This is a genomic window from Chryseobacterium sp. MEBOG07, from assembly GCF_021869745.1.
Taxonomy (GTDB): Bacteria; Bacteroidota; Bacteroidia; order Flavobacteriales; family Weeksellaceae; genus Chryseobacterium; species Chryseobacterium viscerum.
Genome location: NZ_CP084579.1, coordinates 3,402,619 through 3,517,961 on the forward strand (window position 1 = coordinate 3,402,619; position 115,343 = coordinate 3,517,961).

At 35.7% G+C, this 115,343-nt stretch carries 97 protein-coding genes, 1 tRNA gene and 5 pseudogenes (2 of these 103 only partly in view); 38 read left to right on the top strand and 65 right to left on the bottom strand.

Annotated elements, in window-relative coordinates; all coding sequences use genetic code 11:
* The 8 genes from LF886_RS15690 to LF886_RS15725 form a co-directional block, all read right to left on the bottom strand.
* Positions 1-4,873, bottom strand: the 5' portion of a protein-coding gene (locus LF886_RS15690; protein ID WP_236850433.1) for a hypothetical protein. The gene continues 191 nt to the left of window position 1, outside the view; 4,873 of the gene's 5,064 nt are visible here — the first part of the coding sequence; it begins with the start codon at positions 4,871-4,873; its stop codon lies off the left edge, out of view.
* Positions 4,873-5,892 (bottom strand): hypothetical protein, encoded by a 1,020-nt coding sequence (locus LF886_RS15695; RefSeq protein WP_236850434.1) that lies wholly within the window; start codon positions 5,890-5,892, stop codon positions 4,873-4,875. Before LF886_RS15695 ends, LF886_RS15690 begins: the two co-directional genes overlap by 1 nt.
* Positions 5,893-5,905: 13 nt before the next feature.
* A complete protein-coding gene (locus LF886_RS15700; RefSeq protein ID WP_236850436.1) occupies positions 5,906-6,745 on the bottom strand; it encodes a hypothetical protein in 840 nt (279 codons plus the stop codon).
* A 594-nt stretch (positions 6,746-7,339) separates the two neighbouring features.
* On the bottom strand, positions 7,340-7,786 hold the full coding sequence (locus LF886_RS15705; RefSeq protein WP_236850438.1) for a hypothetical protein: 447 nt from the start codon (positions 7,784-7,786) through the stop codon (positions 7,340-7,342).
* Between the two features lie 62 nt (positions 7,787-7,848).
* Complete coding sequence (locus LF886_RS15710) at positions 7,849-8,289, bottom strand: hypothetical protein (protein WP_236850439.1); 441 nt, start codon at positions 8,287-8,289, stop codon at positions 7,849-7,851.
* Positions 8,290-8,484: 195 nt separating this feature from the next.
* On the bottom strand, positions 8,485-8,901 hold the full coding sequence (locus LF886_RS15715) for a hypothetical protein (RefSeq protein WP_236850441.1): 417 nt from the start codon (positions 8,899-8,901) through the stop codon (positions 8,485-8,487).
* Between the two features lie 225 nt (positions 8,902-9,126).
* A complete protein-coding gene (locus LF886_RS15720) occupies positions 9,127-9,603 on the bottom strand; it encodes a hypothetical protein (protein WP_236850443.1) in 477 nt (158 codons plus the stop codon).
* Between the two features lie 17 nt (positions 9,604-9,620).
* Positions 9,621-11,282 (bottom strand): T6SS effector amidase Tae4 family protein, encoded by a 1,662-nt coding sequence (locus tag LF886_RS15725; protein WP_236850444.1) that lies wholly within the window; start codon positions 11,280-11,282, stop codon positions 9,621-9,623.
* A gap of 855 nt (positions 11,283-12,137) precedes the next feature.
* On the opposite strand from LF886_RS15725, the gene LF886_RS15730 reads away from it, so the two are divergent.
* On the top strand, positions 12,138-13,166 hold the full coding sequence (locus tag LF886_RS15730; protein ID WP_236850445.1) for a DUF5700 domain-containing putative Zn-dependent protease: 1,029 nt from the start codon (positions 12,138-12,140) through the stop codon (positions 13,164-13,166).
* A 382-nt stretch (positions 13,167-13,548) separates the two neighbouring features.
* Here LF886_RS15730 and LF886_RS15735 read toward each other — a convergent pair whose 3' ends face one another.
* Positions 13,549-14,079, bottom strand: a complete 531-nt coding sequence (locus tag LF886_RS15735; RefSeq protein ID WP_236850447.1) for a hypothetical protein — start codon at positions 14,077-14,079, stop codon at positions 13,549-13,551.
* 221 nt (positions 14,080-14,300) lie between these two features.
* On the opposite strand from LF886_RS15735, the gene LF886_RS15740 reads away from it, so the two are divergent.
* Positions 14,301-14,666, top strand: coding sequence for a hypothetical protein (locus LF886_RS15740; RefSeq protein WP_236850449.1), 366 nt, complete (start codon positions 14,301-14,303; stop codon positions 14,664-14,666).
* Between the two features lie 127 nt (positions 14,667-14,793).
* On the opposite strand, the gene LF886_RS15745 is transcribed toward LF886_RS15740, so the two are convergent.
* From LF886_RS15745 to LF886_RS15770, 6 genes are all read right to left on the bottom strand, one after another.
* On the bottom strand, positions 14,794-15,237 hold the full coding sequence (locus LF886_RS15745) for a hypothetical protein (protein ID WP_236850450.1): 444 nt from the start codon (positions 15,235-15,237) through the stop codon (positions 14,794-14,796).
* Position 15,238: 1 nt separating this feature from the next.
* Positions 15,239-16,168: a hypothetical protein gene (locus tag LF886_RS15750; protein ID WP_236850452.1), complete on the bottom strand. Its 930-nt coding sequence runs from the start codon at positions 16,166-16,168 to the stop codon at positions 15,239-15,241.
* A 32-nt stretch (positions 16,169-16,200) separates the two neighbouring features.
* Entirely contained in the window at positions 16,201-17,778 is a 1,578-nt protein-coding gene (locus LF886_RS15755; protein ID WP_236850453.1) for a hypothetical protein, read from the bottom strand.
* Positions 17,779-17,859: 81 nt separating this feature from the next.
* The gene (locus tag LF886_RS15760) at positions 17,860-18,366 is read right to left on the bottom strand and encodes a hypothetical protein (protein WP_236850455.1); all 507 of its coding nucleotides are present in this window, start codon (positions 18,364-18,366) and stop codon (positions 17,860-17,862) included.
* A 117-nt stretch (positions 18,367-18,483) separates the two neighbouring features.
* Positions 18,484-20,061 carry a hypothetical protein gene (locus LF886_RS15765; protein WP_236850457.1) on the bottom strand — a complete coding sequence of 526 codons (1,578 nt, stop codon included), beginning with the start codon at positions 20,059-20,061 and terminating at the stop codon, positions 18,484-18,486.
* Positions 20,062-20,090: 29 nt separating this feature from the next.
* Complete coding sequence (locus tag LF886_RS15770; protein WP_236850458.1) at positions 20,091-24,029, bottom strand: hypothetical protein; 3,939 nt, start codon at positions 24,027-24,029, stop codon at positions 20,091-20,093.
* A gap of 376 nt (positions 24,030-24,405) precedes the next feature.
* Between LF886_RS15770 and LF886_RS15775 the strand changes: the two genes are divergently transcribed.
* From LF886_RS15775 to LF886_RS24150, 3 genes are all read left to right on the top strand, one after another.
* Positions 24,406-24,507, top strand: coding sequence for a recombinase family protein (locus tag LF886_RS15775; protein ID WP_236850459.1), 102 nt, complete (start codon positions 24,406-24,408; stop codon positions 24,505-24,507).
* A 25-nt stretch (positions 24,508-24,532) separates the two neighbouring features.
* Positions 24,533-25,201: a DUF5700 domain-containing putative Zn-dependent protease gene (locus LF886_RS15780; protein ID WP_236850461.1), complete on the top strand. Its 669-nt coding sequence runs from the start codon at positions 24,533-24,535 to the stop codon at positions 25,199-25,201.
* A gap of 355 nt (positions 25,202-25,556) precedes the next feature.
* On the top strand, positions 25,557-25,745 hold the full coding sequence (locus LF886_RS24150) for a DUF2867 domain-containing protein (RefSeq protein WP_410685637.1): 189 nt from the start codon (positions 25,557-25,559) through the stop codon (positions 25,743-25,745).
* Positions 25,746-25,957: 212 nt separating this feature from the next.
* Here the strand turns inward: LF886_RS24150 and LF886_RS15785 are convergent, their stop codons facing one another.
* From LF886_RS15785 to LF886_RS15795, 3 genes are all read right to left on the bottom strand, one after another.
* On the bottom strand, positions 25,958-26,149 hold the full coding sequence (locus LF886_RS15785; protein WP_236850463.1) for a cold-shock protein: 192 nt from the start codon (positions 26,147-26,149) through the stop codon (positions 25,958-25,960).
* Positions 26,150-27,156: 1,007 nt separating this feature from the next.
* Positions 27,157-28,119, bottom strand: a complete 963-nt coding sequence (locus LF886_RS15790) for a S41 family peptidase (RefSeq protein ID WP_236850464.1) — start codon at positions 28,117-28,119, stop codon at positions 27,157-27,159.
* Between the two features lie 709 nt (positions 28,120-28,828).
* The gene (locus tag LF886_RS15795) at positions 28,829-29,404 is read right to left on the bottom strand and encodes a hypothetical protein (protein ID WP_236850466.1); all 576 of its coding nucleotides are present in this window, start codon (positions 29,402-29,404) and stop codon (positions 28,829-28,831) included.
* A 272-nt stretch (positions 29,405-29,676) separates the two neighbouring features.
* Here LF886_RS15795 and LF886_RS15800 point away from each other — a divergent pair, with 272 nt between their 5' ends.
* Positions 29,677-29,976, top strand: coding sequence for a hypothetical protein (locus LF886_RS15800; RefSeq protein WP_236850467.1), 300 nt, complete (start codon positions 29,677-29,679; stop codon positions 29,974-29,976).
* A gap of 384 nt (positions 29,977-30,360) precedes the next feature.
* On the opposite strand, the gene LF886_RS15805 is transcribed toward LF886_RS15800, so the two are convergent.
* Positions 30,361-30,445 (bottom strand) — tRNA-Ser (locus LF886_RS15805).
* 163 nt (positions 30,446-30,608) lie between these two features.
* A complete protein-coding gene (locus tag LF886_RS15810; protein WP_236850469.1) occupies positions 30,609-31,883 on the bottom strand; it encodes an AbiH family protein in 1,275 nt (424 codons plus the stop codon).
* A 162-nt stretch (positions 31,884-32,045) separates the two neighbouring features.
* On the opposite strand from LF886_RS15810, the gene LF886_RS15815 reads away from it, so the two are divergent.
* Positions 32,046-32,408 carry a helix-turn-helix transcriptional regulator gene (locus LF886_RS15815; protein ID WP_317207632.1) on the top strand — a complete coding sequence of 121 codons (363 nt, stop codon included), beginning with the start codon at positions 32,046-32,048 and terminating at the stop codon, positions 32,406-32,408.
* Positions 32,409-32,789: 381 nt separating this feature from the next.
* A complete protein-coding gene (locus LF886_RS15820; RefSeq protein WP_236850472.1) occupies positions 32,790-33,641 on the top strand; it encodes a hypothetical protein in 852 nt (283 codons plus the stop codon).
* 60 nt (positions 33,642-33,701) lie between these two features.
* On the opposite strand, the gene LF886_RS15825 is transcribed toward LF886_RS15820, so the two are convergent.
* The 4 genes and pseudogenes from LF886_RS15825 to holA all read right to left on the bottom strand — a co-directional run bounded on the left by LF886_RS15825 (position 33,702) and on the right by holA (position 37,184).
* The gene (locus LF886_RS15825; RefSeq protein ID WP_236850474.1) at positions 33,702-33,881 is read right to left on the bottom strand and encodes a hypothetical protein; all 180 of its coding nucleotides are present in this window, start codon (positions 33,879-33,881) and stop codon (positions 33,702-33,704) included.
* A gap of 158 nt (positions 33,882-34,039) precedes the next feature.
* Positions 34,040-34,417, bottom strand: coding sequence for a VOC family protein (locus LF886_RS15830; RefSeq protein WP_124536033.1), 378 nt, complete (start codon positions 34,415-34,417; stop codon positions 34,040-34,042).
* A gap of 568 nt (positions 34,418-34,985) precedes the next feature.
* The gene (trxB, locus tag LF886_RS15835; protein WP_103234558.1) at positions 34,986-35,927 is read right to left on the bottom strand and encodes a thioredoxin-disulfide reductase; all 942 of its coding nucleotides are present in this window, start codon (positions 35,925-35,927) and stop codon (positions 34,986-34,988) included.
* A 220-nt stretch (positions 35,928-36,147) separates the two neighbouring features.
* A pseudogene (gene holA, locus LF886_RS15840) lies at positions 36,148-37,184 on the bottom strand (DNA polymerase III subunit delta).
* A gap of 7 nt (positions 37,185-37,191) precedes the next feature.
* Here holA and LF886_RS15845 point away from each other — a divergent pair.
* From LF886_RS15845 to LF886_RS15860, 4 genes and pseudogenes are all read left to right on the top strand, one after another.
* Positions 37,192-37,623, top strand: a complete 432-nt coding sequence (locus LF886_RS15845) for a type I restriction enzyme HsdR N-terminal domain-containing protein (RefSeq protein ID WP_124536035.1) — start codon at positions 37,192-37,194, stop codon at positions 37,621-37,623.
* A 109-nt stretch (positions 37,624-37,732) separates the two neighbouring features.
* Positions 37,733-38,347, top strand: coding sequence for an HAD family hydrolase (locus LF886_RS15850; protein ID WP_236850476.1), 615 nt, complete (start codon positions 37,733-37,735; stop codon positions 38,345-38,347).
* 196 nt (positions 38,348-38,543) lie between these two features.
* Positions 38,544-38,795 (top strand): annotated as a pseudogene (locus LF886_RS15855) (thrombospondin type 3 repeat-containing protein); the annotation flags it as partial.
* 648 nt (positions 38,796-39,443) lie between these two features.
* A complete protein-coding gene (locus tag LF886_RS15860; RefSeq protein ID WP_236850478.1) occupies positions 39,444-40,187 on the top strand; it encodes a dienelactone hydrolase family protein in 744 nt (247 codons plus the stop codon).
* A 68-nt stretch (positions 40,188-40,255) separates the two neighbouring features.
* Here the strand turns inward: LF886_RS15860 and LF886_RS15865 are convergent, their stop codons facing one another.
* Together LF886_RS15865 and LF886_RS15870 are read right to left on the bottom strand one after the other, a co-directional pair.
* Positions 40,256-40,636: a PEGA domain-containing protein gene (locus LF886_RS15865; protein ID WP_236850480.1), complete on the bottom strand. Its 381-nt coding sequence runs from the start codon at positions 40,634-40,636 to the stop codon at positions 40,256-40,258.
* 200 nt (positions 40,637-40,836) lie between these two features.
* A complete protein-coding gene (locus tag LF886_RS15870; protein ID WP_236850482.1) occupies positions 40,837-41,718 on the bottom strand; it encodes a T9SS type A sorting domain-containing protein in 882 nt (293 codons plus the stop codon).
* Positions 41,719-41,943: 225 nt separating this feature from the next.
* Between LF886_RS15870 and LF886_RS15875 the strand changes: the two genes are divergently transcribed.
* From LF886_RS15875 to LF886_RS15885, 3 genes are all read left to right on the top strand, one after another.
* Positions 41,944-42,483, top strand: coding sequence for a two-component regulator propeller domain-containing protein (locus tag LF886_RS15875; protein WP_236850483.1), 540 nt, complete (start codon positions 41,944-41,946; stop codon positions 42,481-42,483).
* A 154-nt stretch (positions 42,484-42,637) separates the two neighbouring features.
* Positions 42,638-44,821 carry a sensor histidine kinase gene (locus LF886_RS15880; protein WP_236850485.1) on the top strand — a complete coding sequence of 728 codons (2,184 nt, stop codon included), beginning with the start codon at positions 42,638-42,640 and terminating at the stop codon, positions 44,819-44,821.
* Positions 44,818-45,573 (top strand): LytR/AlgR family response regulator transcription factor, encoded by a 756-nt coding sequence (locus LF886_RS15885; RefSeq protein ID WP_236850487.1) that lies wholly within the window; start codon positions 44,818-44,820, stop codon positions 45,571-45,573. Before LF886_RS15880 ends, LF886_RS15885 begins: the two co-directional genes overlap by 4 nt.
* 79 nt (positions 45,574-45,652) lie before the next feature.
* On the opposite strand, the gene LF886_RS15890 is transcribed toward LF886_RS15885, so the two are convergent.
* The 6 genes from LF886_RS15890 to LF886_RS15915 form a co-directional block, all read right to left on the bottom strand.
* A complete protein-coding gene (locus LF886_RS15890) occupies positions 45,653-46,012 on the bottom strand; it encodes a cupin domain-containing protein (protein WP_236850488.1) in 360 nt (119 codons plus the stop codon).
* Complete coding sequence (locus tag LF886_RS15895; protein ID WP_124536049.1) at positions 46,009-46,536, bottom strand: GNAT family N-acetyltransferase; 528 nt, start codon at positions 46,534-46,536, stop codon at positions 46,009-46,011. Before LF886_RS15895 ends, LF886_RS15890 begins: the two co-directional genes overlap by 4 nt.
* 3 nt (positions 46,537-46,539) lie before the next feature.
* Positions 46,540-47,142: a DUF2911 domain-containing protein gene (locus LF886_RS15900; RefSeq protein WP_109738183.1), complete on the bottom strand. Its 603-nt coding sequence runs from the start codon at positions 47,140-47,142 to the stop codon at positions 46,540-46,542.
* A 127-nt stretch (positions 47,143-47,269) separates the two neighbouring features.
* Positions 47,270-47,875, bottom strand: a complete 606-nt coding sequence (locus tag LF886_RS15905; protein ID WP_236850490.1) for a CDP-alcohol phosphatidyltransferase family protein — start codon at positions 47,873-47,875, stop codon at positions 47,270-47,272.
* A gap of 63 nt (positions 47,876-47,938) precedes the next feature.
* Positions 47,939-48,451 (bottom strand): methylated-DNA--[protein]-cysteine S-methyltransferase, encoded by a 513-nt coding sequence (locus tag LF886_RS15910; RefSeq protein ID WP_236850492.1) that lies wholly within the window; start codon positions 48,449-48,451, stop codon positions 47,939-47,941.
* An 83-nt stretch (positions 48,452-48,534) separates the two neighbouring features.
* Positions 48,535-48,762 carry a hypothetical protein gene (locus tag LF886_RS15915; RefSeq protein WP_317207633.1) on the bottom strand — a complete coding sequence of 76 codons (228 nt, stop codon included), beginning with the start codon at positions 48,760-48,762 and terminating at the stop codon, positions 48,535-48,537.
* Positions 48,763-48,831: 69 nt separating this feature from the next.
* On the opposite strand from LF886_RS15915, the gene LF886_RS15920 reads away from it, so the two are divergent.
* The gene (locus LF886_RS15920) at positions 48,832-49,689 is read left to right on the top strand and encodes a hypothetical protein (protein WP_236850493.1); all 858 of its coding nucleotides are present in this window, start codon (positions 48,832-48,834) and stop codon (positions 49,687-49,689) included.
* A gap of 15 nt (positions 49,690-49,704) precedes the next feature.
* The gene (locus tag LF886_RS15925; RefSeq protein WP_236850495.1) at positions 49,705-50,733 is read left to right on the top strand and encodes a hypothetical protein; all 1,029 of its coding nucleotides are present in this window, start codon (positions 49,705-49,707) and stop codon (positions 50,731-50,733) included.
* A gap of 271 nt (positions 50,734-51,004) precedes the next feature.
* Here the strand turns inward: LF886_RS15925 and LF886_RS15930 are convergent, their stop codons facing one another.
* The 10 genes from LF886_RS15930 to LF886_RS15975 all read right to left on the bottom strand — a co-directional run bounded on the left by LF886_RS15930 (position 51,005) and on the right by LF886_RS15975 (position 63,851).
* Positions 51,005-52,057 carry an alpha/beta hydrolase gene (locus LF886_RS15930; protein ID WP_236850496.1) on the bottom strand — a complete coding sequence of 351 codons (1,053 nt, stop codon included), beginning with the start codon at positions 52,055-52,057 and terminating at the stop codon, positions 51,005-51,007.
* A complete protein-coding gene (locus LF886_RS15935) occupies positions 52,041-53,315 on the bottom strand; it encodes a PepSY-associated TM helix domain-containing protein (RefSeq protein WP_236850498.1) in 1,275 nt (424 codons plus the stop codon). The genes LF886_RS15930 and LF886_RS15935 overlap by 17 nt, the downstream gene beginning before the upstream one ends.
* 216 nt (positions 53,316-53,531) lie before the next feature.
* On the bottom strand, positions 53,532-55,682 hold the full coding sequence (locus LF886_RS15940) for a TonB-dependent siderophore receptor (protein WP_236850499.1): 2,151 nt from the start codon (positions 55,680-55,682) through the stop codon (positions 53,532-53,534).
* A 158-nt stretch (positions 55,683-55,840) separates the two neighbouring features.
* Positions 55,841-56,662 (bottom strand): acyl-CoA thioester hydrolase/BAAT C-terminal domain-containing protein, encoded by an 822-nt coding sequence (locus tag LF886_RS15945; RefSeq protein WP_236850501.1) that lies wholly within the window; start codon positions 56,660-56,662, stop codon positions 55,841-55,843.
* Positions 56,663-56,721: 59 nt separating this feature from the next.
* On the bottom strand, positions 56,722-57,297 hold the full coding sequence (locus LF886_RS15950; RefSeq protein WP_236850503.1) for a Crp/Fnr family transcriptional regulator: 576 nt from the start codon (positions 57,295-57,297) through the stop codon (positions 56,722-56,724).
* A gap of 34 nt (positions 57,298-57,331) precedes the next feature.
* Positions 57,332-57,823: a hypothetical protein gene (locus tag LF886_RS15955; RefSeq protein ID WP_103233862.1), complete on the bottom strand. Its 492-nt coding sequence runs from the start codon at positions 57,821-57,823 to the stop codon at positions 57,332-57,334.
* A gap of 331 nt (positions 57,824-58,154) precedes the next feature.
* Positions 58,155-61,337, bottom strand: coding sequence for a carbamoyl-phosphate synthase large subunit (gene carB / locus LF886_RS15960; RefSeq protein WP_236850510.1), 3,183 nt, complete (start codon positions 61,335-61,337; stop codon positions 58,155-58,157).
* Positions 61,338-61,394: 57 nt separating this feature from the next.
* Positions 61,395-61,748, bottom strand: a complete 354-nt coding sequence (locus LF886_RS15965) for a four helix bundle protein (protein ID WP_236850512.1) — start codon at positions 61,746-61,748, stop codon at positions 61,395-61,397.
* A gap of 41 nt (positions 61,749-61,789) precedes the next feature.
* Positions 61,790-62,863, bottom strand: coding sequence for a carbamoyl phosphate synthase small subunit (locus LF886_RS15970; protein WP_103234758.1), 1,074 nt, complete (start codon positions 62,861-62,863; stop codon positions 61,790-61,792).
* Between the two features lie 97 nt (positions 62,864-62,960).
* On the bottom strand, positions 62,961-63,851 hold the full coding sequence (locus LF886_RS15975; RefSeq protein ID WP_317207634.1) for an aspartate carbamoyltransferase catalytic subunit: 891 nt from the start codon (positions 63,849-63,851) through the stop codon (positions 62,961-62,963).
* A 240-nt stretch (positions 63,852-64,091) separates the two neighbouring features.
* Between LF886_RS15975 and LF886_RS15980 the strand changes: the two genes are divergently transcribed.
* A complete protein-coding gene (locus LF886_RS15980) occupies positions 64,092-64,553 on the top strand; it encodes an Lrp/AsnC family transcriptional regulator (RefSeq protein ID WP_077414878.1) in 462 nt (153 codons plus the stop codon).
* A gap of 615 nt (positions 64,554-65,168) precedes the next feature.
* On the opposite strand, the gene argH is transcribed toward LF886_RS15980, so the two are convergent.
* The 8 genes from argH to LF886_RS16020 all read right to left on the bottom strand — a co-directional run bounded on the left by argH (position 65,169) and on the right by LF886_RS16020 (position 74,214).
* Positions 65,169-66,473, bottom strand: coding sequence for an argininosuccinate lyase (gene argH, locus LF886_RS15985; RefSeq protein ID WP_236850513.1), 1,305 nt, complete (start codon positions 66,471-66,473; stop codon positions 65,169-65,171).
* Between the two features lie 347 nt (positions 66,474-66,820).
* Positions 66,821-67,903, bottom strand: a complete 1,083-nt coding sequence (locus LF886_RS15990) for a M20 family metallo-hydrolase (protein ID WP_124536081.1) — start codon at positions 67,901-67,903, stop codon at positions 66,821-66,823.
* Positions 67,878-68,672 carry an acetylglutamate kinase gene (gene argB, locus LF886_RS15995; protein ID WP_236850514.1) on the bottom strand — a complete coding sequence of 265 codons (795 nt, stop codon included), beginning with the start codon at positions 68,670-68,672 and terminating at the stop codon, positions 67,878-67,880. The genes LF886_RS15990 and argB overlap by 26 nt, the downstream gene beginning before the upstream one ends.
* 75 nt (positions 68,673-68,747) lie before the next feature.
* Complete coding sequence (locus LF886_RS16000) at positions 68,748-69,707, bottom strand: N-acetylornithine carbamoyltransferase (protein WP_236850516.1); 960 nt, start codon at positions 69,705-69,707, stop codon at positions 68,748-68,750.
* A gap of 231 nt (positions 69,708-69,938) precedes the next feature.
* A complete protein-coding gene (locus tag LF886_RS16005; RefSeq protein WP_236850518.1) occupies positions 69,939-71,078 on the bottom strand; it encodes an aspartate aminotransferase family protein in 1,140 nt (379 codons plus the stop codon).
* A gap of 263 nt (positions 71,079-71,341) precedes the next feature.
* On the bottom strand, positions 71,342-72,307 hold the full coding sequence (gene argC, locus LF886_RS16010; protein ID WP_236850520.1) for an N-acetyl-gamma-glutamyl-phosphate reductase: 966 nt from the start codon (positions 72,305-72,307) through the stop codon (positions 71,342-71,344).
* Positions 72,308-72,359: 52 nt separating this feature from the next.
* Positions 72,360-73,556: an argininosuccinate synthase gene (locus LF886_RS16015; protein WP_236850521.1), complete on the bottom strand. Its 1,197-nt coding sequence runs from the start codon at positions 73,554-73,556 to the stop codon at positions 72,360-72,362.
* Entirely contained in the window at positions 73,528-74,214 is a 687-nt protein-coding gene (locus LF886_RS16020) for a GNAT family N-acetyltransferase (RefSeq protein ID WP_236850522.1), read from the bottom strand. Before LF886_RS16020 ends, LF886_RS16015 begins: the two co-directional genes overlap by 29 nt.
* Positions 74,215-74,374: 160 nt before the next feature.
* Here LF886_RS16020 and LF886_RS16025 point away from each other — a divergent pair, with 160 nt between their 5' ends.
* The 12 genes from LF886_RS16025 to nhaA all read left to right on the top strand — a co-directional run bounded on the left by LF886_RS16025 (position 74,375) and on the right by nhaA (position 90,153).
* Positions 74,375-74,791, top strand: a complete 417-nt coding sequence (locus tag LF886_RS16025; RefSeq protein WP_103232335.1) for a helix-turn-helix domain-containing protein — start codon at positions 74,375-74,377, stop codon at positions 74,789-74,791.
* A gap of 238 nt (positions 74,792-75,029) precedes the next feature.
* Positions 75,030-76,409: a porin gene (locus LF886_RS16030; protein WP_236850524.1), complete on the top strand. Its 1,380-nt coding sequence runs from the start codon at positions 75,030-75,032 to the stop codon at positions 76,407-76,409.
* Between the two features lie 189 nt (positions 76,410-76,598).
* Positions 76,599-78,179, top strand: a complete 1,581-nt coding sequence (locus LF886_RS16035) for an MFS transporter (protein ID WP_236850526.1) — start codon at positions 76,599-76,601, stop codon at positions 78,177-78,179.
* 43 nt (positions 78,180-78,222) lie between these two features.
* Positions 78,223-78,450: a DUF6814 family protein gene (locus LF886_RS16040; RefSeq protein WP_034696261.1), complete on the top strand. Its 228-nt coding sequence runs from the start codon at positions 78,223-78,225 to the stop codon at positions 78,448-78,450.
* Positions 78,451-78,512: 62 nt separating this feature from the next.
* Positions 78,513-78,707 carry a hypothetical protein gene (locus LF886_RS16045; protein WP_103232332.1) on the top strand — a complete coding sequence of 65 codons (195 nt, stop codon included), beginning with the start codon at positions 78,513-78,515 and terminating at the stop codon, positions 78,705-78,707.
* On the top strand, positions 78,700-81,402 hold the full coding sequence (locus LF886_RS16050; RefSeq protein ID WP_236850527.1) for an ATP-binding protein: 2,703 nt from the start codon (positions 78,700-78,702) through the stop codon (positions 81,400-81,402). The genes LF886_RS16045 and LF886_RS16050 overlap by 8 nt, the downstream gene beginning before the upstream one ends.
* 9 nt (positions 81,403-81,411) lie before the next feature.
* The gene (locus LF886_RS16055; protein ID WP_124536105.1) at positions 81,412-81,771 is read left to right on the top strand and encodes a response regulator transcription factor; all 360 of its coding nucleotides are present in this window, start codon (positions 81,412-81,414) and stop codon (positions 81,769-81,771) included.
* A gap of 126 nt (positions 81,772-81,897) precedes the next feature.
* Entirely contained in the window at positions 81,898-83,784 is a 1,887-nt protein-coding gene (locus LF886_RS16060; RefSeq protein ID WP_236854322.1) for an AMP-binding protein, read from the top strand.
* Between the two features lie 236 nt (positions 83,785-84,020).
* The gene (acs, locus tag LF886_RS16065) at positions 84,021-85,928 is read left to right on the top strand and encodes an acetate--CoA ligase (protein WP_109738170.1); all 1,908 of its coding nucleotides are present in this window, start codon (positions 84,021-84,023) and stop codon (positions 85,926-85,928) included.
* A 358-nt stretch (positions 85,929-86,286) separates the two neighbouring features.
* A complete protein-coding gene (locus tag LF886_RS16070; RefSeq protein WP_124536109.1) occupies positions 86,287-86,652 on the top strand; it encodes a hypothetical protein in 366 nt (121 codons plus the stop codon).
* A gap of 109 nt (positions 86,653-86,761) precedes the next feature.
* Positions 86,762-88,972 carry a RelA/SpoT family protein gene (locus tag LF886_RS16075; RefSeq protein WP_152289690.1) on the top strand — a complete coding sequence of 737 codons (2,211 nt, stop codon included), beginning with the start codon at positions 86,762-86,764 and terminating at the stop codon, positions 88,970-88,972.
* Between the two features lie 2 nt (positions 88,973-88,974).
* Entirely contained in the window at positions 88,975-90,153 is a 1,179-nt protein-coding gene (gene nhaA / locus LF886_RS16080; protein WP_236850528.1) for a Na+/H+ antiporter NhaA, read from the top strand.
* Here the strand turns inward: nhaA and LF886_RS16085 are convergent.
* On the bottom strand, positions 90,150-91,163 hold the full coding sequence (locus LF886_RS16085; RefSeq protein WP_236850530.1) for a YihY/virulence factor BrkB family protein: 1,014 nt from the start codon (positions 91,161-91,163) through the stop codon (positions 90,150-90,152). The genes nhaA and LF886_RS16085 overlap by 4 nt on opposite strands.
* A gap of 272 nt (positions 91,164-91,435) precedes the next feature.
* Here LF886_RS16085 and rlmH point away from each other — a divergent pair, with 272 nt between their 5' ends.
* Positions 91,436-91,909, top strand: coding sequence for a 23S rRNA (pseudouridine(1915)-N(3))-methyltransferase RlmH (gene rlmH / locus LF886_RS16090; protein ID WP_103234492.1), 474 nt, complete (start codon positions 91,436-91,438; stop codon positions 91,907-91,909).
* A gap of 140 nt (positions 91,910-92,049) precedes the next feature.
* Here rlmH and LF886_RS16095 read toward each other — a convergent pair whose 3' ends face one another.
* From LF886_RS16095 to LF886_RS16110, 4 genes are all read right to left on the bottom strand, one after another.
* Complete coding sequence (locus tag LF886_RS16095; RefSeq protein WP_124536120.1) at positions 92,050-92,502, bottom strand: tRNA (cytidine(34)-2'-O)-methyltransferase; 453 nt, start codon at positions 92,500-92,502, stop codon at positions 92,050-92,052.
* Between the two features lie 91 nt (positions 92,503-92,593).
* On the bottom strand, positions 92,594-93,406 hold the full coding sequence (locus LF886_RS16100; protein ID WP_236850531.1) for a tetratricopeptide repeat protein: 813 nt from the start codon (positions 93,404-93,406) through the stop codon (positions 92,594-92,596).
* Positions 93,403-93,969, bottom strand: a complete 567-nt coding sequence (locus LF886_RS16105) for a phosphatase PAP2 family protein (RefSeq protein ID WP_103234495.1) — start codon at positions 93,967-93,969, stop codon at positions 93,403-93,405. The genes LF886_RS16100 and LF886_RS16105 overlap by 4 nt, the downstream gene beginning before the upstream one ends.
* Before the next feature lie 3 nt (positions 93,970-93,972).
* A complete protein-coding gene (locus tag LF886_RS16110; RefSeq protein ID WP_124536124.1) occupies positions 93,973-94,314 on the bottom strand; it encodes a twin-arginine translocase TatA/TatE family subunit in 342 nt (113 codons plus the stop codon).
* A 370-nt stretch (positions 94,315-94,684) separates the two neighbouring features.
* Between LF886_RS16110 and LF886_RS16115 the strand changes: the two genes are divergently transcribed.
* Complete coding sequence (locus LF886_RS16115) at positions 94,685-95,635, top strand: hypothetical protein (RefSeq protein WP_236850533.1); 951 nt, start codon at positions 94,685-94,687, stop codon at positions 95,633-95,635.
* A gap of 91 nt (positions 95,636-95,726) precedes the next feature.
* On the opposite strand, the pseudogene LF886_RS24155 reads toward LF886_RS16115, so the two are convergent.
* The 3 genes and pseudogenes from LF886_RS24155 to secD all read right to left on the bottom strand — a co-directional run bounded on the left by LF886_RS24155 (position 95,727) and on the right by secD (position 101,018).
* Positions 95,727-96,526, bottom strand: a pseudogene (locus LF886_RS24155) (arylamine N-acetyltransferase family protein).
* Positions 96,527-96,660: 134 nt separating this feature from the next.
* Positions 96,661-97,880, bottom strand: a pseudogene (locus LF886_RS16130) (TCR/Tet family MFS transporter).
* Positions 97,881-98,108: 228 nt separating this feature from the next.
* Positions 98,109-101,018 carry a protein translocase subunit SecD gene (gene secD / locus LF886_RS16135; protein WP_236850537.1) on the bottom strand — a complete coding sequence of 970 codons (2,910 nt, stop codon included), beginning with the start codon at positions 101,016-101,018 and terminating at the stop codon, positions 98,109-98,111.
* Between the two features lie 215 nt (positions 101,019-101,233).
* On the opposite strand from secD, the gene LF886_RS16140 reads away from it, so the two are divergent.
* A complete protein-coding gene (locus LF886_RS16140) occupies positions 101,234-102,601 on the top strand; it encodes a PQQ-dependent sugar dehydrogenase (protein WP_236850538.1) in 1,368 nt (455 codons plus the stop codon).
* 134 nt (positions 102,602-102,735) lie between these two features.
* Here the strand turns inward: LF886_RS16140 and hemN are convergent, their stop codons facing one another.
* The 3 genes and pseudogenes from hemN to LF886_RS16155 all read right to left on the bottom strand — a co-directional run bounded on the left by hemN (position 102,736) and on the right by LF886_RS16155 (position 106,850).
* Entirely contained in the window at positions 102,736-104,094 is a 1,359-nt protein-coding gene (hemN, locus tag LF886_RS16145) for an oxygen-independent coproporphyrinogen III oxidase (RefSeq protein WP_236850540.1), read from the bottom strand.
* Positions 104,095-104,272: 178 nt separating this feature from the next.
* The gene (locus LF886_RS16150) at positions 104,273-105,286 is read right to left on the bottom strand and encodes a WD40/YVTN/BNR-like repeat-containing protein (protein ID WP_236850542.1); all 1,014 of its coding nucleotides are present in this window, start codon (positions 105,284-105,286) and stop codon (positions 104,273-104,275) included.
* 47 nt (positions 105,287-105,333) lie between these two features.
* Positions 105,334-106,850 (bottom strand): annotated as a pseudogene (locus LF886_RS16155) (amino acid permease).
* A 165-nt stretch (positions 106,851-107,015) separates the two neighbouring features.
* Here LF886_RS16155 and pnuC point away from each other — a divergent pair.
* The 5 genes from pnuC to LF886_RS16180 all read left to right on the top strand — a co-directional run bounded on the left by pnuC (position 107,016) and on the right by LF886_RS16180 (position 112,959).
* Positions 107,016-107,687, top strand: coding sequence for a nicotinamide riboside transporter PnuC (gene pnuC, locus LF886_RS16160; protein ID WP_236850543.1), 672 nt, complete (start codon positions 107,016-107,018; stop codon positions 107,685-107,687).
* A 4-nt stretch (positions 107,688-107,691) separates the two neighbouring features.
* The gene (locus tag LF886_RS16165; protein WP_236850545.1) at positions 107,692-108,375 is read left to right on the top strand and encodes a hypothetical protein; all 684 of its coding nucleotides are present in this window, start codon (positions 107,692-107,694) and stop codon (positions 108,373-108,375) included.
* An 89-nt stretch (positions 108,376-108,464) separates the two neighbouring features.
* Positions 108,465-109,232: a diaminopimelate epimerase gene (gene dapF / locus LF886_RS16170; protein WP_236850552.1), complete on the top strand. Its 768-nt coding sequence runs from the start codon at positions 108,465-108,467 to the stop codon at positions 109,230-109,232.
* Positions 109,233-109,265: 33 nt separating this feature from the next.
* Entirely contained in the window at positions 109,266-110,291 is a 1,026-nt protein-coding gene (gene mltG / locus LF886_RS16175) for an endolytic transglycosylase MltG (RefSeq protein ID WP_236850554.1), read from the top strand.
* Positions 110,292-110,424: 133 nt separating this feature from the next.
* A complete protein-coding gene (locus LF886_RS16180) occupies positions 110,425-112,959 on the top strand; it encodes a TonB-dependent receptor domain-containing protein (protein WP_236850556.1) in 2,535 nt (844 codons plus the stop codon).
* Between the two features lie 45 nt (positions 112,960-113,004).
* On the opposite strand, the gene LF886_RS16185 is transcribed toward LF886_RS16180, so the two are convergent.
* The 4 genes from LF886_RS16185 to LF886_RS16200 form a co-directional block, all read right to left on the bottom strand.
* The gene (locus LF886_RS16185) at positions 113,005-113,457 is read right to left on the bottom strand and encodes an adenylyltransferase/cytidyltransferase family protein (RefSeq protein WP_236850558.1); all 453 of its coding nucleotides are present in this window, start codon (positions 113,455-113,457) and stop codon (positions 113,005-113,007) included.
* Between the two features lie 155 nt (positions 113,458-113,612).
* Positions 113,613-114,632: a UDP-glucose 4-epimerase GalE gene (gene galE, locus LF886_RS16190; protein ID WP_236850560.1), complete on the bottom strand. Its 1,020-nt coding sequence runs from the start codon at positions 114,630-114,632 to the stop codon at positions 113,613-113,615.
* Between the two features lie 19 nt (positions 114,633-114,651).
* Positions 114,652-115,110, bottom strand: coding sequence for a hypothetical protein (locus tag LF886_RS16195; RefSeq protein ID WP_236850562.1), 459 nt, complete (start codon positions 115,108-115,110; stop codon positions 114,652-114,654).
* A gap of 8 nt (positions 115,111-115,118) precedes the next feature.
* On the bottom strand, positions 115,119-115,343 hold the end of the coding sequence (locus LF886_RS16200; RefSeq protein WP_236850563.1) for a DegT/DnrJ/EryC1/StrS family aminotransferase. It continues 900 nt past the right edge of the window; 225 of the gene's 1,125 nt are visible here — the last part of the coding sequence; the start codon falls outside the window, past its right edge — the gene reads right to left on this strand; the stop codon is at positions 115,119-115,121.

Here is a 115,343-nt window from a genome sequence, read left to right on the forward strand (position 1 = left end):
TATTTGGATCTGTACATCTAATGACCAACATTCTATTATCAGAATCATAATATTGAACTCCAGACTGCTGTTCGATCATTCTATGAGATAATCTCATTCTATTATCTTCATTGGTAATCTCATCATTAAGATAGGCTATCTCTCCGTTTGGAATAAATAATGTATTAGGTTTTTCATCCTTTGATTTAAAGTTTCCAGTAGCTTTTACTGAACCTGAAACATTTATCTTATCTACACCATTAGCTTTTGTACCTATACCAATCCTGTAATCTCCTCTATTGAAATTAATACCTTCCCAACCTTTATACGTACTTGAATATTTATAATACTCATCTTTTAATACCGTTAAATAGAATCCATCCTTTTTATTATATATACCAGATTCTCCACCCTGATGATTATCAACAACAAATAATCCATTCCCTGTGATATTCGTAAACTGCTTGTTTAATATAATTCCATCATTGGACATATTATTCCAATTATCGATATGACTTTGTGAAAAATCGGCGTCACTCCACAGTTTATACCAGTTACTAGACCATTTATCATCAATCCCTTTTCTTATTTTAAGCATAGGTATTCCTGCTCCATTTACCTCCGTTTGATTAGCAAAAGCTAATTGGTATGAAGAATCTCCAGTGGATGCAGTGGTGCCATCCCAAGGAGCATAAGTCATTACACCTGCATAATTTCCAGTACCTCCAACATGTCCAGCGTTAACAAAATCAAATCTAACTCTACGAGAATTGCCATTGGGTGCAACAACTGTATTGGGATCTCTTGAACCATCTCTTGAGGTAATAAAATAGTTTGAAGCTAAAACTCCTGTTGAATTGGTCAAATTTATCCATTGTCCGTCTTCACCCTCTGGTAGACCGGTTAGAGTTTGATTGGCAAAATTAGATGACACCCAAGATCGAGTAGCCAAGAATACATACCCATCTGTTCTATGATATATGTAAGGCGCTCCTGTTGATAAACCATTTGAAAATCCTAGTGTTTCAGCATTTTCTGCAGAATTAATTTTATTATCAGGATTAAAATTATTAGTAGTCCAAAGCCTCTCTCCATCTGACAACAAAGGAATATTACCTTTTTTCGTCATGACTGTTGTATTAACACCCTGCCAATACTCTAAGTGATCGCTGAATAAAGGGAAATCTATTCTATGGTACCATGTATTACTTCCTGCAATGTGTAAAGAGTTACCATAAGTAGACGGAAATCCAGTACCTGAGGCCCAATCTGTAACACTTAAAGGAAAATCAGTTTTTACCGAAGCTGCATCTTGATGTAATCCTCTTTTCGCTAAGTATTCGCCAGGATTAAAATTACTAGAAGTCCAAGGAATAGCACCTTGAATTTTAACAACACCACTATCTGAACTTAATAATAAATCACCACTATTTACAGCTCTAACGGCAAAATTATCTCCTGAACCTCCCCCTGAAGCGGCGCCTCCATCGGCTCCCATATAAGCGATAGCTTTAGTCCCGTCATACTTTTCCCAAGTCAAATAATTTCCTGTTTGTGCAGTACTTTTCCACCTCCCTAACATCGCTGGAGACTCCATATTAAAAGCACCTGTCATAGTACCACCCTCTTTTCTAAGATAGTTTCCTAACTCGGAAGCTGATACAAAACCTGATAAATCAGAATATTCAGCAAGTCTTTTCCAAGGCGTTTGATTTCCTGCATACCAGGTTTTATAATAAACACCTTGTTCTTTAGATGTTGGTACAAACAGAGTAAATCCTAAATCTTTTGATGTCTTAGAATACCCATTAAAATTTGCAAAGGTTCCTTCAAGTGTTTTATTGGCTAGCTCACCATCAAAATTAGAACCTGAGTTGGCTGTTGAAATACTTTGTAATCCATTGGGCACTAATTCAGATTGATTAGTGATACCTCCTCCTTTATTTATATGATAATAATTATCTAAGTCTGTCTGAGTTGCCGGATTCGTTAAGTTATTGGTTGTCCAAAACTCCTGGAAAGTCCCCCAATCAGCAGCATCATAATCTTGTTTTACAAAACCTATTCTATCATTATATTTAGATGAAACAATCGCTGTCGATTTTTTAACATCGCCTCCTAAGTATGAAGACATCCATAAAACATCTGACCAGCCAAAATTAGAATTACCCATCTGAGAACCTTCCAACATCTGTAATTTTAATTTACCTGGTCCAAAATATATTGAATTAGGTTTTTCCTGCCCGCCTCCTATATAATCTGCCCCTAGATAATTATTTGCACCATACTCTTTATGTTTCCAATCTCCTGAATTACCATCTACTTCTGAAAATATTCTACCACTATTTTGTACAAATGCTTTATATCCTGTAGAACTTACATCACCAAAGTGAAAATTAATACCTTCACCTAAGACATGGCCGCTACCTTGAAAATAAGACATTCCATAAGTATCAGCATTACCAAAAGACCATATTCTGTTTCTTTGATTAGCTTTAAAATATCTATTTAAAAATCCTTCATCAGTTTGAATAACTCCCTTTGAATGTATTCCATTGGCAGGAATAAATTGTGAATCAGTATAAGCAGAAGATGCCAGTAAACCACCTGATAAAATGACTTGCGCAGCATTTCCATTCAGTGCGCCTATAGGTTTATCTGAATCCAAGGCCCAATACTCACCAATATTTTTCTTTTCCCAAAATGTATTTTCAGAAACAAGTTCTTCTTTTGTAAGGAGATGTTTAAGATTGATTTGAACTCTTTTTGTGCCTCCCGGGTCTGGATTATCCGAAACTGAAGTAACACGGTTTTTCCCCTGGCCCAAACCACCGTACCCCACAGTAAGTTTTACATCAAAACCCTGCCAATAGCTCATTGGAGGAAACCATATCGTTAATTTACCATTGAAATTTAAACAAATTACATAGTTGAAATAATTAAGTGTAGAATATCCACCTTCTGCGACAATAGTATCATTGTATATATATCCCTGTATTTTACAATCTAAAGGTAAATATGTACCTCCAAAATACATATTACCTTTCATTTCTAAAAGAAATTGATGCCCCTCAGTTTGCGAGTAGTCTACATCAGTCTCAATGAATGTACCGTTTATAAAATTTCTTGTAGAATGATAAAAAGCATCTTCCTTAACTAAATGATCGATAGCACCGCCACCCGCAGTTAAAATATAATCATCTGTATATCCGAGTTTAATAAAACCTCTTGACGAAACTTTACCCGCATCAGAAAACTCTACATAATTATTCCAATCCCAATCTTCTGCATTATTTGAAGAAGAAGGAGCAAATACTAAATTGTTATTTGCCGGCCTATGCAAAGCCCAGGATTTAGAAGAGGGAATTTTAAATTTAAAAGGTATTCTGTTATAATAAGATTTAGAAGCAGATATATCTTCATCAGTGTTTTTTGTCTGGTAATCATCTAACAAATTGAGAGTTGCTACCCCAACATTAGAAATATAAGCTAAATAATCAATATTAGATTGTGGTAAATTTTCCGTATTCCAATAATCAGCATAAGACTGATAAGGAGAAATTCCTTGCGAACTTCCCTGATACTGTCTTAAACCAGCACCATTCTTTTTGAACATAATAAGATTCTGGAGTCCACCGGAACTGTCTGGATATCCTCCGAAATGAAGATAATCTGCAAATGGTGAAGAATCGTCATTATTCCAAGATGTAAATCCATACTGTAAAGATTTTGCCGGAATATCCCCAGGTTTTAATGTTCTAATATCCCAATAATTATAATAACCTCTCCAATTAAATACATCGTTTGAAGTGATCCCATAAACTGGGTGTGATGTAGGAATATAATTATTGGGATTAAAATTCCTACTGTCCCAAGCCACCCGCCAGGGTGTCCAATTCCCTGCAAAACCGCCTCTATAAGCAAGAGAACCAGCACTCACATCTCCATCATTATATTTGATTTGCAACTGAGCATTTGTGTCTTGAGCACCTAAGTGAAGCATTGGAGAATATAACCAATTGGCACCGTGCCCATCATTGTTTGTTCTATAGACTCCAGAAACTCCAGAAAGATCATTAAAATGATCATTGTACTGAACATGTTTTGGAATATAGTTATTAAATACCCAGTCTTTTGTAGAAAGAATATCAGAAACTGGAGTAATTATTTGAGATCCATACTGATCAAAATCAGTTTCTAATGCATGGGTCCACCCATTGCTCCAATTATTATCCCAAAAACCATATTGTGTCTGAACTCTTGATACTTCAAATGAGAAATAATTATTCCAAAAAGTATTAGGATCTCCTAATAAAATACTAACATATCCATCAGTACCCATACCAACTCTTATTACGTTGGTAGGAAAATTCTCTGTTACTTCCCACAGAGCCTTTGAACCATTGGCAACAATCGCCCCTGATACATATTTATAAAAGCTTACATTTATTTTCCCGAGATATTGAGCTTCATAACCATAAACGTTAATGTCAATACTAAACATAGTCTGGTCAGGATGTGCCTGTGGCATTTTTATAGCCAAAATACCTGTGTTCCCAGAACCATAATTAAAAAAACCTTGATAAACTTTGTTAAATACCAGAGTATCATTCTGTGACTTTTCAATCGCTCCATTACTGCTAAAGGAGAGATTGTTGGAGCCGAGTTTAACATTTTTAACAGCTCCATTATATGGAACCAAATTAGTCATGCTTGCATTGGTCATTAATCCCAAATCAGCAATAATCTCAGCTTTTGTTCTTTGAGATATTTTCTTTGTAGTGGGGTTCCAAACCAACACAGAACCTGTATCGTTTGGAACACTTTTTACGATGATTTCGCCTTCTACATCGATGTGATTGTTAAAATATTCAGGTGCTATTAGTGATGCCATTAATCAAGTCTTGCGGTTAAAGTAATTCTATATTCATCTTGAGTAAGAGGTGCCAGAACGTCTATTCGTACGTCATTGGCAGAGATCGTTACACAGCTTACATTTATTTTTCTATTATCCGTAGTACGGTAACAGATATAATCAACATTCCAGGTATTCCAATTATGATTAATGGGAAAAGTAACGGAAAAACCATCTCCAATCAGTACTGTTTTAGATTTGATTTTTGCATCCAAAACAACTTTTGTAGATCTTGGAGTCATTGCTTTAAGGGTATCAGTTCCCGCAATAGCTTCAGCTTCTGTAGCGATTTGAATGAGTCCTTTCACACTCTCTGTGGCATCTACAATGTCAGGAATTCCTTTTTCTATAATCTGATAATTTTTAGGAACATTTGAACCATTATCAGTATTAGCAATAAGGTGGTCGCCAATAGAAACGGGCTCACTTCCAACCCAGCCATTGGCTGTAATAACCCATACCATACCTGTTTTAATGGTAGCTGATGTAATTGGTAGCGGAGCTGTCATTGAGCCTTTAGCAGTAGAAGGAATATACCCTCCCGGCTGATAAATCAACGCTCCTGTAAGGCTTTGCCCCACTAAGTTTTCAATATAAGTTTTAATCTTATTGGATGACCATGTAAATGTACCTGACTGTACGGCATCATTCAGGAAAATAGAGACAATATCTGCATTGCTAAGATTTCTACCTGCTATTTTGATAACATGTCCTGAACTATTGGTCAGTATCTGACTTAGCAATAGAAGTCCGCTTGTTTGATCCGTTTGAAATGGATTATTGGTCAGTGGATAATCAGGGTGTACGTAATTTTGGGCCAGATTAATCCATTTGGTTCCGTTCCATTGGTGCAGCTCATTTTTATAATCAATGATCCAGCCTGGGAGCGCTTTATCCGTACTGGGAAGCGTATCAAAATATTGAAAACGGGTATGTTGCAGCTCTCCAAAAAAATTATCCTGATGGGCGTTATTACTTATTACTGCGTTATTATTCATGTTTTTTATTTTTTTATGGTTTAACTTTTAAAATGAGAATATTAATGGGATGAACGATGTCGCCAAACATCTTAATTTCTATGGTTTGGTTGGTTGCGTAATCGTCAATATTTATTTTTTTACCCGTAACACTGTCCCGGGCCTGGATGATCACATTTTCAGTTTCAAGGGTGTTTGGAAATACTGTACTTTCTGTGACTTGTACCACTGCACTTGTAGGGGTCTGTGATATCAACAAAATCTTATCATAGATTTTCTTATTAAATTCCTGTTGATTTTTCGGGCTGCCTACCCCATCATAGTCAAGTAACAGCTTTACTTTATCTTCACTTGTTTCCCCCGAAAGAGCTTTTAAAGCTTCAATATCCTCACGGCTTTTCTTAATGAAATCCACGATTTCCTGAAGTTCATCTAAAGACAGATCATTGGATAACAGTAGCTTTTTAATATTTTCTATCTTCTGGGCTAAGTCTTTATCAGCATTTTTCAGTTCATTAACAAAACCGTCTATCTGTATTTTAGTATACGCATTACCCAATTGGTCAGAACCATCAATCGTAGCAGCATTGCTGATTCCCAGTTTACTTTTCCAGCTGGTAACATGAGCTGGGGTTAGATTACCCGCATCCCGTAAAGCCAGGTATTCCGAATGGGCCTTTGGGTCTTTTAAATGTGCTTGAAAGGCCTCTGCACTGGCAAATAATTGAAAAATGTCCTCAAACCCTTCAATACTTTCCTTAGGGATTGGGTCATCCTTGTGGTAAAAAGATGAAAATGTTTCTTTAAACTGTGCTTCTGTTGGAAAATCTCCAGTTTCAAACCAACTGAAAATTGTTTGTAATGGTGTACTCATGTGTTTTTTTGAAAATTACTTTTGATAAAATTGATAAGTGGAGAAAGAGCGATATTGCTCAAAGCATAATCGCCTTGAATGGAAGTCTATAGTTCCTGAAGTCAATGACTATTCACATTATTCAGAGCTCAAAGTTCAGATTTATTCAGCTCTTATAAAAGTTTTTCGACCTCCCTATTCTGTAGTTGCAGTATCCTTTATTTTTATGAAATCTGATGATATTGCTTCATCATTTCAAGGTTCAAAATTCCTTTTTTTTTCAATCCTATGAAAGTTTTTTGAGCCCTCCATTCTGTAGTTGCAGTAAGTATACTGTACTTCTAAAAAAATATAAAGAAGCATTTTTCAATAGTTTCATTATTTATTTTATTTAATAATACAGGGTAAGGAGGTACTGAAAGCTTATTTAAGAATCAACCGGTGTATGTCTACATTAAAAAAGGCTCGGATTATAAAATCCAAGCCTTAATTTTTTTCCTATATCCAGCAAAAATTCAATTACTGAATAGAAAGTATGATTCACTTTATTCTTAAAGTTGAAGAGTATAAGAATTGTGTCTTAACAAAGTTAGCAACTTCAATTGCTAGTGTCTGTTATGGAATAGTTTCAATTGAATATATTTTTAAACGTCCATTTTCTTTTTTTAATGTAATTAAGGTGGACGCTCCTTCAAATTCTGCTTTTTTGTGAGGATCAGTTGTCGAGTATGATAAAATAAAATTAGTTCCTTGTTTAGTAAAAGTTGAATTAGATTTTTTCAATAATTTATAATCTAATAACTTTATTACTTCCTGTAGATTATTTTGGACGAATTTTTTGTTTTCTATTATGTATTGATTATCATATCTGTTTTCAATTTCACAAATACTACACTGAACATTATTGGTAAATAGAGAATTTAATTTTTTATCCTTTTTGGGGTATAAAGAATCTAATTTTGCAAGTAGCTTAAATGCTTCTTTCTTCTCTTCTACATATTTTTCCTGGGATTGTACTCCACAAGAAATCAGAATCATAAGAATAAAAAATATGTTTTTCATTGATTAAGTTATTTTAAAATAAGCAATATTGACTTCTATAAAAATAAATTCATCCTTCGTAATTAAAAAGATGGATTTTTTGAAAGAATTAATGAGTCAACATCTTTGACTTTTATATATTTATTAATTTGCTTAGTAGCAAACCTATCCAGTTCTTTACTTTTATAAAAAGACAAGCAATTTCCAAATACAATTTTTCCTGCTTTTGCCTCAGAAATCTTACCGATTGATTCCAATGAGTCTTTCTTCATTTTATTTATTTTCGATGCCAAAACAGCATCTATCTCATCATCAAATAAAGCTATTGCAACAGGGTCATAGAGCGTCTTATCTATATCATATATTCTATTTACAAGGTCTTTATTTTCATATCCTTTCAATAGACATTTTTGTAAAGTTCTATCCTTAAAATGTTGTACTGTTAACTCTTCTTTAAAACTACTTTTATTAACCGTACATGAAACTAAAAAATACCCTGAAATTAGAATTGCTATTTTTTTCATATAATTTTAATTTATTCAAAAGGATAAACAAAAATAGCATAATAAAGAAAGTATTTAAAAACTTCCAATTACTATCTTAAAAATATATCAAGAAATGACTTTTTTGTTTTTGGTAATTGAAATAATGTCTTCTGAGAAAGAAAGAAATATTTATATTTTACTCTTTCATAGAAATATTCATAACTGGAATTTATCTTATTTTTTAATTTCTTCTATCGATGTTGCTTCACTTATAATTTGAGGAAAATTTGAATGCTGAATATAAATCTTACCTTCTCTGTCAGAAAATTTAAATTCTATTTGTGATACCCTTTGTTCATACAAATTTGTTTCTTCATCATAAGTCAAAACTTTGTATTTGAGGTTACAATGATTAACATCTTTAAAATCGCAAATTAAATTTTCAATTATTTTGAAGCGAATAAATAACTCGTCTTTATTTGTACGTCTAATTTTTAAATCAATTAAATTATCTCGAATCTCATATTTAATGGGCACATACCATTTCTCTCCATCAATTGGAAGTGAATATGCAAAATATGTTAGATTATTCGGGCAATTATTTTCCGAAGCTTGACAAAATAATGATTGCCAAGCCAATGATAGAAGCATAATTATAAATATTTTTTTACACATTAGTTTACATTATTTTAATCCATTTTTTAAATGAATATCAATTCAACAAACTTATTAAAATTGTTATAAGAATAAAAAACATATTTTTCATTGATTAAGTTATTTTAAAATAAGAATGATTGGCTTTACCTGTCTGTGGTAGAACCAATCATTTATTAAAGTAAATCTTTAGTATTTTATTTAAAAAATGAGTTTAATATTCTAGTTTCTTTCTTCTTTTAAATTTATTTTATAATACTTTTGAGTTATTTTATTGAGTTCTTTACTCTCATAAAAACTTAAACAAGTAGAAATAATAAAATTTTTACCCTTTATTTCATTCTCATTTTCATTAAGTATGTATACAGGAGGAAGATTAGATATTATTTGCTTCGCTATGCTATCTTGTATTCTATCTTCTATAATAAATGGCTCATCAGAAGGAGTAAATAAATCTTTCTCTGCCATTAATTTTCCTATTTTAAAATTAGTATTCTCTCCATATCCATGTTGTAGACATTTATAAAAGACAGCATCCCTAAATCTTTTGGTATAAAATTCCTTTTCATTGTTTTTTTGTGTTCTATCACTTCGATATCTGAATTGTGGTCTTTTATTGATAGAACATGAATACATTAATAAAAAGGAAACGATAGGTATAATTAATTTTATTTTAGTCATAAATCTTAAATATTTCATTATTAATTTATAAATATTTATTGTAATATCCAAACATCTATGTAATCTATTGGGGCATCGTAAAAATGACATCCATTAATACAAGTACCATTAGGTTGTAATATATCACCATGTCCGGAGGCCCACGCAGAATTACTAGAAACTAAAGAATAAATTCCTTTTATATCTTTTAATATAACTGGCAGATTAACACCATTTACTCCCGCTTGGTTTCCTGTAATATGAATGTGATTTGAATTATATGGAGTAGTAGAAGTTGCTGGATTGGTTCCAAAAGTTTTTCTCATCCATGCATTCAATTTCTTTGCACTTAAAAAATAATATTTTCCATCTCCTCCTTTAAATGTATGGTTTGGTATATTAGGAATTTTAACCCCTGAATAATTTAATGCTATTGAAACTCTCAAAGCACATGCATTATCATAATCATGGTCATTATTTGGGTTTGAATCATTTAAAACGCCATCTCTCAATGCTTTTGGAGTACCCTTGACAATTTCATATATAGCAGGTCCCGAAAGTCCTTTTCCGTTCACGTCTTTAGGAAATGCATCATAATAGTTTTGCCAACTAGGTAGTGACTGAGGGGGAAAGGTAAGGTTAGGATTGTCCCAATATGCTGTGTCGTAATTTTCATCAGCTTTTCCCTCAGAAGTCCCTAAAAACCAATTTTCAAACTGTTCCCACGATGTATTTGGATTATTTTGTTTGAATTGTAATGCCCAAGTAATAAATTCTCCAGACTCAGCACTTCCATAATTAAAATCATAAAACTTTTTTAAGCCGTCATAAAATTCAGTATTGGCTGTATCATAAAGAACAGCTTTCAAATCTGCGGGGAGCCTTTTAACGTAAAAAAAGAATGCACTAAGAGTTGGAATTGTTGGAGTGTCTGTACCACCTCCTAAGCCTGTAGTAGGTCCCATATCACCACCTCCTGGTGAGCCATCAATTCCCAGACTTGTATCTGCTGTACAAACTAATGCTACCATTGTAATATGCTGAGCTGCGTAACCTCCTTTATTTTGCCAATTGCATTCTCCCCAACTACTTTCGTTACCTTGGTGATGTTCTCCCGTATAGCAAGAGAAATACATATCTACAGTTTTATAAGAACATGATTCTGCTCCTCCCATACTTCTATTAGAAATCACTCCTCCATAAGTTCCTTTTACAAGTTCAATAGCAGTAGCTCTACCAGCTGTTTTCACTCCTTTTCCTGCAAGCAGGTTAAGTTTTTCCTGTTGTGTAAAATTGTACGTTACTAAAAGCTCCTTATAGCTTCCATCAGACAAAGAAGATAACACCAGATTTTCTAAAGGAGCATTTTCAGGAGCATTTTCTCTTACCAAATTAAACGTGTAAGTGTGTAAGCTTGGACCATATTCAATGTAAGTTACATTGTCTGTGTCAATCGAAACACCATTTGCGAAATCAACCGATTTGCCTGATGCATTAGTTTTGATTTCTGTTAGATTGTTTTGAGCCTTTTGTAATTCAGTTTTAAGAACTAGTTTGTGTTTACTTTGTTCTAGACGAATTGTTTTAGATGTTGGTCTGAATTGACTACTGTTGCTGTGTGTCTCTTCTTGCTCTGTTGACAGTTCATTCCTACAGGAATATAACAAGACCATAATAGTTACCAAAGAGAGTAACCTCACAATAAATTTGTTTTTCATTATATGTGTTAAATTTAAAAGTTATTTAGTTTTCTGGGTGACAAAGATATAAAATCATTAAATCATTTAATATGGTAAACCTTATTTTGTTTAATAAAGCAAATATATATTGTCAAAGCGACAAATACTGTCGTATTATAAATTATTCTCATAAGATTAAAAAGATATTATGAGAATTTGGGGTTTATCTAGAATCTAAAGACCCATTTCAATATCTGAACCAGCTTTTTATATATGGCTTAACTACCTATATGAACAGCAAGTCCCTCAAATTATATTGGTTTTGGTATTACCCCCTCTTTTTAAAATCAGGCTTTTTCTATTTATCTGAAAAAAGATAAAATATTTTTAATTTGGAGATTTTTCGCGAAATACAACAGGCAGTTTTACTCCTAAAAATTCACTAAATATGGTAATAACAATCTTTGTTATATAAGAAATATGGGGAAGAAAAATTAAATAAAAAAAAAAAAAAACTACTGGTTATCAGTAGGTTTGCATTTAATGCTTACGGGATGGGAGGCTTTCAGCAGAGCACCTAATACTACTATTATCCTTCTTAGAAAGCATTAAATAAAACAAAAACTCTATATTCTTTAAAAGTAAGGCACTGCATTAGTAGAGCTTTATTTTGTTAAGGCAAAACATTCGAATCGCTCCAATTATTTATTGGTCATTAAGGTTCTCTTCCTTTTTTCAGAAATTAGCAAACTCATGATTTGTTATATTTTTAAAATTCAATGACCTTACCAACTGGCTTTAGTGGAGAAATTACGTGTATTACTTTAAATACTTCTGATTTGTCATGTGTTTTATTGTACTTTAGCCACATAACGTTCATTAAAAAACAAATCAATGATTAAACAAATAATATGTACTTTGTTTGCTTTTCTGTCTTCTCAGATGGTGTATTCCCAAACCTTTGATGACAGCACATGCTGGGAATATTTTAAAATAACTCAAGACTTAAAAAATGATAAACCCCTGGACAAAAAAACATGGAATCAATTTTTGAAAAATGAAGCCATGCAGGTTTATATTAAGGATCAGGGTTGGGACAGTATTTTCATAGATGGGTACAGGAAGAACATGGAAACCGTTTATATGCCAAAAAACAGTACTGCCCTGAAGGAAAAACTGAAAACTCCAATGAAAAACTGGTGGGTCTATATTATCAATGAATATAAGGTGAATGAGGATCAAATGAAAAAATATCTTACCGATATTAAAAAAGATCCAAAACATTATTTTGATACCTGTTATCAGTATACCTATCAGATGCTTCCAAAGAAATATCAGAAAAAAGCTGAAGACTATAAAGTGACCATTATCCCTATACACAATGATGCGCATGTGAGGAATAGCTGGATGATATTCACTCTGATGTGTGCATATTTTCATGATAACAATAGAATGGGAGCCATGGGAGGCCACGAGCTTCATCATGTATTAAGACCCCAACTTGTATTTGAAGTAGAAGATGAGGATGCAGTTATTATAAATTTGCTTCAGAGAATACTGAATGAAGGAAGTGCTGATTTAACGGATAAGATCTATGAGGGAAAAGATGCAGTAAAACTATTGGAGTTTCAGAGAGGAGCGCGTGAAGAATTCATAGCAGATGGAGCCAAAGTAATTAAAAATATTGATTCTCTATTGTCTGTAAAGCCATTAGACCGATCCAAGTTAAAAATGAATAAGCTGATCAATACGGGGAATACCAGTGGGCATGTTCCGGGGTGTTATATGTCCGCTATTATAGATAAAGCAGGCTTCAAAAAAGATTTAATCAAACATGTTGAGGATCCTTTCCAATTTGTATACTTATATGATAAAGCTTCAAAAAAGATAAGGATGCCTACGTTCTTTCTGCCACAACGATGAATTTGGTACGCGAATTAGATAAAAAGTACAGATCTAAAGCAACAATAGAGCATCATCAATAGGTGTGAAGCTGGCAAAAATAAAAAGGACAGATCAGCGATCTGTCCTTTTATGTTTTTGGAAATTACATTATAAAAATATTCTTGCAGAGCCGGATAAAAGAACACATGTCAACAGAATAATAAATAAACATACATCTTTGAATTTCTGAATAGAAGGTTCATTCACTTACATCCTGTTATTCATAACACTTATTTATTTGCTTAAGCACTTTTCTCATCTATATATCTTTAAATTGCAATTAAAATAAACTAACCGTTCACATTTTGAACGGTTAGCATTTAAATATTTCTACTATATAAATTTAAATTATATAAAGTTGTTATAAATTTGGCATCGGACTTGGCTTTGCCCCTTGACTTATTAATCGCGTTTTCATATCCCGGAAATATTTTATGTCTCCAAATGTTCCATCTTGAAAGTCTTCTTTATAATCTCCATTTCTCAATATATCATGTAGAAACATTGGAAATACTTTATCCAAGTTTTGTTTATTTTTAGAAGAAACTCCCGGATCATTTTTATACAAACTAATACTATCTATACCAATCCAGTTATATAAAAAACGGATGTCTTCAAAATAGGGCCCGTCATCTATATATAATCGGTAGTTTGTAGGACGGTCAACTTTTCGAATAATATACATCCAATCATCCAGATTAAAATCTTTCCATAATTCAGGAATAATTGTAAAAAGACTTCTTACATTTTTACATCTAAAATCCTCAGAATTAAGCAACTTAATCATTAAATCTTTTGAATCATAGGTTAGTAATTCATTTTTTAAAGGCTTATAAGAATCCCAACCACTTTGTTTTATTCCATGATGTAATTTTTGTATAATCTGTTCCATTATTTTATATATACTCTTATCTTTTACAGCCCGTACAATTTCTCCTTGTCTATTAATACAATTAATTTTGATCCATAGGACTTATTTAAAAATCTAGATGAAAAGTTTTTCTGAATAAAAATTCTTACTTTTGAATTAACACAAAATTATTATATGAAAAATTTATTTATACTTTGTTCTATTTTTACTTTTTTGTCATTGTCCGGACAGGAAAAAAGGTTATGAATCCTCCCTCTCCAAAAAATTACAAAGAAATACCAGATAATTACAATATAGATGATAATTTAGTATATTTTAAAATTGAAAAACTATCTAAATCCTTTAATTTTGCGATTTTTGATAATAATAAAATACCTTTAGAAAATACTTTTATTTTTACTTTTATTGTAGAAGAAAATAGAACTATATCTAATATAAAGATTGAAAAGGGGAAAAACGAAAAAATACAAAATGAGTTAAAACACCTTATTTTTTCAGCTAAACTTCCTGCAACTTTTATTAACGATAAGGTAACATCAAAACGTTTCTATAGATTAAAATTTATTTTTGATTATAAAAAGAAAATTCTTAAAACAATTCTTTTATAAAAGTAGTTAATAATAATTACCATCATATATTAGACAAACTAGGAAGCTCGTTATTCAAATTCAAGTAAAAGAATTATAATTTTATTAACAAATTAAACCACTCAAAACTGAGCGGTTTAAAAATTACTTATTCTTCCTCATATATACTTAAATATAGTGGCTTATCTTCTTCCAGACACTCTTTTATAATATCGTGAAGACGTAATAAATCTCGTAAAGCTTTATCATTGTCATTAATATCAATAGGCCGGATATCAAGTTCTATAGTTTCTCCTTTATAAGTTACAGTATCCGTTCCTTCTTTTATTGGAATATGAACTCTTAATGATAACCAATATTCGATTTGTTTTTCCAAAGCCTCATTAAAAGCCAGTATTTCTTCTTTTGTAAGAGGTGAATCTTTGTAATTTGAAGATTCTAATCTGTTAGGAATAGATTTCTTAATTAATTCCAAGTACTTTCCATCAGAATACATATACTTTGAACCATGTACATATCTATTTGCTTTGTTAGCAATAAAATCAAAATGATCTTGATTATGTTTTATTGCATTACTAAATATAATTTTCATTTTATTTTTTTAAAAAATTAATAATTACTTGATCTTCTTCAATGTTATCAATTTCATACCGCACTTTTCCAAAACCTTTTGCTTTCATCCTAGAACCTGTGAAAGTTGATAGTGCTGCTTCTTCAATACTTTTTCCAGCAGCTCTTGCTTCCCAGAATTTAGTTAGGTTAATAGATTGACCTCCATAATCTTCATACATTGTCGCTTTTTTCCACCATCCTATAACACCATCCAGTTGTCCAAACTTTTTATTAGTTTGATAAAAAGCCATTGCATCGGAAAGAACTAAATCTCCTAATCCTGAGTACTTATCAGTAATTGTTTTAGGAATATTAAAATCTCCCATAAGCATCCTTTCATTACCATAAACAGGTAATTCGTTTGCCCTAGCCCCTTTAGCATCTAATAAACGAGTAAAACAATTTAATTTTTGCGGTTTTCCCCTTACACTAAGACTGTATACCAACTTATCTCCTTTTTCCTGAGCTCTAATTAATTCTCCTGCATAATTTCCAAATTCATCAATCAATCTGAAACTCATTTTAATCCCTTTTTCAGGTGTTATTCCAAGGTTTACACCAGTTTCAACTGAAACAACCCTTCTTCGGTTAACAAAAGACTCTAATATTTCTCCAACTTTCTCTGAGCTATAACTTACTTTTCTTATTTCCTGTAGGACTTTCTGATATGCTTTATCATAACGGCTTCCCTGAGCGATAATCTCCCCTTGATACACCAAAGCAAATCTCCTGTTACTACTTATTGAGCCTATCACATCAGGATTAATACCTCCTTTTTTTCCAATACTCTCCATAATAGCAGCAGCATCAAGCTCCATAAAGAATGCCCCGTTTTGTATCAATGCATCACATTCCGATGTTTTTGAAATGAACCCTGCGCTTGGGATTACCCATTCTGTAGGACTAAACATACGGAGATCTTTCCTTTGAAACACGCCGCTGTTCAAATCCAAAATACGGAAATTGCACTTGCACGCAACCCCTGTCTCACATTTTCTGCAACATTCGCTGATGTTCTCAATAAACTTAAGCAACTTCTATAAAAAGCAGCAGCAAGCTGAGCTAAACCAACAGCAAGCTGCGGTACTGCTACAGCAGATCCCAATACGTTATAAATAAGATCCCACTGTCGCAAGAACTCATCTCCTCCTGGAAGCTTAGCAATTTCCGCCCGGAATGCCTGTATGGTAAGATCCGGTAATGCCAAACTAAGATCTGCAGCGGCAGCTAATAACAGGTACGGATTTCCGGATAGTGCTAATGTTCCGATTCCAAAAACGACTCCTATCATGTCGGCCACAATCCGGATCGTTTCATTAATATCTTCCCATTTTTCTGCATCAGCCAGCGCTTTTACATAAATAGCCGGAACCATCATAATAGTACCCTGCTGTTCTCCTCCTTCATTGGTTTCTGATGTATGCTGCTCGATGAAATAAACCATGTCAAGAGGATAAAACTTAGCTCCTTCATCCAGATCTTCTGTTACCTGTTCTGTTGCATTAGGATCTCCTTCTTTGGGTACAATGAAAACCCTCTTTGTTACTTCTTTCTGCTGCTGAAGAAAAAAAGTTTTTTCATCTGACTTTCCAAAACCCAATAGGTCTCCCGCAAGCCCAAAAACTTCAGTATTTACTTTATATTCATTCCCTATCCTGAAAGTAGAAGCTCCTGCTTTTGGGCGGTTATGAGAAAAAAGACAATACTCCATCAGAATAGTGGCAAAAATGATACGGTTGGATTTCATTTCTCCATTAAACTCGCTTGCCCCATCCAGATTAAAATAAATCCTGTTACAGAGTTCAGGACTTTTTTTGAACTTGTCCACTAAAAAAAAACGATCGGAAAACGCCTTCAAGACATTGACCAGAGCTGAGCTTCCATCCTTCCATCCACTGAAAATTCCGGTATCATCAAGTTTTGTTAAGGCAAGCAGATGTCCGAATAACGTTTCATTTTCAAGAGTCATTCCTCTCAGGACGAATTCAGGAGTATTGGTATAAAGAAATTTAAGCTCCTCTGCACTCTTTGCTTTAAGAAAACTTGATTTAAAGATTTCTGTGAAATAATTTTTGTATTCAGAATAATTTTCAAAATCATCAAATCCTACATGCATCACCAATCTCCTGAATTCCTCATAGGAAAAGGTTTCCAATACAATAGCCTTTTTTCTCCTAAGCTTTTCCCGGTCAGCATCTCTGTGATAAAAATAAATAAGCTGGCAGGAGATCTTCTCTTGTGCAGCACTAATTACAAATTTGATTTCACACTCTGTTTGGACCAGATTCACAAGCTCTTTATTCTTATTGAGATATGTTTTTAAGTATATGATGTTCTCTTTATCATCCTTAATGTATTTTTCTTCGGCAGTTCCATCATAATCATTGATGTTATAATCCAGAATAAACTGCTGATTAAACTGATTACTGTATTTTAATTTATTACATAACAGCTGTTTTCTTATATAATCATCAGTACGCCATTCTTTACTGATGATTTCTCTAAGTTCAAGTGTTTCCATAATTTTTTCTTTTTTGAAAAAGGCAGGGTTTTATGGCCCTGCCAGTAAAATGGTTATTGAATTCATCCAAATAATCTGTAATTAAGACAGTTTATTTAGCTCATTGCTTTTCAACTCAACAAACTCCTGTAAATAGCTTTTCAGAAGATCCAGAAAGCCTATTTTATTGTTCTTAACAAGCCAAAGCATATAATGATGGGTACTCACTTTGATGATAGACGTTTTAGGATATCCATCCTCATCCAGTACAGGGTTCTGCGTTTCGTCATCTACTACAGGAACAGATATTCTCTCAAAATTTTCATCTCTAAGGCTTGACCATTCCTCTTCTCCAATCAGCCATTCCGGAGTCGGGAGGTTAGAAGGTTCTATTTCATTGGTTTCTTTATCTCTTAAAACCTGCTGATAAAAAAGATAGGTTCTTGGGAGCTCTGTATCTACCACCACTTTATTGATTTTGATAAACCTGTTAAAAGATGGAAGCAAAGGATGTTCAGAGATCTTGATTTCCCCAAGGTTTAGATCTGTTGTCTTAATTTCGTTTAAAAGTTGCTGTACCTTTTCAGGTATTAATAATTTTTCTTTCATTGTTTTAAAATTTTGCTGGGTTAAATAACAGTGCCTATCAGTTTATAGACACTAATTGAAAGGCAGAATTTTCAGGCTCTGCCTTTTTATTGATTTTATCTCAAAGTTTGATAAAGGTTATAGTTTATACAGTTCAACAATATTGGCGCTTACACCGGTATTTCCCATTGTGTTCATATTGTACATTCCAAAGGCAACCGGACCTGTATAGCCTGTTTTGGTATAGGTAACTGTCTTATTATTGAAATTGACAATAACCGTCCAGCTTCCTCCACGTCTTATAAATGTTGCATTAAGAGCATAAGTAGACTCCGCAGTAGTGACTGCTTCTGCGGAATTATCCGGAAATATTTTTCCCATAGGATACCAGTAAGACTGTACAAGCCTAACATTGGCAACCGTTTGATTTAAGAGATCTACTCCATTGGCAGCATTGACTAATCCTACAAAATGGGTCATCGTTCCAAATCCATTTCCTCCATTAATCGTTGCAGTTTTACCTGTAATTTCAACACTCATGTAAAAATCTTCATCTGCTCCTATCAATTGGTTTGTCTTTCGGGCTGCGATGAAAGAAGAATCATCAGCAAGTGCTTTTACATTACTGTCGGAACTGTAGCTTACAGCAGCTCCCGCTTGTGTAATGGCAGGCGATACCGCATTATTGTATATTTTCTGTTCCCAAACAATGTTATTCAGAGGGATACGCTGTATCTGGCTGACTACACGGATGGTAAAGCTTGTCAAATACCAGGCTACACCATTCCACAGCCTTATTTTATATTCTCCTATAGGAATATTTTTGAAATTGTAATAGAAGGTCAGGTCAATTCCATTGGTATACAACTGAACCTGTGAACCGGGGATTGCGACAACAACAGTAGCTGTATCTGCCGAAACACTATCCTGGGTACATAGCTCCACTTTAAAGCTTGTGGAAGGAAGATTCAAATTAGCTCCCTTCAGATTGATCCAAAACGGACGGTCTGTTTTATCCACAATTGGTGGTGATATAACAGCCACACTCATAGTGTCCGTACTCCAGCCTCCGTTCATTTTCGTTTTCCATGCTGATCTTTCAGCTTCAGTCAATTGGTTCGGTATTTCTAATAGTAGATTTTTACTGTCTAGCACCGCATTTAAGCCATTGGTATTTTGGACTACAACTTTTTGAAAATTAGCGGTATCAGAATTCTTATTGGGCAAACCGGATAATACGTATGGGTTTCCTAAAGTATTGATAGAAAATGAAGCATTAAGAGTATGACTTCTTGCTGAACTGTTTGACAGGTTGGCATTCATCATATTTTTTCCCAAATCACCTGCAGGAAGTTTCGCAACATTTCCATTATCATTTAATCCTATAATCTTAGGATAGTCCTGGGCATTTCCTTCTGTCAATGGAACTTCTAATTTCTTAGCTAACCTTTCCTTTGTTTTAATATTGTATTGAGCCTGACTTGCGATTCCTTCTGCTAAAAGATCAGCATTTGAAATACTGACATGATTATCAGCTAATTCAAGAGGAATGGTTCCATCAACAACGGCATGGGTCTTTAAATCACCGTTTTCATCAACTGCATAATCTGTGTAAGATAAAGAACCCGGAGCTGCTACCTGATAAATAGCATTAGTTTCCCTTTCTCCAATGGGAGGTAATTCATTTACACGTATAATTTTTCCTATAATTGGCATTTTTTAAAATTTTTAGATTAATAACTATTTTATTTCCAGTCTCCTGAAATGACTTTCTGCCCTTCAAGCGATTCTACTCCAAGAAGATTGTCATTGGGTTCAAAATTGGTTTCACAGACTTCTCCCATTTCATCATCAAATTTCACTCCCGGTTCACAGTTGCAAGGCAAGGCTTTTTCAACTTTCAGCCCAATAGATCCCGCTTGAAGAATAGTAAGGGAAGTAGGAATTTTCTCTCTCCATGGCTCTCCTTCTTTTGTAGCTTTTGGTGAGCGTAATTCATCCACAATGGATAAAAATAGAGGATCATCAATCACAGGAACTTCACCTCCGTTCCAGATTTGGCCTGTGGCAAGGAAATGTCTCACTACTTCTTCGAATCCTGGTCTTACCGTAACAATAACTCTTGCCATCCCTGACTGCATAAAGGCTCTGAATGTAGGATCATTATCATCAAACTGATATAAATCTGCCCAGGACTTTCTTTCTCCCCAGTAATATGGATAGAAATAATAACTCATGATTTCCCATTCAAATGCCTGTTCCATAAATTTGATAAATCCAGCATATTTATCCAGTTTTTCATCCACTTTGATATCTGTATTCTGGAAAGTTTCTACAGAAGCATTATCATTGGTATAATATCTTTTTTTACCAAACGTGAGTAATGCATCAGGACTTTGGTTCAGCATATAGGAAATACAGTTTCTTCTTAAAATGGTATTTTCAATTTTTCTGTAGAATCCTGGATTGGATCCTTTGATCTGAACTCCTACAGCTTTTGCATCGGCCAATGCAGCTTCATATTTGCTGAGCTCCACTTTATAGGCTTCAATAATTTTATTGAATGCTTTCTGTAGCCAGCCATTTTTATATTCTTCTTGCAATACACATTTGATATTAACCGTTGCATGGAAATAATGGGCATTTGTTGTCGCAATAGTAATAGGAACCTCCCTAACAAATTTTAAAAAGGCATTGGATGCACCATCTCCTCCTACCAGTAAACTTGCCCCATCTCCCCAACCATTATAACCTGGGAATGAATTACTGCTTTTCACAACATAAGATTCGGTAATATAATGCTCTGGGATAGCAATAAGGTCAGATTTTGAAGAGGCCTGTTTTGATTCAGTGGAAGAGTAATCAATTGATTTTCCAACATACACCACAGGCTCCAGCTTTTCATCAACTTCAACATTATAATAACCCAGCCAGTATTTTAGTTTTGTAGAATCCGTTAGAGCACTCCAGTCTTTGACCTGCATACCAGCGGATTCTCTCGGATCAATAGGTTTCACCAATTGATTTTCAGTAACGTTACTTACTTTCATTCCCAATGAATGTAATTTTGCAGGCTCAGGAATCATAAACTCAAACATCATTCGCTTTCCATAGTTAAAGATCTGGTTTTTAACTACTTTATCAATCCAACGATATACCCCTACAACATGATTGCTGCCTTTGGTATTATCAAAACCATGTTTGTTATTTTCCTCATATTCCTCAAGGATTTTATCAATACGTTCTTCTTTCACTTTGGTGACAATCCTTTCCAGGGCTCTTGCTGTAACATCTTTAGCCTCGGTAACGGCCTGTCTGTTACTTTCCTCTTTAGAACTATGAGTAGCATAGTTGGCAGCAGTATTTAACATATATCTTGGAGAAGTACTTCCTCCCCACGATGCATTAAATCCGGCCTGTGCTGCAAAATCCTTAGATTCCTGAAGTACTTTAGAGATTTCGCTTTGCATCTCATTTCTTTCCGTAGAAGTAGTATCCGTCAATTTCTCTTTTTCAGATTCCGTAGATTTAGTGGTTTGGGATTCACTTCTTTTTAATCTTCGTGAAGATTTCTCTCTATACTCCCTTGCCATGATGTTTTCAATATGTGAAACATCTCCTTCTACATAACAGTAAGTACTTTGTTCTACCTTTCGGTAATCCGCAATACCAATATTTTTCATTCCAAAGCCTGATGGGATGAATGGTTGATCATCCTCAGGTGTTGTCGGGGTATCTTTATTTTTCAGACAAACACTTCCTTCACCTGTCAGATTATAGGTTTTTGTTACCGAATCTATTCCTCCTGCGGTATATATGGTCATAGGAATTTTGCAGGTATATACTTTTCCGTCATCTAGGGTAAGCTCTGCTTCAAGCTGGCAGCCATTCTTTATAGCCTCTGTAATTTGCAATTGAGGTAAAATGCCATCGCTAAACAGGGATAAGTAATCTCCCCCACCGGCAACTTGTAATTGATTTGAGCTTTGAACGACATTACCATTATTATCCAATATTTTGATTGTTCCTGAAGCCGAGGAAAATAACGATGTAGTCTCTTTAGGCGTCATACTTAATAACCATCTGTCCGAATAGTTTTGAAAAGATCTGGTTCTTAACAAAACAGGCAGGCAGTTACCAGTTCCTCCATCACCCCCGGTACTTTTATTTTTTAATGTAAATGTTCCAGCTCCTTCAAATCTGTACATTCTGTTTGCCGTCCACAATAACTTTGCTTTCATAATATAGACCAGTCCATCATTAAGAATAATTTCGCCTTCCAATAGCAAAATTTCATTTTTATCTATAACAGCAGCAGGAATTTTTTCTGGAGTATTGAATAAAGATGTTACGTTGGGAGCATCAAAAGTATAAGCCAGGGTTCCACCTGCTAAAAGTTGATCATCATAAGACTTTATATTATAACTTCCACTCACAATGTGCTTAGGAGCATTGATATCAGTGGTCAGAATCATGGTATGGTCTCCCAAGCCCATATTACCACTCATTGTTCTAGCAAAAAAAGGAATCTCCTGAGTATTTACAGATTGAGTTACAGGGATAACAACTCCTCCTACTGTTGTAGAAATCTGCGGATTAAGATTCGTATTATTTAAGATCGTTTGCTGTAGCTGTAGGCTGTTTTGTTCAATGGTTTGAAAAAGCTCTGTAAAGGTTGAAACTTTATTTAATGCGCCTGCCAAATCAGAAGTCCCAAAGATTCGTTGTAAGGACTCGTTATTTCCCTGACTTAATTGTCGCTGCAAATCTTCTGCCTGAATTTCAGGATGAAAATTAAATGTAAAGGTTTCGACTTCCGGAACCGGAATATATTTTAAACTTGATAGCCCTTCACGATTATCTGCTGCCAGGAAAATTTCTTTCCGATATTCCTGTTCTTTTACTAGAGCATCATATCTGGCCTGTTCGGGTCTTACCCGTTCTTGATATTCTTTATAAGCAGTATCATAAGCTGCTCCATATTCTTTTTGATAATTTTTTTCAAATTGTTCCAATGTTCTTTTAAGATCCTTATTTCCTTTCAGATTTACTGTGGCTTCTGCAAACTTCAGGGCACTATCAGTAAAAGGAATACTTTGTAAGCTGCTTTCCTCTCTCAAAATAACCGTATCTGAAGATGAAGCTTTTACCTTAAAAAGTTCCCTAGGAAGGACAACTTTGGCTTTAATAACATCTTCATACTGTGCTTGAGTAACTCCATCATAATTGGAAAGAATATGATCAAGATGTAAAAATTGCATTAAAGTTTCCTTTGTATAAAAATCCTTTTGAGTAACCACCTGATAAATAAGATTATCCCAAATATTAGAGTCAATTTCAATAATGGGCTTTGGGGTCTCTTTATAAGTTTTGATTTTAGCATCAAATTCCTCTTTGGTTGCTTTTACTTTATTTTTTGCAACCCAAACTGACAATTCATAAAATTGTACGCTTTTAGCTTTTAGGGATGCTTCTGTTTCTATTGTTAAACCTGTGATCTTTCCACAGACGTTTTTCAAAGATTCTCCTGCTTCTACTCGTGGGTCAATTACTCCCTTCTGTCTTAGATAATTTCTGAAAATAAATCTTTTCTCCCTATTCTTTGGATCAGATAATTCCGCGCTACGCATCGTCGCAAATCTGAATAAAGTTTGTGAGCTATTATTTTGATTAATTGCTTCCATTTTTTAATTTTGTTTTGGTTTTTATAAAGGTTAGGATCTGAAGCTCTTTTTAGTAGATTGTCTTCAGGTTTTAGCCTTATTTTTTTAGGTGGTTTCCGGCAAAAGATATCCACCATCAGTTTTTAAGTCTGATTTCATTTCCTGTGTTTTTTCTTGAAGCAAAGATCACCCCCAGAAGCGACAGAACTTGACGTATAAAATTTTATTAAAAAAAAATTGTAATGTATAAACTATAACCTCATTGAGAAAAACAACAAAATGAGTTTGTATTAGGAAAGTCTCTAAAACCAATAGTATTTACATCCGAAGAATAAATTAACTTTATTTTAAATAAGGTACTACTCTTTTCACGTTGATATTTCATAAACCCATACTTATGAAATCAGCGTATTTATATGTCAGAGTGAGTACTGATGAACAAATGAGAAAAGGCTATTCTCTTCCTGAGCAGGAAGAAAGATCCAAAACATTATTTTGATACCTGTTATCAGTATACCTATCAGATGCTTCCAAAGAAATATCAGAAAAAAGCTGAAGACTATAAAGTGACCATTATCCCTATACACAATGATGCGCATGTGAGGAATAGCTGGATGATATTCACTCTGATGTGTGCATATTTTCATGATAACAATAGAATGGGAGCCATGGGAGGCCACGAGCTTCATCATGTATTAAGACCCCAACTTGTATTTGAAGTAGAAGATGAGGATGCAGTTATTATAAATTTGCTTCAGAGAATACTGAATGAAGGAAGTGCTGATTTAACGGATAAGATCTATGAGGGAAAAGATGCAGTAAAACTATTGGAGTTTCAGAGAGGAGCGCGTGAAGAATTCATAGCAGATGGAGCCAAAGTAATTAAAAATATTGATTCTCTATTGTCTGTAAAGCCATTAGACCGATCCAAGTTAAAAATGAATAAGCTGATCAATACGGGGAATACCAGTGGGCATGTTCCGGGGTGTTATATGTCCGCTATTATAGATAAAGCAGGCTTCAAAAAAGATTTAATCAAACATGTTGAGGATCCTTTCCAATTTGTATACTTATATGATAAAGCTTCAAAAAAAGATAAGGATGCCTACGTTCTTTCTGCCACAACGATGAATTTGGTACGCGAATTAGATAAAAAGTACAGATCTAAAGCAACAATAGAGCATCATCAATAGGTGTGAAGCTGGCAAAAATAAAAAGGACAGATCAGCGATCTGTCCTTTTATGTTTTTGGAAATTACATTATAAAAATATTCTTGCAGAGCCGGATAAAAGAACACATGTCAACAGAATAATAAATAAACATACATCTTTGAATTTCTGAATAGAGGGTTGGGGATCAGAAAAAAGTTGGATAAAAGCATTATTTATGTTGCGTAACATGCTGGTTAAACCTTTTGGGTTAAAGACTTCAAAAAAGAAAGTACTAGAAGCATTGCAGCATGTATTGAAAAAGGTATTAGCCATCATATTGTTTCGGTTTCGGATAGGTCTGCAAATGAGACCATCCTTTTATTGGATGATAAGCATTTGAAGGCGTATATATCCATGTCGATAGCAGAAGCAGAAGATGACCTGAAAAGAGTTACCGTATGCACTATTGTCCACTTTCATAACTGGTTTGGATACCTCTATTTTTATTCAATTGACCTCTTTCATAGCATAGTAGTAAGAAATATGCTTAAACGTTCTATTCGGTCTAACCTGCAAAAAAACTAAGATTGTATTCTTTAAATCCTATGGCTAATAACATATCAACAAGATTCAGATCAGGATGGTATTGTATATAAATTTTAGCTGAAGCAGAAGTCCGGATTAGTCAACGTATTTGAGATAAGTCAGAAATAACTATCTCCTGAGAGGTTCAAAATAAAAAAGAGAGCAAATAAATTATTTGCTCTCTCAATAACGTATATAGTTATTAATTGAAGTTACGCTATTTTAACGTTAACTGCATTAACACCTTTGTTTCCATTTTGTAAATCGAATGTTACGACATCATTTTCACGAATGTTATCTACTAAACCTGAAGTATGTACGAAAATGTCTTGACCACCTGTTGATGGAGTAATAAAACCAAATCCTTTGGCATCGTTAAAGAATTTTACTGTTCCTTGTTGCATTGTATATGTATTATAAAATTATTGTATTCTGTTTTAAAGGATCAATTATCCTTGTGTCCTGATGTAAATCAAAACGATAATAATTTTTGAGAGAAAAAAATGGATGAATAGAATTTAAGAGTGAAAATCAAACTTCTTAAAAGGTAGAACACCTAAAATATTAATGACAAAATTGAGCGACTGACATTACATTTAAGATTAAATTAAAATCTGATATTATGCAGTTGTCTTATTATCTTACAAATGTATGCTAAATAATTGACCTGTGCAATTATATCCCTCACTTAGCTATTAAAATTCAAAATTAGTTAATAAACGCTGAAGATGAATTTCTATATTTATATATTTTGAAATCAATTTGGTGACGATATACTTTAATGTACCAGCCACATTTCAAAAATGATTTTTACAGGAGAACACTATACATATCATATAAAGTGTGTATGATCGTTTTTTGAACTTAATCTATTCTTACTATTAGGTACATGTAAGAATATTACCACCTAAAAGTATTCTTACAACTATACTAAAATTATCTGAAGATCTTTTGCACAAACTGATAAAGGCATCTTCTCCAAGTCAGCCATTCGTGGTATGTTTGGGGAGATTTACATTGAGGATACGTTCACTTAAAGATACTGCTTGGATCTATAATTAATAATAAAGAGATTCTCATTCTTAGGTTTGGTAACGTTAAGATAAAATGCAAAATCTTTTATATTAAATATTTTATTTGTCATTGTAAGCTAATATTATGCCTATGCAAAAATAGATTCTTGATCCACTAATATAAGGATACATTTCAAGGTAAAACGGATACATTTTACGGATTTAATAATTAGATTGCAAAAGTTAACTTACAATAAAAACTCCCCATAAGGAATTCTTGGTTGTACGAAATATACCGAATTGAAGTGATCTTTTAACTCATTAAAAATTATTACTTTTATCATTTAATAGATTATTTATCTATTTGGGAAAAAATTACTTGTTAAAAAAATATTGCGCTATTCAGAAAGCCATTCAATAGCAGTTTTAATTACATTGTCGTTTTTGGTGTTTGATAAGTCTGACACCACTACATCGGGAGTAATTTCTCCTTTATAGCTTTCACCCGTTCTATCCATTACATATGTTCTTGCTAATAAAAGTTGTCCACCATTAGACAATCGGAAAGTATAATTAGCCGTTGTATATCCTGCCGATTTTTGTCCAAAGGATTTTACATTAGGTAATCCTAGAAAGGAAACAGCAGTCATTTCTCCACTGCTTCCAGTGTTTGCATCGAACAAAACTGCAATTTTCACTGTATTATTTTTTATTTTATAAGTGTTTATAGGCTTCGGTTTACCATTAATTGTACCGTTTTTATTTGACCAGGGAACTTTAGATTTTCCTTGAACAAAGTAACCTGCGGTTGCGTCATCAATCAATGCATTTAAACCGGCTATCATCGGCCACATATTGCCACCTCCATTATGACGCAAATCGACAATCCAGCCAGTAATTGTATTGTCGGTATCAATTTTTTCAATGATGGAGCGAATTGTATCAGCAAACTGAATGTCTAAATTTTCATCAAATGTCATTAAGCGAGGTACTTTAACCCAACCAACACCATTACCCAAATATTCTCCTTGTGGAATTTCGGCTATAGTGGCATTCCTGATTTCGTTAATTTGTTTTGAAGAAATAAAAAACGAATGTTTATCACCAATTTCTCTTAGTTTTTTGGTGTAGAAATCGTAAATGATTTTTTCATTATTAGCATTATTGTCATTATAGACAAGTGCTTTATTTTCAATTTCAAGATTTTTCCAATTTAAAGAATCCGTAAAAAGTGAATTTTTCTTAATGATTTTGAAAATCTCTTTATTCAAAGCAATTGCTTGCTTCTCAGTTTGTCCGTTTTGTGCCTGAATCTTAAAAACACCCAGCATTGCCATTGCAAAAAATATAAATTGTTTCATTCTGTGTTTTATCATTTATCAGCCATCGTTTTGTATTAATTTTTTCGACAAGTTATTTTTTTTCTTTTTCCTGATGCCGTGTCGATGACTATTTTTTATTTAAAATTTGTCTGCTGCTAATTTTGAGGCATCGCACTGCAATGACCGCTAACTTTCATCTTCACGCATTGCGTCAATCTCAGTTATATAGCTGTTCCTATTGCTAATATAAAATTTATTTTGAAGACTTTATTATTAAGTACAAATAATTCTATCTCAAATTTTATTTGGATTGGCGAATGTTTTATTTATAAAATCAAACACAGATAAATGATGCTCTCCTTCTCCTAAAGAATTTGAAAGTGTGACTTATAGTTCAAATTAAAAAGCTTTTTGCTGACAAAATAAAAACTTGAAGGATACGTACAATTGATAAATATACCTATTTTCTGCATAGCTATAGAATCCTTCACCTGCACTTACATAATCAAGCTTCCCCCCTTAAGGTAAAGGTTTTGTAGGGTCTAATGGTTTAATAATTATATCTGCCATTTATTACAGCAATCATTTCCCCCTAAGCTTGAAAATTGGAAAATAAACGAGAATCGACACTATTATAGTAATGAAATTTTGCAGTAATATCAAATATTTATCATAAGAAAAACTATTCTCACATAATATAATGTGATTAATCTTAGAAGAAATTATAGAAAGTTAAGAATTGGGATCCTTAAAGAAGTTGAAAATGAATAAGTGCAGAATATTGAATCTTGAGATCCGGTCGAAAGATTTGTACTCCTGCAAGAAAATGACGGTAAAGTTCAAACTTGTTTTTGATCACATAATATTCCCTTTGAAAATTGACAGTATACATTTTACTCTCGCCATAGCCATCGTTTTTATAAACGGTCAATCTCGTTAAATTATATTTGATGTTTAAGACCAAGCCAATATCAGAGTCAAATTGTTCTTTAGAAAAATATAATTCTGAATATAAAAACTGTTCTGAAATTTTGCCATTCGGAAAGAAAATAAATGCGCTTTCCTCATTCACAACGATACTATATTTATTATCTCTTTTAGCTTTAAAAAGATAGGCTGCAGTAAAGTAACTCGCACCGGCTGAGATGAACGTTATTAAAAGCAATGCAAAAAAGTGTCCTGGCTTATTTGTTAAATATTCCCAAAAACCATTATCAATTAACCCACCTCCTGAAATGATTGCGACCGCTGCCAAAAGTATGACGATAATGCATCCGAGACCAGCTAAAAAATAGGTATATGGATAGTTGATAATAGATATCATCGTCGGAAACTTTTTTGTACGTTGTATCATAATTGATGCGAAAATCCTTTTTTTGAAGATGGACTTTATTTCAGGGAATATTATTTAGCCTAAAGTTATAATAAAACTTGGTTTCTGTAAAATTTTTCTTCCCGCTTTTATCTTGATCTGGATGAATAGATATTTTACCATTTTTCATTAATAGATCTATGCTTATTTGGATGTGAATTTAGTTTCTGGTTTGAGGAAAAACAGTAATTGAAGTTTAGTATCTTTACAGTTAAACAAATATAATGACTTTAGATCAACATATAACATTGACTTGCGAAAATGGTTTATTAGATAAAACAGAATTCGTAAAGGTTCAAGATCAAATAAATGAAAAGAATTTCATGAACATGGAAGATTTCGATAGATTATTGCATATCGGTTTTCCAATTGGAAGAGAATTGAAAAAACTAAAAGATACTGAAGATATTTCTGAAGTTCTACAACTTTTAAAAGATAAAAAAGTATCTGCAAGAAATTTTGTTGCCATCATTAAAAGTAATGTTTTCAATGATGAAATTCTAAAAACGCATACATTATATTGATTTTAATTGATCAACAATAGCAGATACATAGACCAATAGAAATTCAGTAAGATGCTTAATATTCATACTCAAAACTTTATAAGTCATATTGTAAATTTAATTATTTTGTGAAGGCAACTATATACTTTCCTGTACCAAATAGATGATACTCTTAAAATTCTCTTTCTAATTGAGAATGATTATAATTATCATGAAAATAGTGAAGGAATTTCCTGTTGGTACATAGAAGTATATAGTCTCCTAATTTATGGAAGTGATATACTTAAGTGTACCAACTAAATTACAAAGATTAGTTTTGATTTTTTCTGATACTAGCGCTAAAACAAAAAACGCTGTAAACATTGATGTTTACAGCGTTTTAGCTTATTTTAGTTTCTCAACCAGCGGAGAGAGAGGGATTCGAACCCCCGGACCTGTTACAGTCAATAGTTTTCAAGACTATCGCAATCGACCACTCTGCCATCTCTCCCTAAACTCCGGCTATACCGTTGTTTTCAGTGGTGCAAATATAGAACGATTTTTATTTTCTGCAAAACTTTTCCCACACAAATTTTAACAAAACTTAATAATAGACTAGAAATCAAGGGAATTATTTTTCCTGATTTTATACCTGAACATTTTATTTATCCTGTCTAAATAGTCTTTTTAGCATATCTCACATATTGTGGCAAAGGTAATGATAGCGTTTTATCGACAACCTTCTGTCTCATTAATGATTTTTTATTGAAGTGTCTTGATATATTTTGAGATAATTCTTTAAAATTGTCTGATCCATCTTTTCCTTTATAATAAAAGATTTTTATAGATTTACAATTATTATGTTCAAATAGAGTATTTAATAATGTCCTATCTGAAAGTCCACAAGAATGGCCCATAATATATATTTGATAATCATCAGCTTCAATCCAGTTTAATAATTTTCTATAATTAGAATTATTCAAATACATAAAAGATTTAATATTTTCAAGAAAATCATTATCATTTGTATTTTCTAAAAACTTATAATGATCATCCATCTCATCTCCAAAACCAAAATTAATTGGATTAATAACGTCGTTTAATTGACCATGAATTTGTATATGTGAAAATTCACCAAAAAATCTTGAATTTTTAAAATTTAGATTAGTAACGTAATTTTCTACGTTTGATGTATAGTTGAAATCCAGAAAGAGATTTTCATAAGTGTTATTTGATTTATCAATGTATGTTTCTGAAAATAAATAATCAAAATCTTCGAGTTTTTTTCTATAATCAGGTGGGAATTCTAAATAAAATTGATTATCCTCATTATATAGTGATTTTAAATTTTTAAACTTATACTCAAATAAACTTAAAATAGATTCACAATAAGAATAAGAAGTACTAAGTTGATAGATTTTTTCAATTTTTTCAGTTAAATAATATTCTAAAAGATTTTTTATTACAGTGAATTCTTTATTTAACTGTTTAACAGTTCCTATATGCATATATTTTCCTTCACCTGTAATTAATGATATCAAAACTTTATAATATGAGTTTTCAATATCCACCCAATTAATTGCTTGTCTAACAGTTATTAATTCAAAAAATTTATTCTTAAAGGAAAAGACTTTTTGGTAATCTTCATCAAAAGATAAAGTGTTTCTATAAAAAAGGTTAAAACTTGTAGAACCATAATAAGAATCTTTAAACATATAGTTACTACTCCTATAATTAAATCTCATTTGATTACAAAAATCTTTATAGTTTTGATAACTCAATCCATTTGTTGACAAGTGCATTTCATCAATTTCAAATAATTCCATAAATAATGGATTAGTTGTTGTTTGATGAAATTCCTGCCAAATAAAATTCAAAAATGATGAATATGATGTGGGCAATCCATGTGCAAGGTCAAACCCATTTCCTATAATTATTAATCTATTCATTTAATTTTAATTTTCTGTCTTAGTTTCTTTCAAATATAATTCTTTTCTTTATAAAATATAAATTAATAAGTGAGTTAATAGTTCTATACCAGACAGATATTAGCTTGATTTTATAGTATTATTTTTTCACTATATTTGTAAAAACACAGCTACCCTATGACAATGGAGAAACTAAAAACTATAAGAAAGCAGAAAGGTTATACTCAGCAGCAGATTGCTGATATTCTGGCAACCGATGTCTCCAACTACAGCAGAAAAGAAAGTGGAGATGTCAGAATATTTGATGATGAATGGGAAAAGCTGGCTAAAGCATTGGATGTTCCTTTGGAAGATATAAAAGAAGAGAAACCTTCTCAAATACAACACAATGACAAACCTACTCTCAATGATAGTTCAAGTATCAATTACATTCAATACTGTAATATTCCGGAGTATCTTTTAGAGAATCAACAAGAATATATCAATCTTCTGAAAGAGCAGATTAAAGCTTTAAAAGAAGAAAATGCAAAACTAAAAAAGGGATAATCTCTTCTATATAAGAATAAAAAACGGCTTCCAGTGGAGGTCGTTTTTTTATTGTCTATCTCAAAAATTCCGTTTACCCCCTTCCGAAGTCCCTATAGCCCCTTCCATAAGGGTCTGGAGCCCCTTACTCAACCCCCTCTACCCCCTTACCCAAGGGGGTAGAGACCCTTCACTAAGGGGGGGATACCCCGTTCCGAAGGGGGTAGAGACCGTACATGAACCCCCTAGAGAGGGTTATGCAAGTATCTGGAGACCGTTATGCAACTGCCTCCAGCCCCTTTTGAAGGGCCTGCATACCTTACCAGTGATAAGAATAGACTATATTTGTAAAGATTCATATCACCCTATAACAGAACTAAAAACTAATAATAATATTTCCAAATGTTTACTCAATCTTTTATCAAAAACACGGCTATTGCCGCTTCCTTAGCTTTCTCTTCTATGGCTTTTGCACAGAAGATGCCCATGTCAATACTTCCATCCGGCCACCTGATTGTAGGGGCTGAAGTAGACGGTAAGAAGGGAAATTTTATATTGGATACCGGAGGAGGGATCAATCTTTTTCTGAACAATTTTTCCAAAGATCTCGCACCAAAAGAAACATACAACTACCTAACAGCTTTCCGGGCAACAGGTGAAAAAATGACCATTCCTCTCTTCAAATCAAAAGAGATTATTTTTAATGGGAAAAAATTTAAAGATACCTGGTATGCCACGCATGAGATGGAAATCAAAGGAATAGATGGATTGATTTCCCTTCCAATGCTTTATGACACTGAGTTTATCATCGATTATACGACCAAAGAACTTATCTTTCCAAAAGAAAAACTGAGCAGCAAAAAAGTGATGGATATCCAGCTGTCTACCAATGCAGATCAGTCTCTGGATATCACGGCCTACGTACTCTTGAACAATAAATATAAGATCAACGTTCTTCTGGATTCCGGTGCCGGCAAAGATTCTTTTTGGCTGAGTGAACGCCTGATGAATACCCTGGATATCAAAAAAGAAGGTCTGCAGGTAGTGGAGAAGAAAAGTGAATTCAATCCCGATTTGACGACTAAGTTTTATAAAGGTAGTATTGGTTCTATTTCAACGTCTTTTGCAACCGTAGAAAAACCTGATGTATTTTTTGTAGAAGGTCTTATTTATGAAGGTAAAACGAGTATCAACTGGCTGGGTAAAAAGCTAGGTTTCAATCTTAAAGAGAAGAAAATATATATTTTGGATTAGAAATTAGAGAAATTGGCTGTTCCAAAACTGTCATTCTGACGAAGGAAGAATCTTATGGATCTATGAAATTCTTCTTTCGTCGGAACAACAATGTGGAAGGGTGTACCAGGTAAAACCACCCGTCAAAAATTCTTTGAATTTTCGCCACCCCTCCAAAGGAAGGGAATTTTTCCCGCCGTATTCAATAGTGGTTTTTCCCAGAATTGTAATTTTCCAATACATCCTTTTCAGAATGATCATAACCGGATTTCTATGGAAAGATAAATCTGCATTTATAAAACCCACATCTCTATGGTGTCATTCCGCAGGAACCTCAACAATTCTTTTGACCATTGAATAAGAATAACAGGCTGTATTCTTTCGGAATGACCAATCAGGAAGATAGGTCTACAGACGTACTATTCCCCTGCCGGCTCGAACAATTCGATCTTGTTGCCCTCCGGATCCAGAATGTGAACGAACTTTCCATACTCATAGGTAGCAATCTCGTCCAGAATCGTTACGCCTTCTTTTTTCAGCTCTTCTACCAAGGCTTCAATATTCTCTACATGGTAATTGATCATAAATTCTTTTGTGGAAGGCTCAAAATACTGGGTAGACTCCTTAAAAGGGCTCCATAGTGTATATCCTTTCTTATCAGAATCTGCTTCTCTCCAGTCGAATTTAGTCCCGTATGGGCTGGTTTCCAGTCCCAGGTGGGTTTTGTACCATTCGTTTACTTGTTCAGGTTCTTTACACTTAAAGAAGATGCCTCCGATAGCGGTTACTCTTTTCATTTTTTATTCGTTTTTGTTCAGTTGATAGTTTCTTTAGATGCAAGTTTGGATTGTTTTGCAATTTCACAAATATATCAATGTTTTTGTTACTATTTCACGATCTTAATTGAATTTTTGCTATTAATAGGGTGCAGATTGTTGGCAAACGCAAAGGCGCTAATCATCGTAAAGCAGCCTGCTATAAGGCGCAAGGATTTTATCTGTGATAAAATTGATAACGTTTTATACTTGCTGGAAATCTTGGATGCTCTTGTACCTTAAGACTATTCTGAGAATTTGAAAGAAACATTGCGCCTTTGCGATTACTCAATAAAACTGCATGCTGTATAATGTCTCACGCTGATTTTGCAGATTATGCAGATTTTTATTAGTATCTGCGTAATCTGCTTGATCTGCGAGAGTTTTCAAAAATGATCAAGACTTTGATTCTCCCTTAACTTTCCTTCACAACTTCAGTCTCCTTAATGGTTCAGAAATAATTTGAAAGCCTTTCTGATTCTCCAACAAAACAGAAAACAAAAAAAGCGCACCCATTGGGCACGCTTTGTATTCTATAAACTAAATATTACTAGTGTAATTCAGCTAAATATTTTTCTGCATCCATTGCAGACATACATCCGCTTCCGGCAGCTGTAATAGCCTGTCTGTAGATATGGTCCTGAACGTCTCCAGCAGCAAATACTCCCGGAAGATTTGTTCTTGAAGAACCTTTTTCAGTAACGATATATCCGTTTTCATCAAGATCTATCTGACCTGCGAAGATATCAGTATTTGGTTTGTGACCGATTGCGATAAAGATCCCTTCAACATCTACTGTAGATTTTTCCTGAGTCTGATTATTAATAATCACTGCTCTTTCTACAAGGCTGTTTTCACCTTCAATTCCAATTAATTCATGGTGAAACTTCACTTCGATATTCGGAGTGTTTTCCACTCTGTGAATCATTGCTTTTGAAGCTCTGAACACGTCTTTTCTTACCAATAAAGTTACTTTCTTACATAGTTTTGCAAGGTAAGTAGCCTCTTCTGCTGCAGTATCTCCTGCTCCTACTACCACTACATCTTTTCCTCTGTAGAAGAATCCATCGCATGTAGCACAAGCTGAAACCCCTCCTCCTGCATATTTTTTCTCGTCATCAAGACCTAGATATTTTGCTGTAGCTCCTGTAGAGATAATGACTGTTTTTGCAAGGATTTCTTTGTTTCCTGCATATAATTTGTGAACACCGCCTACTTCCTTAGAAAACTCAGCTCTGGTGATCATTTCATAATGAACTTTGGTATCAAATCTTTCTGCCTGTTTTTGCAGATCCATCATCATTTCAGGACCTGTAATCCCTGCTGGATACCCTGGAAAGTTATCAACTTCAGTAGTGGTTGTTAATTGTCCGCCTGGCTCCAAACCTGTATACAATTCAGGTTTCAAGTCTGCTCTTGCTGCATAGATAGCAGCGGTAAAGCCAGAAGGCCCAGATCCAACGATCACACAATCTAAAATATTTTGCTCCATAATTTACTTGTTCGAAAAGATTTAATTAAGACCGCTAATTTCGTAATTTTTACCGTCTTTTTAAAGTTATTTTAATGATACTTGTCAATATCTGATATGTTGAATTTCGATGGTGATTGTTGGGAGGGTTGGGATTCGGATTGCAAAATCTAACACTCCTGTTTTCATATCTCGTACCGGTATGTCTCGAATCACGTATCTCGCTACCCTGCAACACGTATTATACCTTCATCTTAATCTTATCTACATTGATAATCTTGTATACCAGTTCTCTGATCAGTTCTGCATCGCCCATATTCACTGCTCCAAGGCCTTTTCCTTTCATATCGAATTCACGTAAAATAGAAATGACTCTTGTGGCATGTTTTAAAGGGTAAAGTCTTGCGCTTTCTGCGTAGTCTTTGACAAAATAAGGGTTTACGCCCATCTGTGATGCAATCGTCTGCGGAGACTGCCCGGCCATGGTCTGGTAGATAATAACGTTTGAAAAATAATTGTAAAGGCTTGCCAGCATCATTACAAAAGGATTGTTCTTCGGATTCTTCCCCATAAAATGGGCAATCTTAAAGGCTGCATTGGCATTTTTGGTTCCCAAAGCCTTTTGAAGTTCAAAAATATTGTATTCTTTACTGATTCCGATATGGTTTTCAATGATCGCCCCGTCAAGGATTTCTCCTTCTTTAAGGATCATCTTCAGTTTGTTCAGTTCATTGGCAATTCTAGACAGGTCGTTTCCTAGATATTCTGCCAGAAGATGAGAAATATTGGGTGCCGTCTTGATGCTAAGCTTTAGGCATTCATCTGAGATCCATTTCGGAAGGTTATTTTCCTTTACAGACTCACTCAGGAAAAGCGCTTTGGCTTTGTCTAATGCTTTAGCTGCCTTTTTTCGGCTGTCCAGTTTCTTATGTTTGTGTGCGAAAACCAAAACCGTAGAAGGAATTGGGTTTTCTACATAAGATTCCAGAATTCTGTTTTCCTCTTCATTCAGTCTTAAATCCTGAGCTTCTTTCACAATAATCACCTGTTTGTCCCCATCATTGGAAACTGTCTCGCCAGAGAGAGCACCTCCTGATAAGAAGTATCTTTTCCGTAGGTAACCGTTTGGTTGAAAGCTTTTTCATCTTCTTCCAAAAAGCCGTGTTCAAGAGCTCTTACAGCGACATCAATAAAGTAAGCTTCTTCTCCGTGGAAAAAATAAATAGGTAAAACTTCTTTATTTTTAATATTTTTGAGGATTAAATCTAATTCTTTCATCTTATTAATGGAACTTCCAAAACTGAATTTTCAGGAAACTTTTGATTTTAAATTCAAGAAAGACAAAGATAAGTTTTTTATTTATGATTTGGTTCGTAAAACTTATCTTCTGCTCACTCCTGAGGAATGGGTAAGACAGCACTGGATACATTATTATCTTACTGTAAAATCCTATTCTGCATCGGCCCTCATTACCGAAAAGAAGATCGTTTTGAATGGTCTTACCAAACGTATTGACCTCCTGGTTACTGAAAAAACGGAACCTGTAATTTTGATCGAATGCAAGGCTCCACAGATCAAACTCACGGAAAAAACATTTGAACAAACGGCCAGATATAATTCCATTATTGGAGCTAAAGAAATCATACTGACCAATGGGCTTCAGCATATCAACGCTTATTATAAAGACGGGCAGTATCAGTTTTACAGACCGGAGTAGCACAAAATCATTCCCGTTTTACCAATATTGAGTAAAGCAGTAAAAAATCCCTCTTTTCTGACGGAGTGGTTCACAAAAAAAGTAGTATTTCACAATAATATTAAACATTATGAAAATAAAAAACATCATATTCGATTTCGGAGGTGTACTCATGGACTGGGATCCAAGATATTTCTTCAAAGAATATTTTAACGATAACGAAAGAATGGAATATTTTCTGAAAAATATCGCCCAGGATGAATGGAATATAGAACAGGACAGAGGACGAAGCCTGGCTGAAGGAACAGAAATACAAGTGAAAAAATTCCCTAAATGGGAAAAAGAAATCCGCGCTTTCTACGACAACTGGACGGTCATGCTGAAAAGTGATATCCCACAGAACGTAGAAGTTCTGAGAAAGCTTAAAAACACAGACTATGATCTGTTCGGACTGACCAATTGGTCCGAAGAAACCTTCCCTTACGCATTAGAAAACTATGATTTCTTCCAGATTTTTGAGGGTAAAATTGTAGTCTCCGGAACAGAAAAACTCATCAAACCTGATCCTAAAATCTGGCATGTGCTGCTGGAAAGATACAATATCAAAGCTGACGAATCGGTTTTCATTGATGATAATACGAAGAATATTGAAATGGCGAAATCACTGGGATTCATTACCATTCAGGTTACCCCAGATACCAATTTGCAACAGGAATTAATCAATCTGGGCATCCAATTCGAATAAATTAAAATTTTATAGTATTTACCGTCCTCACTATTAAGTTATATTTGATTAATTTAGGTGAGGATTTTTTATGCATATGAGAAAAACTTTATGGTTATTGATCTTGGTGGGAATGTACACCCACGCACAAAACATTGAAAACAAGGAAATATTAAAAAAATGTCGCAAAGAATTCAATAAAAAGCATTGCCTTTCTGACGAAGATAAAGACAATATTCCATTTTATCTTGATAAATGTCCTATGAAAAAAGGCCCTATAGAGAACGATGGCTGTCCTTGGCCGGATACTGATAAGGATGGCATATTAGATAAAGATGATACCTGTCCTACCGTTGAAGGACCTGCAGAAAATAATGGATGTCCATGGGAGGATACGGATGGGGATGGCATTTTGGATAAAGATGATAATTGCCCTACCATCCCCGGGCCGGCTCACTCTAATGGATGCCGTGTAATAAGCTGTACGCTTGGAAGCGAAACTGTAAATATCCGAATGGAAAAATTCAAGATGGATATTAAAAACATTGAAGAAATTTACAACCTGATCAATAAAAAAGTTTTAGATGATCTTGTACAAAAAATACCTAAAAAAGATCTTGTGGGTCGAAAGGCTTTTTTCAATATTCAATACATAGACAAAAAGTCTTATATTGATATCGATACACCTGATGACGGCATGTCTCCCGGATACAATTTTCTGATCACCAGATTTTGGAATAAAAACGTCCTGGAATATGCTCGTAATAAATACGGTAAGGATATCTATCTGTCAACAGCTATTATTCCTGAAAAAATTGATGTATATCGTAAAATGATAGGCAACAAAAATTTTGATTATCTCATGAAATACTATGATTCAGTATCCTACAAGATAAAGTTAAAAGGTAAGCAAACAAGTACCCATGAATTCCCTATTGATGTCTTCTTAGATTTTATTACCCCTTATAAAATTAAAGTGAGCCATCATCAAAACAACGTGATCTATGAATACAAAAATAAGAAGTGGGAACAACTGAAAAATTAAAGTCCATGCGGGACCATTTTTATTATTAATTTAGTTAGGAATTACTTACAATACATTACAAAATAATTAATTATGATACGTTCAATCTTATTAACCACAATGATTATGGCTTCAGGTACCTTTTTCAGTCAGAAACTTACAACCGTTTCTTATCAGGATGGTTCTCAGAAACTGAATGGTCTGATCACTTCTAATGCAGGAAAAAAACTTCCGGGAGTATTGATCCTACCCGCCTGGAAAGGAATTGATGAGGAAGCTAAAACGGCAGCTATTGAACTTGAAAAGCAAGGTTATATTGCCTTTATTGCTGACATTTATGGTGAAGGAAAAATTCCTGCAGACAATGAATCTGCTGCAAAAACTTCAGGATATTATAAACAGAACTACCAGGAATACCAGAAAAGAATTTCACTGGCATTGGAACAGCTGAAGAAAAATGGGGCAATTTCTGACAAAGTAGCCGTTATTGGCTATTGCTTTGGAGGGACGGGTGCATTAGAATCCGCGAGAGGACATCTGCCTGTTGCAGGTGTTGTTTCCATCCATGGCAGTCTTACGAGAGATCAGAGCAGAAAAAATGAAGCTTTAAATGCTAAAATATTGGTTGAAAATCCAGCTGATGATAAAAGTGTAACGCCTGATGATTATAATAACCTCATCAAAGAGATGAACGAAGGAAACGCCGACTGGCAGATTATCACCTATGCACATTCAAAACATACATTTACAGATCCGAAATCACCGGATTATAATGAAATAATGGCTAAAAGAGCCTGGAATCATACTCTGATGTTCCTGAAAGAAATACTGAAATAAGAATAAAAAAGGCAAATCCGCTCATTGCGAATTTGCCTTTTTACTTTTTCCCTTTATATTTTATCCAGTTATGGTTTTGCTTGGAGCTCAACATCATATTTTTTTGGAGAATATTTGGTCAGAGATCCTGTAGCCGCATCAATTCCCACTCCGATAGCACCTCCCAGAATAATATTCAGTAAGGTTACAGCATTAAAGTTTTTTGTCAATTTTACTTCTTTCTTCTCAAATCCTTCTTTTTCAAATGTAATCATCTGCTTACCCAAAGCTCTTGGGATTTTCGTCGTACAAGGTGTTGTACATTTTTCGATTCCTTTGTGAAATACTTTTGCACCTTCAGGAGTTGAAGAAAAAGCTATTGAATCCTGAGTTCCTGTAAAAATAGTTGCACATGAAGTAGTAGAAAGTGTGATCCCCAGCATGAGTAATGCCGCTAATTTGTTTTTCATATATTTTAAATAGTTTTTTTAAGCCCGCGAACTTACAAAATAATTTAAAAACAACCAGTATCAATTTTGAAAAAACTATGAAAAACTATAGATTCCATAGATGTTTTAAGAAAATAACTCTCTTTTAACAGGGTATATAAATCATAAAAGCGCACCTTAGTGCGCCTTTTTCATCAATATTAGTTTTTACCGGTACATATCTATTTCTTTATCAATTGCAGTGATCCGGAGTTTCCGTTACTGGAACGCCAGTTGACGTAATAGGTTCCGGATACCGAAGTTTGAATATCTATTGGCAGTTTATTAACCCCGGAGGTCACATCTGTTTTATATTGGTATATGCTTTTCCCTGCTATATCTGCTACATTTACAGTAATGGATTCTTTTCCTAAAGCCGCATATTCAAGTTCTGCGTATCCATTACTTGGATTTGGGTAGAGTTTCATTTTATTATTCTGCTCAGTTGCGCCTGATTTGCTTACAGTTGGAGTGATGGGAGTACATGGATCACATAGATGACAGAAGAATTTAGTACATTCAATAAGGTATGTAGTGGAGCTGGTACGGGTAAGAATTACTCCATATCCAAAGCTGGTATCAGGACCTGCACAATACCATAGTCCACGATCCATCTCACTTGTCTTAAATCCCGGAATAATGGTAGTAGATGCCCCAATCGTAGTTGGAACCGGATAATATCTACTGGTCATTCCAGGATTAGAGAAAGAAACTCTAAAGGTTCTTACTGCTGCTGGATTTCCCGGAAGGGTAAAAAGCTGTGGAAATGTATAAGTAAAGGTATTGGTAGTACCAGTAGGTGGGTTTTGAAGGAAAGTGTTAGCTTCTGTTGTTGACCCTGACTTAATTTCCAATGATACAGGAGATGGCAAATTCCCTGTTGCTCTTGTTATTTGCACTTTTGTGCTAGAAGGAAGAGAGGGAACACCAGGATCAGTGATTATTATTACCTGGGCACTTAAAGCCGTACTACAAAATAAAGCGGCAAAAAGAAGAAAGCCTGCTTTTCCTGCTCTTAAAAATGAGCCTGATGATCCAAAGATCTTAGTTAGAGTTTTTTTCATAAAGGTATATTTTAATGATAGCGTTCTTTATCATTCGGGACGCCATTGCCGATAAACAGGTACAAGTTGTCTCTTTTTTAAAGAAAAAAAAAGAACAAATGAGTAAGTGAGCAGGATAAAAACCTAATCGAGTATATTGATACTTTGAATGAGCAGAACAGTAGTAAATATGATGTATTAAGGCATTTCCCATTCTGGAGATTTCTCTATATTAGCCTGAAAACTATGTATCATTACCGTCTCATATTATTCCTGTTGTTTCATAGCCTGCTGATGTACAGTCAGAAGCCCCAACTTCGTCATTATAGTTTAAGTGACGGGTTACCCAGCAATACAGTATATTCTGTGTATCAGGACAGCAAGGGGTTTATCTGGTTCTGTACCAGCTGGGGAATTTCCAGGTTCGACGGGCATCATTTTGAAACCATCACCAGTAATCACGGACTTCCGGATAATGAAACTTTCCAGGCATGGGAAGATTCCTGGCAGCGATTATGGGTAAGTACTTATAACGGAAGTCCTACCTATATCTATAACGGAAAGGTATATTCTGTACAGAATGATAAGCTCTGCCGCCTTATGGAAAAAAGGGGAATCGGTTTTTATGATATTGCCCCAAGATGGGATCTTTATTCTAACCGGCATAAAAAATATATTATAGGTAAAAATGATATTTCCAATCCAAAAGACAGCACATCACAATCCCCCACCTGCATTTTTCTGATCAGGGCAATGATTATTATATTTCCGCGAAAAAGATTATAAAGAAAAATCATCAGGGATCAACAATAGTTCATGTATTTAAGGAAAAAGCGGTAAGATCTTGTTTTTATCTGAATGAACATTTGTATGTAAGGTATATCAATTTATTGTATGATATCGTGTTCAAAGAAGGCAGATCTGTAGTGAAAAAATTGAAATGCCTAGTAATATCCTTGATCTTACTGTGGATAAAAACGGTAAAATATGGAGCTGCACCACCAGCGGAATTTTGGAATATAACCCCAATAAACCTTCAGGTCAAAATCTCCAATACATTGCAATGAAAGGCATTGTAAGCTATAGCAGTTTTATAGATAGACAAGGCAATTGCTGGTACCCTACCAATGAAGGTGTATATATGCAGCCAGCCAATAAAACACTAGTATATACTACAGCTGACGGACTCATAGATAATAATGTTTTAACTGTAAAGTATCTACCGGGAGGAAAGCTTCTGGCAGGATATAGCAACAGTGCAATTATGATAAGGGAGAAAAATAGTTTCAAGCCATTATATACTCTGGGTGACGGGCAATGGAACAGACTCCGATATATTCTATCTATTGATAATGACCTGTTTTTAGCAGGAACAGACCGGGGATTATTTAAATGCAGCCTTACTGGAAATACCTACACGAAAATTCTGGAGTTTTCTGAGAAATCAGCAGCTATCAGAAATAATACAATACTGATAAGCCAAACCGGTACTCAAAATAGAAATCATCTTGTCTATGATATTAATACCGGAAAGTTTACTCAACTTCCCAAATTGAACACCTCCGTTGCAGCTCCCGCTACTGCTATTGACTCCAGGGGAATTTATTGGCTGGGAACTTTGCAGGGGTTATTCTATTATAATCCAGCTTTACATAAATTCATTCAGGATCCGGCCTTAGGCAGAAACCGTATCACCTCACTGAATTTCCTGAAAGGCAGACTTGTTATCAGCACTCATTCTGATGGTATTTTCATTCGTGATGGCCAGAAAGTAATTAAGTTGAATAAAACCAATGGACTCATCAGTAATATTTGTGAAAAAGCCTATATAGACGAGAAGGAAAGACTATGGATCAATACAGACAAAGGATTATCCAGAGTCACCTTTGATGATCACATGCAGTACTCTATTTATCACTTTTCAGCTGCCGACGGAGTTCCGAGTCATATGATCAATGCGATTACGTTTGGCGAAGGAAAAGCCTTTCTTGCTACGTCGAATGGGATTATTGTCATCAATCAGGATCAGGTCAGCAAAAGCCATCCTTATAAAGTGTATTTCCTGAAAGCCTCCTTCAGAGACAGCATCGTTTATTATCCTAAAAAGATCAGCCTGAAATACAATCAGAATAACGCACAGATCTCCTATACAGCTATTTCTTATCTGGATGAAAAGGATATTAAGTATAAATATCTTCTGTCGGGAGCAGAGAATGATACGGTGATTACAGAAGAAAGTACATTAAATCTAGGGGCTCTGAAGCCCGGTAATTATCACCTCAACATCTGGGCCTCCGGAAAAAATAATATATGGAATAAAACACCCGCTGTACTGGCTATTGCAGTAAAACCTCCATTTTGGGAAGAACTTTGGTTTATGGGAGGAATATTCCTGTTATTATTGGTTTTCATTATTATTATATACAGACACCGTGTCAATATTATCCGCAAAAAAGAAGCGGAGAAAACGGAAAGAAAAAAAATGATTGCTGAACTGGAAATGCAGGCTCTCCGCGCTCAGATCAACCCTCATTTTATCTTCAATGTCCTGAATGCCATCCAGAATTATTATGGTAAAGAAGATGAATTGAATGCCAATTATTATATGGCTGCCTTTTCTGACCTGATCCGAAAGACCCTCACCCACTCCAAAGAGCACTGGAATACGATTGATAAAGAAATGGCTATGCTGAAAACTTATATTGAACTGGAGCAGATGCGTTTTAAAAATCACTTTACATATGAGATTTCAGTAGAAACCGGACTGGAACAATTAAAAATCCCCACCATGCTGCTTCAAACCTATACCGAAAACTCTATCAGCCATGGATTGAGACATCTGAAAACAGGAGGAATTCTTCGGATTTCCTGTACCCGGAGCGAAGATTCTATCATATGCATTGTAGAAGACAACGGCGTTGGGTTTGAAAAAGCCCGTGAATTTGACAGCAGACCGGACGATTATAAATCTATGGGCTTGAAAATTACTGCCGGCAGAATTTCCGCCATCAATGAACTCTATGGAACATCTATTTCTACTGAAATTACTGATAAAAATACCATAAGCCCCTCCACACAGGGAACAATCGTCAAAATAACCATCAAAAACACTCCTTTTCTATGAGCAGAATAAAATCTATTGTAGTAGACGATGAACAGGAATCACGTGAAACCCTTCTTCGATTCTTATCCAAATATTGCCCGGATATTGAAATAGCAGGGGAAGCCGCCTCTGTAAATGAAGCCGCTGAGGTCATCAAAGAAACATCCCCGGAACTAGTATTTCTGGACGTCAATATGCCTGTTGAAAACGGTTTTAAACTATTTGAAAAGGTATCCGATAGTAATTTTTATACGGTATTTGTTACCGCTTATGATCAGTATGCTGTACAGGCATTCAAACATCATGCGGTGGACTATCTTCTGAAGCCCATTGTGATTCATGAATTGATCATCACTGTCAATAAGGTGGCTAAGCTTTTGGAAGATAAAAATAAAATCCAGCAGTTATCTGCCCTGCTCCATCATATTAAAAGTCCTGCAGAGCAGAGCAAAATAGCACTACCAACCATGGAAGGTCTCGTCTACGTTCATACCATGGATATTGTGCGCCTTCAGGCTGATGACAATTATACTTTGATCTATTTCAAAGGAGGAAAAAAAATGATGGTATCCCACACCCTCGCCTATTTTGAAGAAACACTGAAAGAGCAGGGTTTTGTCCGCATCCATCATCAACACCTGATTAATCTCCAGCATGTTGAAAAATATATCCGCGGGCGGGGTGGCTATATCATTATGAGTGACGAAACTTCTTTACAGGTATCACAAAGGAAAAAAGATGAGTTTCTCCGGATTATTAAAAGAATGAAATAGTAGTTTTCAGCAAGAAAAAAGGCAAATCTGCTGTTTTGCAAATTTGCCTTTCTATTTTTTTTCAACTTTTTTAATCTCCTTATTCTTCCCTGTGCACAAGCTCCATAGAGAATGCAGGAAGACAGATCGCAAGATATTCGCAAGGTTCCGAAAACGGATTACTATACCGAATTCTCGCTCCTTTTTCAATAAGAATGCTCTGTCCTTTTTCCAGGACTACCGTCTCACCATCGATTTCAAATTGCTTTTTCCCTGAAATAATATAAGTAAATTCATCAAATTCAGGGGTCTGATGAGGTTCACTCCAGTCCGGAGGGGCTACCATATGAGCAATCGAAACATTAGAATTTCCAGTGGAGTTTCCCCAATGTTCTTCAATCAGTTTTCCGTCTGTAGTAGGAACTACAAATGGAGATTGCTGAATTTTATATTTTTTCATACCCAGTCTCCTTTTTTGATTTCATATACAAAATTGGTTCTTGTAGGCTCTGCAAAATAAGCTACTTCTTCTTCGGCTATTTTTTGCCCTCCGAGCCTTTCCAAAGCTTTTTGAGAACGAAAATTCTCTTTTCCGATATGGAAATGAGCCTTATCTACAAACTGAAAGATATAATCCAGCATCAGCTTTTTAACCTGCGGATTGATCCCTTTACCCCAGGATTTTGTCCCATAGAAAGTATATCCAATAAAAATATGACTATCCTCTTCATCAAAGTCGTAATAACGGCTGCTTCCCAATACATCTCCGGTAGCTTTCTCTATAATTTTGAAAGCACCGCCACTCTCCATAGCTCCTGTAAAAAAGTTTTTAAAAACCTCTTTCTGGTAACGGTCTTTGTTGGGATGCTGTTCCCAAACTTTAGGATCGGAAGCTACTTCATATAAAGATTCAAAATCCCCTTGCTGTAAGGGGATTAATTGAAATTCTTCATTCTCTAAAACAGGCTGAATAGAAAAATTCATTATTTAGCTCTTTTTAGTAGAATCAGATTCTATTTTCTTGATTTCTTTTAATTTGTCAGAAATCTTGATTACTGTATCTAATTTTGATGGCTTCAATGGAACTTCTGCCTGAGCCATATCCCATTTGATCACTAAGTTCCCTGAGTTTTCATCTGTAGGATTCAGAGTAATTTCAAACCACTCCTGTTTGTCAGTCAGTTTATTAACCGGTACCATAACATCCACTACATCCTGTTTAGGATCGTAAGTGTAAGCACCCCATTGTTGGAAATCCTTATTCAGGATCACTTTCCATTCTTTTTCTGTAGGAACAATAAATAGTCCGTATGTTCCTGCCGGTACAGTTTTTCCACCGAAATTAACGGCTTGTCCGAAAGTAATTTTCGTAGATGAGTTAGCTCCTGCTCTCCAAACCTGGCCATAAGGAACCAATTCCCCAAAGATCTTACGTCCTTTCACTCCTGGTCTTCCGTAGTCGACAGAGATTTTAGACATTGAAAACTGCTGCTCGACCTTCTGACGCGGACTTGCTGCCGGTACAGAATAATCTTGTGCAAAACTGAATGCTGAAATTGAAATGCAAACTGCTGCTATTAAATTTTTCACGTGTAAATTTTTGCTTAAAATTACGAAAATCAAAATAAAATAGCTTTCTCTAATTTCAATAATTTTCGTTTTACCGATATTTTTCTATTAACATTTTATTCCGGCCAAATCCTTTTTAAAATCAATATTAGCCATTAAAAATTTTACTTCTTTTAATCTCTTTTCCTTTTCTGAGCTGGATTGAATGAAAAACAGAAGGAACATCATTAGTCCAGGTTTTGAGTATTAAAAGAATCGCTATAATCTCCGCTCTCGTAATCAGACCAATCCAAAAACAAAGGTTAAATAAAACAATTGACTGGCATTGTAAAATAACCTGAATTAATGTTCCAAAAAGTAGTAAAGTCCAGATTTTGGCACCGATAGAGTGTGTTGCTACTTCTTTTCGGAATTTTAAAAAGCTTACCAGATAAATAAGAACTTCAGATCCTGCAAGAATGGCTATTTTGTAAGCATTTGTTTCGAAAAATATTGGACATTGAATATAAGTGGCCACTCCTACCGAGACGAAAAAGATCTGATCAACAGTAGAATCCAGACGTCTGAGTTTCTGAGTCGAAATATGAAGATGTCTTGCTATAATACCATCAAAAATATCAGTCAATAATCCTATGGATAAAAGAACGACAGCAATGATCTGATAGTTTTCTATTTTGAGAAGACTTAAAGAAATGATGACAAACCCAATAATCAGTCTGGAAAAAATTAAAATAGCCGGGATTTTCGATTTCATAAAAAGATGGAAAAACTTATTTTAAGTGGTGAAAGATAGGGATAAAAATATTTTTTACTATTTCTAAAACAAGATCGCTTTTTCCAGTTCCAATAATTTTTGTTTTCTCCAGATACCTCCGGCATAGCCTACCAATTCACCATTTGAGCCTATTACACGATGGCAGGGAATTAATATGGCAATTTTATTAATTCCGTTGGCTGTTCCTACCGCACGTATCGCTTTCGGATTTCCAAGAAATTCTGATTGCTGCTTATAAGTTCTTATCTCCCCCATCGGAATTTCACGGAGAAGCTGCCATACTTTTTCCTGAAACGCTGTTCCCGTAATAAACAACGGAACTTCAAAGTGGCTTCTCTTCCCTTCAAAATATTCTTTCAATTCATCTTCCAATTGTCGGAAATGAAGATGCTCTTCTTCTACAATTTCTGCATTCAAAGCTTTTGATAAGGCCTTCAGCTGTTTTTCAATATTTTTCCGGTCCGTAAATTCAAGCAGACAAATCCCCTGATCAACAGCACAGGCAATCATTTCTCCCAGAGGGGTTGATATGTTTTTTTGGTGTATGATTTCCATTAAGTTAAAATTAAGCCTTTTTGAAAACCCTATGTTCTTTTTTATGAATTACTATTCTTTTTATCTGTTCCATATGCCTTGTATTATGATAAATAACAAAACGGAAGGTATCTCCCAGTTTCAATTTGATTTCCGATGTATCCAAAACGAATGATTCTTTCCTCATTTTCATCCATCATAAAGATCCGGACACTCCCACTTTCAATATAATAAATGTCGGTGTCCGTACTGCCTGAAATCTTGAGGAACTCATTTCTCTTGAATTCTTTCTTTTCCCAATGGATTCCGATTTGAAGCAATTTTTCAACCATTTCATTTTACTATTTGCTATTCCAAAGATAATGGGTAATTTTAAATTTTTAAAACACTAATCACCTAAAATGCTCAAAAGAACAGTCCTATTGATACTGTTTTCTGCCGGACTGTCTGGTATGAAAGCACAGCAAACCATCCCTTTCCGGATTACAAAACATAACAATATCATTGTAAAAACCCTTGTCAACAAAAAGGATTCCCTGGATCTGATGTTCCAGATTGCCATGAAAGATTGTGCTATTTCACCCGAACGCCAGCGAAAAGCGGATCACATTATTTTCAACAAAGAGGAAATAAGCGACGATAATATCATAGAAATAGGGAAAGTAACTCAAAAGGATGTCCGTTTTTTTGATAACCAATTAGCAGGACATGAAGCTGACGGGAAAATTGGAACCGGGATTTTTGATGGTAAAGCTTTTAAGATCGATTATGACAATAACCAATTTGTCATGTATGATCAGAAGCATCAACCTGATCTAAGTGGATTCCAGCCCATAAAAATAATTTTAGACCATGAAGCCTTTTATATAGCAGCGGATAACGTTGTGGATGGAAAACATCAGAAAGAGGCTTATTTTGTCCTTCAATCCGGTTATTCAGGAGGTATTCTATACAGCAATGATTTTGCTGAAGAGCAGGAACTTGATAAAAAATTAAAAGTGACGGGACAAAAAACCCTGAAAAACTCAGCAGGAAAAAGTATGATTACGAAACAGGGAATTCTGCCTTTTTTCAAGTTGGGAAATATCGTGTTCAAAGATGTTTCAGCAGGCTTTTTCTCAGGTGATCTGAAAACCCAGCATGTAAATTATTTCGGGGCAGATATGCTCCGCAGGTTTATCTGGATCTTCGATATGGAGAGGCAAATGGCTTACATCAAACCGAGCAAATACTTTTCAGAACCTTATTATAAATTATAATTAAACACAATACTCATGTTAAGAAGAATTATGAAGATCAATACAGCTCTAGTGCTTTTATCTTTTCCATTAGCTATTGTAAGCTGTAAGAAAGATGACAAAAAAACAAGTGTCACAACCACAAAAGCAGCTAATGACTCTGTAAAAACAACAAAAACAGAAGAGAAAATAGATTATCAAAATTTTAATATTTTCAGCTTGTCTACCATTTCATCAGCTGAAAAAGATTCCGATATGGATATTTTTATTTCTGTTTCAGATATCTTTAAGGATACTCCGCCCATTCCGGCTGATATCATCAAAAATCAGAAGCAGATGACTTTTGAAGAACGCCAGCATTTTGAGCTGGATGCTCCCAGCAGAAAAAAACTGCTTAACGGCATTCATCTTACTGAGAATGACTCGTTGTATATTTATGAATATGGTTCTAATAAACTTCAAAGAATGCCGATCAGCCAATTAAAAGCTGTAGCTTATTTAAGTCCTTATTCAGATAGTGAAGAACTTGATCCTGAGTCCTATATGATGGGCTTTCAGGTGGCCACTCACCAAAAGATACCGGACTACGACCGGTTCAATAATGCCATCGCTTATTTTGGGAATAAAAATCCTTTCGTGGAAAATAAAATGAAGGCTGTAAAATGGCAAAAAGCCAATACGGATATGTCAAAGAAATATTTTAGCCCTTCAAAATTGATTCTGGGAAAAACCTACCAGTCACAATATGAAAATATGACCTATTACCTGCAGGATTATCTTGAAGAAGGGAATACTGTAGAACGTAAATTAGTCGTCATCAATGATCATAATGAGAAGATTTCTGAGAAGACATTTTCTCTCGCCGAAAGTGATGGTGGTGAGTTCTTACCGCTTTATGGAATAGATGCAGACGAAGCCAATAAATTCCAATATACAGGCTATCTTTTCAAAGGAAAACCTCCTGTTGTTTTTGGATTTATTGCACAGTCTTTTGGCTGTCCTTCCATTAGCTTTTTAGATAAAAAGGAGAAGGATTTCCCGATTAATTGTGATAACAGGCATTAATGGGATGAAAAAGTAAAATTGTAAAAAGAACTCTTAAAAAAGTCTGCTTAGATTCCTACGGAATGACAAACTGTACGGATAGGCTTTTTGGAATAATGACCTTCTTCAATCTCCCAAAACTGCAAGAAAAACATTCAATAGGAACGGGCTTTAGCCCGTTTTTTATTATATCAGCAATCCCATTGGCTTCAGCCAAAACTTAATATCAGGATTCCTATGCATGTATAAAAAAGCAAATATGTTTATCAACGGATTTGCTTTTTTATGTTTATTATTTCTTAGGATAATATTGATCTTTCAACCTAATAAAATAGGTTTCGGGCTCTTTAAAATCATTGCTCTTCATGAACTTGATGACTACATTCAGATAGGCTTCTGAAGGGGTAAATTGTGTTCCTATTTTCTCTGAAAGGTTTTTATAATCTTCTTCAAGCAGTTTCGGATTTTTGGCGAATTGTTTTATATTGGTTCTGAAACCTTTAAATATAAATTTCAACGCTTCATAATTTCCGGGATAGGAAACCGCTCCATGGGTTTCTCCTTCAAAAAAGCTGTGCTTATAGTTCAGGGATCCATTCTTTTCTATTATTCCTTTAAATTCTTCAATGGCCTGGGTCATATCAGAATTCCAGTTTTTCTGTTGCTCTTCATTGTCTGCCTGGGAAACATACAACGTTTTTTTTACCGGGAATTTTTTATTCTTCTCCAGATATTCTTTTGTCTTTGTTATCATCACTTTGTTATCCCACCATAAACTCGGATCATTTGCAACATAGGCATTGAAATAGTCGGGATGAGTAAGAAATGTATTGATGGCAAATAATCCTCCAAAAGAATGCCCAACCAAAACAGAATATTCCTGTGTTCTGTAATTTTTTTGGACGAATGGCTTCAGCTCTTCCTGCAGGAATTTTACAAAATTTTCGCTTCCGCCACTGTCTGCAAAAAGGGTAAGAGTAGGATTTACCGGGCTTTTCTTTTGAGATTTTGTGGGAGTAAGATCTCTTGTTCTTTCTGTATTTTTTATTCCTACGACAATACATTCCGGAATATCTGCATAAGGTGTTCTGGCAATAAAATCTGTCAATCCTGTATAATATTCAAAATTGATTTCTCCGTCTAAAAGATAAATTACCGGATACTTTGCAGGATTGATGGTGCTGTCGTTATATGTTTTAGGCAGATGAACCCAGATTTCCCTGTTTTCATTCAAAACTTTTGAAAATACGTTCTGCTTCTCTCCTATTGTCAATTTCTCCTGAGCTTTGCTCCATGTACACAATAAAAATAGTGGAAGGCATATAGTTTTAAACCAATTGTTCATGATGTGAATCTTTTCTATGTTGATGAATGTTTGTAATTTCTTTATTCTTTTTTGGTGATTTTTTTCTTCTGCCCCACCAGATCAGAAATCCTGTAATAGGAAGGCTTGTACAGATAATTCCGATAATGAAGGTGAATATTTTCCCAAACATACCGCCCCAATAGCCTACATGAAGATCAAAATTCATATGCTCTATCACTTCATGCATCTGAACTTCCTTTGGATAATTGACTTCATTTCCTGTGTATTTGTTGGCTTCCATTGTTTTTCCGTTAACAAGACTTTTTAATCCAATGAATTTGGCAGCAGCCACATGGTAAACAGCTGTAGAATCATTTCTGGGAATACTCATTCTAAACTGTTGGGCTGTAGGAAATTCTTTGAAATTTTTATCTACAAAAGCAGAAAAGGACAATGCCTTTTTCTCAGGATCAAACTTGGGTTCGTATTTTTCAGCAATGGTATGGGCGTCTGCTGCTCCACCAAAGGCTTGTTGCGTAAGATCTGTCAAAACCTTGTAAGCCATAATCAGTCCTGTGATGGTAATAAATACCGCCGGAAGCAATGAATAGAAACCAAAGACATTATGAAAATCGTAGTTTTTTCTACGCCATTTTGTTCCTGATTTAATTTTAAATGCAGCCGTTCTTGTGGTTTTATTCCATTTTTTGGGCCACCAAAGAATCAGTCCGCCGATTAGCTGAATAAAAAATATGATTGAGGCAATTCCGACCACCGTTTTACCGAACTTCCCTGCCAGCAATTGAGCATGAATATGAGCTACTACATAGAAAAATTCATAGCTTTTTGTAGAACCGATCACTTTTCCGGTGTAAGGGTCGAGATAATGGTAAGCAAATACCCCTCGCGGACCACGTTCTTTCTTTTTAGGTTTCTCTGCTTTACCCGCATTTTTATCTTTAGGCGGCTGGGTAGCTGAAGCTACTCTGAAACTTCTGTCTGCTTCTTTATAGGTATCAAAATAAAATGCTTTCCTGTCCGGAACCTGTTGATGAAACTGGGCAAGCAATTCCTCGGGTGTCATTTTTCTGGCATTGGCCGGAGCCTGAACATATTTGGCATTCCCGCCGAACAGATCAATAATTTCGTCACAAAAGACGAATACTGTTCCTGAAAGGGTAACGGTCAGCACAATGATCCCGGATACCAATCCGAGCCAGAGATGCAGCCATCCGGTAATCCTTTTGGTAAGGGATTTTCCTTGCTTTTTCCTGGGATTAGTTTTTTTGTTTTCCATATCTTTTAGTATTCCCCAATTATATGGGTTGAAAATGCAAGGGCGCAAAAGAATTTATTATTGTGCATGTTGTAAAGTGAAAGGAGTATTCCTGTTACTGTTTACTTTAGCATATTTCAAGCTCCAGGAAGACTTACACGTTATAAATCTAATATTTGCGCCTTTGCGGTTTTCACCCTTATATTTTCTTTGAGATTGTTTTTGTTTTTTTAAGGATTAAAATTTGAATGCGAAGTTGGCAAGAATCTCTCTTGGCTTCTGTGGCTGCCCATAGAAGTTCCAATACATTTCATTCAGGGCATTATTCATTTTCAGACCAATCCTGTATTTTTTCTTGTCATAGAAAATCGTAGCTCCTACCGTTGTATAAGACGGTGCCAGGAAATGATTTGTGATGTTGATGTATGTTTGGTCTACAAAATTGAATCCTGCCCCAAAACCAATTCCTTCGTAAGCGCCATCCATAATCTTATAACTGGTCCATAGATTGGCTACATGTTTAGGGGTCCAGGCCATCCTTTTCCCTTTGTCTTTGCTTCGGTCATCATACCTATTGTCGTTATAGCCGTATCCAGCCACGATATTCCATCCTTTAAAGGGGTTGGCAATAATTCCTATTTCCAGTCCCTGACTTTTAATATTACCATCCTGAATACTTCCTATTCCACCCGGATCAGCAACAAGCCTGTTTTTGACATTGATATTATAATAACTTACCGTCGTCAGTAGTTTTTTATTAAAAAGATCCAATTTGAAACCCGTTTCAATCTGATTTCCCTGTTCAGGATCCCATTTTGTTAAAACTCCGGCTTCATTAAGGGATGGAGCATAGTTTTTAAACCCATTTACGTAATTGGCAAAGAATGAAATCTGCTCCTTAACAATTTCATATACCAATCCAAACTTTGGTGAAAACTGGGTCTGGCTGTAACCCGAGACTTTATTTTCAGGATACCCGTTTTTAGTAGAAATTTCTACCCCATTCACAATGGTATCGTCGTTTTTATAGCTGTCTACTCTCAAACTTGCCATTATCAAAAGGTTATCTGTGATATTCAATACATCAGAGACATAACCGCTTATTGTTCTGAATGTTGTAATATCAGATTCTGTAGATTTTCTATCCTTATTCATGAATTTATTTCTTGAGATCGGGTCCCATGCTGAAGAACTGTCAAGATTCACTTTATCATAAGGCAGGAAGACATTGCTGTATCCGTTGGCTTCATAATATGGATATTGATATCTTGTTTTTTGCTGGAAATAATCTATTCCGACAACAAGGCGGTTCCTTAAGCCTCCTATTTTAAAATCTCCGATAAAATTCTGCTGGATGTTATCTGTAGTAATTTTAAAACTATCAAAAGGGCGGATCATTCTTTCTACCTGATTGTTATTCAAATACCTGAGGACTAAAAATATAGATTCATTCTCATTGGCTTCACCTCTTTGGTAAGACGTTCTTGAAGTCCATTGATCGTTGAATTTATGAGTAACTTCAGCCATCGTTACAAAATTGGTTCTTTTGGAACCGATATCATTGCTTGTAAATGCTCTTTTATAGGCTACTTCAAGGTCTTTCATTGAATGTAAGGTCAGTTTTTCTGAGTTTCTTACGTAGGCATTCAATGTTTTATCCGGTGCATGAAATTCGGTGTCAAGCGTTACAGTTGTTTTGTCGCTTACCTTGTACAAAATACTTCCTGAGAAAAATAATCCTTTGTTATAGCCGGCATCCTGAAAAGAGTCTTGTGAATAAGCAGCCACATTGAATCTGGCCAAAGCTGTTTTCTCTTTATTTAAAGGCGTATTGACATCCGCTGTGATTCTGTTCATCCCCCAGCTTCCGGTCGTGTAATTGATAATTCCCCCGAATTTCTCCTGTGGTTTTTTGGTTACCACATTCACCACTCCACCGTAATTTGCCAATGTTCCTCCGAATAAGGTTCCTGAAGGTCCTTTTATTACTTCTACTCTTTCAATATTAGCGATCTCGGACTGTACTCGCGGGTTTTGCGTCAATCCGTTTCTGAAACTGGCATTTGAGCTGAATCCTCTCAGAAAAATATCGTTTCCACTGTCATTCACACTGTTGCTTACGACAACTCCGGGAGCAGAGGCCATTGCCGTATTGAAATCAACAGCTCCCATTTCACTGATGATTTCTTTGGGTACAAGATTATAAACAGTAGGGTTTTCCAGGTTTTCCAAAGGAAGTCTTGCTATGGATTCAGACTTTTTGGTTCGGTAATTGTGGGTTCCCTGGAGTGATACGGACTGGATCTCGGCCACTTTAATGGTATCCGTTTCCTGTGCACTCAGCATAGTCACTGCTAACAAAGATGCAGAAATAGTAATTTTTTTCATTTTTATAATTAAGCTTAGTAAAGCAAAATTACTTATTTTTATTAATTCTAAATAAAAACATGATGCAAATCATAAATTATCTCTTCTTGGATAGCCCATAAATAAAGGGTTCATGAAAATTCAAGAACCCAATTTTTATCCGTGTTTACATTTTTATTTTAAAAATATTTTTGAAGAAAGATAAAAACCTGGTCAAAATGCTGGTAAGGTTCAGTATGGGTACCTTTCCATTTAATATGTTCAAAATGGTATTGATAATGGTTGTCTTTAAGCCTCTGAATCATTTTATCTGACATCTCTGCCGATGGACATATTTCATCCTGATTACCGGACATCAGTAAAATAGAAGCTTTAGAATTTTCTACTTTTATAAGAGACTTAGCTTCAGCAGTTTTATCCTGCAACATTGCTTCGAACGCTTTTCTTATATCATGCTGAATCATAAAAGGAACTGCAACTTCATTTACAGGAACGAAAGGAAGTTCTTCGCCTCCAAATGTCCAGCTGGAAGTCGAAAAATGGCTGGTATTTCCGGGAAAAGCAACATGGCTGGCCGAAAGAGCAATAATACAAGAAATATCAGGATAATAGCTTCCAAGAAGCAAGGCAAGATCAGCACCTCTGGAACCTCCTACTATCGCTATTTTATCTGTATGCGTTTTCTGTTTAGCAATCGATATAGCATTATACACATCCTGAATCTCAATTTTATCAAGAAACTTCGGGGAATTCTTTGAACCAAAATAAGCTAATGCTAAAAAAGCATAGTCTTTATCAAGGAACTGATCCCTTACTGATTTCCAATGTCTGGACGCCCAGGCATTACCTCTCTCTGAACCTCCCAAGCCTTTTATCAAGCCTTTTATCTTTTTTGAGGGAGTATATAAGACAGCATCTGTATTTTTGGAATGAATAGTATCCTGCGCATTCAATGTAATGCTTATTAACAGAAAAAAGAAAATTTTAAATAATAGTTTCATGATTTTTTTTGTCAAAAATAGACCCGGAAAATGGATTTATTTTTGCTCTAGATCAAAAACTACTTTTCTGTACGCAGCCTGCTCAGAGTAGATTGTGTAATTCCAAGATAGGAAGCAACCATTCCCAGTGGAATCCGGTGGTAAACTCCTCTATACACCTTTAGAAAATGTTCATACTTTTCTTTTGCCGTCGTAAATCTCTGTGAAGTAATTCTTTCCATAAGGTGTCCGAATACGCTTCCCATAGAGAGTCTTGCATACCGTTCCATTTCCGGAAAATGGTCGAAAAGATAACCGAGATCATTCACCTTCAGACAAAAGGTTTCTGTTTTTTCAAGAGAGTCAATATAGTAGATGTCCTTAGTTCTTTCTATAAAACTTTTAGGAGAATTGATCCACTCATTTTCACAAGAAAAATATTCACTGATCTCAACTCCATCTTTCAGATAATAGGTTCTCACCAGTCCTTTGAGAATAAAATAGCTTTTGGTACAAACCTTATCCGCATCCTGTACCAGTTCACCTTTTTCAAAAGTGTGAAAAGATAATCTGCTTTCAAGCTCATTTCTCAACGTTTCACTCACTTTAATATAATGGCTGAAATGAGCGATAATATGATCAAATTCTGATACCATAGAAACTTATTAAGAACTGAAAAAGCTTATATCATTACATAGCCATCATCATGGACATATAATAGTTGGCGCAATGCAAAGCATTAATTAAGACAATTTCTTTATTCGGAAGTGTTTCGAATTTTTCAGAGGTCGTGATATTATATTCATAGTTCATAGAGCTCCACTTCAGATTCGGCTTCATCACAAAGAGTTCTGTTCCCTCCTGATCAGCCAATACAAATGATTCTTTAAATATTCCTCTATGCTTAAAAAGAAAACCGTCTTTCACTCCATCAAAATAGGTCTGAATGACAATTTCTCCATTCCAGTTCATACGAAACTTCAGAAGAACCCTTTCATTGTCTTTCAACTCAATAGTGGTTCCCCAGAAACCTTTGGGTTCGACCAGATAAAAACGGTTACCAATCTCAATTTCTGCATTAAATTTAAACCAGCTTGTATAGATAAGTCTTCCTATGAACTGACTGTCTTTTGTAACTTCAAAAGATAAAGAATTGCTTGATTTTGCTTGATATTCTGCCATGGTTATTCTTAGATTTGATGGAATTTTATCTGTTTTTAAATATCGTTATAGCTTTTATTTTGTAACGCACTAATTTATAAATAATTCGGCAAAAATCAGATAATTTTAACCCTTTGCTATTAACTAGTTAATATTAATTTTAGTTATATCCTATCCATTGATATTTTACTTTTAAATATTTATCCAAATCATACGTAGTCTTTTGGGATATATTATAAAATTATATTTCCGATTTTTGATTAGACAGCCTAAGAAAATTTTTAGTTTTAGAATTAAAAAACCTCATAGATTTCAGAAATCTATGAGGTTTACAATATTTATTTTGTCCGAATTACATCGTCTCCATTTTGAAGCTCATGCTTTCGATTACTTTTAAGATCGCTTCTACTGTATCCATTGACGTTAAACAAGGAACACCATTTTCTACGCTCATTCTTCTGATTTGGAATCCGTCTCTTTCAGCTTGTTTACCTTTTGTAGTGGTATTCACAACATACTGAACTTTTCCTTTCTGAATCAGGTCGATAAGGTTTACGCTTTCTTCTCCGATTTTGTATCCGATTTTGCAAGGGATTCCTTTTTCTCCGAAGAACTTCGCAGTACCTTCTGTAGCCCAGATTCTGAATCCTACTTCATGGAATCTTGCTGCAAGAGCTGCCGCTTCTTCTTTGTGCTTATCTGCTACCGTAAACAGGATAGAGCCGTGCATAGGAACTTTTCTTCCGGCTGCAACCAATCCTTTGTAAAGTGCCTTTTCAAGGGTTGTATCTTTCCCCATTACTTCTCCTGTAGACTTCATTTCAGGGCCTAAAGAGATATCAACTTTCGTTAATTTTGAGAAAGAGAACACCGGTACTTTTACAAATACCCCTTCTTTGTTTGGAACCAATCCGTTTTTGTATCCTAAATCTTTCAGTTTTTGTCCTAAAATTGCCTTTGTTGCAAGGTTAGCCATTGGAACCTCTGTGATTTTAGATAAGAAAGGAACTGTTCTTGAAGAACGTGGGTTCACTTCGATTACGTAAACATTTCCTTCAAAAAGAACGTATTGGATGTTCATTAATCCTATCACCTTTAATCCTTTTGCCAGCCTTTCTGTATAGTCTACCAGGGTATCAATTTCACTCTGAGAAATATTCTGTGGTGGATATACCGCGATAGAGTCTCCGGAGTGAACTCCTGCTCTTTCGATATGTTCCATAATTCCCGGAATTATTACTGTTTCACCGTCACAGATGGCGTCTACTTCAATTTCCTTTCCTACCATGTACTTGTCTACCAAAACAGGGTGCTCTGGGCTAGCCTCTACAGCGTTCTCCATATAGTGAGCCAATTCTGCTTCTGCGTATACAATTTCCATTGCTCTACCTCCAAGAACGTAGCTTGGACGTACCAATACCGGGTAACCGATTTCGTTTGCAATTTTTATCGCTTCTTCTTTCGATGTAGATGTTCTTCCTTTTGGCTGAGGAATTCCCATTTCCTGAAGTGCCTTTTCAAATTTGTCTCTGTTTTCAGCTCTGTCAAGATCTTCTAATGAAGTTCCTAAGATCTGTACTCCATGAGATGCCAATTTATCGGCAAGGTTGATCGCCGTTTGTCCTCCGAACTGTACAACTACTCCTTTAGGTTTTTCAAGATCGATGATGTTCATTACATCTTCTTCCGTAAGCGGCTCGAAGTATAATTTGTCAGAGATCGAGAAGTCTGTAGAAACAGTTTCAGGGTTATTGTTGATGATAATTGCTTCATAACCCATTTCTTTGATCGCCCATACTGAGTGAACAGTAGCGTAGTCAAACTCAACTCCCTGTCCGATTCTGATAGGTCCTGAACCCAGTACAATGATTTTTTCTTTGTCTGAAACAACACTTTCGTTCTCTTCTTCGTAAGTTCCGTAGAAATAAGGGGTTTCACTTTCAAACTCAGCGGCGCAAGTGTCTACCATTTTGTAAACCGGCATTACTCCGTTTTCTTTTCTGAAGTCAAAAACCTCACGTTCTGCTACATCCCAAAGAACGGCAATAGTGACATCTGCAAAACCTAATTTTTTAGCTTCAATTAATGTTTCCTTATTAAATTTGTTCTCAGCGATTACTTTTTCGAAATCAACTAATTTTTTCAGCTTCCAGATGAAGAACTTGTCGATTTTACTCCATTCTACAATCTGTTCCCAATCATATCCTCTTCTTAAAGCGTCACCGATGATGAATAATCTCTCATCATCACACACTCTGATTCTTCTTTCGATTTCTTCAGCAGTAAGAGCCTCAGCCTGCTTCGTTTTTAATCCTAAATGTTTGATTCCTGTTTCTAATGAACGGATAGCTTTCTGTAGAGATTCTTCAAGATTTCTTCCGATTGCCATTACTTCACCAGTCGCTTTCATCTGAGTAGAAAGTCTTCTGTCTGCTGTTTCAAATTTATCGAATGGGAATCTCGGGAATTTTGTTACTACATAGTCAAGAGCTGGCTCGAAACATGCGTATGTTTTTCCTGTTACCGGGTTCATGATTTCATCCAGAGTTAATCCTACAGCGATTTTTGCAGCAATTTTTGCGATCGGGTATCCTGTTGCCTTACTTGCTAAAGCTGATGAACGGGAAACTCTAGGGTTTACCTCGATAATATAGTAGTCGAATGAGTCTGGATCTAAAGCCAGCTGTACGTTACATCCTCCTTCGATTCCTAAAGCTCTGATGATTTTTAAAGAAGCATTTCTCAGCAACTGATACTCTCTGTCTGAAAGTGTCTGAGAAGGTGCCACTACGATAGAGTCTCCTGTGTGAACTCCTACCGGATCTATATTTTCCATGTTACAAACCACAATGGCATTGTCGTTTGCATCACGCATTACTTCGTATTCAATTTCTTTGAAACCAGCGATTGATTTTTCAATAAGACACTGTGTAACCGGGCTGTGCTTCAATCCCAGTTCAGCAATTTCTTTCAATTCTACTTCATTGGAAGCGATACCACCTCCTGTACCTCCCATTGTAAAGGCAGGACGAACAATTACCGGATACCCGATGTTTTCAGCAAAAGCAAGGGCTCCTTCTACGGTATTGACAATATCAGAGTCTGGAACCGGTTCGTTCAATTCTCTCATCAATTCACGGAAAAGGTCTCTGTCTTCTGCTCTGTTGATTGCAGAAAGTGTAGTACCCAGTACTTCCACTTTACATTCTTCAAGAATTCCTGATTTTTCCAACTCAACAGCCATATTCAGTCCTGTTTGTCCTCCAAGTGTTGGTAATAATGCATCAGGACGTTCTTTTCTGATGATGTGGCTTACAAACTGTAATGAAATCGGCTCGATATATACTTTATCAGCGATTTCCACATCTGTCATAATTGTTGCAGGGTTTGAATTGATCAAAATTACCTTGTAGCCTTCTTCCTTTAAAGACAGACAAGCCTGCGTTCCTGCGTAATCAAATTCAGCTGCCTGACCAATGATGATAGGTCCTGAACCGATTACTAAAATTGTTTTTATATCTGTACGTTTTGCCATTTTTTTTTTTAGATACAAGATGTTAGATGTCAGATTTCAGACATCCAACAGGATGTTTTACTTTTTTAAATTAGATTTGAATGTATAAATCATTCTTTGAATTTCATTCAGATTTGATATTAAACTGTTAACTTTTTCTACATCAAGTAAATTTAATTCTCTAGTTAAAATTAACTGGGTCTGCAACTCAAAAGAAGAAGCATTTGCAATACCAAGAAAATGATAAAACTCTTTATCGTTATTTCTTCCTGCACCTTCTGCTATATTTGAAGGAATGGAGATTGCAGATCTTTTAATTTGAGAAATCAAACCAAACTTTTCATCCTTAGGTAATTCTGAACAAATGATATAAACCTGTTTTGCAAGTTCAATCGATTTTTGCCAAAAAACTAACTTTTCAAAATTATGCATGATAGAGTCTGTTATCTGATGTCTAATATCTGAAGTCTTTCTTACTTTTTAAAGTCCTCCATCATTTGAATAAACTCATCAAACAGGTAGTTTGCATCTTCAGGGCCTGGGCTTGCTTCAGGGTGATACTGAACAGAGAAACAAGGGTGAATCTTGTGTTTCAGACCTTCGTTTGTTCTGTCGTTCAATGCAATATGTGTTTCGATAAGGTCTGTTCCTTTTAAACTTTCCTGATCTACTGCATACCCATGGTTCTGAGAAGTAATAGCTACTGTATTTTTCTCCAGATCCAATACCGGGTGATTTCCACCTCTGTGTCCGAATTTCAGTTTGAAAGTTTTCGCTCCACAAGCAAGACCAATCAACTGGTGTCCTAAACAGATTCCGAAGATCGGAACTTTTCCTAATAATCCTCTGATCATATCCAAAGCATGCGGCACATCTTCCGGGTCACCAGGACCGTTTGACAGCATGATTCCGTCCGGATCCATCAATAGAATCTCTTCTGCTGTGGTATCCTGTGAAACAACGATGATATCGCAGTTTCTTTGAGATAGCTCTCTGATAATTCCCAGTTTTGCACCGAAATCTACCAACACTACTTTGAAACCTCTGTTAGGGTTAGCATAAGGTGTTTTTGTTGAAACTTCCTCTACCTGATTGGTTGGGAAATTTGTTGCTTTCAACTCTGCAGCTACTGCAGCTTCATCAGCATCAGCGTTGACGATTTTTCCTTTCACCACTCCATAGTTACGAAGAATTCTTGTCAGTCTTCTTGTATCAATTCCTGAAATTCCTGAAAGGTTTTTCTTTTTAAATAATTCATCTAAAGTAATCTGAGTACGGAAGTTGGAAGGAAGATCGCAAAGTTCTTTTACGATAAGCCCTTTGATTGCCGGCTCTATACTTTCATAATCATCACGGTTAATACCATAATTCCCGATAAGCGGATAGGTCATACAAACTATCTGACCGCAATACGATGGGTCAGAAATCAATTCCTGATACCCTGTCATTCCGGTATTGAAAACTACTTCCCCTGCAGTTTCCAATTCTGCTCCGAAACCTTCTCCATGAAACACTTCACCGGACTCCAGTATTAATTTTTTCTTCATTTTTTCTATTTAGATTTTCTTTTACTTTCTTTTTACTTTTCCTAATTTGTATAATGTCGGCTATATGATATATGCTTTACATTTTACTTTGCGCAATTTACTTAAACGTAAATCCTTTTTCTTCTAAAGCTTCTTTCAAAATGGCCATTCTGGCGAATACTCCGTTTTGCATTTGTTTGAAGATTCTTGATCTCTCACATTCTACAAGGTCTGAATCTATTTCCACTCCTCTGTTGATTGGTGCCGGGTGCATGATGATTGCTTCTTTTTTCATTACCTGCTCTCTTTCTTTGGTCAGACCATATCTTTTATGGTATTCTGAGGCAGTGAAGCTCATTGCCGCATCATGTCTTTCATGTTGAATTCTTAATAACATCAGCACATCCACTTCAGCGATCAGCTCATCTACTGAAAGATAGGTTCCGTTGATTAAAGCTCCCTCGTCAAACCATTGTTCAGGTCCTGAGAAGTATACTTTAGCGCCTAATCTTCTTAATGCTTCTGCACTTGAGTTGGCAACACGGCTGTGTTTTACATCTCCTACAATTCCTACTTTTAATCCTTCAAACTTTCCGAATTCCTGATAGATCGTCAGCAAGTCCAGCATACATTGTGAAGGGTGGTTTCCTGTTCCGTCACCTCCATTGATCACCGGAATGTTAATATTTTGCAGTTCCTCGAAGTACCTGTCTTTCTTATCTCGGATAACGACAAGGTCTACTCCTATACTTTCAATGGTCTTTACTGTATCATAAAGACTTTCGCCTTTGTTTACCGAACTGTGCGATGCATCAAAAGGAACTACCTGAAGTCCCAGTTTTCTTTCTGCAAGATCAAAACTTGTTTTGGTTCTTGTACTGTCTTCGAAGAAAAGGTTTGAGCAAAAAACTTCTCCTTCAATTTTAGCAGTTTTACCATTTGCAAAAGCCATTGCTTCTGTCAGTATACTGTTGATTCTCTCGGTACTTAGTTCTGTAATCGTAAACATAATTCTTATTTTTGGGCATAAAAAAAGCGAAGACAACAATCTTCGCTAATAACAATAAATATCGTAAAGGGCGCTTTCGCCCGGTAAATCTAATGATATAAATGCTTTTTTATTCATTAGGTGCAAAGATATAACAATTTTATGAACCTACAAAAATTAAGTTTAAAATAAATTAAAAACCTCAGTATTTCCTTATTCTCATTTAAAATTAATATTTTTGTTAAAACTCAAATTTATTCTATGGATTTAAAAGACAAAATGATTCTCAGCATTATTCAGGAAGACTCTACACTATCGGTTAAAGAAATTTCCGAAAAGATTGGTCTTACCTTTACTCCTACGTATGAGCGAATCAAACAGTTGGAGAAACAGGGGATCATTCAGAAATATGTCGGCCTTTTAAACCGTGAAAAATTGGGTTTAAATATTGTAGTCTACTGTAATGTCCGTCTCAAGGAACAGTCCAAGAAAGTATTGGAAACCTTTGAAGAACATATCGGAAAATACGATGAGGTACAGGAAATCATCAGTCTTTCCGGAGAGTATGACTATATGTTGAAAATCATTGCCAAAGACATCAATTCTTATAACGAATTTGCGGTGAATGTTATCTCAAATATTCCTAATATCGGCCAGTACCATAGCTCTATCGTGCTTCATGAGGTAAAAAAATCTACCAAATTCAAAATTGATCTGGAATAAATATTTCCGCTTTAAACTTACAATTAATTCCTATTTCATTTGCTTAAAATCTTTGATTTTCTTGCGTCTTGAAAACCTTATACATATTTGTTTTATTTCTTGTGCCTTTGCGCTTACCACCATATTTTATTTTGTTAGAAAACGCAAAGACGCAAAGAAATTTATCAACTTTATGCTATAAGGCGCAAAGATTTTATCTTCGATAAAATTTTGGGCAGTATATTTACTCTTTATTTTCAACTATAAATAATACTTCACTAGCCAGCAAAATCTACTAAGTTCAAGATTGAACTGGAGTAAATCCTTTTATTTTATACCATTAAGTTTTTTAAAGGATGAAGAATAGTTAAGGGATTCGCAAGCGAATTACTCAAAAGTAATACTTACAAATTGCAGGTTTTCTTAACCCACCTTAAAGTCACCATCTACCTTAATGGTTCAATATAATCAATCATCAAATTCAAAGAGCGGAGTAAAATCAAACCATTAAGATCACTTAAGCAGCTAAGATTTATTAAGATTAAGGTTTACAAACGAAAAGACAGCAGGCTAAAATAATTTTTAGAAATTCCACTGATTCTGCACAAGTTTTTGATGACCTTAATGGCTTATATTTTAACCCAATAATTTATTTTTCAGTTTATTAAACTGGTATTCTATTTTATCCAGACAAAGATTCCCGATACTTCCCTGGTGGGTATGTTCAAGGTTTCCCTGCTTAAATTCAAATTCATTGTTTTCGATCTCCTGCCCTACCTTCACATAAGCATCACGGAATGAGCTTCCATTTTTCACTTCTTCATTGATCTTTTCTACACTGAAAAGGTATTTATACTTTTCATCTTCCAGAATCCCGTCTTTTACCTGAATATTAGGCAAAGTATAGCTTAGGATCTCTAAGCATTCTTTTAAAGAATCTATGGCTGGGAAAAGGATTTCTTTGGTCAGCTGTACATCTCTGTGATATCCTGAAGGAAGGTTATTTGTCAAAAGAATCAGTTCATTCGGAAGCGACTGGATTCTGTTGCATCGTGCACGAACCAGCTCAAAGATGTCCGGATTTTTCTTATGAGGCATAATGCTGCTTCCTGTTGTAAATTCCTTTGGAAAACTGATAAAATCAAAATTTTGGCTCAGATACAGACAAACATCATAAGCAAATTTCCCAAGCGTTCCCGCCAAAGTCGCCATAGACATTGCCAGCATTTTTTCTGACTTCCCACGGGTCATCTGAGCATACACCGAGTTATAATTCATCGACTGGAAACCTAAGTTATAGGTCGTACTTTCACGGTTGATCGGAAACGACGAACCATAACCTGCCGCTGATCCCAGTGGATTTTTATTAATGATATTCTTTACTGAAAACAGCATTTCCACATCATCCAAAAGCGCCTCCGCATAAGCTCCAAACCATAAACCGAATGATGAAGGCATTGCAATCTGCAAGTGAGTATATCCCGGCAGTAAAACATTCTTGTGCTGATCTGCCAACTGAATTAAAATCTGGAAAAACTCATCAGTAAGACCTGTGATCTCACGGATTTCATCCAATAAATACAATTTAATATCCAGTAAAACCTGATCATTTCTTGATCTTGCCGTGTGGATTTTCTTTCCCGTATCTCCTAATTTTTCAATTAAGATCGCTTCTACCTGAGAATGGATATCCTCAGCATCTTTATCAATTTCAAAACTCCCATTCTCAATTTCATTTAAAATAGTCTCCAAAACAGATAGCATCTGCTCCGATTCTTCCTGAGTGATAATGCCGGTTTCTGCCAACATTTTACAATGTGCCATAGAACCTTTGACATCATATTTCGCTAAACGTTCGTCAAAGTCAAGATCTTTCCCGACTGTAAATTGAGTGACTAATATATTGGTGGCCAGGTCATCCTTCTGCCATATCTTTTTCATATGTAATTGTCTATTTTTTTTAAAATCATATGCAATCACCACTTCTATCTGTTGTATTACCAGAAAAATTCGTGGGTAGTGATTTCATAATATTTGATTTAAAATATTTGTTGGTTTTGACATGCCCAGCAAGGCAATCCTTATTACTATTAACTATAAAAAAACATTTCCTTATGTAAAGTCTTCATTTCTAATTTTCTTTTTGCATAAATCTTATTAAAAACTAAACTTCAATGCCTGCCGGGCAGCGTCAAAACATATATTGAGCTGGAAGTCTGAGGCTGGAGGCTGGAAGCTAATAACATACTGTAATAACTTCCCTTCTTCCTGCTTCCCTCTTCCATTCCTTATAACACTTTTTCTAAAATTCTGATGTAGATTTCTATTCCCTCTTCTATTTCCTGGATATAGATAAATTCATCTGCCGTATGAGAGCGCCTACTGTCTCCAGGGCCCATTTTCACGGATGTACATGGAATAATCGCCTGATCTGAAGAAGTAGGTGAACCGTAAGTTGTCCTTCCGATTTCAATCCCTGCTTTTACAAACGGATGGTCCATTTCGATCTTTGAAGAATTCAGTCTGAAAGATCTTGCAGTCAACGTAGATTTCATCTGAGACTGAATGATTTCAAATGTTTCCTGATTGGAATATTCGTCTGTAACCCTCACATCCAGTGTAAAATTACACGACTCCGGAACAACGTTATGCTGTACTCCTGCATGAATTCCGGATAAGGTAACTTTCACTTCTCCCAGATACTCTGAAACCTTTGGAAATTTAAAGGCTAAAATATTCTGCAGATCCAGCATACATTTTACAATCGAGTTATCATTATTAGGATGAGCGGCATGAGAAGGAGTTCCTTTCATTTCTCCATCAATCACAAGAAGGCCTTTTTCTGCAATCGCCAGATTCATCTGCGTGGGTTCTCCTACAATGGCGAGTTCTACATTAGGCAGCTGCGAAAATAAAGCTTCAATTCCATCAAATCCTGAAATCTCCTCCTCCGCCGTCAAAGCAATAACTAAATTATATTTTAAATCTTCTTTATCATAAAAGTGTAAAAAAACCTGTGCCATAGAAACCAAAGAAGCTCCGGCATCATTGCTTCCCAGCCCAAACAGCTTTCCGTCTTTTTCAATAGGAACAAACGGATCCAATGTATAAGCCTTATTAGGTTTTACGGTATCATGATGTGTATTCAGCAAAACAGAAGGTTTAAACACATCAAAGTGTTTATTCACTGCCCAGATATTGTTTTTAAAACGTTTGGTAGGAATCTGATGTTTCTTGAAAAAATTCTCAATTTCCACTGACGTATTGAATTCATCTTTACTGAATGAAGGAATCTCAATCAAATTTTTAAGCAATCCGACTGCATTATTCAACAATTCTTCTTTATTATAAACAGATTTCAGTTCCTGCATGATGATTTTCTATATGGTTTTTAAGTTCTGTTTCTTTGATCAGAAACACCTTATTTACATTATTTTTTATTGCTCCCAGAGCATTTTCAAGTTTGGGTAAAATACCCTTGTGAAGCTTTCCTTCTTCTTTTAATACTGCAAACTCTCCTTCCGTTACACTTTTGATCAATGATTCAGGGTCGTTTACATCTTCCAAAACGCCTGCTTTATCAAAGCAATACAAAAGTTCAACTTCATATTTCTCCGAAAGAGCCTGCGCCATTACAGAAGCAATAGTATCTGCATTGGTATTAAAAAGGTTTCCTTTTTTATCGTGGGTAATCGCAGAAAATACAGGAACAAGATCCAGTTTCATTAATTTTGAAACCAGTTTTTTATTCACGCTTTTCTTATTGATATCTCCCACAAATCCGAAGTCTATCTCAGGGTCTTCTCTTTTTTTGGCCTTGATCAGATTTCCGTCTGCACCGGAAAAGCCTATGGCATTGCATTTTTTCTGCTGTAATTTTTCAACAATATTCTTATTGATTCCTCCTGCATATACCATTGTTACAATGTCCAATGTCTCTTTATCCGTAATCCTCCTTCCGTTGATCATTTTCTGCTCAATACCCAGTTTATCAGCCAGCGTTGTCGCCAACTTTCCACCACCATGAACAAGGATCTTCTTTTCCTGGATTTCAGAAAACTGTTCTAAGAATTGGTTTAATAATTCCTCATCATCAATTAGAGCTCCCCCAATTTTTATGATGTATAATTTTTTTTTCATTGTAAACTTTTTGAGATCCTTACCTCTTTCATCTTGTCAAGGTTTTGAACCTCGGCAGTGATGGAAAGCAAAAAATTATTTGGCTTTTAATTCATCTAAAATTTCACTGAACACAGCCTGCGCAGAGAAAATACGGTTTTTTGCCTGCTGATAAATGATAGAATTCTCTCCATCCATCACCTCATCACTCAATTCTACATTACGGCGAACCGGAAGACAGTGCATTACTTTTGCATTGTTGGTATTGGCTAATTTTTCGTTCGTCAGCATCCAATCTCCCTTCACTTCAGGCATTGCTGCATAGTCATCAAAAGAAGACCAGTTTTTTACATAGATGAAGTCTGCATCTTTCAACGCTTCATCCTGATCATGAACCACTTTTACATTTTTTGTAAAATTTTTATCCAAATCATACCCTTCGGGATTAGCAATTACCAGCTCTACATCCATTTCCTGCATCCATTCTGCGAAAGAGTTTCCAACGGCATGTGCAATAGGTTTAATGTGTGGCGCCCAAGTTAAAACCACTTTTGGTTTATGCTCTTTTTCCCAGTTCTCAGTAATAGTAATACAGTCTGCCAGACTTTGTAGCGGGTGACGGGTTGCAGATTCCAATGAAATGACAGGAACTGTTGCATGTTTTTCAAACTGACTTAAGATGCTTTCATTCACATCATCTTCCTTGCTCTTCATTCCGGCAAAACAACGCACTGCAATGATATCACAATATTGATTCAGAACTTCAATAGCATCTTTAATATGTTCTACTGTATCTCCATTCATGACAGCTCCGTCAGCGAATTCAAGATTCCAGGCTTCCTGAGCAGCATTTAATGTCAATACATTTAATCCCAGATTTTGAGCAGCAATCTGACTGCTCAGACGGGTTCTAAGGCTTGAGTTTAAAAATACAAGTCCTATTGTTTTCCCTTTTCCTTTTTCTGTTTCGGTAAGGGGGTCTGCTTTTATTTGTAACGCTTTTTTTATGATTTCCTGTAAGTTTTCAACATCACTTACAGAGGTGAATTTTTTCATTTTGAATTGATTTTAAAGATTTCTTTTACCTATTAGTTGTTGATCTAACCACAAAAGTTTTTATTTAAACACTTTAGAACACTTAAGTTTTAAAAGTTTATTAATTTGAAAATATGTAAGATCACATCAGATGAAAATCAAAGATTTTCAAAAACTTAAGTGTACTCCTTAAGCGCTTAGTATTTTCTTACAATCACTTAAGTGTTTAAAATCTTTTGTGACTTTTGTGGTTTAAATTTTCTCCAATACTGTTTTCAGAGCATTGATGAAAAGATCCGTTTCCTCTTTTTTTATATTCAGTGCCGGAAGAATCCTCAACACTGTTTTATCGTTAGAGTTTCCTGTGAAAATATGATGATCGAACAATAAGCTTTTCCTTATTTCTGAACAGTCTCTATTGAGTTCTATTCCTATCATCAATCCTTTCCTTCGGATGGATTTAATATGTGGTAAATCTTTAATTTCATTTTCAATATACGCGCCCATCTGCTGAGCGTTTTCGATAAGATTTTCATCTTTCATTACATCCAGAACAGCAATTGAAGCCGCACAAGCCAGATGATTTCCCCCGAATGTAGTTCCCAGCAAACCGTTGCTTGCCTGGAATTTAGGATGGATCAAAACTCCGCCAACCGGGAAACCATTTCCCATTCCTTTAGCTGTAGTAATGATATCTGCTTCTACACCAAACTCCTGGTGCGCAAAGAAATATCCGCTTCTTCCATATCCTGACTGCACTTCATCCAAAATAAGAACAGCATTATATTTCTCGCACAATTCTTTAATTTTAGATAAAAATTCCTGCGTTGGAATCATAATTCCTCCTACTCCCTGAATTCCTTCGATAATCACAGACGAAATTTCATTTCCATACTTCTCAAAAGTTTCTTCAAGCTGCTGTACATCATTCCATTCTGATTTGATAAATCTTTCAGAAAAGTTCACCGGAGCCACAATTTTTGGATTGTCTGTCACAGAAACCGCTGCGGAAGTTCTTCCATGGAATGAACCTGAGAAATACAGCACTTTGTTTTTTCCGTTATGAAATGAAGCCAGTTTCAATGCATTTTCATTTGCTTCTGCTCCTGAGTTGCATAAGAAAAGATTGTAATCTTCATATCCTGAAAGTTTTCCCAACTTGTCCGCCAATTCAGTCTGCAGTTCATTCTGTACCGAATTGGAATAAAAAGAAATTTTTTCCAATTGATCTTTCAGTTTGTTCTGATAGTGTGGATGGTTATGTCCAATGGAAATGACAGCATGACCTCCGTAAAAATCAAGATACTGTTCTCCTTTATCATCCCAAAGAAAAGATCCCTGAGCTTTTACCGGATTTATGTTGAATAATGGATATACGTTGAATAAATTCATTTTTTGTTTTTTTTATTCTTTCTTTTGTCTTAAAACAAAAGAAACAAAAGTTCAAGACCTGGAAACTTCCGCTAAAAATTAGTTCTATTCTCTAAAAATTCTAAAACTTGTGCGAAATCCAAATTGGCTTTTCGGTTATTTATTTCCCTCGCAATTCGAACAGTAGAATTTTCTTAACGTTCATAGAATTAATTTTCTTAACGCTCCATTTTCCTAAGTCGGATTTACTTCTTGTTTAAAATTCTCAATTACTTATTGTCAATTTAGAAGGCTATTGGCTTCAAATTCAGGCCTGCATTTTCTTCCCAGTTCATGGCCAGATTCATATTCTGTACTGCCTGTCCTGAAGCACCTTTTAACAAATTGTCAATCGCTGAGTGAATAACGACAACATTTCCACTCTTTTCGATCTGAATCACACAGCGATTGGTATTGACAACCTGCTTTAAATCAACTGCCCTGCTACTTACCGTAACGAAAGGCTCCTCTGCATAAAAATCCTGATACAATTGTTCTATTTCCTTCAGCTCCAGATCCGTCTTCATTGTGGAACTTGTAAAAATTCCTCTTGCAAAATCTCCTCTCCATGGAACAAAATTCAGGGTTACTTCTTTATTATTATATGAAATCAGCTGTTGTAAAATCTCATCTACATGCTGATGAGTTAAAGTTTTATACGCTGAAACATTATCATTTCTCCAGGTAAAATGAGTCGTTGCCTGCAAAGACTGTCCGGCTCCTGTAGAACCTGTAATCCCTGTAGTAAAGACTTCATTTAAGACTCCTTTTTCTGCTAATGGCAGCAAAGCCAATTGAATCGCCGTTGCAAAACATCCTGGATTGGCAATACTTTTTGCCCCTGCCAGTTGTTTTTTATTGATTTCCGGTAATCCGTAGATAAAATCTCTGTTTCCGAAATTTCCTTCTAAACGGAAATCATTTCCAAGATCAATAACCAGTGTTTCATCCTTAACTGAATTTTTAGTTAACCAATTCTGACTTTCCTTATGCGGAAGACATAAAAAAAGAATGTCTACCTCTTCAGGCTTATCGGTCAAAACCATTTCACAAACCGTCGTTAAATCCGGGTACAGATCCGAAATTTTTGTTCCCGAATTTGAACGACTATATAAAAAACTCAATGTCACATGGGGATGAAAAGCCAGTAAGCGTATCAGCTCACTTCCTGTATAACCGTTGGCACCAATTATTCCTACTGTTTTCTTCATTTTGATTCTGACAGAAACACATCCTGCCTTACATTAAATCGTCCCTTCGGAACTAGTTGATATTCTGGTTAATCTGGTGGTATATATTTAAAGAATTACTTACAATTTTTGTATATCCTTTCACGTCATCACCGGTCCATGCTCTGTTGGCTTCTCCATAACTTCCGAATTTATCAGACATGAGATCATGATCGGATTCTATTCCGTTAAGAATAAATCTGTATGGATGGAGCGTTACAAACACTTTCCCACTTACAGTTTTCTGAGAATCTGTCAGGAAAGATTCTATATTTCTCATGACAGGATCTAAGAAAAGTGCTTCATGAAGCCAGTTCCCATACCAATCGGATAACTGCGACTTCATCATTTGCTGATATTTTGAAAGGGTATGCTTTTCTAATAAATGATGCGCTTTGAGAATCACTGAAGCTGCTGCCGCTTCAAATCCTACGCGTCCTTTAATCCCAACAATGGTATCTCCTACGTGAATATCGCGACCTATTCCATATGGTGAAGCCAAAGTTTCTATTTTTTGAATGGCATACACAGAATGTTCAAAGCTTTCTCCATTTACTGCTACTACTTCTCCGTTTTTAAACTCGATCTCCAGTTCTGAGGGCTGAGTTTCTTTGATTTGAGATGGAAAAGCTTCTTCCGGAAGGTAATTTCTTGACGTCAAGGTTTCTTTCCCTCCTACTGAAGTTCCCCAAAGTCCTTTATTGACTGAATATTGTGCTTTCTGGAATTCCATTTCATACCCGTGATCTTTCAAAAACTCAATTTCTTCTTCGCGGGACAAAGCCATATCACGGATTGGCGTAACGATCTCTATATTCGGACACATTACCTGGAAGATCAAATCAAAACGAACCTGATCGTTTCCGGCTCCTGTACTTCCGTGTGCAATGGCATCTGCCTGTACTTCAATAGCATATTTTGCAATTTCCTGCGCCTGAATGGTACGCTCAGCACTTACAGACAGAGGATAGGTATTATTTTTCAATACATTCCCAAAAATCAAATACTTCACACATGAATTATAATAATCTTCCTGAGCGTCTACGCACCTGTATTCCTTTACTCCAAGATTGAAGGCTCTTTTTTCCAATTCTTTTTCTTCTTCTTTAGAAAAACCTCCGGTATTTACAGTAACGGCATACACATCATATCCTAGAGTCTCACTAAGATATTTTGCACAGTAGGAAGTATCTAAACCTCCGCTAAACGCTAAGATGATTTTCTTTTTCATCTGGACTTTTTTTATTTTTATTACTAGTCAAATGAAACTCACCAACGGAATTTTGTGCAGAATGCCCAAAATCGGCTTGGCTCATTTCATCATATTTATTTTCAGGACGATTACTTATCGTCTCTTTTTTTTTATCGTTTTCAGGAACAAATAACATCGCTGTACACAGACAGTTTTTACGTTCCTTCATCATTAAAATCTCATAGTTCACGCAGTTCTTGCAACCGTTCCAGAATTCTTCATCCTGAGTCAGTTCAGAATAGATTACTGGCTTATAGCCTAAATCACTATTGATTTTCATTACTGCCAAACCTGTTGTCAATCCGAATACTTTTGCTTCCGGATATTTATCTCTAGATAATTGGAAAACTTTCTGCTTGATCTGAGTCGCTATTCCTCCGTTCCTGAATTTCGGAGACACAATCAGTCCCGAATTGGCTACAAACTTCCCATGTGACCAGGTTTCTACATAACAAAAACCTACCCACTCACCATTTTCAGTGGCTACCACAGCATTGCCTTCTGAAATCTTCTTACTCAAATATTCTATGGAACGTTTTGCGATCCCCGTTCCTCTACGCTGTGCAGAATCGTACATTTCCTGCTGTATTTCACTCACATACATTAGATGTTCGCATGAGGAAATTTCTATTTCCATTTATTTATCTAATTTTTTTGGCAAATTTAAAATATATTTTCTTTTAAATCCAAATAAAAAAGATATTTTTTTTGATTTACAATTTTAAACAGGTAAAATTATCTTTAATCAAAAATATACATTTGCTAATTTATTATATATTTGCTAAAATAATATAGTTATGGAAAATACCTGTCCTAAATGCAACAGTACCAAAGTGGTAAAAAGCGGGATCATCAATGAAAAACAACGCTTCCACTGCAAAGACTGCAAGTACTATTTTACCGTTAAAAAACTGGGAAAACAGATCGATGATTATTATGTAACCAAGGCTCTTCAGCTTTACCTGGAAGGTTTAAGCTATCGTGAAATTGAAAGAATTATCGGTGTTTCACATGTTACTATAAGTTCATGGATCAAAAAGTACAATATCACAAGACCTCCTCACTCTGAGTTTCATCCTGTTTATAAGATTTTAAAACAAAACGAATTGATTGACTATATTGCAAAGGAAGAAAACATTAAAAACTCAGGGATTATCATTACTCAGTTTGCCGATAAATACATGTTGATTAAGTGGGAAAGATTTAAGAAATAGTGTGGGTTTCGAGGTACGGGATGCGAAAGATAAGTGATGTAATATTAAAAAATAAAATACTAATTAGTAAATACTTAATCGCATTTTAATTCAAAAATAAGGATCATAAAACCCGAAAATTCCACTATACAACAAATCACAACTATACTATTACCACTAATATATATTAAATTTTCATAAACAAATTATTAATTACAATTTGGCATTCACAAAAAACAACGCCAAAAATTGATAATTTATGAAGAAATTACTTACATTTATTGGAGTAGCCTTAATCAGCGGTTCTGCATATTCCCAAGGTTCTCCTGATTACGGCAATGGCTTAAAAATAAACCTCAATCCGAATGGTGATAAATTCGTCAGATTTATCTTATGGGACCAGTTTTGGCTAAGAAACACCTCCATGAACCCCGGAAGTATGGTAGGCAGCGAACCCACTGACAACTCCTGGAGTGTAGGAAACAGGAGATTACGAGCCTTAGCCTACGCACAAATCTCTAAAAGATATATGATTCTCCTTCATTTTGGGATTAACAACCAAACTTTTATCAATGGAGGCGCAACAGGTACTTCCGGCACAGGAGGTTATGGAAATGGAAAGAAAACCCAGCTGTTTTTTCATGATGCATGGAACGAATACGCAGTTATTTTACCTGGAGAAGCGGGAAAATTCAGTTTATCTTTAGGGGCAGGACTTCATTACTATATGGGGCTTTCCCGTATGACCATGGCTTCTACGCTTAATTTCCTGACATTAGACTCTCCTGTCTTTTCCTGGCCGCTGATTGATAACTCTGACCAATTTGCAAGACAACTTGGAATGTTTGCGAAAGGTAAATACGGAAAACTGGAATACCGTTTCAGCTTAAACAAACCTTTTGCAACCGATCTTACTCCCTCGAATGTAACAGACCCTTCGAAAGCTGTAGCAGTAGACAACAACGGAAATCCAAGTTTTTCAAAAGCAGGATATGTTGAATACCAGTTTCTTGATGAGGAATCCAATACCCTTCCCTACAAGGTAGGATCTTATCTCGGAACAAAAAAAGTTTTCAATGTGGGAGCCGGTTTCTATCATCAGGCAGACGGAACAAGAACTTCCGTGAATTCAACTATTGAAAAGCATGATATTACTCTTTTTGCCGTAGATGCTTTCGCGGATATTCCATTGGGAGAAGCAAAAAACAAAATGGCAGTTTCTGCTTATGCAGGATATTATAACTACAATTTCGGTCCAAATTATGTAAGAAACCTGGGAACTATGAATATTGCAGCTTCTGATCCTAATTTTATCGGAAATAAAGCCATCGCAGGACCAGGAAACCTACAACCCACTATCGGAACAGGTAATATTATCTACGCGCAGGCGGGTTTACTTTTACCCAGCCAGGCAGAAAAACCGAAAATCAGAATACAGCCTTTCGCAGCCTATACTCACAAAAGCTTTGAAGCCTTTGACAAATCATCTTCTCAGTTTGATGTTGGAGCCAACTGGTTCATAGACGGCCATCATGCGAAAATAACAACACAATATTCAACAAGACCTGTTTATACAAGTCCTACAGAAAGCCCTTCTTCTAAAGGGGAGTTTGTTGTGCAGTTTCAGATCTACTTATAAAATTTAACCATTAAGAGTAGTAAAGAAATTAAGATGAATTAAGTTTCATTAAAGGTAGACAGGAAGAATACCGCTGAATAAAATAGCTTTAGCTAAAAGCTTAATTATTCTTATCAACTTAAAATCTCTTAATGGTTCAAAAAAAATTCAAATTAAAATCCTATTCCATTAATATCAAAAATTAATCATATGAGCGAAAACCATCACGAAAGCTACGAAAATATGACCGACAGGCAGAAAAACCGCACCATTTGGAGCGTTATCACCGCCTCATCACTCGGTACATTGATAGAATGGTATGACTTCTATATCTTCGGAAGTTTAGCCGTCGTTTTAGCCACCAAATTTTTCCCTGCAGATAATCCTACTGCAGCATTTTTATCTACCTTGGCAACTTTTGCAGCCGGATTTGTTGTAAGGCCTTTCGGAGCTTTATTTTTCGGAAGACTGGGAGATATTATAGGAAGAAAATATACTTTCCTTGTTACTTTGCTGATTATGGGATTTTCTACTTTCCTGATCGGATGTATTCCAAGCTACGAAACCATTGGATTCATGGCACCGGTTTTAGTTTTAATTTTAAGACTTCTTCAGGGATTAGCCCTTGGAGGTGAGTATGGAGGCGCGGCAACATATGTAGCTGAATATGCCCAGCCTCATCGAAGAGGTTACTGGACTTCATGGATCCAAACCACCGCAACAGCAGGACTTTTCATTTCACTGATTGTTATTTTAATTACGAAAACAACCCTTTCTGCAGAAGAATTTGACACCTGGGGATGGAGAGTTCCTTTCTGGATCTCAATTTTAATGGTTGCTGTTTCTTATGTGATCAGAAAAAACATGAAAGAATCTCCGCTTTTTGCTAAGGCTAAAAGTGAAGGAAAGACCTCTAAAAACCCTTTAAAAGAAAGTTTCGGGAATAAATATAACTTCAAGTTTGTATTATTGGCTTTATTCGGAGCTGCAATGGGACAAGGGGTCATCTGGTATACAGGACAGTTCTATGCTATGAGTTTCCTTCAAAAAGTGATGTATGTAGAATCTTCACAGGTAGATTCGTTAATGGCCATTGCTTTATTTTTAGGAACTCCTTTCTTTGTATTCTTCGGATGGCTGTCTGATAAAATTGGAAGAAAAGCTGTAATGATGACCGGAATGCTCGTCGCTATTTTAGCTTACAGACCTATTTATGAAAGTATGTTCAAGAGTGTAAATCTTGAAACCAAAACCCTCGCTACCAATGGAATTACAGAAAAAAGAACCGCCAAAATCCATAGTAATATTGCTACAGACAGCCTAGTTACTTTTCACAAAGAAACCCTTTACACAGATGGCACTTTGATTAAAAAAGACAGTGTTGTTCATTGGTCACCTGCCGGAGTCGTTATGAAAGACGGAAAAGCTGAAGAGCCTAAAGTATCTCAAAGCTTAAAATTAAGTGACAACACCAAATGGTATCTGATCTTTTTGGTATTTATTCAGGTGATATTTGTGACTATGGTATACGGACCTATCGCTGCTTTCCTTGTTGAAATGTTCCCTGTGAGAATCCGTTACACCTCAATGTCATTGCCTTATCACATCGGAAACGGAGTATTTGGAGGGCTTCTTCCGGCAGTGGCAACTTATCTGGTAACTACCGGAAAAGAAGCGGGACATGCAACATGGTATCTGGAAGGACTCTGGTATCCGATTGGAGTTGCCACCGTATGTTTGATCATTGGATTATTTTATCTTAAAAGCAAGAACAATAATCTTCACGATTAAGTACTGAATCACTCAAATTTTTATTAATTTTAAAACTACTAAAATGAACGGACTAAAAAAAATATTAGGCATTCTCTGGATCGCCATCGCGGTGATTGTAGGATATTTCGGAATTACAGTATTGGGAATCCCCAAAATAGCTTCCGGAAAACAGGAAGATCTGGTTTTTGGCATCATCATTCTTTTTGTACTGATGCCGATTATCTCAGGCGGAATGGCCATTTTCGGTTATTATGCTTTAAAAGGAGAATATTCTGACGATAAAATTTAAAAGAAATATGGATAATTGATGAATGGCTGCATTCATCAATTATCTTTTATCAAAAATCATTTATGAAAAAAAGACACGAACAAAAACTTATCATACTGAGCATAGGTCTTATGATTGCTTTCAGTATTCCAATTTCACTGATATTCAACAGTGAAAAGGAAGTTTTAGGCTATCCCATGATCCTGATCTACCTGTTCGTTGTCTGGATGATCTCTATTATAATTTCTTTTGTAATTGTAAAAAGGTATAATGAGTAGTTTTGCATTATTTTTTGTCGTCCTTCTTTACCTTGCCCTTCTTTTCTTAGTTGCCCATCTGGCAGAGAAAAAAAAGAGCAAACGCTGGATCAATAACCCCTACATTTACGCTTTATCCCTCGCCGTATATTGCACTGCATGGACGTATTATGGAAGCATTGGCGTTGCAGCGACAAGCGGATTAAACTACTTACCCATTTACATTGGGCCTATCATGATTATTCCGGCATGGATCTATATCAACACCCGGATTGTAAGGATTTCAAGAGTCAATAAAATAAGCAGCCTTGCCGATTTCATTTCATTGAGATACGGGAACAGTAGAAGCCTGAGCGCTATCATCACAGTGGTCTGCCTTCTGGCAATAGTACCCTATATTGGGCTGCAGATCAAAGCTATTTCTGAAACCTTCCATCTGGTAACAGAAACTCCGATGTCCAAAGATATCCTGACCGATAATGCGACTTTTGTGGTGGTTTTAATTGCCTTATTTTCCTCTTATTACGGAACACGATATGTTGATGCATCAGAAAAACGTTTGGGAATTATCTCAGCGATTGCTCTGGAAAGTTTTTTAAAGCTATTCTTCATTATCATTCTTGGGCTTTTCGTAATCTATTATGCCTTCGATGGATTCTCAGATATTTATGAGAAGGCCAGCAAGTTTGAAGATTTTAAAGAAAAAAATACCTTCAACGGGATTGAAGGAGCGATGAACTGGATGGTTCTGTGTATGATTTCTGCAACAGCGATCTGCATTCTACCGAGACAGTTTCATACCGCAATTGTTGAAAACAGACAGGAAAAACATATTAAAACAGCCATTTGGTTTTTCCCGCTTTACCTTCTAATCTTTACTATTTTTATTTTCCCGATTGCCTGGGGAGGAAGATTGATTTTTGACGGACAAAAAGTAAATCCTGAGTTCTACTCTATTTTGATTCCGCAGCATTTTGGCAACACCTTAATCACGGTGCTTGTTTTTCTTGGAGGATTGAGTTCCTGCATTTCAATGATTATCATCTCTGCCATTACTCTATCCATCATGCTTTCCAACAACCTCATCATTCCATATGGACTATTGGGAAAATTAAAGTCTGAAAGTGAAGAAAAAAATACAAGAAGCATCACCAATATCAGAAAATTCAGCATTTTTGCGCTGATCATCATGGCCTTTGCCTTCTACAAATATTTCATTCTGAAAACTTCGCTGGATTCTGTAGGATTAATCTCATTTGTCGTGATTGGACAACTTGCTCCAGCATTTTTCGGAGCTTTATTCTGGAGAAGAGGAAGTTACAAAGGTGCTGTTACAGGACTTTTAGCCGGATTATTAATCTGCTATTTCGGGCTGATTATTCCACAGTATTATTTTTCGTACAATCAGGAGCTTAAAGGGGTAATCAGGGATATGTATAACGCTTTCGGCTTTTTTACCATTCCTTATCTGGGCAGAATTCCGCAGATCTTTTTCTGGTCGATGCTCGTCAATACAAGCTTTTTTACCATTATCTCTGTAAGTTCCAAAGGAAATTACCGCGAAAGAAACTTTGCGGAACTGTACGTAGATATTGACAAATACATTCAGAATCATGAAAATGCTTTTATCTGGCGTGGAACAGCCTATATTTCAGATATTCAGAATATTCTTGAGCGTTTTTTAGGCAAAAATAAAACAGAGCAGGCATTAAGAATTTTTAATTTAAAATATAACATCGATTCCAAAACGGAAACCGCCGACTCAAGATTTATCAAATTCTCAGAAAACCTTTTGGCAGGAAGAATCGGTACGGCTTCAGCAAAAATATTAATTGAAGGAGTCACTAAAGAAGATAAAATATCTTTAAAGGAAGTTTTAAATATTCTTGAAGAATCTCAGGAAAATATCAGTTTAAATAAAAAACTTACGGAACAATCTGAAGAGCTACAGAAACTTTCCAATGATCTGCGAACCGCTAACGAAAATCTCATCATCAAAGACCATCAAAAAGACGATTTCCTCGATTCTGTTGCTCATGAATTGAGAACTCCAATCACGGCCATTCGTTCTGCAGGGGAAATTTTAGCGGATGACGACGATATTCCTTTTGATATCAAACAAGAGTTTTTAAATAACATCATCACAGAATCTGACAGATTAAGTGAGATCATCAATGACATTCTTTATCTGGACAAATTACAGCACGGTGAAATCTCTTTACACATTCAGGAAAATAATATCACGGAAACCTATAAAAAAGCATTAAATCCACTTATTCACCTGATACAGCAGAAAAATATTCATTTAAGTGAAGTTAATCTCCTGAATCATTTTATATTTGAATATGATGAAGCGAGAATGATTCAGCTGTTTCAGAACATCTGGGGAAATGCCTTAAAGTTCACAGATGAACAGGGAACAATCCAGACGAAATTATTTGAAAAAGACAGGCAGCTCATCATCAGTATTTTCAATACCGGGAAGCATATTCCTGAGGAAGATTTGGAAATGATTTTTGACAAATTTTATCAGTCTAAAAATCAAAATATTTTAAAACCAACTGGAAGCGGACTGGGACTGGCCATTTCCAAAAAAATAGTACAGGCGCACAGCGGAAGTATAAAAGCCGAAAACAGTGGACTAGGCGTTACTTTCACCATAACCATTCCCGAAAAAACTAAAAAAGAGATTACAGATGAAGTTGAACACCATTAAAACCTTTTTATGAGAAAGATAATCATTGCGGATGACGAACACAAAATATTAATGTCGCTGGAATACAGCTTTAAGAAAAATGGCTATGACGTCTATATTGCCCGAGACGGAACAGAAGTACTCGATTTTCTGAAAACGATGGTTCCGGACGTGATCCTTCTCGATATCATGATGCCGAATCTTGATGGATACAGCACTTTGGACCTCATCAAACAGGATGAAAAACTGAAAGACACCAAAGTTCTCTTTCTGAGTGCCAAAAACAATCCCAGAGATATTGAAAAAGGATTGGAAATGGGAGCTGATGCTTACGTCACAAAACCCTACTCGATTAAGAAACTGATGCAGCAGATTGAGGAGATGTTTTAAGGGAGAATGAAGAGCCAAGAATCAAGATATAAGACTTCAGATAACGACTGGTAAAAACGGTTATTGCTTCGTCTTTGGCTGCAATTTAGCCTTGAAAAGGATAGGCAAAAAACCAAACACAAGACTATTGATATGGATACATTATTTAAACAAAGCATAGAACATAAAGAAGATTTCTGGAAGGAGCACGCCGGAAAACTCAAATGGTTTGATTTCCCCCAGCAAATCCTTTCAAACGGTGACAATGATTACCCACAATGGTTTTCCGATGGAAAGCTCAACATGTGTTACTTATGCATCGACAGGCACATTGAAGAGGGATTTGGAGATCAGATTGCCATCGTTTATGATTCTCCTGTAACGGGTCAAAAGAAAACCTATACTTTCAGTCAGGCGAAAGAGGAAATTGCAAAATTGGCAGGAGGGCTGGCTTCTTTAGGATTACAAAAAGGAGACACGACAGTTATCTATATGCCTATGATTCCGCAGACTCTTTTTGCCATGTTGGCATGTGCCAGAATCGGGGTTATTCACAATGTGGTTTTTGGAGGCTTTGCTCCTCATGAACTTGTCGTGAGAATTGATGACTGCAAACCAAAAGTTTTAATCACAGCTACGGCAGGAGTGGAAATCGCCAAAAGAATTCCTTATCTCCCGCTGGTGGAAAAAGCGATTGAACTAGCACAGGATAAAGTAGACAATATCATTGTATACAACCGAAAATTGGTAGATAATCAGGATGAAATGTTCGACGGATTGATTGATTATGAAGAACTGGTTGAGCAATCAGCTCCTGCAGACTGTATTTCTGTGGAATCTACCCATCCGCTTTATCTTCTTTACACATCGGGAACTACCGGAAAACCTAAAGGTATTGTTCGTGATACCGGAGGGTATGCCACTGCATTACAATTCTCCATGACCTATATTTACGGAGTGGAACCGGGAGAAACCTATTGGGCGGCTTCAGATTTTGGATGGGCAGTTGGGCATAGTTTTTCTGTGTACGGACCATTAATCAACAGAAATACCACTATTATTTTTGAAGGAAAACCTATTATGACTCCTGATGCAGGAACATTTTGGAGAATCATTTCAGAATACAAGGTTTCAGTGATGTTTACGGCTCCTACCGCTATCAGGGCGATTAAAAAAGAAGATCCGAACGGAGAATTGGTAAAAAAATATGATCTTTCACATTTCAGAAAACAGTTTCTGGCAGGTGAAAGATGCGATGTCGCTACTCTGGACTGGTTTGCAGAACATATCGGCGTTCCGGCTATAGACCATTGGTGGCAGACAGAATCCGGATGGCCTATGCTTGGGTTACTGACTCACGATGAAAACTACCAGATCAAAAGAGCTTCTGCAGGAAAAACTATTCCTGGATATGACATTAAAATCTTTGATGAAAACGGCTTAGAACTCGATCCGCATCACGAAGGTTATCTGGTGATCAAACTTCCTCTTCCGCCCGGTGCCATGCTTGGAATATGGAAAGATTACGAACGTTTTGAAAACAGCTACCTGTCCCAGTACAAAGGGTATTATTTTTCAGGAGACGGTGCTATACAGGATGAAGACGGCTATATTTTCATTACAGGAAGAGTAGATGATGTGATCAATGTAGCAGGACACAGACTTTCCACCTCTGAGATGGAAGAAATTGTTTCTTCGCATCCGGATGTCGCAGAATGTGCTGTAGTTGGCATTGATGATGACTTAAAAGGACAGGTCCCTTTTGCCACTGTTGTATTGAAAAACGGTTCAGCTATTTCTGAAGAAGACATTGAAAAAGATATTATTCAAATGGTCCGCAATAAAATCGGAGCAGTGGCTTTTCTAAAAAACGCTATGGTTGTCAAACGCTTACCTAAAACACGATCCGGAAAGATTTTAAGAAAACTGATCCGAACGCTGCTTGACGGAAAAGATTTCCAGGTTCCCTCAACGATTGACGATGAAAAAATCATTGATGAAATTCAGGAAAAAATCAAGGAATATAGGGCTTAAGCGGGAAATTAAACATAAATTTAAATATTTGTTTAATCCATTATAAAACGTTGAACCATTAAGAGAAATAAAGATATTAAAGAGTATTAAGTTCATCAAAGATAATAAGAAGCATCGTTAACTAAATAGTTTCAGCTATGATTTTAAACCACTTAAAAAGTTAACGGCTTGCGCTTTCAAAAATCAAAAACATAAAAATATTTATCAAAATAAAATCAATAAAAAACGAAAGGGATATGAGAAATTACTTAATAGAAGATTTACCACAATATTTTGAAGATTATAAAAAGTCTATCAAAAATCCTAAAAAATTCTGGGATAAGGTAGCGGATCAAAATTTCGTGTGGTACCAACGATGGAGCAAGGTTGTTAAGTATGATATGAATGAAGCTAAAATTACCTGGTTCAAAAATGCAAAACTCAATATTACTAAAAACTGTATCGACAGACACCTTGCCATAAGAGGAGAGAAAACAGCCATCATCTGGGAACCTAACGATCCAAAGGAAGAAGCACAGCATATTTCTTACCAAGAATTATATACCCGCGTTAATAAAACGGCTAATGTTTTACAGGATATGGGTATTAAAAAGGGAGACAGAGTCTGTATCTATCTTCCCATGATTCCTGAATTGGCTATTACCATGCTTGCCTGTGCAAAGCTTGGGGCAGTGCATTCTGTGATCTTCGCAGGATTCTCAGCTGCAGCAGTCGCTTCAAGGGTAAATGACTGTGAAGCAAAAATGGTGATCACATCAGATGGAAGCTACCGGGGAAATAAGGTTCTTGACCTAAAAAGTATTGTTGATGATGCTTTGGAAAAAACACCAACCGTTGAAAACGTTCTTGTAGTCAAGAGAACCCACAATGAAATTAAGATGAAAGAAGGAAGAGATCACTGGATGGCCGATCTGTATGAGAAAGCTTCTGCTGATTTCGTTACAGTAATTATGGATTCTGAAGATCCGCTTTTCATTCTGTATACATCCGGATCTACAGGGAAACCAAAAGGAATGCTCCACACTTGTGCCGGTTATATGGTGTATACCGCTTATACATTCAAAAACGTATTTAATTATAAGGAAAATGATATTTATTGGTGTACTGCAGACATCGGATGGATTACGGGACACTCTTACATTCTTTACGGACCTTTATTAAATGGAGCAACTACCGTAATTTTTGAAGGAGTTCCTACCTATCCTGAACCAGACCGTTTCTGGGAAGTGATTGAAAAACATAAGATCACTCAGTTTTATACCGCTCCTACTGCCATTCGTTCTTTAGCGAAAGAAAGTGCGGAATGGGTAGACAAACATGACCTTAGCTCTTTGAAAGTAATTGGTTCTGTGGGTGAACCTATCAACGATGAAGCATGGCATTGGTTCAACGATCATGTTGGAAAGAAAAAATGTCCGATCGTAGACACCTGGTGGCAAACTGAAACGGGAGGAATTATGATTTCACCACTTCCATTTGTTACGCCGACAAAACCTACGTACGCTACCCTTCCTTTACCCGGTGTACAGCCTGTTTTGATGGACGATAAACGAAATGAAATTACAGGAAACCAGGTAACCGGAAATCTTTGTATCCGTTTTCCATGGCCGGGAATTGCAAGAACAATCTGGGGCGACCACCAACGATATAAAGAAACCTATTTCACCGCTTTCCCTGGAAAATATTTTACCGGAGATGGGGCTTTGAGAGATGAAGTCGGCTATTACAGAATTACGGGTCGTGTAGACGATGTGATCATTGTTTCGGGGCACAATCTGGGAACTGCTCCTATTGAAGACAGTATCAACCAGCACCCAGCTGTTGCAGAATCCGCAATTGTAGGTTACCCGCATGACATTAAAGGAAATGCGCTTTATGGATACGTCACTCTTAAAGAAACCGGTGAAGGGCGTGATAAAGAGAATCTTAAAAAAGAAATCAATCAGTTGATTGCCGATCAGATAGGACCTATTGCTAAACTGGATAAGATACAGTTTGTATCAGGGCTTCCGAAAACACGATCTGGAAAAATTATGCGTAGAATACTGAGAAAAATTGCAGAGGGTGACTTCAGTAATTTTGGAGATATCAGTACTCTGCTAAACCCTGAAATTGTAGAAGAAATTAAAAACGAAAGAATTTAATTAATCAATTTTTTAACCAATAGTGAGCCCTGGAAGTCATTTTCGGGGCTTTTTTTGTGCTTTAAAACTTTCAATTTTATCACAAATGAAGTCTCTTAAGATCATAAAGATAAAATTAGAATTATATCAGATTAAAGTTCCCTATGCTTCCTAAAATCAAGTACATATTAAGAAAAACAATTTCTAAAAAAAACGATTATTCAATTGTTAAATTTAAACACCCGTTCAATAATTATTCACAATTATTATCATTTTATATTAAAAATAGAATATTAATTAACAAATTTTATTGATTTAAGCATAATAATAATCAGAAAATAATTACTAACTTTAGTCATAACTTTAAAACCAATGAACTATGTCACATATAATAGCTGGGCTATTTGAGCATCACAGCGACTACAAAAAACTAGAAAGTGATCTGGAAAACTCAGGATTTGAAAATGAAGATTACATGGTATACCTTAACAATGATTCTAATAACTCCCAATATATGGCGAGTGTTACTGTAAAGGATATTGATCAGATTGATCTTGCCCGGAATGTTTTCATTCAAAATGCAGCCTTAAAATCGTATTTATTTGAGAACATGAATATCAATGAAACGAATTATGACACGATTAAAAGGTATATAGATGTGCGAAACAGAGCTGAAATTCAGAACAGCCCTGATATTAAAATCAAAACGTCAAGTGACGGTATGAATTCTGAAGTTAAATTCTAAACCACATAAAATTCAATAGCTAAAGATCCGCAGGGCATTCTGCGGATCTTTTATGTTTGAAAAGACTAAAAAATTTCGTATTTTCGTCTTATTATAGGCATGTACACAAATGAGTTACGATTTAGAACAAGAAAATAAAGAAATTCTGGCCAGATATAAGGACTTGATTTCTAACACATACAGGACGTTGGATGAGGAAAATAATAAACTCATCAGAAAGGCATTCGATATTGCCCTGGACGCCCACAAGGATCAAAGGAGAAAATCCGGCGAGCCTTACATCTACCACCCTATTGCTGTTGCTAAAATTGTAGCGACTGAGATTGGTTTGGGAGCTACCTCTATTGCCTGTGCCCTTTTGCATGATGTAATTGAAGATTCCGATTATACTTACGAAGATCTGAAAAAAATCTTTGGAGAAAAGATAGCCAATATCGTGAATGGATTGACCAAAATATCCATCATGAATCATCAGAATATCTCTGTGCAATCTGAAAACTACAGGAAACTGTTATTGACATTATCCGAGGATTTCAGAGTGATTCTGATCAAAATTGCAGACCGTCTTCATAATATGAGGACACTGGAAAGTATGGCTCCGGATAAGCAGAAAAAAATTGCTTCGGAAACGGTTTATATCTATGCTCCGATGGCTCACCGTCTCGGATTGTACAACATCAAATCTGAGCTGGAAGATCTTTCCTTAAAATATAACAGCCCGGAAGTATATAATGAGATCACGGAAAAATTGGAACTTGCCAAGGAAAACCGTGAGCGATATATTAACGAGTTTACAAAAGAAGTATCAACAAGACTTGGGGAAGAAGGCTTAAATTTTAAAATCAAAGGCCGTGCAAAAGCCATCTCTTCCATTTACAGAAAGATGCTGAAACAGGGAGTTTCCTTCGAGGAGGTTTTTGACAACTATGCCATCAGAATTATTTATAAATCCGATGCAAAAAATGAAAAATTTCTGGCTTGGAAGATCTACTCTATTGTTACAGATGTATATCACAGCAACCCATCAAGAATGCGTGACTGGATTACACAACCTCGTTCTACAGGATACGAAAGCTTACACTTAACGGTTTTAGGTCCTGACAGAAAATGGATTGAAGTACAGATCCGTTCAGAACGAATGGATGAAATTGCTGAAAAAGGAGTTGCTGCCCATTATAAATACAAAGAAGGTTACAAACAAAGTTCTGATGACAGAAACTTTGAAAAATGGGTAACAGAGATCCGTGAAGTACTGGAACAGCAGCAGAATCTTTCCACTTCGGAGCTTTTGGATAATATTAAGCTTAATTTATACTCTAAAGAGGTATTTGTCTTTACTCCAAAAGGAGAAATTAAAATTCTGCCTACCAATGCTACTGCCCTGGATTTTGCTTTCTCGGTCCATTCAGATTTGGGAATGAAGTGTCTGGGTGCTAAAATCAATGGAAAACTGGTTCCTATTTCCTATATCCTTCAAAACGGAGATCAGATAGATATTCTTTCTTCACAGAATCAGAAACCAAAATCTGACTGGCTGGAATTCGTAGTAACATCAAAAGCGAAGTCGAAGATCAAAAGTTACCTGAACTCTCAGAAAAACCAACTGGTAGAGGAAGGAAAAGAAATTTTACAGAGAAAGCTTCGTCATGCGAAAATCAATTTTAATGATGAAGAAATTAATAAACTTCAAAAGTTCTTTAATTTAAAATCTTCTCAGGAATTATTTCTTAAATTCCAAAGCAACGAATTGGATGTAAGCAGTTTGAGAAAATACATTGAAAGCAAAAATGTATTTAACAATTTACTTTCAAGATTCAGAAAATCTCCTAGTAAAAATCACCATTTTGAGGAACCGAAAGAGGAAAACCTTGATATGATTGTCTTTGGGAAAGATGAAGAAAAACTAAACTATAGCTATGCAAAATGCTGTACCGTAATTCCTGGAGATAAAATTTTCGGATTCATCACCATTTCAGACGGAATTAAGGTTCACAGTGACAGCTGTCCGAATGCGATCAACCTAAGAGCACAGTATGACTATCGTGTCATTCCTGCCAAATGGGTGAATGCTGAAAGCTTCAAGAACAGAGTGAAAATTGAAATTGAAGGACTTGACAGAATGGGAATGATCAACGACATTACCACTGTCATCAGCGGAAGTATGGGAATGGATATGAAAAGCATGTCTATTGAATCCAACAATGGTGTTTTCACAGGAAATATCAATCTGGAAGTCAAAAATAAAGGTCAGCTGGAAGAGACCTTCAAAAAACTTAAAAATATTAATGGGGTTTCAAGAGTGAGACGACTACAATCATAGACATGAATTTATCTCTTTATTTTAAAAAATTTTTCAACAACAGTCAGTCCTCAGGAATTATTCTTATTTTCTGTGTACTTATTTCATTGCTTATTGCCAACTCCTCTGCTGCAGAGAATTTTCAGCACTTTTTAGACAAAGAAGTAGGTACTCACCTATTTGGACTGGAATATCCTGTCAGCATATGGATCAATGACGGATTGATGGCTGTTTTCTTTCTTTTGGTAGGCCTTGAAATAAAGCGGGAACTTGTAGAAGGAGAACTTTCATCCTTTAAAAATGCTTCGCTGCCTATTTTTGCAGCGGTGGGCGGAATGCTTATTCCGGCGGGAATCTACAGTATTTTCAACTCAGGTACAGAATACGGCAATGGCTGGGGAATTCCTATGGCTACCGATATCGCTTTCTCCCTCGCTATCATTTCGATGCTGGGTAAAAAAATTCCTAATTCTATTAAGATATTTTTAGCGGCATTGGCTATTGTAGACGATTTAGGAGCTATTCTTGTGATTGCAATTTTCTATACCGAGCAGATTCACTGGACCTATCTCTTGCTCTCTTTTGGGGTGACTGCTCTATTATTTATTTTAAATTTTTTAAAAGTAACCAAAACTATATTTTACATTATTCCGGGATTATTTTTATGGTATTTCCTTCATCATTCCGGAATTCATGCCACAATAGCGGGTGTTTTACTTGCGTTTTCAATTCCTACCAATGCTTCGAATGTAGAAATTTCGCCATTAGAAAAACTGGAGCATAAGCTTCACATCCCGGTAAGTTTTCTCATCATGCCTATATTTGCTTTAACAAATACCAACATCACTTTTTCCAGTGAAATGGTAGCAGGAGTTACGAGTACATTAGGATTGGGAATTATCTGCGGTTTGATATTGGGGAAACTGATTGGTATCAACTTATTCTCTCTGATCGCAATCAAATTAAAGCTTAGTTCCCTGCCTCAAAACAGCAACTGGCTTCAGATGATTGGTGTAGGTCTGCTTGCCGGAATTGGGTTTACCATGTCCATTTTCATCGCATTACTTTCATTTAAAGGTGAAATTGAGATTCAGGACGAAGCGAAGTTTGCTATTCTGATCGCTTCATTTATAGCTGCGGTTGCAGGATTTATCATATTAAGTATCAGTTCAAAAGAAAATCCCGAACTGGAAGAAAATTAATCTTTCTTCCGGTTTTCAAGCTTTCTTTTATGTTCCTCATCACTGTCAAAACTGGGTTCTGTAATCTGCGTGTGATAGTGCATGGTTTCTTTCTGAATCTCATCAGACAGCAATTTTTCAATTCTGAGTTTTCTGATGGCCATATTCAATTCGTTTCCAAATAGAAGCAGATATACATTCACATTTACCCAAACCATTAGCAGAATCATACTGCCGATAGATCCGTAAAGGACGTTATATCGTGCTATATCCTTTACATAAATCGCAAAAATATAGGTAGTAACCACAAACAGCACTGTTGTCAGAATAGCACCCGGAACAGCCTGTCTGAATCTCGTAATCTTTACAGTTCCCAGCCAATAAAACAAGGTCAAAAGTATAAAGTAAAAAAGCGGGAAAGAAACGAATCCGATAATCTTGGAAAGGTTATCTACAAGCCATGTAACATCATAAGCAGGTGTAAAAAGTTTCATCACAACCTCTGCGTAATACACTCCGAAAAGAGTTAAAAAAACGATAGTAATAAAACCTATTGTAATAAAGAATGAAAGAATAAACTCTTTTACATCACTTAATTTTTCATCTGTATTTTCATTAAAACCATTAATCAGGGAAAATGTACCGTTCGTAGCAAAAACAAGCGCCAGCAAAATGGTCAGATTACTGATTCCCTTCATGTTTGGAATAATATTGTTTACAATATATCCTTTTACGTCTCCTTCCATATTTGAAGGGAAAACATTATGCAGCAGCACATCAAAAATATAGAACTGCAGCTCATTATAAAGCGGCATATAAGGAAGAACCGAAAGCAGAAACAGAAGAAACGGAAATAAACTGATGGTAAAGCTCCACGAAATAGCAGCAGCCTTTCTTCCTATTTTTCCTTTGAAAATCCCGGAGATATAGATCTGAAACATCTGCCAAAGCGATATTCCCAAAACAGGAATATGAATGCCGTCAAAAAACTCTTGAATCTTCAAAATAAAATTAGGAACCTTTACACCCATCTATTTGTTTGTTTAATACAAATGTAGGGGAATTAAATGAAACAGGGAAAAGATGAGGGAGGTTAGGCGGCATTATTAGGTAGCAGGTGGCAGGGATTAGGTAATAGGTAATATTTGTCATGATGACTTATTTTCAGCTTCTAACTTCTAAATTAAGATATCCTTGTAATAGCTGTCCGACTGGCAACTAGCGGCAAAAATCATCAACCTTACCCTAAAACTTTGAACTTTGTACCCCGAAGACCTATCTTTGCCGTCTGAAACTTCTTACAATGCGAATCAGTTTACTTTGTATCGGTAAAACAGACGATAAGGAAATCACGTCTTTAATTAATTATTATCTCAACCGATTACCCAAACACTGGAATTTTGAAATTAATGAAATTCCGGATGTTAAAAATGCCAAAAACCTATCTCCCGACCTTCTTAAAAAAGAAGAAGCCAAATTATTTTTAAACCATATCGATAAAAACGATCTGGTAGTCATTCTTGATGAAAAGGGAAAACAATTTACCAGCCGTGAGTTTTCACAGAAAATTGATACCTGGATGAATTCTTCCGTGAAAAAAGTACACATCCTGATAGGAGGAGCTTATGGATTTTCGGAAGAAATTTACAGCAGAGCCAATGAAAAAATGTCTTTATCCAAAATGACTTTTACCCATCAGATGATCCGCCTTTTTATTGTAGAACAGCTTTACCGCGCAGATCAAATCTTGCAAGGCAAGCCTTATCATAACGATTAAACCAAAAAAGACTGTCCCAAAAGTCAAATTATTGCCTTTTGTCATTCTGACGAAGGAAGAATCTTTTTGATATTTAATACACGAGATTCTTCACTACACTTCATTGCGTTCAGAATGACATTTTTGAGACTGCCTTCTTTTTATTTCAGATTGATCTGCCTTTTTGCTTCGCCAACGACAAAAGCGACAGAATTGGCGATATTAAAGCTTCGGATCAGTTTAGACATAGGAATGGTCAAATGATTCTCAAAACGGTCTAAAACGTCTTTACTGAGCCCTACACTCTCCTTTCCGAAAACCAACCAGTCCCCATCCTGAAAATCGGTTTCCAAATATGATTTTTCGGCATGTGAACTCATTAAAAAAACGCGTGACAGATCAGGAATATTTTTAATCCATTCTTCAACATCTGCATATTCAGAAACATCAAGATGTACCCAATAATCCAATCCGGAACGCTTTAGGTTTTTATCATTAATTATAAATCCAAAGGGGTGAATCAAATGTAATCTACTTTCTGTTCCTACACATAATCTTCCGATATTTCCTGTATTATTAGGTATTTCAGGCTCTACAAGGACAATATTCAACATCTCTATCTCTTTATTCGTTTTTTAAAGTTAAACCAGGTCTTGGTATCTTAGTATAAATTATTTAAATGATTGGGAATGGAAAAATTGCAGCTTATTTCTTTGCACATTTAGCATAAGAATCTGTCAACACCGCTTTTTCATACCCCAAGGCTACTGCTTTATTCAAATTCTCGCAGGCTTCTTTAAGTTTGGAAGTGTCTAACAAAATCATGGCTTTGCTCACATAAGATTGTGCAAATTTAGGATCTATCAAAATGGCTTTATTGGCATCAGTAAGGGCTTCCTTATATTTTTTCATTTTAAAATATACATCTGCACGTCCATTGTAAAGTAAGGATTCCGGCTTCTCTGCAAGAAGTGTATTATAATCTTTCAAAGCTCCTTCAAGGTCGCCGTTATTTTTTTTCAGGTTAGCCAGTCCGGTTTTTGCAAAAATATTATCGGGAGCAAAAGTGAGAATCTGGTTCAGGTCTTTGATGGCAAGATCTTTTTTCCCCTGGCTGTCATAGATTTTGGAACGGGTAAGATATAAATCAGGCGTTTCGGCATTCACCTTAAGACCTTTTTCTATATATTCCAATGCTTTTACCTTATTCCCTTTCTGGCTGTAAAGTGATGAAAGGTTTACATATACAGAAACCGACATAGGATTTGCTTTTAAAGCAGAGTCATAGGATTTAAAAGCCTGAGTAGTCTTTCCAAGTCTTCTCTGAGCGGTCCCGAGATAATCGTAATATTCTGACTGAAATTTCTGGATCTGCTCTTTCTCTGCCAGTTTTAAATACTGCTCTTCGGCACATTTATAATCAGCCTTTGCAAAACATTCTTCAGCCAGCTTTTTATTCTGGGCGTAAAAATTGAGAGATAAACAGAGGGAAGTTACTAGTAATAAAGTTTTTTTCATGAGGTTATAGATTGTTTATTGATCACTTTCTTGGCGAGTGCACCAAATATCACTCCCAATAAAGATCCAACAAACGCCCCCACCAAAATATCTATCGGGAAATGCACTCCTAAATATATACGGCTGTAGGAAACCACTATAGCCCATACAAATATAGCATATGGAAACCATTTAAGTTTATTTTTTAATAAAATACTTAAAAAGGCAGCCAAAAAGAAGGTATTGGAAGCATGGGCAGAATAAAACCCAAACTGTCCACCGCATTTCACAATTCTCATGTGATGTTCCAAAGTGGGATCATGACAGGGTCTCAGCCTTGCCACACCATATTTGAAAACACTTGCCAACTGGTCAGAAACCGTTGCACCAATGGCCAAAAATATAAGGATAAAAACTAATGATCTTAGTTTATGATTTTTGTATAAAAAATAGAGAAATATAATATAAAGAGGTACCCAGATCCAGGTACTTGAAATCAGCATCCAAAATTGGTCGAAAGATGAATCGCCCAAATTATTAAGGTAAAGAAATACCTTTTTATCTTCCTGAATAATCTCTTCCATACCTTATCTGCTTACAGGTCCCTCGTAGGTATCATCATCTGCAGGCTTCGGTTTCGGAGGTTCATTAGAAGCAAGAGAACCCGGTTCTGTAAGAATATCTTTCTTGATATCATTCATAGGGTTGAAATCTTTTGCAGCATCTTTTACTTTCTCAATTTCACGCTTGATTTCAGAAACAGGGTTATCTGTTTCCTTCATGATTTCAGTTTTGATATCTTCTACTGCTCCACGCATTTTTCTAACGCCTGCACCTAAGTCACGCGCAATCTGAGGAAGTTTATCCGGTCCGAATAATACAACGATTGCAATGGCAATGAGTGCCATTTCTCCAATGCTTAATTCCATTCGGTAAAATTACGAAAGATTATTACATTTATTTACTGTAAACAAAAAATTTAAACAAATTTTAAGATTTTATAAAAGTTCAGGGTTTTGAGTTGCTGGTTGCCAGTTTATTTTGTTATTGGTTAATTGATTGAGGAAAAATAAATATCATAAATCCAATAAAAAATTCACCATTCACCTGCGAGGCAAAATTCACCCTTACCTATATTTCACAGAATATCCCCCCTAATCCTTAATCCCTATTACCTAGAACCTAGAACCTAATATCTGCTACCTATCACCTATTAATTAACAAATACTTAATTCAAAACAATGAGAATTACGTAACAATTCTGTATATTTATGATACACAATCCATTAAATATCTATTATGAAAAAACTATTGACTACTTTTAAAGTTGTCGCTGTATTATCGGTATTGGTATTCCACAGCTGCCGTAACGAAGACAACGAAATTAATCAGCAGGAAACGGCTCAGGCTAGAGTAACCGCAGATGATCTGAAAAAGGAAATTACTCCTCTCCCATCACAGGTTGTCCCGGATGCAGTGCAACTTCAGCTAAATGAATCCGGAAAAAATCTTGAGATCTATTTGAAAAATGATTTACAGATTGCTAAAGTGACTGTATTGGGAAAAATTTCAACCCCAAAAGGTATTGAGCTTTCTAAAAGCCTGATTACCGATAAAGACCAGTACATTGCATCCGGGAATATTATGGATCCATCTTCTGTAAAAATTGGGAAGATTGGTGATCTCTACAGCGGTGACGACCTTACAACAGCACAGCAGGGATTAAAAGAAGCCATCACCGAAGAAGTGAAATCTGGCACCAATGTGATGGAAGTAACCTGGAACAGCAAAAACGGAAAATTTACCACGGTATGTTTTTACAATGATTCAGGAATTATCTGGGATAATATATTTGGAGGCCTTATCATGATGGATACCCGCGGAAATTCGGAAGCTTCCAACAATAATCCGACTGCAAAAGTAGTTTCTACATGGTATAAACAATGGTGGACCGCCAACTGGCTATGGGGTTCTAAAAGAGGCGAAGCAGGATATCAGATTACTATTTATTATTCCGGTTCTACGGTTTCCAATGCGGATGTAAGCGACTGGGGATATATCAGTTTAGGGAAAGCAAAAAGTGAGAGTAAAATCATAAAGAAAACAGGAGCTTACGGACAATGCCGTTATGCTTTAGGACTTTGCACTCCTACAGGTTCTTTAAGCTTTAACTCCAGCAATTTCTCGGTGTCATTCTCAGGATTGGGCAGCAATATTGTAAGTAACGGAACAAAATCCCTTTATCCATAATAATTTTCATAAAAATCAGATTTTAAGAGAAACGGGAAGCTCGCTGAGCTTCCCGTTTTTTATTGTCAAAGATTTATATTTCTGAATTTCATCAAGCATCAGCTTTTGATTTCAGAGCTTCTATTGCATTTTCTTTTAACCCAAAAGTATTAATCAATATTTCATACAGTTGCATTTCGTTTTCTATTGATATGGATTCTTTAGCACCATTATCAGAACGGATATTCAACACATGATCTGTATAAGTATAGCGGACATTCTCATCCACTTTTGAAAGGATCAGTTTGTTCTTAAAGTGAGAATCCGGGTGAGTAGACAGATACCAATTGGAAATATCAAGATCAGCAGGTTCCACGTGCTCCAGTATAAAGCGATATACCGGAAGCCATTGCTCTTTCCACATCCAAAGTGTATAGGTCTCTTCTTTATGGGAAATTTTAAATATCCCATTCGGTGTTTGCTGCTGTCCCTCTTCATCTAAAAGTATAGGTGTCGTAAGAGTTGCTTTACCAAATCCGCAATCTGCTACATACTTTTTTCCTTCAAATCAACAATAAGCAATAGATGGGTCTGCGCAGCAATGCTGTCTTCCTGTCTTCCCCATACTACCCTTCCCAACTGAAGCTTTACATTGAATCCTAAATATCGTAACACCTCGCTTAAAAGCAGGTTTTGCTCATAGCAATATCCTCCTCGGGAGTCTATAACCAGTTTTTTGAAAATATCATTCACCTGTAAAGAAGGAACTGTTCCTGTATAAGAATCAATATTCTCAAAAGGAATATACTTAGGGTGCAGCTGATGAATTTTCTTTAATGTTTCAAGGTTTGTTTCTACCTCTCCGGAGTAATGAATCCGCTCTAAATATTTTTCTATTTTTAATTCATCCATGATATCAACTTTAATAATAACATAAGTTCAATTACAATTTACATAATTTTTGAAACAGAGCCGCAAAAAATAAGGTTAAGATGTAAATTCACCTTAACCTTTTTATTTTGTTTATTTAATATCTAAAAAGAGAACTATATTTTCTTTTGTTTCTGAAAAGCAGAATAGGTAACCACCACACTAACAGCCATTAAAATAAATGCTAAAAGAAAGGTGCTCCTGAAAACTTGAATGGCGCTTCTTCGTGGGTAAAAAAGTAAAATAGATTTGTCATCATAGGAGGTCCGATAATGGATGTAGCACTCATCAAACTCGTTAATGCCCCTTGAAGTTCTCCCTGTTCATTGGAAGGAACGCTTTTCGTAATGACAGATTGCAAAGCCGGACCACAGATTCCTCCTAAACAGTATGGTACCAAAAATACAAACATCATCCATCCTTCAGAAGCAAAAGCAAACAACAACATTCCTACAGCATAGAAAGCCAATCCGTAATAGATACTTTTCTGTTCTCCCAACCTTGGTGTCGTATATCTGATAAGACCTCCCTGTACAAGCCCTACCAATAAGCCTACAACTCCTAATGAGATCCCCACCATTCTTTCTGTCCAATTGAATTTATACATCGTAAAGAAGTTCCAGTTGCTCTGTACAGCATGACCTGCGATATAAATCAATATTAATGAAAAAATAAGTCCTGAAATTTCAGGGTGTTTTCCTAAAAACTTAAATGAGCCTATAGGATTTGCACGTTTCCAGTTAAACTCCCTTCTCTTATCTTTATCCAAACTTTCAGGGAGGATGAAGTATCCGTAAAGGAAATTAAGCAGGCACAAACCCGCAGCAGCATAGAAAGGAACTCTGGCACCATAATGCCCAAGAACCCCGCCCAGAACCGGGCCTATAATAAATCCGAGCCCAAAAGCCGCTCCTATCAATCCGAAATTTTTAGCTCTGTCTTCATCCGTGGAAATATCTGCAATATAGGCACTGGCAGTTGTGACACTGGCACCGGTAATTCCGGCAATGACCCTTCCTAAAAACAGCCACCATATCGTGGGAGCCAGCGCAAGGAAAATATAATCTACTGCAAAACCGAAGAGGGAAATCAGGATAATAGGTCTTCGTCCATATTTATCACTCAGATTTCCGACAAGCGGAGAGAATATAAATTGGGTAAATGCATAGGCAAATCCCAGCCATCCCCCATATTTTGCAGCTTCACTGATGTCTGCATGAATGAGCTCCTCAATCAATTTGGGAACTACAGGAATGATGATTCCCCATCCTGTAATATCAATCAGTAAAGTAATAAATATAAAGCCTATGGCCGCTTTTTTCCTTGAATTTTCCATGATGGTGCAAAATTAATCAAATCTGGAAAATAATGATTCTAAATTTCACTGTATTAAAGAAGTATAACATCAATAATATATAAAATATGCGAAAACATTTGTGAAGGCATGGCTATGTGGTAGTAAGAGATCAATTTGGAAAGTAAATGGATCAATATATAAAGCGGATAAAGAGCATAAAAAAAGCCTTTCTTTCGAAAGGCTTTTACTAATTTATTGTAGTTTGTATTACTTTGAAGCAAGTTCTTCTTTCGAAGAAGTGGTTCTTCCATGAACCTCTTCTTCTTTTCCTGTTTTCAGGAAGTCATAAGCAATTGCAGACGCAATAAAGATGGATGAGTAAGTACCGAATCCAATACCTATTAACATAGCAAACATGAATCCTCTCAAGTTATCACCACCAAAGATGAAAATCGCAAGGATAACCAAAATTGTAGTGAATGAGGTGTTGAATGTTCTACCCAATGTACTTGAAATAGAGTCATCAAATAAACCTGCTAATGTTAAAGATTTTTTCTCTCTCAGGTATTCTCTAATTCTGTCGAAGATAATTACCGTATCGTTGATTGAATACCCCAATACTGTAAGAATCGCAGCAATGAAATCCTGATTGATTTCCATGTTGAACGGCATATATTTGTGAAGTAATGAATACGTTCCTAAAATAATAACCGCATCGTGGAATAAAGCTGCAACCGCTCCAAGAGAGAACTGCCACTTTCTAAATCTGATCAAGATATAAACAAATATCATTGCTAATGCAGCTAATACCGCATAGATACCGTGAATCTGGATATCATCAGCAACAGAAGGTCCTACTTTCTCAGAAGAAACAATACCTGCATGGTCTTTATCAGCAGATTTGAAATCTTTCAATGTTGTTCCTGCCGGTAAATTTCCTTTTAATCCTTCAAATAATTTTTGTTCAATAATCTGGTCAGCTTTTAAAGATTCATCCTCGATAAGATAATCAGTAGAAATCTTCAATTGTTTGCTGTTCCCGAAAGTTTTAGCTTCTACAGAAGAGTTTTTACCGTCTTCAGTTTTGAATAAAGCTACTAATTTATCTTCAATATCTTCAGCTTTTACATCTTTATCAAATCTTACCACGTAGTTTCTACCACCAGTAAAGTCGATACCGTATTTGAAACCGTGAGTTGCGATTGAAACAATACAAATAACGGTAAGGATAGCAGAAACGATGTATGCATATTTTCTCTTTCCAATGAAATCGATCCAGGTATTTCTGAATAAGTTCTTCGTAGCCGGAGTCCAAACAGAAAGACCTTTTCCTTTATTTAATCTTGAGAAGATCATCACTCTTGAAAGCAATACCGATGTGAATAATGTCATCAAAATACCGATCATCAACGTCAATGCGAAACCTTTGATAGGTCCTGTTCCGAAGAAGAACAATACAACTGCCGTTAAGAATGTCGTAGTGTGACCATCAATAATCGCGTTCAGTGCATGTTTGAAACCATCTTTGTAAGCTTCAAGAATACTTTTTCCTGCGAATAATTCTTCTTTTGTTCTTTCATAAATGATAACGTTCGTATCGACGGCGACGGCCATCGTAAGAACGATACCTGCGATACCTGGAAGCGTAAGCGTAAAGTCTCCAGAATCCATGATACCGAAAATGTAGAATAAGTTGATCACCATTGCAATTACCGCATAAACACCAGCTCCACCGTAGTAGAAAATGATATAAACGATGATAATTCCAAATGCAATCAGGAATGACATTAAACCAGAGTCAATAGCTTCCTGACCTAAAGATGGTCCTACAACGGTAGCCTGAACTACTTTTGCTCCTGCAGGTAATTTACCCGCACCTAGAACGTCTACCAATTCTTTAGCTTCCTCCTGAGAGAAGTTACCGGAAATTTGAGTTCTACCGTTAGGAATAGCGTTTACAACGTTCGGAGCTGTATATACTCTGTTATCAAGAGTTACTGCAACCGGTTTTCCTACGTTTTTCTCTGTTAAAGTTTTCCATTCTTTTGCTCCTTTGGAATCCATCTGCATGTCTACCACTACTCTGCTCAGCTCATCATAGCTGATATTAGCAGTTTCAACAGCACCGTCTACAGGAGCTTTTTGATTGATGTTACCTCTGATTGCATACAATACTAAGCTTTCGCTGTCTGTAGCCTCAGGTTTGTAACCCCACATGAACTGTGTATATTTAATATTAGAAGGACGTAAAGACTGACCTACTTTGCTATTTAAAATTTTGTTTACAACTGCAGTGTCAGATAACTTTACGTTAGCAACACCATTAGTTCTTAATTTGTCAAGCTGTAGAAGGTTCATGAAGTTCACATTCTTTGCAACCCCCATAGAATCTCCTTTTGCAGCAACCATAGTTGTCAAAGTCTGGAAATAAGGTGCAATTTCAGGAACTTGCTGTACTTCCCAGAACTGAAGTTTTGCAGAAGTCTGAAGCATTTTCTTCACTTTATCGATGTCCTTCATACCAGGCATTTCAACAGAAATTCTAGCAGTACCAGGAACTCTCTGAACGTTCGGCTGGATTGCTCCAAGCTTATCAATTCTCGTTCTGATTACCTCAAAAGCTGTTCCTACAGATGCATCGATTTTTCTTTTAACAATACTTTTCACCTGATCATCAGGTGTGTTGTACTTCACTTCAGTAAGGGTTGTTGTTCCGAAAATATCCGGATCTGCCAACTTAAGGTTTGTACCTTTAGCTTTGTTAACAACATCAAACTGATCGAAGAAATTATCGATGTAAGATCTTGTAGAATTCTTCTGTACTTCATCCGTTTTGTTTAAAGCCTCAATAAGAACAGGATTTGTAGAATAATTGGTTAAATCATTCACAAGATCTCTTTGGTTGATTTCCAAAAGAACGTTGATCCCCCCTTTAAGGTCAAGACCAAGTTTCATTTCCTTGTCTTTGGCTTTAGTGTAATAAAGTTTTGTGAATCCTAGATTCAAAGTATCCTTAGAAAGTTTAGCAATTTCTTTCTGATACTTTTCCGGATTGTCTCCTGCAATAGCAGTTGCCTGCTTTTCAATTTTGCTGGCGTACCATGTTGGTAATAGCTCGTTTAAGCAAATCAACCCTAGTACAATAGCGACAATTGTAATAAGTCCTTTTCCTTGCATTTTGTTATAACTACGTTAAATTAAGTCGGCAAATATAATGATTTTCTTGTATTTTATGAATTTTTAACAACAGAAATGGTTTATTTTCAGATATATTGGTATTCTGATTTCTATTTAAGATTTAACAATTTTTTCTACTATCCTAATGAAGTCTTCAAATCCGATTGGTATAAAATTTTCATTCATATTTTCAACACACTAAATATCAAAATATTATGAAAAAACTACTTTTTACCTTCAGCATTTTTTCTTCCTTAATCGTTAATTCTCAAAGCATTAATTTGGATGAATTTGTCACAGGATTAACCAGTCCTGTAGAGATCACGAACGCCAATGACAGCCGGCTTTTTGTTGTACAGCAGAACGGTATCATTAAAATTATTCAACCCAACGGGACAATTAACGCAACTAATTTTCTGAATATTACTTCAAAAATTGTTTTTGGCGGTGAAAGAGGTCTTTTGGGACTGGCATTTCACCCGCAATACTCTACCAACGGGTATTTTTTTGTGTATTATAACAATCCTTCGGGGAATATTATCGTTGCCAGGTACAGTGTAAGTTCAACAGATCCAAACGTAGCCGATCCCGCTTCTGAAAAAATCCTGCTGAACATTCCCAAGCCATTCGACAATCACAATGGAGGAAGTATTCATTTTGCGCCTGACGGAAAACTCTGGATCATCACCGGAGACGGAGGAAGTGGCGGTGACCCGAATAATAATGCCCAAAATAAAAATATATTATTGGGAAAAATGCTAAGAATTGATGTGGATGCTACCGGTCCCTACAACATTCCTCCGGACAACCCTTTTGCAGGAGCCGGCGTGGACGGTGCTGACGAAATATGGGCGTACGGCCTACGAAACGGCTGGAAATTTTCTTTTGACCTTACTACAGGAAACGCTATGATCGCTGACGTGGGACAGGGAGCCATAGAAGAAATCAACAAAATGCCTATTACTACGGCTGGATTAAACTACGGCTGGCGATGCTATGAAGGAAATAACGCCTTCAATACAACAGGATGTGCCGCACAGTCTACGATGACCTTCCCTATTGCCGTATATGATCATTCCGGAGGGAAATGTTCCATCACCGGAGGCTATGTTTATAGAGGGACCCAATATCCGTCACTTCAGGGAAAATATTTCTTCGCAGATTACTGTTCTACCCAAATCGGAATTCTGGATACCAATAATGCTATAACATGGACCTCTCCTTCTTCCGGAAATAACTTTTCTACTTTTGGAGAAGACTATCAAAAAGAATTGTATGTAGCAGCAGTAACCAGTGGAAAAATTTTTAAAATATCTACAGGTACTTTAAGCACTCAGGAAAATACTTTAGGCAGTATCAAAGTGTACCCGAATCCTGCTTCAAAAGAGCTTTTCATTGAGGGGATTAAAGATAAAAAAGCAACGTTGGAAATCATCAGTGCTGAGGGAAGAGTCGTATTGGAAAAAGATCAGATCAGTAATAGCAAAAGTATTGATATTTCAGGAATCCCTACCGGAGTCTATTTTATCAATCTAAAATCTGGAAATCTGAAATCCTATAGTCAGAAATTAATTATTAAATAAAGCAACTTACTCATGGAGAGGCTTCGATTTTGCTCAGTATGACAGCTATTCTATTATAAGTGTCATCATATGAGCACTTCAACTAAAATTTTAAACCAAATAAAAAAGCGGTTCAGATCTGAACCGCTTTTGTTTTATATTGTCATCGAGAAAATCCTCGTTTCCGGTTTATTTCTCAACATTCTCAGGTCAAAAACCATAGCAACATTTCTTGTAAAGGCTCTTCCTGCTTCTGTAATTTTGATTTCAGTTCCGTTGATCTCAACCAATCCGTCATTTTCCATCTCTTTCAACATTTCTAATGCGTTATCAAGCTCCGGGAAAGAATTATTGACATCGAAGGTAGTTTCAAGCTGGCACATAAGGTTCAGAATATGTCTTCTTACAATCAGGTCCTCTTCATTCAGAACATGTCCTTTTACCACAGGAATTTCACCCTCTTCAACCATTTTCTGATAGTCTTCCACCGTTTTTACATTTTGAGCAAAAGCATACCAGGAATCTGAAATAGCAGACATCCCAAGTCCTACCATCAGCTGGGTATTGCTGGAAGTATACCCCATAAAGTTTCTGTGAAGCTTTTTATGGATCAGAGACTGATACAGATCATCATGCTCAAGAGAGAAGTGATCCATTCCTACCTCAATATATCCTAGATCCTCAAGCAGTTTTTTACCATCTTCATACAAACGGCGCTTTTCTTCCCCGCTTGGCAGGTCATTTTCATCAAAACCTCTTTGTCCTACTCCTTTCACCCATGGCACGTGTGCATAAGAATAGAAAGCCAGTCTGTCGGGTTTCAGCTCCATTGTTTTTCTGATCGTATGCTCCATTGCCTCCCAATTCTGGTGTGGCAATCCGAAAACAAGATCATGGCTGATTCCTCTGTACCCAATTTCCTTCGCCCATTCTGTCACATTTTTCACATTTTCAAAGGGCTGAATTCTATTGATCGCTTTCTGTACTTTAGGATCGTAATCCTGAACTCCAAAGCTTACTCTTCTGAAGCCAAGATTATATAAAGTGTGAAGATGTTCCTTCGTCGTATTGTTCGGGTGACCCTCGAAAGAAAATTCTGGATGTTCTGCAATGTCTACCGTTGAAAAGATTCCTTCCAATAATGTTCTTAGATTCTCAGGAGAAAAAAACGTAGGTGTACCCCCTCCCAGGTGTAATTCTTTCAGTTTAGGTCTTTCTCTGAAAAGGTCAAGATACAGTTTCCATTCTTTCAACACACTTTCCAGGTAAGGTATTTCAACACTGTGTTGCTTTGTAATACGCTTATGACAAGCACAGAACGTACACAACGCCTCGCAGAAAGGTAAATGGATATAAATAGAAATCCCCTCCTCAGCATTACTCTCATGAAACGACCTGATTACGCTTTCCTTCCATTTCTCCGGTGAAAATGATGAATCATCCCAATAAGGAACAGTAGGATAAGAAGTGTAACGTGGTCCGGGAATATTATACTTATCTATTAAAGAGTTCATTTTGAAAATTAAAATTTTATACGGGTACGAAATTTAACATAACTGAAATTTCATCCTACAAAATTAACTATTAGTTATGAATTTTAACCTATGAATTATATTAGGTTCTATTTTATAATGAGTCTAAATACGTATGATCAGGCTTTTGACAAATAGTGATAAATTCTATGACTTATATTTAAAATTTTAATTTCATGACGGCAATCTTGCCATTTCCTGCAAGAACCACACGGTTACCATCTATCCATTGACAGACAAAGAATCCTTTTTCATCGGAAATTTTCTTCCATGTTTTCCCAAAATCTGAGGAATAGCTGATGTGCTTGTCTCCTACTGCAATCATCTCTTTCCCTTTCGTCCCGGGCTTTATTTTCACACAGGTTGTATATCCTGCATTCTCTCCAGACGCTTGAATCTGCCAGGTTTTACCTCCGTCATTAGTGGTGGAAATATTATTGACATTAGCATCCTGTTTGGTATAATCTCCTCCTACTGCAATCCCGAAATAGTCATCGTAAAAATCAATAGAATACATTCCCTGAGAAGATTCTCCCTGTACAAATGGTGTATTGAAAACTTCAATTTTTTCATCTTTCAGATTCATTCTTAAGATTCTTGAAGCTTTTCCTCCTGTTGCAATCCACAGATATTTTTTAGTTGACGAAATATTGGTATTACTGGCTGCGAAGGCTGCTTCACCATCATTCAATGATACATTGTTTTTAAACATGCTCCATTTTCCCTCTTTGTACACAGCCATTTTCAGCAGATTATCTTTATCTGCATCGCTGAAAGTGTAAGCAAGCTTATCATTCACAAAGTGCAAAGCATCATAAAAAGCTGTTTTTGCAGTATCTTTAAAAACAACCTGTGATTTCAGATCTTTTTTATCAATTTTAAAAAAATGGGCAGGACTTTCAATATTGATGGCATAAAAAGACGTTTTATCCTGAGCTAATGTTCTGAACTGAAGTTTGTCTTCAGATAGTTTTATCTGCTTTTGATTTTTATAGTCTTTGAGATCTACAAAACCAAATTTGGAGTCTGTACCACTGTACCAGACTTTATGATCATACAGTTCAAGTGCTCTGATACTGATTTTCTCAGTAAGAATTGTTTGCAGGCTTTCCACCTGTTGGGAAAACGCTGTAAGTCCTGCGGACAGAAATAAAATGGAAAAAATCTTTTTCATATACTATTTTAAGACAAAAAAAACCGCCGAAGCGGTTTATATTATTATTAATCTTGGTTCTGATATTTTTCAGGATTGTTAAGCTTACTGTTTGATTTTCCGTAAAGGAAATATACCAAACCCCCTAAGAACAACCATACAGCAGAAAGTTCCAATGCATGAGCACTTAAGTTAAAAATCAAATAAATATTGATAAATACTCCCAGTGCTACTACTACTTTATAAGCCGGAACTTTGAAAGGTCTGATCAAGTTAGGTTCTTTTTTTCTCATCACCCAAACTGCAATACAAACCAGTGTAAACGCAAACAGGGTTCCAAAACTTGTCATATCTGCCAATGTAGAAATCGGTGTAAATGCAGCGATCAAAGCGACTACAATTCCTAACAAAATAATTCCTTTGTAAGGTGTTTTTGTTTTTGGGTGAAGCTGACCAAAGAATTTAGGAATCAATCCGTCTTTCGCCATTCCGATGAAGATTCTTGACTGTCCCATCATCATTACCATCACTACAGAAATTAATCCTACAGTAGCAGCAATGGTTACTACATTACTCGCCCAGTGCTTGCCTGCAATTTCGAAAGCATACGCTACAGGAGCTTTTATTGCATCAGGATATTTTCCTTCCGGGTTAAAGTCTGTATAATGCATCATCCCTGTCAATACAAGAGACACACAGATATATAAAGCTGTACACACCAATAATGAAACAATAATCGCAAAAGGAACATCTTTTTAGGATTAATAGCCTCTCCTGCCTGTGTAGAAACAGCATCAAAACCAATATAAGCAAAGAAAATAGCTGCGGCTCCGGAAATAATCCCTTTAATACCATAGGCAGAGACCAGATCTCCTTCAGAGTTTCTAATCTTTACCGGATCCGGAATAAAAGGTTTCCAGTTTTTAACACCATCTGCAGCGTTATAAAGATCAGTATTAGAGAAAATAATATATACTCCTGCAATAATTACAAAGATAACGGCTGAAGTTTTCATCAAAACGATCAGGTTATTAGCTCCCGCAGCTTCTTTAGTTCCTTTTACCAATAATGCGGTAATCAAAAGAACAAGAATAAAGGCTGGCAGGTTCATAGAAAAACCATCTCCTGTATAGCTTGAAGGATCTGACGTCAGATAAGCAGGTAAGTGAATATTAAAAATTTTCAAAAATTTGTTGAAATATCCGGACCAACTCACGGAAACGGCCATACTCGCCATGGCATACTCCAGGATGAGACACCACCCCATTGCCCAGGCAAAAATTTCCCCTACTGTTCCGTATGCATATGCATAAGCTGAACCTTCTACAGGAATAATGGATGCAAACTCTGCATAGCATAATGCAGCAAAAACGCAGGCAATACCTGCTATAATAAAGGAAATTGCAAGTGCAGGTCCTGCATGATAATAGGCTCCCGTTCCCGTAAGAACAAAGATTCCACCACCGATGATAGCACCCACTCCAATTGCTGTTAAACTCCATTTTCCAAGGACTTTCTTCAGCTCACTTTTCTTCATATCTGCCTCATAGGCACTTAGTGGCTTTTTAACCCAAATTTTCGACATGTTTTTTTATTTATTAAGGATTTACGAAAATATAAAAATTTTAGAGACTCTCACGTTAATCGTTAAAAATTCATCATTTATTTTACATTAAAAACTTTAAAAACCTGACCAGCACCTCATTCAAAGTATTTTAATAAGTCTTAAATTTTCTTTATTTTTGATAACATGAATGTATATGATCTTTTCGTAAAGCCCTATGAAAACTACAATGCTTTACAGATTATGCTGGAAGCTGCGGGGGCAATTTTCGGAACTTTGAGTGTGTATTTTTCGATTAAAAAAAATATCTGGGTATATCCCACCGGAATTATTTCTACGGTGATCTATGTTTACATTCTTTTCAATTTCGGGTTACTGGGAGACTGCCTGATCAATGTTTATTATTCTGTGATGAGTGTCTACGGATGGATTTTGTGGGCAAAAAATTCCGAAGACAATGTTCACGTGGAGGTTACCTGGGCCACTAAAAAGGAATGGACCTATGCCGCCCTCCTTTTTATCCTGAGCCTGGCATTGGTTACTGTTATTTATTATTACAAGCCTTATATCGATAATCAGTTTTCTATGGAGGGAACCAGTTTAGGATTGTATCATCTGGACTGGGCCAATTGGATGGATGTTTTTACCACTTCAATATTTTTAGTAGGAATGTGGTTTATGGCCAAACAGCGCATTGAAAACTGGATTTTCTGGATTATTGGAGATCTTATTTGCATCCCTATGATGATTTTTAAGGGACTTGGGATCACTTCGGTTCAATATTTGGTATTTACTATAATGGCTATCTTAGGATACCTTAATTGGAAAAAAAGTTTTAAAGAAAAAAAAGTACAATAAAGTCATGAAAAATTTATTAAAAATAGCATTCAGTATCTTTGCTATTACTAGTTTAACATCTTGTTTAGCATATACCGATGGATACGGAAGCAATAATGGTGGTTATGGATATGGTGATCCCTATTATAACAACGGATATTACTATGCACCTTCCGGATATTACGGTAATGGCGGGTATTACGGTAATGACGGGTATTATTACAGAAACAACGTTAATTACTACTATGATAACGGCATGCCTTATTATTATGATAATTATAATAACTCCAGAAGAAAAGTCTATGTAGAAAGAAAATCTACTGCTTCTTCAAGACCTCAAAATGGATTCCAGAATACACGTACGACCAATAGCAACGGTTCATATAATAATGGCGGAGGTTTCAATAATAATAGCAGCAGAAACAACAATGGCGGATTCAGAAACCAAAACAGCGGTTATCAGAACAACCAGGGAAATCAGAATAACCAAAACAACGGATTCAGAAACCAGAACAGTGGTGGATTTAGAAACCAAAGCAGCGGTACTCAGAATACTCAGGGAAGCCAAAATAACAGCGGATTCAGAAATTCTGAAAGCAGCACAAGATCAGAATCTTCCGGTGGCGGATTCAGAAACAGCTCAGGCAGCCAAAGCAGTGGCAGCAGTAGTTCAAGCAGACAACAGAGCAGCGGAGGCGGCTTTAGATAAAACGATTATAAATAAGGAAACGAACAGCTAACACTGTTCGTTTTTCATTTTAAATATATTAATTTTGCTTCTTCATTTAACAAGAAAATATGGAATTTTATAAATATCAGGGAACAGGGAATGATTTTGTAATGGTAGACAACCGTGATCTGCAATTTACTAAAGATAAGGAGAGTATTGAAAAATTATGTGACAGACGTTTCGGAATAGGAGCTGACGGTCTTATTCTATTGGAAAATGATCCTGGCTATGATTTCAAAATGGTATACTACAATTCTGATGGAGGAGAAAGTACCATGTGTGGAAACGGCGGAAGATGTCTTGTGGCATTTGCTTTTTTCCTGGACATTTTTGAAGATAAATGCAAATTCATTGCTATCGACGGGGAACATGAAGCCGAAATTCATAATGGAATCATTAAATTGAAAATGATCAACGTAGATACTGTTTCACATGATGGAAATGACTTTGTTCTGAACACCGGATCTCCCCATTATGTAAAATACGTAGACAATCTGAAAGATTATCCTGTTTATAACGAAGGATATCGCATCAGAAATTATAAAAATTATAAAGAAAAAGGAATCAATGTCAACTTTATAGAAAAAATTTCTGATAATGAAATTTTCGTAAGAACCTATGAACGAGGCGTTGAGGACGAAACTTACAGTTGTGGAACAGGAGTTACAGCTTCTGCTTTAACTTTTCTACAAAAACATAATCTAACCTCTGTAAAAGTTAAAACTTTAGGTGGAAATCTTAAAGTATATGCTGAAAAAAGCGGTGATGCATTCCAGAATATTTGGTTGGAAGGTCCTGCAAAGCAAGTTTTTAGAGGTAAAATAGATCTTCTTTAAAAACAAAAAACTTTTAATCAACATTTAATAAGAATGAAAACAGCTATTCTCATTATCATTCTGCTGGTTTTTGTAGCCGCAGGATTTTTTGGTTTGAGATTTTATAATAAATATTTAGGAAACAATGTAGAAAAGGACGGGTATGTTCTGATTCCTCATAGAGCAGGTTTTAAACAGATCCTCGACTCTATTGCTCCTTATATTAAAGACAGGGAATCTTTTGAAGCTGTGGCTAAACAGAAAGGTCTTGATGCCAATTTTAAAGCAGGGCGTTATCATATCGAAAGCGGAACAGGAAACAAAAACCTTGTGAATATGATTAAAGCGGGTAATCAAACAGCAAATTCTTACAGAATCGGAGATTTTGGAGATATGTACCAGATGATCGGCAAGGTGACCAAAAAAACAGAAATTGATTCATTACATTTTGTCAATGATCTGGATGCTGTGGCACAGGAGAAAGGCTATAAAAATGTTGAAGATTTAAAAAAATATTTTTTCATTGATACTTATAAATTCTTCTGGACCGTAAGTCCGAGAGAATTCTTCGCAAAGTTTGAGAATCAGTATAATGATTTCTGGACAAGTGAAAGAAAAAATAAGGAACAGCAATCCGGTCTTACAAGAGATCAGATCTACGCTCTGGCTTCTATTGTGTATAAGGAATCAGGAGGAAAGAAAGATGAAATGAAAACAATTGCAGGATTATATTTAAACCGTTACAGAAAAGGCATGAAACTTCAGTCTGATCCTACGGTAATCTATGCGATCAATAAGCAGACTAATTTTAAAGAATCTATTAAAAGAGTATTTTATAAGCATTTGTCTACACCATCACCTTATAACACTTATGCCAATGCAGGTATTCCTCCGGGACCGATTTGTGTAGTGGATAAGAATTCAATAGATGCTGTTTTAAATGCGGAAAACAACAATTATATATTTATGTGTGCTGATCCGGCAAGATTTGGATACCATAAGTTTACAGCAAGCGCTGAAGAGCACGCTGTAAATGCAAAGGCTTACCAGAACTGGCTGAACTCAAAAAATATAAAATAAGCTTAGAAAGCACCTAAAAATTTATACAGCTAGAAAAACAACAAACAACCATAATGTTTTGAATATCAAATTGATATGGATATGGAAAACATTAAGGGTTATTCTTTCACGATTTTATACAAAAAAATAACCTATGAAGAATAAGACAGAAATTGTCAATATTTTCACCAAAAAAACTTTAGGACTAACCCTAGTACTTTCAGCGGCAGCACTGGCATTTGCACAGGATAAGGCAGGCGTTTCGGGGACTATTGTCAACAAAAAAAACCAGCCGGTTCCTTATGCCTCAGTCACGTTTAGCAATAAAGCGACCAAGTCATTGAGCGATGCCGTACTGACAGATGAAAAGGGACAGTATAAGCTTCAGCTTATGCCAGGAGAATATGACATTACAGTAGAGGCTATTGATTACAAAAAAAGTGTAATCAGTAAAAACATTACAGCAGCAGGCAATATCGGAGCATTGTCCATTGAACCTGAAGCAACCTCAACCATTGACGGGAAAACAAAAGAAATCCAGGGAGTAGTTATCACCGCTTCTGCAACCAAACCTTATAAGGTAGAACTTGATAAAAAGACCTATGATCCTTCACAGGATATCGTGAGCAAAGGAGGAAATCTTCAGGATGTTTTAACCAATGTTCCTTCAGTTTCTGTAGATACGGACGGAACGGTTTCTATGAGAGGAAGCTCAAATGTAAAATTCCTGATCAACGGAAAACCCTCTGCCCTACTTGGGATAGACGACGGAGCTAATGCTTTGCAGAGTATTCCGGCTGACCAAATTGACAGAATTGAAGTTATCACCAATCCTTCTTCCAAGTTTGAAGCAAGTGGAACTGCCGGTATTTTGAATATTATTTTAAAGAAGAATAAAAAGACTGGTTTTAACGGAAGTGTTACCGGAACATTAGGATACCTTCCACAAACTTCACTTAATACTAATTTAAGCTGGAGAAAAGGAAAATTCACTTGGTTTCTGAATGGTGGTGGAGGCTACAGAGAATCCAAAAATACCAGTAGAAATGATGCATGGTTCAACAGTGGAATAAATAAGGAAACTCATAATGAGTCTATCAGCAAAAATAAAAACGATAACTACAATGCTTCTGCAGGTTTAACGTATGATATTTCTGATAAGACCTCTGTGAATGCATCCGGTACTGTAAGAACCTTTGACAGTGATAACAAAGGAAACATCAACTATTTTGATAATCCTTTTAGTGGAGGAAGTATTTTCCGACAGAGAGCTAGTATCGGATCAGGAAATAACCTTGCTTTTCAGGGAGATTTTGGTTTAGATCACAAATTTGATGATAATGGTCAGAATTTGTCTGTTTCATTAAGCTTACAAAGGAATCGTTCCAACAATGATAATGATATCAATGATACTACTGATGGTATTTTTCAACTTCAGGATCTTGTATCTCAAAATACAGTCAATAAATCTGTCATTGCTAAAGCTGATTACGAACTTCCACTTGGAGAAAATTCCAAAATCGAGGCTGGTTACAGATTAGACTCCAACAACAACGATTACAACAATCAGGTAATGCAAAGCACTGTTACAACTCCTGCTTTGACTTATCTAGATAAATATACCTATAATGCAACCTACAAAGAAATGTTTAATGCATTTTATGTTCAGTTTAAAAGCAAAATAGGAAAATTAGGATATCAGATCGGACTTCGAGATGAACTATCCAAAGTAGACATAAATTATCTAAACCGTGAGGGGGAGACTGTAAATAAGTCTAAAAATTATAATAACCTTTTCCCGAGTGTATTTTTAAGCTACGAAATTGCAAAAGACAATCAGTTTTTAGTTAATTATTCAAGAAGAATTGACCGTCCACGTTCTTTCTTTTTGATTCCAAATCCAAACTACAGTGATAACCAGAATCTTTTTGATGGAAACATTGACCTGAATCCCTCTTATGTAGATTCTTACGAGATCGGATACAGCATTTCTAAAAAGAGTTTTACCATCAATCCTACACTGTACTACAGACACTCAACGGATGATGTAAAAATGCTTGTATATGATCAGGATGTTACCTATAAAGATGCCAATGGAGATCCACAAACTTTAACGACCTTCCATACTAAACCCATTAACTTAGGAACAGATGATCGTTACGGATTGGATCTTAACTTCAACTGGGATGCTACAAAATGGCTGAAATTTTTAGGAAATGTAGACTTATTCGGATATAAGACTACCGGAGTTTATTTTGACCCTACAATTATGGATAAACCAGCACCTTTTGAAGGAAAAGGTTTTTCTACAAGAGCAAGACTTACTTCTACCTTTAAAATTGATAAAACTTTGAGTTTCCAGCTTCAAGGATTCTATAGAGGTGGACAAAAAACAGCAAGTATAGACAGAAAAGACATGTACGCTGTTAACTTTGGTGCATCAAAAACAATATGGAACGGAAATGGAACCATCAGTTTTAATATCCAAGATATTTTTAATACAAGATCTATGCAATCCACAGCATATGGACCTAATTACACCAGAGACAGTTATATGCAATGGCAGCCAAGACAATTTGCTCTATCATTAACTTATAGATTTAAGCAAGGTGAGAAAGTAGATCAGCCTAAAAAGAAAAAAGACATCAATTCCAATGCAGCCGGAGACGAGCAGCAAGGACCAATGTAATACAACAAAAATCCCGAAAATTACTTTTCGGGATTTTTTATTATTTTATTTTGCAGTTTCTATTCTGGCGTCTTTTTCTTTTTCAGCTTCATAGATTCTTCTTCTCAGGTCGCTGGTGGAAAACCTATGGTCTCTTTTGTTATAAAAAAGTTCAATTCCTTTTTCTTCACAGTATTTTTTACCTGTAAAGTCCCTGTCCATATAATCATCCCCAATGATTCTTACATCAATCACAAATGATTTTAAAATGTCCAATAGATCTTCTTCTGTATAATAAGGAATGATCTCATCTACAGCATTCACTGCTTTCAGTTGAATATACCTTTCTACAATAGTCTGGCTTGGCTTATTTTTATTGGGCCGATCGTGGGATGGGTCGATTTGAAGTCCTACGATTAAATAGTCACATACAGTTTTAGCTTCTTCAAGCATTTTGATGTGCCCAGCATGCAATAAGTCAAATGACGAGAATGTAATACCTATTCTTTGTGTCTTCATATTAATTAAAATTAAAACTTCGCTGAAATAAATGTTCTTTTAAAAGGATAAAAAAACAGGAGATTCAGGGAAGATGTTTTGTAATTTGTATTTTATAATCTTTTTAAAAATTGTTCTTTCATATAGATCGGGAGATCTTATTATCGTTGAAACTATCAATCCCTTGTTTCCAAATATCTCTGCCATTCCCAAACCGTTCTTAAAGATTCTTCCAGTGACGTTTCAGACTTCCAGCTGAGCTCTTTCTCGGCTTTTCCTGGGTTGGCATAAGCAATTGTAATATCCCCTTCTCTTCTGGTACATATCTGATAAGGTACTTCTACATTGTTCGCCTTTTCAAATGCTTTTACCACTTCCAGCACAGATGAGCCTTTTCCTGTTCCCAAGTTATAAGTATCAATTACGGCCTCAGTTGAAGGGTCTTCAATCAGTTTTTTTAATGCTGCAACATGGGCTTTAGCCAGATCAACAACATAGATATAATCACGAACGGCAGTTCCATCAACTGTTGGATAATCGTCTCCCCAAATACTTAATTTCTCACGTATTCCTGCAGCAGTCTGCATTACATAAGGTACTAAATTATTAGGAACTCCGATTGGCAATTCACCAAGTTTTGCAGATGGATGGGCTCCGATAGGATTAAAATATCTTAATACCGAGATTTTACGGTGATATGCTTTTGCAAAATCAATCAGAATTTCTTCTCCCATCTGTTTTGTTTTCCCATACACGCTTTCAGGTACTTTTAACGGAGTGTTTTCATCAATCGGCATCACCTCAGCCTGTCCATATACGGTACAAGATGAGCTGAAAATGAAATTGGAGATTCCTCTTTCTTTAAATTCCTGAAGAATATTAATCAGTGAAAACAAATTGTTCTCATAATAATCTATAGGCTTTACCTGACTCTCTCCTACCGCCTTAGAAGCTGCAAAATTGATGCATCCATCAATCTGGTAAGCATCAAAAACCTGAGTAAGAAGCTCTTTTCTTCTCAAATCAAAAGGATAAAAAGCAGGTTTTGTCCCTGTAATTTCCTCTATATTGTTTAAAATAAATCTCTCCGAATTGGATAAATCATCTACAATAACAACCTCAAAGCCGCTATTAATAAGTTCTACTACTGTATGAGAACCAATATATCCGAGTCCTCCGGTAACAAGTATTGTCATTTTATTCTTTATACTTTTATTAATCTTTGTGTTTTCCTATATTCTCTATTTCACTTATTCCTATCTCTTCTTTCTCATTAATTTTATTAAGATAAAAGAGATAAAAAATAATAAACCCTATAACTCCAGTATTAAAAGTAATTACAAAGTTATAATATGAATTATTAACATAAGTTTTAATCAGGGTATATTCGGCATAACAAACCAAAATAAAGATCATTACTGCAAAAAAATTAAGGATAACCTTAGCGTGCTTTATTTTGAAGTAAATAATCGCTCCTGAAATTAAATTTATGATAATATAAAAAGAGTATTTTGTAATATTTTCATAAATACTCTCTTTATAATATGTTGAATAAGATGAGGAATTGTAGGAATTCAATGTATTTATTACATATATTGAATAAAGCCCCACAATAAAAAGGTGAAATCCTAAAAAGAATTTATATTTTCTCCCTTTTAAAAAAAATTCCTTCATACCTATTTTTATCCCATAAACTCAAGCACTGCATCAGTAATATACTTCAGCTGCTCTTCGTCCAGTTCGGTATGCATAGGTAAAGAAATTACCTGATCCAAAAGCTTGTCTGTATTCACAAAATCGGCATCATTACTTTCCTGATAATATGCTTTCTGCTTTCTTAATGCTACCGGATAGTAGATCATCGCAGGGATTTCTTTTTCTGTCAGGAACTTTTGAAGTTCGTTACG

Bases quoted from the DNA above. Each gene is read 5' to 3' on its own strand.
- LF886_RS15765 (WP_236850457.1), bottom strand. From the start codon at position 20,061: ATGCCAATTATAGGAAAAATTATACGTGTAAATGAATTACCTCCCATT.
- LF886_RS15770 (WP_236850458.1), bottom strand. From the start codon at position 24,029: ATGGAAGCAATTAATCAAAATAATAGCTCACAAACTTTATTCAGATTT.
- LF886_RS15735 (WP_236850447.1), bottom strand. From the start codon at position 14,079: ATGGAACAGATTATACAAAAATTACATCATGGAATAAAACAAAGTGGT.
- LF886_RS16005 (WP_236850518.1), bottom strand. From the start codon at position 71,078: ATGAATTTATTCAACGTATATCCATTATTCAACATAAATCCGGTAAAA.
- argB (WP_236850514.1), bottom strand. From the start codon at position 68,672: ATGAAAAAAAAATTATACATCATAAAAATTGGGGGAGCTCTAATTGAT.
- LF886_RS15905 (WP_236850490.1), bottom strand. From the start codon at position 47,875: ATGAAATCGAAAATCCCGGCTATTTTAATTTTTTCCAGACTGATTATT.
- LF886_RS15810 (WP_236850469.1), bottom strand. From the start codon at position 31,883: ATGAATAGATTAATAATTATAGGAAATGGGTTTGACCTTGCACATGGA.
- LF886_RS15920 (WP_236850493.1), top strand. From the start codon at position 48,832: ATGCTCAAAAGAACAGTCCTATTGATACTGTTTTCTGCCGGACTGTCT.
- LF886_RS15915 (WP_317207633.1), bottom strand. From the start codon at position 48,762: ATGGTTGAAAAATTGCTTCAAATCGGAATCCATTGGGAAAAGAAAGAA.
- argC (WP_236850520.1), bottom strand. From the start codon at position 72,307: ATGAAGAAAACAGTAGGAATAATTGGTGCCAACGGTTATACAGGAAGT.
- galE (WP_236850560.1), bottom strand. From the start codon at position 114,632: ATGACAATACTTGTTACCGGAGGACTCGGATATATTGGTTCTCATACA.
- LF886_RS15965 (WP_236850512.1), bottom strand. From the start codon at position 61,748: ATGCATAATTTTGAAAAGTTAGTTTTTTGGCAAAAATCGATTGAACTT.
- carB (WP_236850510.1), bottom strand. From the start codon at position 61,337: ATGGCAAAACGTACAGATATAAAAACAATTTTAGTAATCGGTTCAGGA.
- LF886_RS16095 (WP_124536120.1), bottom strand. From the start codon at position 92,502: ATGTTGAATATTGTCCTTGTAGAGCCTGAAATACCTAATAATACAGGA.
- LF886_RS15865 (WP_236850480.1), bottom strand. From the start codon at position 40,636: ATGAAAAACAAATTAGCGGCATTACTCATGCTGGGGATCACACTTTCT.
- LF886_RS15715 (WP_236850441.1), bottom strand. From the start codon at position 8,901: ATGCTTCTATCATTGGCTTGGCAATCATTATTTTGTCAAGCTTCGGAA.
- LF886_RS15880 (WP_236850485.1), top strand. From the start codon at position 42,638: ATGCCTAGTAATATCCTTGATCTTACTGTGGATAAAAACGGTAAAATA.
- argH (WP_236850513.1), bottom strand. From the start codon at position 66,473: ATGAAAAAGATATGGCAGAAGGATGACCTGGCCACCAATATATTAGTC.
- LF886_RS15775 (WP_236850459.1), top strand. From the start codon at position 24,406: ATGAAATCAGCGTATTTATATGTCAGAGTGAGTACTGATGAACAAATG.
- LF886_RS15755 (WP_236850453.1), bottom strand. From the start codon at position 17,778: ATGGAAACACTTGAACTTAGAGAAATCATCAGTAAAGAATGGCGTACT.
- LF886_RS15910 (WP_236850492.1), bottom strand. From the start codon at position 48,451: ATGGAAATCATACACCAAAAAAACATATCAACCCCTCTGGGAGAAATG.
- LF886_RS15825 (WP_236850474.1), bottom strand. From the start codon at position 33,881: ATGATCATTCTGAAAAGGATGTATTGGAAAATTACAATTCTGGGAAAA.
- LF886_RS15950 (WP_236850503.1), bottom strand. From the start codon at position 57,297: ATGGTATCAGAATTTGATCATATTATCGCTCATTTCAGCCATTATATT.
- mltG (WP_236850554.1), top strand. From the start codon at position 109,266: ATGAAAACAGCTATTCTCATTATCATTCTGCTGGTTTTTGTAGCCGCA.
- LF886_RS16015 (WP_236850521.1), bottom strand. From the start codon at position 73,556: ATGAAAAAGAAAATCATCTTAGCGTTTAGCGGAGGTTTAGATACTTCC.
- LF886_RS15885 (WP_236850487.1), top strand. From the start codon at position 44,818: ATGAGCAGAATAAAATCTATTGTAGTAGACGATGAACAGGAATCACGT.
- LF886_RS15780 (WP_236850461.1), top strand. From the start codon at position 24,533: ATGCTTCCAAAGAAATATCAGAAAAAAGCTGAAGACTATAAAGTGACC.
- LF886_RS15800 (WP_236850467.1), top strand. From the start codon at position 29,677: ATGACTTTAGATCAACATATAACATTGACTTGCGAAAATGGTTTATTA.
- LF886_RS15860 (WP_236850478.1), top strand. From the start codon at position 39,444: ATGATACGTTCAATCTTATTAACCACAATGATTATGGCTTCAGGTACC.
- LF886_RS16070 (WP_124536109.1), top strand. From the start codon at position 86,287: ATGTCACATATAATAGCTGGGCTATTTGAGCATCACAGCGACTACAAA.
- LF886_RS16020 (WP_236850522.1), bottom strand. From the start codon at position 74,214: ATGGAAATAGAAATTTCCTCATGCGAACATCTAATGTATGTGAGTGAA.
- LF886_RS16030 (WP_236850524.1), top strand. From the start codon at position 75,030: ATGAAGAAATTACTTACATTTATTGGAGTAGCCTTAATCAGCGGTTCT.
- LF886_RS15895 (WP_124536049.1), bottom strand. From the start codon at position 46,536: ATGAATTTTTCTATTCAGCCTGTTTTAGAGAATGAAGAATTTCAATTA.
- LF886_RS15725 (WP_236850444.1), bottom strand. From the start codon at position 11,282: ATGAAAAACAAATTTATTGTGAGGTTACTCTCTTTGGTAACTATTATG.
- LF886_RS16150 (WP_236850542.1), bottom strand. From the start codon at position 105,286: ATGAAAAAGATTTTTTCCATTTTATTTCTGTCCGCAGGACTTACAGCG.
- LF886_RS16100 (WP_236850531.1), bottom strand. From the start codon at position 93,406: ATGAAAAAAACTTTATTACTAGTAACTTCCCTCTGTTTATCTCTCAAT.
- LF886_RS15700 (WP_236850436.1), bottom strand. From the start codon at position 6,745: ATGAGTACACCATTACAAACAATTTTCAGTTGGTTTGAAACTGGAGAT.
- LF886_RS15875 (WP_236850483.1), top strand. From the start codon at position 41,944: ATGTATCATTACCGTCTCATATTATTCCTGTTGTTTCATAGCCTGCTG.
- dapF (WP_236850552.1), top strand. From the start codon at position 108,465: ATGGAATTTTATAAATATCAGGGAACAGGGAATGATTTTGTAATGGTA.
- LF886_RS16195 (WP_236850562.1), bottom strand. From the start codon at position 115,110: ATGAAGGAATTTTTTTTAAAAGGGAGAAAATATAAATTCTTTTTAGGA.
- LF886_RS15870 (WP_236850482.1), bottom strand. From the start codon at position 41,718: ATGAAAAAAACTCTAACTAAGATCTTTGGATCATCAGGCTCATTTTTA.
- nhaA (WP_236850528.1), top strand. From the start codon at position 88,975: ATGAATTTATCTCTTTATTTTAAAAAATTTTTCAACAACAGTCAGTCC.
- LF886_RS15970 (WP_103234758.1), bottom strand. From the start codon at position 62,863: ATGAAGAAAAAATTAATACTGGAGTCCGGTGAAGTGTTTCATGGAGAA.
- LF886_RS15830 (WP_124536033.1), bottom strand. From the start codon at position 34,417: ATGAAAAGAGTAACCGCTATCGGAGGCATCTTCTTTAAGTGTAAAGAA.
- LF886_RS15945 (WP_236850501.1), bottom strand. From the start codon at position 56,662: ATGAAACTATTATTTAAAATTTTCTTTTTTCTGTTAATAAGCATTACA.
- trxB (WP_103234558.1), bottom strand. From the start codon at position 35,927: ATGGAGCAAAATATTTTAGATTGTGTGATCGTTGGATCTGGGCCTTCT.
- LF886_RS15925 (WP_236850495.1), top strand. From the start codon at position 49,705: ATGTTAAGAAGAATTATGAAGATCAATACAGCTCTAGTGCTTTTATCT.
- LF886_RS16115 (WP_236850533.1), top strand. From the start codon at position 94,685: ATGAAAAAACTATTGACTACTTTTAAAGTTGTCGCTGTATTATCGGTA.
- LF886_RS16025 (WP_103232335.1), top strand. From the start codon at position 74,375: ATGGAAAATACCTGTCCTAAATGCAACAGTACCAAAGTGGTAAAAAGC.
- hemN (WP_236850540.1), bottom strand. From the start codon at position 104,094: ATGAACTCTTTAATAGATAAGTATAATATTCCCGGACCACGTTACACT.
- LF886_RS15710 (WP_236850439.1), bottom strand. From the start codon at position 8,289: ATGAAAAAAATAGCAATTCTAATTTCAGGGTATTTTTTAGTTTCATGT.
- LF886_RS15785 (WP_236850463.1), bottom strand. From the start codon at position 26,149: ATGCAACAAGGAACAGTAAAATTCTTTAACGATGCCAAAGGATTTGGT.
- acs (WP_109738170.1), top strand. From the start codon at position 84,021: ATGAGAAATTACTTAATAGAAGATTTACCACAATATTTTGAAGATTAT.
- LF886_RS15975 (WP_317207634.1), bottom strand. From the start codon at position 63,851: ATGTTTACGATTACAGAACTAAGTACCGAGAGAATCAACAGTATACTG.
- LF886_RS16040 (WP_034696261.1), top strand. From the start codon at position 78,223: ATGAACGGACTAAAAAAAATATTAGGCATTCTCTGGATCGCCATCGCG.
- LF886_RS16180 (WP_236850556.1), top strand. From the start codon at position 110,425: ATGAAGAATAAGACAGAAATTGTCAATATTTTCACCAAAAAAACTTTA.
- LF886_RS15720 (WP_236850443.1), bottom strand. From the start codon at position 9,603: ATGAAATATTTAAGATTTATGACTAAAATAAAATTAATTATACCTATC.
- LF886_RS15940 (WP_236850499.1), bottom strand. From the start codon at position 55,682: ATGAAAAAAATTACTATTTCTGCATCTTTGTTAGCAGTGACTATGCTG.
- LF886_RS15815 (WP_317207632.1), top strand. From the start codon at position 32,046: ATGGAGAAACTAAAAACTATAAGAAAGCAGAAAGGTTATACTCAGCAG.
- LF886_RS16110 (WP_124536124.1), bottom strand. From the start codon at position 94,314: ATGGAATTAAGCATTGGAGAAATGGCACTCATTGCCATTGCAATCGTT.
- LF886_RS15705 (WP_236850438.1), bottom strand. From the start codon at position 7,786: ATGAAAAACATATTTTTTATTCTTATGATTCTGATTTCTTGTGGAGTA.
- LF886_RS16165 (WP_236850545.1), top strand. From the start codon at position 107,692: ATGAAAAATTTATTAAAAATAGCATTCAGTATCTTTGCTATTACTAGT.
- LF886_RS16035 (WP_236850526.1), top strand. From the start codon at position 76,599: ATGAGCGAAAACCATCACGAAAGCTACGAAAATATGACCGACAGGCAG.
- LF886_RS16105 (WP_103234495.1), bottom strand. From the start codon at position 93,969: ATGGAAGAGATTATTCAGGAAGATAAAAAGGTATTTCTTTACCTTAAT.
- LF886_RS15820 (WP_236850472.1), top strand. From the start codon at position 32,790: ATGTTTACTCAATCTTTTATCAAAAACACGGCTATTGCCGCTTCCTTA.
- LF886_RS15955 (WP_103233862.1), bottom strand. From the start codon at position 57,823: ATGGCAGAATATCAAGCAAAATCAAGCAATTCTTTATCTTTTGAAGTT.
- LF886_RS15795 (WP_236850466.1), bottom strand. From the start codon at position 29,404: ATGATATCTATTATCAACTATCCATATACCTATTTTTTAGCTGGTCTC.
- pnuC (WP_236850543.1), top strand. From the start codon at position 107,016: ATGAATGTATATGATCTTTTCGTAAAGCCCTATGAAAACTACAATGCT.
- LF886_RS15740 (WP_236850449.1), top strand. From the start codon at position 14,301: ATGAATCCTCCCTCTCCAAAAAATTACAAAGAAATACCAGATAATTAC.
- LF886_RS15980 (WP_077414878.1), top strand. From the start codon at position 64,092: ATGGATTTAAAAGACAAAATGATTCTCAGCATTATTCAGGAAGACTCT.
- secD (WP_236850537.1), bottom strand. From the start codon at position 101,018: ATGCAAGGAAAAGGACTTATTACAATTGTCGCTATTGTACTAGGGTTG.
- LF886_RS15695 (WP_236850434.1), bottom strand. From the start codon at position 5,892: ATGAATAATAACGCAGTAATAAGTAATAACGCCCATCAGGATAATTTT.
- LF886_RS15845 (WP_124536035.1), top strand. From the start codon at position 37,192: ATGGAACTTCCAAAACTGAATTTTCAGGAAACTTTTGATTTTAAATTC.
- LF886_RS15730 (WP_236850445.1), top strand. From the start codon at position 12,138: ATGATTAAACAAATAATATGTACTTTGTTTGCTTTTCTGTCTTCTCAG.
- LF886_RS15790 (WP_236850464.1), bottom strand. From the start codon at position 28,119: ATGAAACAATTTATATTTTTTGCAATGGCAATGCTGGGTGTTTTTAAG.
- LF886_RS15750 (WP_236850452.1), bottom strand. From the start codon at position 16,168: ATGTTTAGTCCTACAGAATGGGTAATCCCAAGCGCAGGGTTCATTTCA.
- LF886_RS15990 (WP_124536081.1), bottom strand. From the start codon at position 67,903: ATGCAGGAACTGAAATCTGTTTATAATAAAGAAGAATTGTTGAATAAT.
- LF886_RS15890 (WP_236850488.1), bottom strand. From the start codon at position 46,012: ATGAAAAAATATAAAATTCAGCAATCTCCATTTGTAGTTCCTACTACA.
- LF886_RS15930 (WP_236850496.1), bottom strand. From the start codon at position 52,057: ATGAACAATTGGTTTAAAACTATATGCCTTCCACTATTTTTATTGTGT.
- LF886_RS15850 (WP_236850476.1), top strand. From the start codon at position 37,733: ATGAAAATAAAAAACATCATATTCGATTTCGGAGGTGTACTCATGGAC.
- LF886_RS16055 (WP_124536105.1), top strand. From the start codon at position 81,412: ATGAGAAAGATAATCATTGCGGATGACGAACACAAAATATTAATGTCG.
- LF886_RS16185 (WP_236850558.1), bottom strand. From the start codon at position 113,457: ATGAAGACACAAAGAATAGGTATTACATTCTCGTCATTTGACTTATTG.
- LF886_RS15745 (WP_236850450.1), bottom strand. From the start codon at position 15,237: ATGAAAATTATATTTAGTAATGCAATAAAACATAATCAAGATCATTTT.
- LF886_RS16000 (WP_236850516.1), bottom strand. From the start codon at position 69,707: ATGAAAAAATTCACCTCTGTAAGTGATGTTGAAAACTTACAGGAAATC.
- LF886_RS15760 (WP_236850455.1), bottom strand. From the start codon at position 18,366: ATGAAAGAAAAATTATTAATACCTGAAAAGGTACAGCAACTTTTAAAC.
- rlmH (WP_103234492.1), top strand. From the start codon at position 91,436: ATGCGAATCAGTTTACTTTGTATCGGTAAAACAGACGATAAGGAAATC.
- LF886_RS16050 (WP_236850527.1), top strand. From the start codon at position 78,700: ATGAGTAGTTTTGCATTATTTTTTGTCGTCCTTCTTTACCTTGCCCTT.
- LF886_RS16075 (WP_152289690.1), top strand. From the start codon at position 86,762: ATGAGTTACGATTTAGAACAAGAAAATAAAGAAATTCTGGCCAGATAT.
- LF886_RS16140 (WP_236850538.1), top strand. From the start codon at position 101,234: ATGAAAAAACTACTTTTTACCTTCAGCATTTTTTCTTCCTTAATCGTT.
- LF886_RS16085 (WP_236850530.1), bottom strand. From the start codon at position 91,163: ATGGGTGTAAAGGTTCCTAATTTTATTTTGAAGATTCAAGAGTTTTTT.
- LF886_RS16045 (WP_103232332.1), top strand. From the start codon at position 78,513: ATGAAAAAAAGACACGAACAAAAACTTATCATACTGAGCATAGGTCTT.
- LF886_RS15935 (WP_236850498.1), bottom strand. From the start codon at position 53,315: ATGGAAAACAAAAAAACTAATCCCAGGAAAAAGCAAGGAAAATCCCTT.